Consider the following 115343-nt stretch of genomic DNA (forward strand, 5'->3'; position numbering starts at 1 on the left):
GCTTCGAGCCCACTTTGACCGATGCTGCTCGACGCCCCAATGACAGCAATGCGCAGAAAGCGGACTTTGCAAAGTCTTGGGTACAGATCGTAATAGAAGTCTATTTTCTCAGAACTCTGGGCCTAAGCATCGCTGACTGGGGATTAGAAACGCGAACGACGGATTCAGTTTAAAGGTTCAAATCCATCTCAGCGGATCGCCCAGAGACTGTTGATCTTCCCCGAGTTCAGAGCGGAGTGAACAAAAAGAATGATGCGGCGTGACGCCAATTTATTTCCTACCGACCCGGAGCGGGCAGGGATTGGCTCAAGGCAGTTCCAGGAAGGGTCAAGATAGACGCAGAAAACAAATGGCTGAACAGAGTTCTGGACTGTGACATAGATGATCTTCGCCGAGGTTGGGTGTGGGTGAACTAGTAGTTGAAACGCAAACCTAAACCGGCACCTTTATCGTAGGGGCGGTCGGAACCTATACCGATGAGGAAATCAGCATAAATTGCGATGCCAGGACTGAGGTTCTTGCCAATCTGGAACTCAGCGGTCGCTGGCCAAGCATCATTCTCCCAGTCATATGGTGCTTTGATATCAGCCTTGACCCAGTACCCATCGCCAAACGGTTGTAGCGCAATCAACCGCATCGCGGTTTGGTTTATGTCCGTCGGGCCATTGTATGAAGCAAAATGCTGGAGCAGTGGGATCAGCGTCAGCCCTGATTTTGTGTTTGCAAAGGCGAACCCGCCAAAAGGCGCAATTTGATCGGACCCGGTTCCGATCCCTTTTTCCGGGTCGCCAAAGTCCAGTATCCACTCCAGACCAATGGCCGACTTGATGGCCCACGTTTCGTTGAGCGGTCTCTGAGAAGGGAAATAGATCGCTTTGAGGCTCAATTTCTCAAAGTCAGTGAACCGAGTTCCAGTCACATCCGTTGAGTTGTAGTGTAACTCATATTTCAGTTTCAGATCAGGCCGCAGCATGTATGCGCCATCTATAAAGGCGTCCTGCTTGTCAGCACCGTTGCCCAAATCAAAATACTGATACCGGATGTCCGTGTTATTGACTGCGGCCAAAGGGTTTGAAGCGTTTTCATCGGCGATTGCTGGGGCCGCAACAATGCCAGTCGCCAATGCAAGGACAAGCGCTTGGATTTTCATATTGTTTCCAGAATTTTTGTTGTGGATGCCAAGCCCCATATCAAGCATATCATTATCTGATGCGGGGCTTGCATTACTCTTATCAGCTTCACCTTTTATTCGGGCTGAATGTCCCGCTTGGCGACAAAGGCATCCACCGCTGCGACGGTTTCAGGACGAAGGTTCACGATACCTTCATAGGGACGTCCAGTCGCGGCCGGTTGATCGGGGTACATTTCCTTGAATTTCAGGTGGCGGGCAATAATGCGGTTAAACTCATGTCCAGCCCATGCTCCGATCTCGGTCGATACGCTCTGTTCTTCGCGGGGGTCGCGGAACAGGTTGTAGAACTTGGCCACGATAGCATTTTCACCTTTGGCCGGAACTTTGAGTTTGATGTGTTCCTTTACCACCTCTTTCAGCGAATTGATCGATTAGATCAGTACATGAGCCCTGCGCCCATGCGTATCGCCAATAAACATAAGGGACGTCTGATCGACACCGTCAATGATCCAGTCGCGGGGGATGGCATCCATCGCTCCGCCGATACGCGCGATTGACGTGAACAAATCAGAGATATGAATAATGTCAGATACAATCGAGTCTCCCTCGATCAAGCCGGGCAGGCGGGCAAACGCGTCCACCCGAACGCCTCCTTCAGACGTATCGGCCTTGCCGCCGCGGAAGACCAGCGGCGAAAACCCACTGCCGGGGGCATATTTGGTGAAGTGACCGTTGTCGCCCATCAAAACGATCAGGGTATTGTCTCTGAGCCCCAGCGTATCGACTTCGTTCAGAATGACCCCGATCCATTCATCCAGCTCTTCCATGCTTTCAACGAATGTACCGCCGTTGGGTGTCGTGAACGCCTCTCTCGTCGTGCGCGTTGTCGACAGAGGGACAAGCGGCCAGTATTGCAGGAAGAACGGTTCGTCCCGTTCTGCTAGCAGGCGCAACTGTTCCATCGCCTGTGCCTGATAGCGGATGTTCATTTCATTGTATTTGTCCTGGGTCCATTTCTCACCCGGTTCCATATGGACTTCGCGGACCTCCCCGCCAATAACAGCTTCAAGGCCGGTAATCATGTGTCCCGGATCAGGGCGAAACCAATCATCCAGCGTGTATTTGGAGTTGTAGTTGTCTTCCCCAATGGCCATGGTGATTTCTTCCTTGGCTGCATCTTCGTTGAAGATGGCCAACTGGCCCTGCTGATGGATGGGGAACGCGGCGTAGTCAAAGCCCTGATAAGTAGGCCAGGATTCCTGAATGTCGCCCATGTGCCATTTGCCAACATGCGAGGTGTTGTAGCCTACGGATTTCAGAACTTCGGCAATTGTGACTTCTTCATCGGCAAGGCCAAAACCCGAAATATTGACGGCGGCATCGCCCATCGCATTGCGATCTTGAGAGGCCAATCAGAAAATCGTCCGGTACAAGGTGAATCCTCAAAATCCCCAAACAATTTCCATGATTGTCAAATTTTCGCAGAGAGAGCTGTCGCCTCCTTACGGCTGGTTCGATCCTCGGAACCGGAGCATATGTAAACGGGCACGGCTTTTTTTCAGGAGCACACATGAACACGCAATACTATGCACCCCATGGCGGCCACCCCGGACAAGACCAGCTGCTGACGGACCGCGCCGTGTTTACGGATGCGTATGCCGTGATCCCCAAGGGCACTATGCGAGATATCGTGACGAGCTTTCTGCCATTCTGGGACGATACGCGCCTATGGGTGATCTCACGCCCGCTGACAGGATTTGCCGAGACCTTCTCGCAATACATCATGGAGGTGCAGCCGGGCGGTGGCTCGGATCGGCCCGAGACCAACCCCGAGGCCCAAGGTGTTTTGTTCGTAGTCGAAGGCACCGCAACGCTGATCGCTGAAGGTACGTACTATGAGCTGACGCCTGGCGGCTATGCCTATCTACCGCCCGGATGCGATTGGACCCTGCGCAACCACTCCGATGACACCTTGCGGTTCCATTGGATTCGCAAAGCCTATGAGGCCGTTGAGGGGCTGGGTATTCCGGATATCCTCGTGCTGAATGAAAACGATATCGCGCCGACCCCAATGCCTGGCACCGATGGCAAATGGGCGACAACGCGGTTTGTCGATCCGAGTGACCTGCGCCACGACATGCATGTGACGGTGGTGACGTTCGAACCCGGTGCGGTCATCCCTTTCCTCGAAACCCATGTGATGGAACACGGCCTCTATGTGCTTGAGGGAAAGGCGGTTTACCGGTTGAACAATGACTGGGTCGAGGTCGAGGCCGGTGACTATATGTGGCTGCGCGCGTTCTGCCCACAGGCCTGTTACGCAGGCGGTCCGGGAAAGTTCCGGTACCTGCTTTATAAGGATGTGAACCGACACATGCCGCTGCGCCTTGGATACGCGGCCAACCGGCGATAGAGGCCTCTCAGTTCACGGTTCCTCCGATGGCCTGAGTCAAGGCTTGGCCCGCCTCGATCACGGGGCGGCTGAGCTTTTCGACCCCGTCCTCGCGCACCCGGCTGGTGGGTCCAGAGACGGAAATCCCCGCAACCGCTTCGCCGTTCACGTCGAACACCGGCGCAGCGATACAGCGCATGCCCTCGTTCTTTTCTTCATTGTCGATCGAAAAACCTCGCGCGCGGATAGAAATTAGGTCCTGTTTCAGACTTTCTACAGTCGTGATCGACCGGCCCGTGAACGCCTGCAACTGGACCGAGGCCAGCAACCTTTCCAACCGGTCCTCATCCATATGCGCCAGCAGAATCTTCCCGATCCCAGATGCGTGCATAGGCGACAGTGTTCCGGGCGGGAAAAAAGCCCGGATGCTGGCATGCGTTTCCACCTGGCTTAGAAACAGAACCGAACCTTCTTTCTGAATGCCCAGATTGGCGGTCTCACCCGTGGCTTCCATCAGCTTGCGCATCACCGGCCTTGCCCGATCCACAAGGCTGGTACGCCGTAGAAATCGCGACCCTATAACAAAGGCGCGGGGGCCGATATGCCAGATCTGTTCGACGGGATCGAACTCTACTAAGCCCCTGCCCTCAAGCGTGACAAGGATGCGGTAGACCGTGGCCGGGGATTGCTGCATTTCATCGGACAGCATCGTCAATGACTTGCCTTGCGCCTCGCTCAGATACTCGAAAACCTCCATCGCACGGTCGAGGGATTTGATCGTGTTCTGAGCTGTTTTATCATCCCATCCCCGGGGTCTTCCCCGGGCTTTTCGAGGGGAACCAGCGCCATTGTTTTGGGAAGCCATAAGAACCTTCGGATTTTTTTCGAAAACCGAATTCATCATATGAAAAACATAAGTTACTGACAACAATATTCTAAATAGTAGTAGCCGGTTTTTGAAAATCGTTTTCAAAAAAATTTAAAATCAAAAAACTTCGTCTTAAGATGTCCCCAACGACGGAAGGAGACCATCCATGAGCTTTCAAAATCCCGTTTTCATTCCGGGCCCGACCAATATCCCTGAAAGCCTGCGCAAGGCTTGTGACATGCCCACGATCGACCACCGGTCGCCGCTGTTTGGGCAAATTCTGCACCCTGCCCGCGCGGGTGTTCGGAAAGTTCTGAAAAGCGACAGCGCCGAGGTGTTCATCTTCCCCTCGACCGGGACGGGCGGCTGGGAAACAGCTTTGACCAACACCCTATCTGCCGGAGACAAGGTTCTGGCCGCGCGCAACGGCATGTTCAGCCATCGCTGGATCGACATGTGCCAGCGCCACGGGCTGAATGTCGAGATCGTCGAAACCCCGTGGGGTCAGGGCCTGCCTGCCGACCGCTATGAAGAGATCCTGACCGCGGACACCAACCACGAGATCAAAGCCGTTCTTGCCACGCATAACGAAACGGCAACCGGCGTAAAATCGGACATTGCCGCCGTGCGAAAGGCGCTTAACGCGGCAGGGCATCCTGCATTGCTGTTCGTTGATGGCGTCTCGTCCATTGCGTCGATGGATTTCCGCTTTGATGAGTGGGGCGTCGATGTGGCCGTCACCGGATCGCAAAAAGGGTTCATGCTGCCCGCAGGTCTCGCGATCGTCGGCTTTAGCCAGAAGGCGATGGAGGCGACCAAAACTGGCACCCTGCCCCGCACGTTTTTTGACGTCCACGACATGGCCAAGGGATACGCAAACAGCGCCTATCCCTACACGCCTGCCGTCGGCTTGATGAATGGCCTAAACCAGGCCTGCGACATGTTGCTGAAGGAAGGGTTGGAGAACGTCTTTGCCCGCCATACCCGCATCGCCGAAGGGGTGCGTGCCGCTGTTGGCGCATGGGGGCTGGAGCTTTGTGCCGCGAACCCCTCGGTTTATTCCGACACGGTCAGCGCGATCCGCACACCGGATGGTTTCAACGCAACCGATATCGTCACCCATGCCGCCGAGAAATACGGCGTGGCCTTTGGCGTCGGCCTTGGCGAAGTCGCTGGCAAAGTCTTCCGGATCGGACATCTGGGCAGCCTGACCGACGTCATGGCCTTGTCGGGGATCGCGACAGCCGAAATGTGCATGGTCGATCTGGGCCTCAACATCCAACTGGGCTCGGGCGTGGCGGCGGCGCAGGAATACTATCGCGGTCATCCAGCCGCTGTTCAAAAGGACGCTGCATGATGAAGGACCTCTCCATGTATATCCCGACCTATGAGGACATGCTCGAAGCGCATACCCGGATTGAGCCTTACATCCGACGGACCCCGGTTCGAACCTCGGACTACCTGAACGAATTGACGGGCGCCCAGCTGTTCTTCAAATGCGAGAATTTTCAGGAACCGGGCGCCTTCAAGGTACGCGGCGCCACCAACGCAGTGTTCGGCCTTGACGAGGAACAGGCGAAAAAAGGTGTTGCCACCCATTCCTCCGGTAATCACGCGTCGTGCCTGTCTTACGCCGCAATGAAGCGGGGCATTCCGTGCAACGTGGTGATGCCGCGCACGGCGCCTCAGGCCAAAAAAGACACGGTGCGTCGCTACGGAGGCAAAATCACCGAGTGTGAGCCCTCGACCACCTCGCGCGAGGCGACTTTCGCGCAGGTTCAGGCGGCCACGGGTGGGGATTTTGTCCACCCATACAACGATCCGCGGGTGATCGCCGGACAGGGCACCTGCTCGCGCGAGTTCATCGAGCAGACCGATGGTCTGGATGCGGTGGTTGCCCCCATCGGCGGCGGCGGCATGGTGTCCGGCACTTGCTTGACCCTGTCCACCCTGGCGCCCGAAACCGCAATCATTGCGGCGGAACCCGAACAGGCCGACGACGCTTGTCGCAGTTTCAAGGCGGGCCACATCATCGCCGATGATGCGCCGAAGACCATTGCTGACGGCCTGTTGGTGCCCCTGAAAGACCTGACATGGCACTTCGTTTCGAACCACGTCTCTGAGATCTACACGGCCTCGGAACAAGAGATCATCGACGCGATGAAGCTGACGTGGAAACACCTTCGGATCGTGATGGAGCCGTCCTCGGCTGTGCCTCTGGCCACGATCCTCAAGAACCCCGACGCGTTCAAAGGCAAGCGGGTCGGCCTGATCATCACCGGTGGCAATGTCGATCTGGATAAGCTGCCCTGGCTTAACACCTGACCCGGTCGCAACAGACATCAATCCCGACACAGGAATACGGACATGAAAGATATGACCAATCTCGACGCATTCGAAGTAGGCTATGACATTCCGGCCAAGCCCGGAATGGATGAAGCAGATATCCAGACCCCCAGCCTTGTGCTGGATCTCGATGCGCTTGAACGCAACATCAAGAAGATGGGCGACTATGCCAAGGCCCACGGTATGCGCCACCGAGTCCACGGCAAAATGCACAAATCCGTCGATGTCGCGAAACTGCAGGAACGCCTCGGCGGAGCAGTGGGCGTGTGCTGTCAGAAGGTCTCGGAAGCCGAAGTTTTTGTGCGCGGTGGGATCAAGGACGTATTGGTATCAAACCAGGTGCGCGACCCCGCCAAGATCGACCGCCTGGCCAGCCTGCCAAAACTCGGCAGCCGCATTATCGTATGTGTCGACGACGTTGACAATGTCGCAGATCTTTCCGGAGCAGCCGTCGATCACGGCACTCAGCTTGAGGTCTTCGTCGAGATCGACTGCGGAGCGGGACGGTGCGGTGTGACCACTACGCCTCAGGTGATTGAAATTGCCAAAGCCGTCGAGGCGGCCGACAATCTCAAATTCACCGGCATTCAAGCCTATCAGGGTGCGATGCAGCATCTCGACAGCTACGAGGCGCGCAAGGAAAAGCTGGATACCGCAATTGCGATGGTCAAAGACGCCGTTGACGGCCTGAAAGCCGAAGGCATCGATTGCGAGCTGGTTTCAGGCGGCGGCACCGGCTCTTACTACTTCGAGTCCAACTCGGGCGTCTACAATGAGCTTCAATGCGGGTCCTATGCCTTCATGGATGCCGATTACGGTCGCATTCTGGACAAGGACGGTAACCGCATCGACCGTGGCGAGTGGGAGAACGCTCTGTTCATCCTGACCAGCGTCATGAGCCACGCCAAAGCCGACAAAGCGATCGTCGATGCAGGCCTCAAGGCGCAATCGGTGGACAGCGGCTTGCCGGTCGTGTTTGGACGCGACGATGTTGAGTACATCAAATGCTCCGACGAGCATGGCGTTGTGATGGATACGGATGGTGTTCTCAAGGTCAACGACAAGCTCAAGCTGGTGCCCGGTCACTGCGACCCAACGGCCAATGTACATGATTGGTATGTCGGTGTGCGCAACGGCAAGGTCGAGGCCGTCTGGCCTGTATCTGCCCGCGGCCGCGCCTACTAAGGCCTTACAATCAAAGAATTCTGGCTCGACAGTAGCCTGATCCTCGCCCGTGCGCCTCCTCTCCCTTCGGGACAAGCGCATGGGCGATCGAATTCCAAGTGGAGACTGACATGTTGATCGTACCCGAGCGCGAGATCGCAGGATTGATGACCCGCCAAGCGGCCTTTGATGCCGTTGAGAGCGTCTTTGCGGCAATGGCCGCAGGCGATGCCTATAACTTCCCTGTCGTGCGCGAGGCCATCGGCCACGAGGACGCGCTGTATGGCTTCAAGGGTGGTTTTGATCGCGCCGGCCTGACTTTGGGCCTGAAGGCTGGCGGCTACTGGCCGAACAATCTTGAGAAACGCGGGTTGATCAACCACCAATCCACGGTTTTCCTGTTCGATCCCGACACGGGCAAACCTTCTGCGATGGTGGGCGGCAACCTGCTGACGGCGCTGCGCACAGCGGCGGCCTCGTCCGTGTCGATCAAACATCTGGCCCGCGCAGATGCCAAGGTGATCGGCATGATCGGGGCGGGCCATCAGGCCGCCTTTCAACTGCGCGCCGCGCTGGAACAGCGGAGCTTTGAAAAGGTCATTGGCTGGAACTACCACCCGGAAATGCTGCCCAATATCGAGAAAGTCGCTGTTGAGGCAGGCGTCCCATATGAGGCGGTCGAACTTGACGGAATGACCGAAGCGGATGTGATCATCTCAATCACTTCGGCCTTTGCGCCTTCGCTGATGGCGCACCATGTCAGCCCCGGAACGCATGTTGCTTGCATGGGGACAGACACCAAAGGCAAGCAAGAGGTCGAATCCGCCCTGCTGGCCGGGGCGCGTGTCTTCACGGACGAGGTCGCGCAATCCGTCACCATCGGCGAGGCACAGCACGCCGTCGCCGAAGGACTTATCAGCCAAAGCGACGTCGCTCAGCTTGGCGCGGTCATCAATGGAACGCATGAGGGCCGCTCGGCAGATGATCAGATCACATTGTTCGACGGCACAGGCGTTGGCCTGCAGGATCTAGCGGTGGCCGCAGCGGTGGTCGACCTTGCCGTAGAAAAAGGGATCGCGATCGAGGTCGATTTCTGACGCCAAAGCAAACGCTGACACTTGGTTCCGAGCGGCAAGTCGCCCCTCGGATTACAACGGCCGGGGTTACCGCCCCGGCCAATGTGGTTCCACCCGAAAGATGTTGCTAGGCGCTGGATTCTCGCTGCAGTTCCAGCCTCATGCACAAGGAAGCTGCGATACCCCGCGCATCTTCAGGTTATTCGACGATAAGGTACGGGACCTCGAACCAATGCTCCTGTAGGTTGGGTCCGGTTCCAATTCTGTCCACGACCGCAAAAAGGCCCGGATCATGGAGCGGGGTCAGAACTCCGTGCCAAGTGTTGCGGTGATAGTTCACCCCCTGCCCCGGCGCAGTTAGGAACGCAATCGGGTGGCCGGGTTTCCCATCTTCATCGGGAGCTACAACCACAACGAATGGCTTTTCGGACAATGGCAGAAACGCCTGACTGCCCTCAGGGTGACGTTCCACCATATCCAGCCTGATCGGCAGGTTGAAAGCCTCGGACTGGAACACGCTGATCCCGGCGCGGCCGTTTTGGAAATCCAACTCCGCGCGGTCATGATAGCGGGCGCATTTGCTCTGATTGATGTACTTGTCCACCTCACCCGCCGCTTGGATCACATCTCCAAACGGCGCAAAGGCTTCGGGGGTCAGGGGCTGTAGCTTCAGCTCGACTGTCATTCCGAGAACTTCTCGATCAAGCGCAGCTCGGCGATCCGTTCGACCTGGCGGCAGGCTTCGTCGAACTCGGTATCCCGATCACTGTCAATGCGGCGGTGAAAGGCCTCCAGGATGCTGGCCTTCGTGTTGTCCTTGACGGCGATGATGAAGGGAAAGCCGAATTTGGAGGTATAGGCCTCATTCAACGCGGTAAAGGTTTCGCGTTCTTCATCTGTCAGCATGTCCAGACCGGCCCCGGCCTGTTCCGCCGTGCTTTCCTTGGTCAGCCGCCCGGCGGCGGCAAGTTTGCCCGCCAGATCCGGGTGCGCGGTCAGGACACCAAGGCGTTGCTCGGTCGTAGCGGTGCGGAATACACGTGCAAGCGCGTTGTGGACGCCAGCCGCGTTGTTATGGGTCGGTCCAAGTTCAAGGTCAAACGCGCCTTCGGCAATCCAAGGGCTGTGTTCGAACACGCCGCCAAATTCGGACACAAAGGTAGGTTGGTCCATTTCGGACGGGGTGAGGCGTTGCATCGGCGGGTGTTCCTTTGCCCAGTGATCGGCAATCTGTTCACGTGTCGCGAACCAGACACCATCATGTTGTCTGAAATAGTCCAGCGCGCGTTTCAGCGCCATGGCGCGACCCGGACGACCGATCAAACGGCAGTGCAACCCGATCGAGAGCATTTTCGGCGCACCCGCTGTGCCCTCGGCATAGAGCATGTCGAAGCTATCTTTCAGATAGCTTTCGAACTGCTCACCATTTGTGTATCCGGCCTGAATCGCAAACCGCATATCGTTGCAATCCATCGTATAGGGCACAATCAGCTGATCCTTGCCCCCTGCCTTGATCCAATAGGGCAGATCATCGGCGTAGCTGTCCGCGATATAGGCAAAATCCCCCTCTGCAGCGGCAAGATCGATTGTATTCATGGAACACCGACCCGTGTACCAACCGCGCGGAGGCTGGCCGGTGACTTCGCTGTGCAGCTGGATCGCCTCGCGAATCTGGGCACGCTCATCTTGCGGGTCCATATCCTTGTGTTCGATCCATTTCAGTCCGTGGCTTGCGATCTCCCAGCCTGCATACTTCATCGCCGCAACCTGCGCCGGGGCACGCGCCAATGCGGTCGCCACGCCATAAACAGTCACTGGCAGGTCCTGCAAAAGGTGGTGAACACGCCAAAACCCGGCACGGCTGCCGTATTCGTAGATCGATTCCATGTTCCAGTGCCGCTGTCCCGGCCACGGGGCCGCACCAGTGATCTCGGACAGAAACGCCTCGGATGCGGCGTCACCGTGCAAGATGTTGTTTTCGCCACCTTCTTCATAGTTCAATACGATCTGAATCGCGATCCGGGCCCCATTGGGCCAGTTGGCTTTGGGCATTTGACTGCCATAGCCGGTCATATCTCGTGGATAAGGCTTCACATTTGTTTCCTTCTTCTTGAGTTCCTCAATACTCCGGATAATCAAAGAAATTTTTCAAAAAATGCGAAAAGCAGCTTCGGATAGTCTGGCTTTGCCCTCGGAGGAGAAAACAGACTAAGAAATAAGCGACTTTAGGAGTGGCGCAAATGACCGGTTACCTGACCACACACGTTTTGGATACAGCGCGGGGATGCCCCGCCGAAGGACTGAAAATCGAGCTGTACCGCATCAATGGCACAGACCGCACCTTGCTGAAAGCACTGGTGACAAATGACGACGGCAGAACCGACGAACAGATTCTGCCGCAATCCGAGTTTTCAACGGGCGAATACGAGCTGATCTTCTATGCCGGCGCGTACCTTGATGCATCGGGCACTCCGCCCGAAGATCCTCGATTTCTGGATGTGATACCGATCCGGTTCGGGATGTCCGAGCAGTCTCACTATCATGTGCCTCTGCTTCTTTCCCCCTTTGGATACTCGACCTATCGCGGCAGCTAAAGTCTCCGCTCTAGGTGTTCGCGGCGGCGATCGAGGATCCGATACGCTCTATGATGAACTCCATAAAAAGCCGCGTTTTGGGATCTTGCATGCGACGGTGTGTGAACAGACACGCCATCTGAATGGGTTCCGGAGGCGTTTCTGTGGCCACCGGAACCAGGTTTCCAGCCTTGAGGTGCTGTGCAATCTCAAAGATCGGCTTCAGCGCGATCCCGTGACCCGCAAGCGCCCAATCCGTCAACACATCACCATCGTCTGATTCATAGCGACCAGAGACACGGAATCGCTTTGGCCCCGTTTGAGTTCTGAGAAGCCATTGAAACTCGGTCGCGCCCGGGAAACGCAGGTTGAGACATTCGTGATTGTCGGTGATCAAATCGTCGCCACTTGCCGGCATCCCGCGTTTCTTGATGTATTTCGGAGAGGCGCACAGAACCCTTTCCACATCGGCGATCTTGCGAATGCGCAAGTTGCTGTCCTCGGGCTGCCCTAGGAAAAACGCAAGATCCAGACCTTCTGTCGTCAGGTCGACTTTGCGATCTGTCAGCCTCAGCCTGACATTGACCTCGGGGTACTCGGCCAGAAACTTTGGCACCTGTGGCGCGATCAGCCTGCGACCCACGCCCAATGGCGCGGCGACATAGAGGGACCCTTTCAGATTCTCGGTAATATTGACGATCTGAGCCTCGGCATTTTCAACGGCCTCAAGTATTTCAGCGGCCCCCCGATAAAACGATTGCCCTTGTTCTGTCGGCGTCAGGCTGCGCGTTGTGCGTTGAAACAGCCGCACGCCCAGATGCTCTTCCAACTGCGATATTCGCGCCGAGGTGACAGCCGGAGAAACCCTCAGATCCCGACCAGCGGCCGACATGCTGCCCAACTCGTAGACTCGGACAAAGGTTCTGATGTTATCTAGATAGGACATTTTTTTGCATTTTTTGATACTGCTTGGTCTTTGCTAGCAATACCAGAACAAAGCAGTCTCGCATAGAGTGAGCGGAAGCAAAGAATCTTAGGAGCAAACCCATGTATGATCTGGCCGTAATGTGGGAGTGGATCGCCTTTTCCGTCCGCTGGCTGCACGTGATCACAGCGATGGCGTGGATTGGGGCATCTTTCTACTTTATCGCATTGGACCTGATGCTTAAACCAAACCCTGCGCTACCGGATGGGGCCTATGGCGAAGAATGGGAGGTCCATGGCGGCGGGTTTTACCACACCGTAAAATACCTGGTGGCGCCTGCCCGGATGCCCGAACATCTGACCTGGCACAAATGGCAAAGCTACACCACATGGCTGTCCGGCGCCGCGCTTCTGATGATCATTTACTGGGTTGGGGGAGAGTTGTTCCTGCTGGACCCGACCAAGGTCGATCTGGCGCTGTGGCAGGGAATTCTGATCTCAGGCGGTTCGCTGACCATCGGTTGGCTGCTCTATGACCAAATGTGCAAATCCAAGCTGAGCGGTCATCCCACTTTGCTGATGCTGTTGTTGTTCGTGATCCTGGTGATCATGTCCTGGGGCTATAACCAGATATTCACCGGACGGGCCGCGCTACTGCATCTTGGGGCGTTTACCGCAACGATCATGACGGCGAATGTGTTCTTTCAGATCATGCCGAACCAGCGCGTCGTGGTCGCAGATCTCAAGGCCGGTCGGACCCCGGACGCCAAGTACGGCAAAATTGCCAAGGTGCGTTCGACGCATAACAACTATCTGACCTTGCCGGTCGTGTTCCTGATGCTGTCGAACCACTACCCGCTGGCGTTCGGCACTGAGTATTCATGGATCATTGCAAGCCTGATCTTCCTGACCGGGGTCACCATTCGCCACTATTTCAACACGATGCATGCGACCGGAACAGGCCCGCATTGGACCTGGGCAGTCACGGTCCTGCTGATGATCGCGATTGCATGGCTGTCCTCAGTCCGATCCGGCGAGACATGGGAAGAGGCCGAAGCGCGTGAACTAACACCTTATGAACAGAAATTCGCCTCGGCCGAGGGGTTCGAGGCCGCTTATGACACGGTTCTGGGCAATTGCTCCATGTGTCACGCACGCGAGCCGGTCTATGGCACAATGAAATGGGCGCCCAAGAAAGTGTATCTTGAAACGCCCGGCGATGTCGCCCGTCAGGCTGATCAAATCTATCTGCAGGCCGGGATCAGCCACGCGATGCCGCCGCCAGCTGCGGTTCAAATGGATGACGAAGCCCGTCAGACTATCATCGCATGGGTGCGTGAAGTAAGAGGCCAGTAAGCCCCGACTTGTAGCAGGTGAAACAGGAACCTCCTGCTGGTTTATCCAAAGAACCTTTTGCTGTGTTTCGCGATGTGTTCGACGAACAGGCGTATTTTAGGATCCTGAAGTTTCTTGTGCGGATAGAGGCAGCCGAAGATGGTCGGCAATGGCGGTGTCGAGGGTAGAACCTCGATCAGTTGGCCTGACACGAGATACTCTTTCACATCAAAGCGTGGTTTGTTGACGATCCCCTTGCCTGCCAAAGCCCAATCCGTCAGGACATCGCCATCATCCGCATCGTATTTGCCCCGAACGTCAAGTTTGCGCGGACCCATGTCGGTGTTCAGGGTCCAGAAATACTCGGGCGATCTGGGATAGCGCAGCAGCAGGCAATTGTGCTGAGACTGCAATAGATCATCCGGCGTTTTTGGCACGCCGAAATTCGAAAGATATTCAGGCGAGGCACATAGCAGCCGATCACAATCCGCGAATTTCCGCAGCTTCATGGTGGAATCGCCCGGCTCTCCGATAAAGAACGCAATATCCAGACCATCGGCCATCATGTCCACTTTGCGGTCAGACAGGCGCATGCGGATCTCGGTCTCTGGATAACGCTCCGAAAAATCGGGGACCAGAGGCGCTACGATCCTGCGTCCCACCCCCAACGGCACGGTAATGCGGATCGCGCCGCGGGGGGCGTCCGAAAAACTGGCGACGCGCGCCTCGGCGTGGTCCAACGCCAGCAAAACGGCCTTGGCCTCATCATAGAAAACCTCGCCGACCTCTGTTGCCGTTATCGAGCGAGTCGTTCTGTTGAACAGGCGCACGCCCAGATGGTTTTCCAGCTCTTTCAGACGTTTGCTGGCCACTGCCGGCGTCAGCCTCAGATCCCGGCCGCCGGACGTGATGCTACCAAGCTCCATCACCCTAACGAAGACCCGCAAGCTTTCGATGTATGACATTCATTCCTCCCACTGCGGGAAGACTGCGACGATGGGATTTCTTTTTCAACGTTTTGTTGAAAGTATTTGTCATTTCCGACGATTTTAAGACTCAATCTCCGACTCTATGGTCCTGCGGCGACCTACCCGAAGGCAGGTGTAGAGGGAGACTAACATGACGCCGCGCACTGACATCCGATTTGTCCTGAATGGCAAGGATGTATCCGTTCCAGACGTATCAGCCGACCAGACTCTTCTGGATTTTCTACGTCTCGAACGACGACTGACCGGCACCAAGGAAGGCTGCGCCGAAGGCGATTGCGGCGCATGTACCGTACTTGTCGGGCGGCTTGGGCGGACAGGACTTGCCTATGCTCCGGTGAACGCGTGCATTCGGTTCCTCGCCTCTTTAGACGGCTGCCATGTCGTGACGGTTGAGCATCTGTCCGGCCACGAAGGTCGCCTGCATCCGGTACAGCAAGCTATGGTGGACCATCACGGCAGTCAGTGCGGGTTCTGCACGCCGGGCTTCGTGATGGCGCTCTATGCGCTGTGGATGCAAACGCCCGAGCCAACAGAGGCGCAGGTCGAAACCGCTTTGCAGGGCAATTTGTGCCGTTGCACCGGGTATGAGCCGATCATTCGGGCGGCCGTTGCAGTCAGTCGCTATGGCACCCCAGCCTCGGACTACTTGAACACCGAACGTGAGGCCATGACCGCGCGTCTGGCAGCGTTGAAAGACGGGCGGCGCGTCGTCTCGGGACCGCAGGACAATCTGAGCATCCTTCCCTCCAACGTGGATGACCTGGCCGAGTGCCTGCAGACCTATCCCGAAGCCACCATTGTCGCCGGCGCAACGGATGTGGGCCTATGGGTCACGAAATTCCTGCGCAAAATCGGACCGGCGATCTTTACCGGACATCTCGAAGACCTGAAAGCGGTCGAAAAACAGAGCCAGCACCTGCTGATCGGTGCAGGTGCGAGCTACACCGATTGCCAGGATCTGCTGTCCGAGCATCTACCGCACCTGACCTCATACTGGGATCGTATTGCCGGGTGGCAGGTGCGCAATATGGGCACAGTGGGCGGCAATATCGCCAACGGTTCCCCCATCGGGGACACGCCGCCTGTGCTGATCGCGCTTGGAGCGGAAATCACGCTGCGCCGTGGGTCGGATGTGCGGACCTTGCCGCTGGACGCATTCTTCATTGACTACGGCAAGCAAGATCGCCAACCGGACGAGTTTGTCGAAAGCATACGTGTTCCTCTGCCCCAGCCAAAGGAAATGAACGCCGCCTACAAGATCTCGAAGCGCCGCGATGAGGATATCTCATCGGTGGCGGCAGGTATTCATATGTCGGTTGAAGATGGCATCATCTGCGACGCCCGCATCGCCATGGGTGGCATGGCCGCGACGCCAAAGCGCGCTTCTGCTGCCGAGGCTGCTCTGAACGGTCAGCCCTGGTCGCGCGAAAGTTTCGAGGCGGCGGCAACGGCTCTGGCTCAGGATTTCGCGCCCCTGACCGATTGGCGCGCCTCGTCCGACTATCGGATGCTGACGGCTCAGAACCTGCTGCGTCGGTTCTTCCTCGAACATGACGCCCAGACAGACACCCCCGTTCAACTGGCTTGTGCGTAACAAGGAGACGACACAATGAAAGACACCGTTTCCATCGTGGGGGCCGCCCACACCGACGTCAACCACGACAGCGCGATCAAGCATGTTACCGGAGGGGCCGACTACACCGACGATATCGCCCTACCCCAAGGCGCGCTGCACGCCTATCTTGGTGTGTCCGACGTGGCCCATGCCAAACTGCTTGGCATCGATTTTGCGAAGGTTCTAGCGACACCCGGCGTTGTTGGGGTTCTAACGGCAGATGACGTGCCCGGGATCAATGACATAAGCCCGACGCATCTGAACGACGAGCCGGTTTTCCCAACCGATACCATTCAGTTTCACGGTCAACCCCTGTTTGCCGTCATAGCCGAGACCCGTGACATCGCACGCCGCGCCGCCGAGTTGGCAGAGGTCGAATACGAAGCCCTGCCCCATGCGCTTGACCCCACGGAGGCCCAAAACGCTGGCTACCCGTATGTCACCGCCCCTCTTAAGCTGGAGCGTGGAGATGTTGCGCCCGCTCAGGCTGCGGCCCCCAACCGGATAAAAAGCCGGATGCGCGTCGGCGGTCAGGATCACATGTATCTTGAGGGTCACATCGCCTTTGCCATTCCGGGCGAAGATGATGATGTGGTCGTGCATTGCTCGACCCAACATCCGTCTGAAGCACAGCATATGGTGGCCCATGTGCTTGGCGTGCCGTCCAACGCCGTTGTGGTCAACGTCCGTCGCATGGGTGGTGGCTTTGGCGGCAAGGAAAGCCAGATGAACCTGTTCTGCGTTGTGGCCGCCATGGCCGCGAAAAAGTGGAACCGCGCCGTCAAGATCAGGCCCGACCGGGATCAGGACATGACGGCGACCGGCAAACGTCATGACTTTGTGATCGACTATGACGTGGCCTTTGACGATACGGGACGCATTCAGGCTGTTGAAAGCAGCTTTGCCGCGCGTTGCGGTTTCTCGGCGGATCTGTCGGGGCCGGTGACCGACCGGGCGCTGTTTCATGCAGATAACGCCTATTTCTACCCGAATGTGCGCCTTAGCAGCCATCCGATGAAAACCAACACGGTCTCAAACACCGCCTTCCGCGGATTTGGCGGACCACAGGGGGTGATCGCGGCGGAAAGGATGATCGAGGAAATTGCCTATGCCACGGGTCAGGACCCTCTGGATGTGCGCAAAGCCAATTTCTATGGCACCGAAGATCGGAACGTGACGCCTTATCATCAGGTGGTCGAAGACAGTATTCTGGATCGGCTGGTCAGAGAACTAGAGGAGACCTCAGACTACCGCCAGCGGCGACAAGCCATCATCGACTTCAACAAAACGTCTCCGATCCTGAAAAAGGGCATCGCGCTGACGCCGGTGAAATTCGGCATCTCGTTCACGGCGACGTGGTACAATCAGGCCGGTGCGTTGGTGCATGTCTACAAAGACGGCTCGATCCATCTGAACCACGGCGGCACCGAAATGGGGCAAGGCCTCAACACCAAGGTCGCGCAGGTGGTGGCCGAGGCTTTTCAGGTTGATTTCGGCCGGATCAAGATCACCAAGACAACAACCGAGAAGGTCCCAAACACATCCGCCACTGCAGCCTCTAGCGGCACCGATCTAAACGGAATGGCCGCGTTGAATGCCGTCGAGCAGATCAAGGAAAGGCTGGTGAAATTCGCCTCGGAAAACTGGGATGTAAGCCCCGAGCAGGTGATCTTTCTCGCCAATCATGTTCACATCGGCGAAGATGTTCTGCCCTTCGATGCCCTCATCAAACAAGCCTATCTGGCGCGTGTACAGCTTTCGGCAGCCGGGTTCTACAAAACCCCCAAGATCCACTGGGATCGTGAAAAGGGGCAAGGCCGCCCGTTCTACTACTACGCCTATGGGGCATCCTGTTCGGAAGTGACCATAGATACCCTGACCGGAGAATACCAGGTCGACCGCACGGATGTGCTGCACGATGTCGGACGCTCGTTGAATCCCGTTCTGGACAAGGGTCAGGTTGAGGGGGCCTTTATTCAGGGCATGGGCTGGCTTACCACCGAAGAGCTTTGGTGGGATGATGCCGGTCGCCTGCGCACCCATGCTCCGTCGACATACAAGATCCCGCTGGCGTCGGACCGCCCGCGTATCTTCAACGTCAAACTCGCCGATTGGTCGGAAAACCGAGAGTTGACGATCAAACGCTCCAAAGCCGTGGGCGAGCCGCCCTTCATGCTGGGTATTTCGGTGTTCGAGGCCCTGTCGATGGCCGTGGCATCCGTCGCCGACTACCGGGAATGTCCTCGACTGGACGCCCCGGCCACGCCCGAGCGTGTCCTGATGGCCGTTGCCCGCCTGCAAAACGGTGCCTAAACGATGCCTGCAGCGCAATCCCTGAAGACGTTTCTGTCCGAACAAAGCAGCGTAATCCGCATCGCGCTGACGCGTGTGCGCGGGTCTTCGCCGCGCAACGAAGGGACTGAGATGTTCGTATCGCCAAGCGCGCTTTGGGGGACGATCGGCGGTGGGCAATTGGAGTTCATGGCCATCAACGCCGCGCGGGACATGCTGCGAGACGGGTCGCTACACCGGGAAATGGATGTACCGCTCGGACCCGAAATTGGCCAGTGCTGCGGGGGACGGGTCGAGTTGCAACTGACCCGTATGCGGTCCTCGGACAAGGGGGCCGCAACCGACCGGGCGGCGCGGCGCGACGATGCCTTGCCACATGTCTACGTGATGGGGGCGGGTCATGTGGGACGCGCACTTGCGGATCTTTTTCAGCACTTGCCTGTGCGCTGCATCCTTGTCGACACACGGGCCGAGGAAATCGACCTCTGCACTGCGGATGTCGAAACCCGACTGAGTGCAATCCCCGAAGCCGAAATCCTCAGTGCGCCCGAAGGCAGCGCCTTTATCGTCCTGACCCATGATCACGGGCTGGATTTCTTGCTGACCACCGCCGCGCTTGAACGTCAGGATGCGGCCTATGTCGGGATGATCGGATCCGCAACTAAGCGGATCAAGCTGAGGAATTGGGCACATAAACAGTGTGACGGACAATCCATCGAACATTTGAGATGCCCCATCGGGGCAAGCGGTAGCCGCGACAAGCGGCCCAGCGTCATCGCCGCCTTCGTGGTGGCCGAGGTGATGGCTGAACTGACCTCTGAAACTGCCGCGACCGCCCCGACCGGGGCAACCAAGGCGCCCGTCATGGGCCAACATCGCGACCGGAGAGGGAGATCCGCCTGACATCCACCAGGCAATTCCGGTCCTATCAGAGGAGGAGACCGTCATGGACGGGAGGACCTACGAATACAAGCTGTTTACCCGCAGCGACTTCAGCGCTTTCTGGGCGCTATTTACGGATAACCTAGTGAACCTGCTGATCCTTTCCGGGGTCTGTCAGTTCGTGTTCCAGATGCCAGCCGAGATCGTCTTTGGCCGCATCGTGCCCGGTGCCGCCATAGCAATCCTGGCCGGTGTCGGAGTTTATACGTTTCTCGCCAAATGGGCGGCCACCAGAAAGGGCGAAGATGTCACCGCCCTGCCCTACGGCATCTCGACCCCGGTCATGTTCGTCTACCTTTTTGGCGTCATCGGACCAATTTACTGGGCCACCAACGACCCGATGCTGGCCTGGCAGGTAGGAATCGGCGCGGGCTTCATGGGCGGGATCGTTGCAGCCCTTGGGGCGTTTGTGGGTCCTTACCTCAAGCGGATTACACCGCGCGCCGGGATGCTCGGCACGCTGTGCGGCATTGCGCTGGTCTTTATCGGCTCCGTCCCCTTGGCAGAGGTGTTTGAGAACCCGATCATCGGTTTTACCTCGTTGCTGTTCATCCTTTGGGGTCTGATCGGGCGGTTCCGCCTGCCGGGTAATGTGCCTGCCGGTCTGGTCGCGATTGCGGCTGGTACGGTGATTGCCATCATCCTTGGTGAATCGAAAATCGACACAAGTGGCATCGGCTTCTACCCGCCAATCCCCTATTTCGGCGACCTCATCGCCGGTGTGCAGTATCTGTTCGCCAACCCCGAGTTGTTTCTGGTGCTGATCCCGGTCCAGATCTACAACTTCATCGAAACCATGAACAACGTGGAATCCGCCGAGGCCGCCGGTGATCACTACCCCGTAGGGCTGTGCCAGGTAACGGATGGCGCAGGTACGATGTTGGGCGCGCTGTTCGGCTCTCCGTTCCCGACGACCGTTTATATTGGTCATCCGGCCTACAAGCGGCTTGATGCACATGCGGGCTACATCGTGGGCGTCGCCGTCGTGATCGCAGCTGCAGCTTTCCTGGGCTTCCTGTCCTTCCTTGCGGGCCTGATTCCGATTGCGGCTGCGGCACCTGTTCTGGTCTTTGTCTCGGTCAGCTTGATCACCAACACGGCCTGGGCCGTGAAGCCGATGCACATGGCTGCGGTCTCCTTTGCGATCTTGCCCCATATCTCGGCCTTCCTGATGGTCAAATGGGGGTCGCTGATGAACGCGCTGCGCAGTAGCGGCGTCGAAGGCCTGCCTGCGCTGGGTGACGAGGGCCTGACCGCGGCGCTGTTGATGGAGGGTGCCCATTACGAAGGACATCTGGCGCTTAGCCAGGGTGCGATCATCACCGGTCTGATCTGGGGGGCCATTGTGGCCGACGTGATAGACGGCCGGTTCCGTATGGCAGGGGCGTTTGCCGTCGCAGGCGGACTGATGTCAGCGGTGGGGATCATCCACTCTTATACGCTGCAGATGCCGCAGTTCGACGGGATTACCATCGGCTATCTGATCGTCGGCGGGTTCCTCTACCTCTACCCGATGCTCGCCCCGAAAGAGGACCTTGAGCATCGCGTGATCGTTCCAGATGAGCCCGATCTGATCGACGACGATACACCTGCACAACAGGCCTGATCGATTGCGGGGCAGCCTCAGGGCTGCCCCCCTACCCGTTTTCCCACGACATACGAGACATTCCATGACACAGAGATTGCTGCGCGGTCGTCTGCTGACCTTTCATCGCGAGCCCCAAAACGGCGAAGATACCGGCGCCTATACCTATCTTGAGGACGGCGCGCTGTTGATCCGGGACGGGATCATTCAGGACACCGGCCCATTCTCGGCGATCCGCGCAAAGGCCGCGGGCGTGCCTGTGACAGACCATCGCCCTCATCTGATGATGGCGGGGTTCATCGACACCCACATTCACTTCCCCCAAGTGCAGGTGATCGCCTCATGGGGCGCACAGCTATTGGACTGGCTCAATACCTACACGTTCCCAGAAGAAACCCGCTTTGCTTCGGACGGGCACAGCGCAACCATGGCGCGGGCGTTTTATGATCAACTGATCGCGCATGGCACCACGACGGCGGTTGCTTATTGCTCGGTCCACAAGACCTCGGCTGACGCGTTCTTTACCGAAGCGACCAGACGCAACATGCGCATGCTGGGGGGCAAGGTCCTGATGGACCGCAACGCGCCTGAGGCGCTACAGGATACGGCGCAATCCGGATATGACGACACCAAGGCCCTGATCTCTGACTGGCATGGCAAGGGCCGCAACGGCTATGCCATCACACCTCGGTTCGCGATCACCTCGACCCCGGACCAGATGGCGATGGCCCAGGCTGGCGCAAGAGCATCCCGACTGCCACATCCAGACACACTTGTCGGAAAACAAGGACGAGATTGCTTTTACCAAGCAGCTCTATCCGCAGGCGCGGGATTATCTGGATGTCTATCAGTCCTACGGTCTGTTGGGGCGCAAAACCCTGCTCGGACACTCCATCCATCTTGAACCGCGCGAGATCGACGCGCTTGCTGAAACCGGCGCGCATCCTGTGTTCTGCCCAACCTCGAACCTGTTTCTGGGAAGCGGCCTGTTTGATCATGCCGGGCTGAGCGCGCGCGGGATCGCCAACGGTATCGCAACGGATGTTGGCGCGGGCACCAGCTATTCGATGCTGCAAACCCTGAACGAAGGCTACAAGATCCTACAATTGCAAGGGACAGCCCTGCACCCTTTGCAAGCTTTCCATTGGGCAACCCGCGGCAATGCCTACGTTCTGGGCCTCGAAGACAAAATCGGCACGCTCGCCCCGGGAACTGAAGCGGACGTCGTTGTTCTAAACGCACGCAGCACCCCGGCCATGGCCCTACGTATGGATCGCGTAGACGACCTGTCACAAGAGCTGTTCGTCCTGCAGATGATGGGAGACGATCGCGCGATTGAGGAAGTCTATGTGTCTGGAACACCCAGTAAGGTTGCAGGGCCGCAACGTGAACGAGCCAAAGTCCCTGCCTAGCGGCACCTGGAACACGGGCCTATTTCCAGCCCGCGACGGTCTTTGATTGAAAGCCCGGATCAGTCGACTTGCTCGATCCGGGCTAGACCCTTCAAAACAACACGTCCAAGCCCATTGCCGCGCAAGGCAAAGAGCGCAGGATGCTTCTGGTCTCCAAAAGATCCTTCGGGTTCGATTACAAAACGGTCTGTAATCCATCCTTACGCACTTCGAGTAACAAGGCAGGTGACGGCAAAATCCTCTGACTTGGCTGCGAGTACCAGTGTTTTAGGTTAAAACGCGGGTCTGCAGGGAGATTTGATCTTCTCGCAGCAACCACTTCCAATCCTTCAACTTGCGGTGTGGGGTTTCGACTTGTTTGCTTGGCTTCTGCCTGCGTTTTCGTGATCCCGAGTCTACCCCTCAAACTTCAAGGCGATGCTTTTTTGCGTCGCAACGCTTTGACAGCAGAGGATGAGCCCTTTCGAGATATCTCCGTCTTCAAGTGCAACTCGGTTCCGCATATGGACGGCCCCTTCGGTAAGCCGGGCAACACAGGCACCACAGACACCGGACTGGCAACTGTATGGTGGATTTAAGCCTTTCAATTGGGCAGCTTCCAGTATGGTTTGACCCGCAGCCACCGGTACGTCATGCCATGCACCATGCAGATTTATGCGGGCTGTCGCTGCGACCCCTGACGTGCTGAGGTCGGGCTCGACATTCCCTCCAAAGCTTTCCGTGTGAATGCGATCGTCAGGCACGTCCAAATTTTTGAGCGCCGCCCGTAGGTCCGTGTTCATGCTGCCCGGACCGCAGATCCAGTATTGCGTGTCCTGCGCCACAGGTGGGGTCTCGGCAATAGCGGCCTGAACGGCGTTTGCATCCAACCGACCCGTGCGCCAAGGGCTGAACCAACTGAACAAGGAGGGGTGTGACAGAACATGGCGCACAGAAAAGCGTTTTGGGTATCGCGCTTGGATCTGCTCCAACTCGTCCCGAAAAATGATGCTGTTCGCGTTGGTGTTGCCGAAAACCAAATGCGCGACGGAATGCGGCTCGTCCGTCAAAACGGCATTGATCATCGCGTATAGAGGCGTGATGCCACTGCCCGCGCCAAAGAAATAGTGTGTGCGGCGTTTAAGGAGTCCGGGCGTTAAGGTGAACTGTCCAAAGGGGGGCATGACTTCGATGGTATCCCCTACCGACAGAGCATCACCGATATGGTTCGACACGATCCCGCCTTTCACTCGTTTCACAGTGATGCGCAGTGCGGATCCAGGAGGGTTTGAGATGGTGTAGCTGCGCCTATGTTCCTGCCCTTCGATCAAAAACCTGATCGTCAAATGTTGCCCTGCTATCCATTGAAACAGATCAGCCAGTCTGGCAGGGACATCTAAAGTGACACTTGTGGCTGCACCGCCGATCTCTGTGCGGATGTCAGATAAGGTCAATGGATAGAAGTCGCGCTGCATTAAATCACCAATCACCGGTAGTCATAAGTTGTCGTCAATGACCGGACCACCATCCCGCCAAGGTAAGGTTCAAAGGCAAACTCATCTGTTTGACGCATTTTGCCGGCATATCCCTGCCAATCATATTCAACATCCGTAACCGCGGTTACGTGGTGGACCTCATCTTCGGTGCGGGTGGTCATTCTGGGCGTGGATCGCTTAGTTTCCTTGTAGTCCGCCAATTCCTTGGGGAGTTCAGCATCGGTAGCGGCGGCAACGTCCCCCACACGGTAAGTGAAGACATCATCTTCCTGCCCGGCACCGTATTTGAGAACGATCCGATGAGTAGCTTTGGGATGCCAGATTTCCCACGTAGCCAGAAGACTATCTTCGTCTTGAGCCGCCAGGACACGGGCAGAGATCTCCTCAGGCGTTTCTGCTTGCGCTGTCAGCGCCAAAGCCGACGCGATAGCCACGCCAATTAGGGTGGCTTGAACGGGTGTCATAATCCATCTCCGCATTGTTCAATCAGCCTTCATGAACTCCAAAACGGCTTTTTGGTGCTGGGTAATCGGGCTTTCACCAATCCCGGCCGGGCCGATTTCCAGATACGGGCTTTTCAGAGACTTCTGCTGTTGTTCGCAGGCATAGATATCCTCGGTCGTGAAGTCTCCGGATGCCATCGGATCATCTTCGCCTGCGACATCGGCCCCTTGATACTTCGCACCGCCAAAGTCCTTCCAAAAACCCCAGCTTTTCCACTGTTGTTTCTGAAACGCCCAATCAGATTCATTGGCCAGTTTCGTGCGATTTTCGATGCGCGTAAGGTCCGGCGCCAGTGGCGTGATGATAAACAGGTTCCAGCTTTCCTCACTGGACCCGATACCAATGCCGGGAAAGAGCATTGGAACCCACGCGCCGACATGGGGTTTTGGGATCGCGCGCGGCATCGGCAGGTTCGCCTCATGATCCTTGGCGTACTCCGCGGACGGAGGCTCCCAAAAGTGATAGTGCGGCCCCTTCCACCCGTATTCCGCCTTGGCATGGTCATACATATGCAGGGTGTTGGAATGCAGGTGGCTCAGGTGATAGACGTCGATGTAATTCTCGACAACGATCTTCCAATTTGCCTTGATCTCATAGGTGTTCCGGCCTTCAGCGTACTCTACCAGTTCCTCGGGCTTGTGCGGGCCAAGGAATGGATCGACCTCGCCAAACCACTCCGCAAGCGTGGGCGCGTTCGGATCAGGATGGGCGAACAACATACCGCGCCAGACGTCTACGCTCGCCGGTTTGAGGCCAAGGCAGGATTTATCGATACCACCGGGAAATTCCGACGCCTCATCGGGGACGGAGATCAGGTTACCTTCCAGATCATAGGTCCAATCGTGGTAAGGACACGTCAGCGCTTTTTGCGTCTTGCCAACCGCGCGGATCAGTTGTGTACCGCGATGGCGGCAAACATTGTGAAAGGCCCGCAGACGGTGATCGCGCCCCATGACGATAAACAGGTTGTTCAAACCTGCCTGCACCGACAGATAGTGCCCGGGGCCTTCGATATCCTCAACCAATCCTGCAAAACGCCAAGTGCGTGAGAAGATTTGTTGTTGTTCACGGTCGAACCAATCCTGCGAGGTATAGGCTTCGACGGGCAGGTGATGATACATTTTGGTCATCTTTGTCCTTCAGGTCATCAGATGGGCGTATTGCGGAAAAAGGCTGGCGGCGAGCATCATCAGTCCTGACAAAGCCCAGAGGCAGGCAATGGCCCAGAATAGAATTGGATCGTCGTGTCGGTTGATCTCGAACACCAGAAAAGCCTGACCATTCAGGATGGTCGGAATGGTCCACCACAGGAAGAGCAGCCCCCAGACCCAGTAGTATCCCAGGACAGCTGCAGCCAACAGTACAGGCAGAGCTATATAGTTCGCGGTTCTGGCGTGGCTCATAGCTCGGCCTCCAGCGTAGAGGCAAGCAAAGACGCCGCCAGCTTCAATTCCGCGCGCCAGACTTTGGGCGGCTCGAGTGGCGACAGGGCATCCATGCTGACAAAGATTGCGGAAATACCCTGAGCCACGGCACGAGTGCTTGCATCCGGCGCGTTAGGGGCGGCGCGCTTCAGGACATCCTCAACCACGTCAAAGAAAGCACTTAGGCTGTCCATAAGATCCTGCCGCAATTCGGGACGATCCGGAACAACTGTCACCAGCGCCTGATACGCCAACATCAACCGCGGATCAGTTCCGCTGTTTTCGGCAAAAAGAGCGTCCACGAGATCGGTTGGCGTTGCTCTATCTGGCAGAGCCTGTCGCAGGCTTTCCAGTGAAGCCGCAAAGCCCTCAAGAGTGTACTCAGCAAGTGCGGCAATCATTTCGTCCTTGTTGCCAAGATAGTGGCGCAGCAGTGGGCGCTTGACGCCAGCTTCCTCTGCGATCCGTTCCTGGGTCGCGCCGTCAAGGCCGAACCGCGCCACACATGTGAGGTACGCATCCAGGATTTCCTGAGATCGTTGGTCTTTCAGAGATGGTCTTGGCATTGCGGCCCCGTAGATTGTCATTTATGACAAATAATGATTGAATATTGTTTGTCAACTATGACAATCTACTTTGAGACCAGCGTGTGAAAAGAAACTGTGTTTCGGAGTGGCTAGATTGAGGGGCCAGCCACCATTCTCTGCGTTCGCAAGCGCGACAGTCCGCCCCTCAACTTTTTCAACAGGACCGCAAACCGGTTCGGGAAAGAGTGTTCAGTCCGGGCAAAATGCCCACAAAACACCGTCACAACGACTCGATGTTTCCCAAAAGAATAGAGGTCATATCCACCGCAAACGAACCGTCTTGGACAGTGACATCCATCTGAGTGTCATAATTCACCGCATTTCGCGTTATCCCCGAGAGGTCGGCATCCGCGTCTAGAAAAACCCACTTGGCCGGATATGGAGAGCTTTGTTCGACCGCCGCCTGCAAGATGGAGAGCGCGTCCAGTGCGTTGACGGCTCCATCCTGGGTGATATCAGCGGCAATCAGGTTTTCTGGGGCCGCCGGGCCCCATGTCGGACCCAAACCAACCGAGATGCGCAGAACCTGCAACGCATCCAGAGCGTTAACCCGTCCGCTCGCTGTTGAATAGGTTTTGACGACCTCCAGCTCTCCGACCAACGTCCCGTTCGGAACGTTCAGATCGAAGCGCCCGGTCTCATCCGTGGTTGCAGTGACGTTGCCGCCTCCGGTCGGTGTGAACTTGATCTCAGCATCTGCAAGGCCCGGATTGGCGGTCTCCGAATCGACGCTTACCCGCCCCTGAATGCCGTCCGAGCTTGCAGGCTCCAACCCGCCGAAGGTCCCGAAATCCACGGGTATGTGGTCTGGTCCATCGAACCCGGAGCCAAAGACCTCTTCCTTCGTCAACGGCGCGCCTGTTGAGGAAATCACGTGGACGACCTCATTAAGATACTGGATGTCGGCCCCTTGCGACGTGGCTGTAAATGTCAATTGATCGGGGGTGCGCAGCAGCAGATAGTCGAACATGTCCAATCGATCGGTGCCGGCTTCGAAATCCGTTATTGTCGTGGGATCGCTGCCATATTGCATGACGAAGATATCGGCCCCTGCCCCACCTGTCAGCGTCGTCTGACCACTCCCTGCAATGAGGATGTCATCTCCGTCCCCACCGGACAGTTGGGCATCCAGCACCCCCGCGTTGAGCATGTCGTCTTGCGCCGTGCCCATAACTGGCCCGCTACCGTCCAGGACGACGCCAAGATTTGCCAAAGAAACACTCAGCTGCGTCAGCCCGGGATCCTGCTGTGAGGTTGCAAGCACCTGAAGCTCATCACCGATATGGGCGAGGCTGAGGGTTTGGACATTCCTCAACCCGCTATCCAACGTGTCGGCAAAGCTATCCAGATAGACCAGCTTTCCATTCGGGGTCAGCGTGAACAGGCTGACGCCGTCGTCGGACCCGCCCGCCACGATGAACGCACGGCCATTCACCTCGATCACCGACAGGTCCTGCACGGATTCAAACCGGGTATTCAGCGTATCGAGAACATGATCCTTGGGGATCAGCCGACCATCGCTGCGCAATCCCATCACGCTGAGGGAATTGCTGCCCGACCCCGCCACGATGACCCAGGATTGGCCATAGGCCTCGACCACCTCAATCGCCGTTGGCATAGAGATTCCCATCGTTGAAACAGCGGCACTGTTGTCCAGAGCGCTGAGGCTGCGATCGCTTGCGGACACGTCAAACACGGCGATTTCACTATTCGCAGCGTTCGCGGTGATCACGAATTGCTCAGTCCCGACCGTCGCAGCATGCATCGAATCGGCTTGGCCTGAGACCAGCGACACGACCGAAAGCGTGCCGTCTGGGTTGATCTCATAGCTGCCGATCTGATCGGTATCTTCATGCGCAACGGTCAGATAGCTTTGCCCTCCGACGTCCAGTTGCGCCATCGCCGAGATGTCTCCGCCACCGACGAGCGCTCCGGTTTCCTGCAGATCGCCAAAGGTGCCATCCGCGTTGAGCGTGTACCCCACCAAACCCGTTGCATTGTTGATATCAAGGGCCAGTTGGTCTTCAGCGCCCAAGGTGATTGGCACACCCGTCCGCCCCACCTGATACAGGATCGGACCGCTATGATAGACCGTATCTACAAGCTGCGGCCCAGCCCCTTCCGTGAGACGCCAGGCGGCAACGCCACCGAACGGACCGGTTACGGAATAGAGATACGTATCCCCGTTAAACGTTTTTAAAGCCGTATCGCCGATACCTGAATCGAGCGCCGGGCTTCCCGTTGCAACCACAGTTTCGAATTGAAGCATCACCTTGATCACCCCCGATGCCACCCCTGGCAGTGACCTGAGGATGATCTGATGCCCAGACCGAAACAAAAGCGGGAATGTGGTGAAATCGAGGAGTTCGGCTTCAGTTTAACTCAATTTTTCCAGGTTCGCCCGCGGTGGTAACCGGAAGGCAAGACAGATGAAGAAAGCGTCATGTCGGGGACGGCCTTCCCAGGATCGCGGACACCAAATCTGAGGGGCAAGACGATGAAGACACCTGAGCGCAATACTGATACGCCAGCCGATCTTTCAGGGGCAGACCGTGATCGCCACAAACGCTCGTGGATCGAACGCAATCTGCGCAAACTATCCGTGCGCGGCATTGCGGGCGGTTTGGTGTCGACCTTGCTGGCCCTTCCGGCTTTTGCGCAGGCGACGGTTGAGGAACTCTATGCGTTCCAATTCGCGGATACGATCCCGGGTGTGAAATCCGCCAAGCTGATGGACAACGGGGATGTCCTTCTGAAAATGCTCGATGGGCGCACGATGGTAGTTGCGGCTGAACATGTTCAGGTCCTTGAAAGTGGCTCGATCATGATCGCCGAGGCGATGGTTTCGCAGATCGTCGAATTCAGCGCCGTCGCCGAGGCCGGAGCCGCCTCAGCAGCAGGTGGTCTGGGCGGCATGGGTGCTGCGGCGGCGGGTCTTGGTCTCGCCGGTGCTGCGGCGGCAGGTGGCGGCGGCGGAGGCGGCGGCGGGGACGATCCAGCCCCTGCGCCAAACTTCCCGACTCTGAATTTGGCAGAGTTGCAGGCCACCTCCCTCGATAGCACTCTGACCAACGCAACTGCACCGGACGATGCGACGTCGGTCGAGGTCACGATCGGTTCCGTGACCAAAACCGTGACACCGGATTCCGAGGGGAACTGGACCGTCACCCTCACAGCGCCCGAGGCGAGCGCCCTGGCCCAAGGACAGTCCACGGTGACTGTCCGTATGCTTGATACCTTGGGGGACGAGATCTCCGTATCGACGGCAACCGTGGTCGTAGACACCATCCCACCAACACTCAGCATTGACAGTTTCTCGGATGGCGCCGTCATGAACGCCGCCGAGCAGGGAACAGATCTTGTCGTAAGTGGTGCGACAGACGCGGAAAACGGGCAGTCGGTGAGCGTCACTCTGAATGGTCAGACTTACACCGGTACGGTGTCCAACGGCCAATGGTCGGCAACCGTTCCAGCCGCCGATCTGGCAGCCTTGTCGGATGGGGCAACCATCAGCGTGACAGCGGATGTTTCGGATCGCGCTGGCAACACGGCCGTTCAAGCCAGCAACAGCTTCGATACGGACTTCACGGCTCCAACCCTCACGCTCGATCCGGTCGGCGGAGGGTCCATCGACCTTATTGATGTAACCGGCGATCTGACCGTGACCGGGGCGACCTCGGCTGAGGACAACCAAACTGTAACGCTTGTATTGGATGGGCAGTCCTTTACCGGCACGACGCTGGGCGGCAGTTGGTCTGTCACTATTCCCAACGCGGATCTTGCCGGGTTGACGACGGGCACCCCGGCAGAGATCAGTGTTTCGCTCGCGGATGCGGCTGGCAACCCGGCGACCACCGTGACGGCCACGGTGCCCGTCGATCTCTCTGGTCCCTCCATTGCCATTTCGCCCTTGTCCGTAGGTGATATCCTGAACGCTGCCGAAGCCGGTTCAGATTTGACCATTTCAGGCACAACCGGAAATGTTGGCGACAACCAGCAGGTTTCCGTCGTGCTGAACGGCCAGACCTATACGGACCTCGTTTCGGGTGGCACCTGGAGCATAACCGTCCCGACAGCCGATCTAGCGTCTCTGTCCGATGGCGGCGATTTTACGATAACAGCCAATGTGTCTGACGGGGACGGGCTGGCAGCGCCTCAAGCAACGGCGCAATTGACCAAGGATGTCAGCGCTCCGACAGTGACCATCGACAGCTTCTCGGACGGTGCTGTCATGAATGCGGCGGAGCGCGGAACCGACCTGACCATTTCGGGTTCCACCTCAGCTGAAGACGATCAAACCGTAACCGTTGGGATGAATGGGCTCACCTACACCGCCGAGGCTTCGGGCGGGTCGTGGACCGTTACCGTACCAGCCGCTGATCTGGCACTCTTGGCAGACGAAGCAACAATTGCCGTGACGGCAGATGTCTCAGACATCGCCGAAAACCCGGCTGTTCGGGCGACAGGCAGCTTCGATACAGATTTCACTGATCCAACCATAGCGATCACGGGTGTTTCGGACGGCTCGATCATGAACGCCACCGAGCGGGCAACAGATCTGACCATTTCGGGCACAAGCGATGCAGGCGTTGGGGCTGTCGTGTCTATCACGATCGCCCGCGCCGACGGCACGGTTGACATCAGCGAGACGACAACCGTCACTGGTGGCAATTGGACATTGGTGACAAATGCGTCCGATCTTTTGGGGCTTCAGGATCAGGAAAGCTATACCATCACCGCGACCGTGGCTGATGCAGCTGGAAATACGTCCCAGACCACAATGGGCTTCATAACTGATTTTGCGGCACCCAGCATTACCCTCGATCCACTGTCCATCGGATCAGTCCTGGATGTCGTGGAACGTGGGCAGGACCTGACGGTTTCAGGCACAACAACGGCCGACAACGGAGACACTGTAACCATCAACTTGGACGGCGAGACCTATACAGCCACCGCAATGAACGGAAGTTGGAGTGCGGATATTCCAACCGGCGATCTCGCGGCCTTGGCAGACAGCACTAGCTTCCAGATCTCGGCATCGGTTGAAGACGCTGCAGGCAATACCTCCAACGCGGCAACAGGTTACTTCTCAACCGATTTCCGACCAACCTTGAACCTCGATTCGATTGGAACCAATGGGGCGATCTCTCTTGCTAATGCGCAAAGTTCCGGGATTACAGTCAGCGGTTCTTCGGTCGGTCTCGCCGCTGGGCAGGCGGTGGATATCCTGTTGGGCAGTACATCCGTTGGCACCGCAACCGTCGCAGCAAATGGAACATGGTCTGCGCCTATCGCAGCCTCCGCTTTTGCCGGCACGACGGCCGGGACGGATCTGAGTTTCTCGGCAGAAGCAACAGTATCCGGAGGGCCTGATCCCCTTCCGGTGAGTGCTGACGCCACAGCTCATACGCCCGCAGCCTATGTCATCTCGGAAGTTGGCAGAAGCGGCTCAACCGTCCAGTTCGCGGTTTATTCGGAAGCCGACCGTGATCTGTCGAGCGGGTTATTTGTAGACATGCGTTTAGAGTTTGATTCCGCTCAGGTCACCTTTGACAGCGGCTCCATCATATTCAACGGGCAATTGCCTCTTGCCGTGAACGCAGCCAACCCCAGTTTCGTCAATTTCGCCGGAGCCACACTCAGTTTCTCCGACATTTCGGCCCCTATCGTGCAGTTTTCCGTCGACATTCAGGACATCAATCAACCCTTTGAGCTGAAGATCGTCACGCCAAACGGAGGCGACTCTGTCTACCAATCAGGGACGACCACTGACGATGTCATAGGTGCAAGCAATGTGGACACGATCATCAGGGGGGGTGATGGCGACGATACGATTGACCTGACAGAGGCAGGCCGAGACATCGTTGTGTTCGAAGCAGACCCTGCAATCAATGGCACGGATATAATTACGGGGTTCAGCACCGGATCTGCAACGGAAGTCGCAGATACCCTGATGTTCAGGGGCCTCGACGTCGCCACGTTGCGAGGCACGGGAACGGACGTGGAGTTCCTGAGCCAAGGCGGCAATCTGGGAATAGATACAGGCTTCGTCGGCTTTACGACCATCCTCAGCGACCTCACGGCCAGCACCATTGAATTGTCATTGGAAAGCCTGGTCGGAGCGCAGGCCGGAGACGAGATCTATGCCCTGACAACCGATGGAACCGACGCCAAGCTCGTCAAAGCCAGCTTCTCTGCATCAGACGACGTCACTGTTGATACGCTCGCCGTGTTCGATGGTCTGAATGATCTGAACAGCCTGAGTGCAGACAATATCCTGCATACCGATCCCACAGGTGCCACCGCCTAGTCCTTTTCTAGGATTGGCCGAGAGCTTGGAAGGCAGCCATGTCAAAAACCCACCTCAAACCCCTCTCATTCCAGAGGCATGGTCACAAGTTCTGGAAACGCTTCACCTCATTCGATCATACAAGGCACGTGACCGAATGTTCAGTTGTTGCGGCAGAAGTTTTCCCCGTAGCGGCTGCTTTCCCGCTTGTGTTCCGCAAAACGGAGAGCGGGGTAGAGCTGGTCGCAGTGTTTTCCCTGACAGAAGAGGCTGAAAACTCATTTGTGTCTGAAACAGGCATATGGTTGGCGCCCTACTTGCCCTCTGCGATGAGGTGCCCGCCTTTCGATGCCGAACCAATGCCAAGAGGTGGGCAGGTCAAGGACGCTCAATTCCAATTGCTCATCGACGAATCCCTTGGCTTGATCAGTGATGACCCCAGAGATGAGGCGTTCTACCGAGAAACAGGAGCGCTTTCTTCCAATCTTGAAGCCGTAAAGAGGTTCTTCCAAAGTCGAATGTCGTCAGCACAAACCACAAAGGCCATTTGTGATGTGCTTGCGGATATGAACTTGTTGGCCCCACTCACCCAACATGAGGGTTGCTCTTTACCAAAGGGCTGTTGGGGTATCTCGCCCGATGGGTTGAACAGTTTGACCAATAGGCAACTGGCCACACTTGCAACTTGTGGCGCTCTGCAGCTAGTCCACGCGCATCAGGTCTCACTGTCTCACATAGCTTGGTTGGCCCAAGCACAATCACGAATGACACAAAATCCGAGCTCGGTGGATCTTTCGCGGAAGACGAATGCCGACGGCTTCTTGTCTGCATTGGCCGATGCGCAAACGAACGAAACCTCTTGGGGGCCGAATTCGGAGCTACACGCTTATGCCCAATGACCCCTGGTTGCCATGCAGCGGGCCAAAACCGAAAACAGGTTCAATCAGCGGACGCACTCCATTCCTTCGCTGCCCTAACTTGCCGAAGAGGAACTGAGACATGACGCGGCACGAATCCCAACCGGACACATCTCGTTTAACAGAACTAGAAAAGTGTATGCTGCATGTGGGTGAGACACTTGAACGTCCAATAACAAAAGCATCTCTCTTTGCCGCACAGTCAAATTTGGAAAACGGCCTCTCGATAAGTGATGCGCTAGCGCTTGCCCGCCAAAGCGGTCTTCAGGCGGGGTATGGCACTCGCTTGCTTAGCAAATTGGATGACGACTTGTCACCAGCCATACTTTTGCTGGAGGGGGGACGATCCGTTGTCTATCATGGGCGCAGCGATGACGGCATGCTGTTGGTCTACGACCCCTGCATCGGGCCTGGAACCGGGACAATTCCTGAAAAGCAGATTGAAAAAGCGTATACTGGCTACGCAATCCTATTTCGCCGAGACCATCAAGATATCTTGACGAATAGCGAGACCCAAAGGTCTGGACATTGGTTCTGGTCTGCTTTAGCCGCCAGTCGATGGTCCTATTTTCAGGTCATTCTCGCTGCAGCGCTCGCCAATCTTCTAGGGCTTTCAACTTCTATCTTCATCATGGTCGTCTATGACCGTGTACTTCCAAATGAAGCAACGGAGTCTCTGATTGCACTGACCATAGGCGTGGGCTTCGCTCTTGGCTTCGATTTCCTACTCAAGATACTAAGAGCTGGATTCATTGATCAGGCCGGTCAAAAGGCTGATCGGCTGATGGGACGCCGCATCTTTGACAAGTTACTCGATATTCAAATGAAATCTCGCACCGGATCGACCGGCGCGATGGCAAATACAGTTCGCGAGTTCGAAACTCTGCGCGAGTTTTTCACATCCGCAACATTGGTTGCGATCGTCGATCTACCCTTCATCGCTCTGTTTGTCTTGGTGATCTACTTGGTGGGCGGCCCACTGGCCATCGTTCCTGCGATGGCAGTACCCATTGTTCTGCTGACCGGTTTGCTCGCCCAACCCATGCTATCGCGGTTGACCGAACGCCAATTCAAGGATGGTCAATCCAAACAATCGGTTCTTGTTGAGACCGTCTCTGGCCTCGAGACCATTAAAACAAGCTCTGCGGATCGTCAGATGCGCTCCCGTTGGGAAAGCGCGATAGAACGACAATCGAACCACGGAGTGCGCAGTCGCGCGATTACACAATTCGCACTGAACCTGACCGGCCTTACACAACAGGCAGCGCAGGTGCTGATCGTTTTCTATGGCGTTTTTCTAGTCACGGAAGGACAAGCCAGCATGGGCGCCCTGATCGCCGCCGTCATGTTGACAGGTCGCGCCTTGGCACCCTTGGGGCAATTGGCGCAGACTTTGACGCGTTACAATCAGGCGCGCAGCGCTTTTCGAAACCTCAACCAGATTATGCAGGCGGATAGTGAGCGACCGGAAGGCAGAACCTGGTTCGGTCGTTCACGCTTCAAGGGTGCAATCTCGTTTTGTAACGTTCACTTCGCATACCCGGATCAATCCGAAGATACGTTGAAAGGTGTTTCCTTCACTATCAACCCGGGTGAGAAAGTCGCAATCCTTGGCCAAATTGGCTCGGGTAAAAGCACGATAGCGCGACTGTTGCTGGGCCTCTATACGCCTCGGGTCGGGTCGGTCATGCTGGACGGATTGGACATTCGACAAATTGACCCTGGCGATTTAAGGCGCGGTGTCGGCTCTGTTTTACAGGATGTTTGGCTGTTTTCCGGCTCGATCCGCGAAAACATCGCCAGTGGCACCATCAGACCGAGCGACGAAGACGTGATTGAAGCCGGGCAGATTGCTGGCGTTGAGGATTTTGTAGCGCGCCATCCAGCAGGTTATGATCAACAGCTTGCGGAAAGGGGTGAAGGGCTTTCAGGTGGACAAAGACAAGCGATTGCCTTGGCGCGAGCGTTGATTGGCAAGCCATCGGTTCTACTGCTGGATGAGCCGACAAGCGCCATGGATGTTCAAACCGAGGCGCGCGTTCTGAATCGCCTCAGGCAGGCGACCCCGGACACGACGATGGTCATCGTCACGCACCGTCCTAGCCTCTTGGAGCTGGTGGACCGCATTATCGTCATTGACGACGGCCAAATCGCGAAAGACGGGCCAAAAAGCCTTCTATCACAACATGCACGCCAAAACAGGAGGCACCTGAATGTCGCAGCATCATGATCTTGCCTCATTGGCACGCGCTATGCGCGGAGCCTCGCCTTTGCGGAATTCTCTACTGCTAATGGCAATTCTCGCGTGCCTCCTTTCAGCCGGGCTTTGGGCCTATCTGACCGAGTTGGACGACGTAACCCGCGTAGATGGCCGGATCGTGCCATCTGGAGACATCCAGATCATCGAAGCTACAGAACCAGGCGTTTTGAAGGCACTCCACGTGCGAGAAGGCCAAGTGGTTCAAGCCGGCACCTTGTTGATGGAATTCGACACGACCCAAATCGACAGTCAGTTGAGACAGAAACAACAACGTGCTTTTGGCCTGATGGCTCGAATCCAGCGGCTACAGTCCGAGATCGAGGGGCGGAACCTTCAGTTTGACGCTGCGCTCGTCACAGGCGCCCCGGATGTCGTTCAATCTGAAAGGGCTTTGTATCAGGGCCGGCAAGCCGAACTGCAGGCTGAAATTAGCATCTTGCTGCGACAGCAACAACAACGCCATAGGGAATACGAAGAAGGATTGGTAGATCAGGTCACCGCCGAAGAGACACTGAATGCTCTGGCTGAGGAAAGGGCGATGATGGCTCCTCTGGTCGCCAGCAAAATGGAACCCGCGACCACACTTTTGGCGCTTAGGCGCAGCGAGGCGGAATGGAAGGGTCGCCGGGTCAGAGCCGAGGCTGCGACCAGTCGACTAAAAACCGGTCTGGAAGAGATTGACGACCGAATCCGAGCGGCGCGCAGCAGATTTCGGAGCAATGCTCTGACCGACCTCGCCGTCGCAACCGCTGAACTGTCCGCCCTAGAACCAATGCTGCCAGCTTTGCAGGATCGGGCGTCCCGCGCAAACGTTCAATCTCCGGCGCGCGGCATCGTAAACCGCATCCACCGTACCACGATTGGTGGTCTTGCCCGCACCGGGGAGGAGTTGGTCGAGATCGTTCCACTGGATGACAGTTTACTGGTCAAAGCCTATGTTCGCCCGCAAGATATAGCGTTTCTCCATGCGGGACAGCCCGTCAAAGTCAAAATCACCGCCTATGATTTCGTCCGCTACGGAGGACTGGACGGGGAAATTGTTCGAATTGGCGCAGATACCATCACCCGGTCCGAGCGTAGTGACGAAGAGGTCTTTGTCATCGAGATCCGGACCAACGGCACGATGCTCGACGCCTCGGGGATAGCTGTTGAAATCATTCCTGGCATGATTGCCGAGGTCGACATTCTGGCTGGGCGCAAAACCGTTCTGGACTATTTGATCCAACCGGTCGTGAAAATTAAGGACCAAGCGCTGCGAGAATAACGCAGGCTTGGTCATGTCAACAAATTCAAGTCAATGAAGTCGCGGGAAATCGAAGTACGATCAGGAGGTAGGCTTTTTGAATTGCTGGTCAAATAGACGTTTGAATGCGCCGTTTTCTTCCAACAACACATTCAAGGTCCCTTGCTCAACGATTTGACCATCCTGAACGACCATAATGTTGTCCGCTTCCAATACGGTCGACAACCGGTGGGCAATTACGATTGTCGTGACCCCTTCCGTTAACTTGTCCAATGCCTCTTTGACCAGAGTTTCAGATTCTGCGTCGAGCGCACTTGTGGCCTCATCCAGCAGAAGGATTTCTGCTTTGCGCAAAATCGCCCTAGCAATTGCGATCCGCTGCTTCTGACCTCCGGACAAGAAAGCTCCGTTTTCCCCTACCTGAGTGTCATAACCCTTTGGCAACTGAGAGATGAAGTCATGCGCATGCGCAGCGCGCGCAGCTGCAAAAATTTCGTCATCCGTCGCGTCGGGCGCTACGTAGCGCAAATTGTCCATGACGGTGGTTGAGAACAGGAACGTGTCCTGCCCGACATAGGATATCTTACGGCGCAGCGATGCAAAGCTGACCTCGGTCAGATCCTGGCCGTCAATCTCAACGTAGCCATGGTTGGGGTCGTAAAACCGCATGATCAGGCCGAAAATCGTGGATTTTCCTCCTCCGGATTGGCCCACGAGCGCCGTGGTTTTTCCCGCTTCGAAAGTGACATCCATATCTTTGATCACGGGCAATGCCCCTTGATACCCAAAAGTCACATCACGCAAGCGGATTTCGCCAGGGCCTGAAATCATCTCTTTTGGTTCGGCATGCTCCTGCATCGAATCCTGTTCATCCAGAAGCTCAAACATCATGCCAATCGGCACCATGCAGGTCTCGATCGAAACCCGCATTTTCGACAAGCGCTTGGCAGGTTCATAGGCCATCAGCAAGGCCGTGATAAACGACATAAGCTGACCCGCAGTCGGAGGCTCAGCCCCACCGATCCCCAATGTGCTGACTACCAGGATACCAGCAATTGCCAGACCCGCCAGAAACTCCATCAACGGACTTGCGATGGCCTGCAAAGAGGCGATGTCGTTCGAGCGTTTTTCGACGCGTTTGATCGCAGTGTTCATCCGGTCGGTCATTCGGTTTTCAAGGCTGAACACCTTAATGACTTTGATCCCGTTCGATGTTTCTTGCAGGACCTGAATGATCTCGGAGAGGTATTTCAACTCGGCCTGCATAATGCGCCGCACGTTTTTCAACAGATAGCGCACGCTGATCAACGCAACCGGACCAACGACGAAAAACAGCACGGACAGCAGCGGTTGCTGATAGATCATGACGACAATCAGACCCACAAGCGTGAGCGCGTCGCGCACGAAGCTGGTCACGATGATGTTTACCAGGTTCCGGGCGGCACCCGCCCCTGCGGTGACCCTCATCAACAGGTTCGAGGATTCAATCTCGGCAAAATACCCAATGCCGCGCTTTAGAAGCCGATTGTATAACCGCTCCTGCTGGACTGCGATAATTCGGTTCCCCGCGCGCGCCAAAAAAATCGACTGAATATAGGAAGCGAACGCCTTAGCGCCGAACAACCCGACAACAAGAAGCGCGATCCAATGTGCCTGAGACCTCATTTCCGGGGTGGTCATGGCATCAACGATGTTCTCCATCATCCAAGCCGTACCAGCGGTCGTGGCAGCAACGATTACCATCGCACCCATCGCGATGCCGTACATCCATCCTTGCTTGCGCAGGCTTTCCACGACAAGCCTTCCGATATAGCCCGATCGCCATTTTGCCCAGGCCTTGCCGATCATTTCACACTCCAGATCGTCGTTGTAGCCGCCCTTATCGGGCAACCGCACGGTTAAACAGCGGTGTCTTATACCTCTGCCCCTCGGTCGTCGAGGTCGCTTTAGTTAATCAGGACAAGCCCGACTTTCCAGCCCACCCGTGCAGATATCCTTGAAGCAGGGTCAAATGCGCGCACCGGGACCTTCAGTGCCAGACCACATCGCCCAGGAAAATATAGCCTGCGCCATAGATCGTTTTGATCAATCGCGGGTTTTTGGGATCTTCACCCAACTTGGTTCTGAGGCGGGAAATACGCACATCCATTGCACGATCAAAGCTCTCACCAGCCGCGCCGCCCAGCGTTTCCTGCATCTGGGCGCGGCTAATCAGACGTTTGGGACTTTCGAGAAACAGACGCAGCACTTCACCTTCTGCATGGCTAAACGCGGTTTCTGCACCGTTTTGGTCCTCAAGAACATAGCGGTCAAAATGCGCGATCCAACCGTTGAAACTGGCCGTCTTCGAATGCGCCACCTGCCCCTTCGGCGCCCGCAAACGCGCCCGCACGCGCGCAACGACCTCGGCGGGGTCGAAAGGTTTGGTGATGTAGTCGTCGGCGCCAAGCTCTAGCCCGGTGACCCGGTCCTGCACCTGCGCACGTCCGGAAATGATGATGACGGCGGCGCCCTGTTCCAGCGCCAGCCGATGCACCAGCGCCAGACCATCCGTATCTGGCAGGGACAGATCCACCAGACAGACATCGGGCGTCACACGGTTCAACGCGGCCTCGAATTCTCGGGCTCGTGAAAAGCTTTGCGTTCGAAAACCTGCGTCTTGCAGGGTCTCCGTCAGAATATGGCGGATCTCGGGTTCATCATCGAGAATGGTCACCAAAGGTTGAGTCATCAAGCAGCCTCGGTTCGGATCAAAGCCGATAGTTGTTTGGGAGTGAACGGTTTGTGCAAGACCGGCACCCGACCGATCGCGCGCTTCAACACAGGATCAGTCGATGGCAACGACGTCATCAAGATACATGGCAGCCGGGGTTTGAGATGCTCCATCAGGTCCAGCCCGGTTGCCTCCCCTTCCAACCGGATATCGGACAGGACCAGAACAATGTCATCCAGTTCGCTCACCAGCGTCAACGCCTCGTCGACCGAGGTTGCCTCGATGACAGAGAATCCAAAGTCGATCAGCATGTCGCGGAACTGGAGGCGCAAGTCCTGATTGTCTTCGACCAGCAGAACCAATCCTCCGCGCATGGGGGGCGCAGGACGGTAGGGAAGCCGCAATACCACCGACGCACCCGAAGGCGTGTTCTTCAGGCTCAGGTCCCCTCCGGCCAGTTTCACCGTGTCATAGACCATTGGCAAACCAAGGCCAGACCCGTCGCTGCCCTTGGTAGTGAAAAACGGATTGAGTGCCTTCTCCAACGCTTCGAGCGAGAACCCCGGCCCGGTATCAGAGACTGTAATCTCAACCCAAATCGCGCCAATTGCATGGGCGCTGATGGTGATCTGACCGTTGTTGCCGCAAGCATCGCGGGCATTCAGGACCAAATTAAGCAAGGCATCCTGCACCATCCCCGGATCCAGCATCAGGGCCTGATCCGGCAGAGTGTTGACCACCGACAGCCCCACCCCCCGCGGCAAAGAAGGTGAGGCGAGAATGCGCAAATCCTCAAGCAATTGAAGCATATCCGTCGCTTTGGGCTGCGGCGTCCGGTTCCCCGTCATATCCGCGATCCGGTTCAAAAGCTGCCCGCCGCGCTGTGCGGTCTGGCGGGTCGCCGCGATCAACTCATGCGCTTCTTCGGGCAGGTTCATCTTATCCAGCCGCCCCTGCATCCCCAGAATGATGGTCAGCAAGTTGGAAAAATCGTGTGCTAACCCGCTGGTCATCTGCGCGGCCATCTCGCGGCGGCGCGTTTGTTGCAACGCAACGCGGGTTTGGGTTTCCTCGGTGATGTCCACGGACATGATGTAGACGCCTCCTTCCCCATCAGGGGTAAAGGACACGCGAATGCGGCGGGAATCCTGTTCTTCCGTGAACTCGAAAACGGAGGTTTCTCCGCCATAGGCTTTTGACAGATGCGGCTCGACTCGTGAAAAAGCGTGTAGACCAAGGGCGTCGGAAATATGCAGCCCCAGAATATCCGACGGGCGACCCGGTAGCACCGAGCTGAGCCGCCGGTTTGAGTAGTCGTAGCGCCCTTCGACATCGAGATGCGCGATATGGGCGGGCATCATCTCGGTCGTCATGCGCGTGCGGGCTTCGATCTCGGTCAGTTCGCGCTTGGCCTCCTCTAACGCGGCGATGGTGGCAGCAAGCTTGCGGTTGGTGGCCGAAAGTTCCTCGGTATGGCTGAGAAGCTGGTCCGAAAGCTCCTCGGATCGGGCGCGCAGCAGGTTTTCAGCGCGTTTGGTGCCTGTGATATCGGTGTAAACCGCCACCCAACCACCCTGCGGCAGAGGCGATCCCTCAACAGCGACAACCTGCCCGTTTGGGCGGACGCGCTCCATGTAGTGCGGCTCAAACGCCATAGCTTGCTCGACGCGCTGCTGCACCATTTCATCCACATCGCCCTCGGCCCCGTATTCTCCGCGGGTGACGAGGAAGTGAATCGTGTCACGAAACAACGCGCCGGGTTGCACAAGGTCGTCGGGAAGACCGAACATCTCTTGAAAGCGTCGATTGCTTAGAACAAGACGCAGTTTGTTGTCGTAGATCGACAGTGCCTGACCGATCAAATTCAGCCCGGCAGTCGTCATCGCTTTGATGCGTGTCTCGCTAACGGTCAAGATCGCCCTCCCTGCGGCCTATCCGTAGCATCTGATTTAGACTTGGTGTAGAGGCGAACACCCAGACGGTTGATTTGTCTCACAATCGGCAAGCAGTTCCGCGCCAAACAACCGTGGCGTGCAAGCTGCAAGTGTCGCAGCCTCGCAATCCCAGATTTGTAAATCCGGCAACAAAGGCATACAACCATTGCAGATTCAGGCTTTTTTGCATCACATACAGATATGAGCAGCCCAACCATTTCTGCCGAACGCGAAAGCGATGGCACTCGAATCCGCTTTGCAGGCGAAATGCTGACGCAATTGCTTTCTCCGGTCGAGGGGCCTTTTGCAGGCATTCAGCCAGAGGGCGGTCATGTTACGCTGGATCTGTCGGACGTGGAAGCATTGGATACAAGCGGCGCGTGGCTGGTTGCGGATCTTGCCAAGCGGTTCACGAAGGCTGGCGCTAAGTTGGAATTCCGGGGTGTTCAACCGGCCCATGCCGCACTGATCGAGACCGTATCGAAGAACATCCCAGACCATCCCGGAAAACTAGCCCCACCCCGCAATGCCGTGGATTGGGTCGCCAGCGTGGGTCAGAAAACGGTTGGCGCGTGGACGGACACGCTCTCGATCCTGGGGTTCCTAGGTCTAACGCTGCATCGGCTTGGGCGCACATTGGTCATGCCCTGGCGTTTGCGCCGGGCTGCCCTGTTTACGCATATGGAGGAAACCGGGTTCAAGGCCCTGCCCATCGTGGCGTTGATGGGGTTTCTGATCGGCGTTGTTCTGGCCTTTCAGGGGGCCACGCAGCTGAAACAATTTGGGGCCGAGATTTTCGTGGTCGAGCTGATCTCGATCTCGGTACTGCGCGAGCTTGGAATCCTTCTGACCGCTATCATTGTTGCCGGTCGGTCGGGCTCGGCCTTTACTGCATCAATCGGGTCGATGAAGGTGCAGGAGGAAATAGACGCCATGCGCACGCTGGGTCTGGACCCAATCGAGGTGCTGGTGGTGCCGCGTGTCCTGGCCCTGTTGATCATGCTCCCGATCCTAGGCTTTGTCGCCGATCTGGCGGGCCTTTTCGGCGGTGGATTGATGAGCTGGATCGACCTTGGCATCAGCCCCGGCATGTTCGTCACCCGGTTGAACGAAAGTACCGATGTCTGGCAATTGGCGGTTGGGTTGATCAAAGCGCCCTTCTTCGCGCTGGTCATCGGCGTGATCGCCTGCTGGCAGGCCATGCAGGTCAAAGGCTCGGCCCAGAGCGTGGGTCAGCGCACCACGGCCTCGGTCGTGCAGTCGATCTTCATGGTGATCGCCATCGACGCCCTGTTTTCGATCTTCTTCTCTGAGATTGGGATCTGACATGGACGGCACGGTGCAACATCAGACCACTCAGGCAGATGCGCAACGCGAGGCGGTGATCCGCGTGCGCGGGCTGCGCAATCAGTTCGGGCCGCAGGTTGTCCATGACAATCTGGATCTCGATGTCTGGCGGGGTGAGGTCTTGGGCATCGTTGGCGGCTCGGGCACCGGTAAATCGGTACTACTGCGCACGATTGTGGGGCTGAACACGCCAGCGGCAGGCAGCATCGAGGTACTAGGCGTAGATGTCCTGAATGGACCCGAGGAAGATCGCCGCCGTATAGAACGCCACTGGGGCGTGGCGTTTCAGGATGGTGCGCTGTTTTCCTCGCTCACCGTTTTGCAGAACGTCATGGCCCCGCTGCGCGAACATACTGGCCTGAGCGAAAAACTGATGGAATCTCTGGGCGCATTGAAGATCAGCCTAGTGGGTCTGCCACAGCTGAGTTGCGGCAAGTTTCCATCCGAACTTTCGGGCGGGATGCGCAAACGGGCCGCGCTGGCTCGCGCCTTGGCCATGGACCCCGAGATCGTGTTTCTAGATGAGCCCACCGCTGGTTTGGACCCAATCGGTGCCGCCGCCTATGATGAGTTGATCCGAGAGTTGCAGCAGGCATTGGGCCTGACGGTTTTCATGGTCACCCATGATTTGGACAGTCTGTATGCGATTTGCGACCGCATCGCGGTACTTGCAGAAAAACGCGTACTGGTTGAAGGTCCGATAGAAGAGATGACCAAGGTCGACCATCCTTGGGTTCAGGAATACTTCACAGGCCCCCGCGCCCGCGCGGCACAGCAGAAGGGGTAAGGCAGGTAAGGCGATGGAAACCCGAGCGAACTATATTCTAATCGGCGCATTTACCCTTGCAGCACTATTGGGGGTTTTTGGCTTTTTCCTATGGCTCGCCAAGTTCGAGGTGACCCGCCAATACGCCTACTATGACGTGTTGTTCGACAACGTTTCTGGCCTGTCGGCCGCTGGCGGGGTCAGTTTCAACGGCCTTCCTGTGGGTCAGGTGATCTCATTAAATCTGGATGATGACGACCCCTCGAAAGTACGGGTGAGGATTGAGGTCGATGCAGATATCCCCGTCACAGAAGACACGATCGCCCAATTGCAGTCGCTTGGCGTTACCGGCGTTGGCTATGTCGAACTGACAGGAGGATCGACCACCGCCGCCCGTCTGCCGCAAAACAGCGTGATTAAAAGCAAACGCAGTACAATTCAGTCTCTGTTCGAAGGCGCGCCGAAGGTTTTGGATGAAGCCATCACACTGTTGCAAGAGCTGAACTCGGTCGTCGATGAAAAGAACCGCAAGGCCGTCTCAGATATTCTCGAAAACCTCGCTTCCGCCACCGGGCGTCTGGACAAGACGATGTCGGATTTTGAAACCGTTTCCGGCAATATCGGCGATGCGGCCAAGGATATCGGTGAGTTCACCAAACGTCTCGACCCGCTGATCGCTGCGGCTGAAACCACGCTTCAAACCGGAAACGAGACGCTGCAATCGGTCAAAACAGCAGCGGACTCGGCGACAGGCGCGTTGGATGAAGCCAAAACAACCCTGACAACGGCAAACAGCGTCATGGCCGAAGACATCAAGCCCTTTATTCAGCGCGGCTCGGAACTGGCCGAGAACCTGACGCGGTTGTCGAATGAGGCCAGTGTCTCGCTAGGAGTGATCACCGAAACTGTGGCGAATGCCAACACCACGCTGGCGTCAATCACCACCGCGATGGACTCGACCAAGGGCGTATTGGCCTCGGCCGAGCGTGCCTTTGACACAGCAAACCGGGTGATAGACGAAGACGTGGCTCCTGTGGCTGAAGACATCCGCAAAGCAGCCAATCAGGTGACCGAGACCGTCTCGAACATCACCAATAAAATCGACGAGATCTCGGACGATGTCCTCAGCGCCTCGAACTCAGCGAAGGAGCTGCTGGGAACGGTCGACAAGATCGTACAAGACAACAGCCGGCAAGTGTCGAACTTCCTACGCGTTGGCCTGCCTCAATTCGTCCGTTTTGTCGAAGAGGCGCAGCGGCTGGTCATTTCCCTCGACCGCTTGGCTGACAGAATAGAACGCGACCCGGCACGGTTCCTGCTGGGCACCCAAGCATCGGAGTTCCGTCAATGATTAGGACCCTGTTTCTGACCCTGTCTTTGACGTTGCTGGGGGCCTGCGCCGGTCTTGGTACGCTGCGACAGGCCTCAAAACCAAACAACCTTTATCTGCTTACGCCCAAAAGCACGTTTTCTTCTTCGCTGCCGCGGGTCCAAAAGCAGATCGTTGTGCAAGAGCCGACGGCGACGGCCGCTGTCAACACCGACCAGATCGCCATTCAGCCCACTGCGCTTCAAGTGCAATACCTGCCGCAAGCGCGCTGGGTCGATCGCGCGCCGCTGATCGTGCAGGCGCTGATGGTCGAGAGCTTTGAGAACTCAGGCAAGGTTGCTGCGGTGGGTCGATCTACGGTCGGACTGCGCGCGGACTATGTTATTCAACCGGACTTGCGTGAATTTCAGGGTCTTGTCGTATCGGAAACTGAGGATTCCACGTCAGTAAGGGTCGAGGTGCGGATGAACATCAAGATCATCGACGAGTTCGAAGACAAAATCATCGCCTCAAGCTCATTCCGCGAATATGTCGTCTCGGCCAGCGATCAAACCCCTGATCTGGTAGAGGCTTTCGACATCGCGCTCGGCAAAACCATGCGCGATGCCGTGGAGTGGAGCGTGCGTAAAATCCACTCGCACGCGGCCAACAATCCCCGACCGTCTTTGCAATAGACCCTAGAAATGCTGGGCTGACGCGCGGTTCCAATCTTCAGCATATTCGGCGGGGATTTCCGCGGACAGTAGCGCTCCCTCTTCTAGGATCGTGTGCATTTGCGCGTAGGAATGCTCCCGCTCGTCGGCGGTCCGGCGCAAGATGTCACGGGGGTGAAGCTCGGCCACGGTTGATTTACCCATTGCACCCAGCAGTTCGCGAAAGCTCTCCAAGGTGGCATCGTGGTAACGATGTACTCGCTTTCGTTTTTGCGGCACGTTTACCGCCCTTCCCCGGATCGGGTCTTGGGTCGCCACACCGGATGGGCAGCGGTTGGTGTTGCAATGCAGCGCCTGAATACAGCCGACTGCAAACATCATGGCACGCGCGGCGTTGCACATATCAGCACCCAGAGCGAATTTTTCGACCAGATCATAGCCCGTGGCCACTTTGCCTGAACAGATGATGCGGATTTTGTCGCGCAGGCCCACGCCCTTCAGGCAGTTGTTCACGAAGATCAACGCCTCATTCAGCGGCATGCCAAGGCGGTTCGTGAACTCAACCGGAGCGGCTCCCGTGCCCCCTTCGGAGCCGTCAATGGTGATGAAATCGGGCAGGATCCCGGTCTCCAACATTGCCTTGCAGATTGCCATGAATTCGGACGGGTTACCGATGCACAGTTTGAAGCCAACCGGTTTTCCGCCTGACATCTCGCGCAGATGCTGGACGAATTCCAGCAGCTCGGTCGGGCCGTCAAAAGCCGAATGAACCGGCGGGGAAATGACGTCCTGATGCTCCGGCACGCCTCGGATCTCAGCAATCTCTTTGTCGACCTTGGCCGCGGGCAGTACCCCGCCATGCGAAGGTTTAGCCCCCTGAGACAGCTTGATCTCGATCGCTTTGACCACGTCCTTAGTGGCCTTTTCTGCGAACTTGTCTTTGTCAAACCCGCCGTCGGGGGTCCGACACCCGAAATAGCCGGTTCCAATCTGCCAAATAATGTCACCGCCTTCGGCCAAATGATGCGGAGACAACCCGCCCTCGCCCGTGTTATGGGCGAAACCGCCATCTTTTGCCCCACCATTCAAAGCCCGAATGGCGTTGGCGCTCAGCGCACCGAAACTCATGGCCGAGACGTTCAGACGCGACGCGCTATACGGCTTTTCACATTGCGGCCCGCCCAACATGATACGTTCTTCGCTTTCATCCACGTGTTTGGGGGCCAGCGAATGATTGGCGCGGTGATAGCCTACGGTCGTGATATCGTATTGGGTACCAAAGGCCTGCGTATCGACCTGACCTTTGGCGCGGGAGTAAATCAGGCTGCGTACGATCCGGTTGTAGGGACGACCGCTTTCGTTGGTTTCCACGAAATACTGACGGATTTCAGGGCTGACAAACTCCAACATGTACCGGAAATGGCCCAGCACGGGATAGTTGTTTAGCACGTTATGCTTGGTGGTCAGAATGTCGTACATTCCGATCACCGCATAGGGGATCAGAATGATCAGGAGCCAATGCGCCGGGTGCCAGACAAAGCCCAATAGCAGAACGAGAGGCAAACAGACGAAGCTGAGAAAGTAGTAGAGCCTGCGTACAACCATTCCTGATCTCCTTGGGTGGGTCGTGTTGGAGTGCGGCGTAAAATCCATTCAGATCAAAACCGAAAATGCTGAATCAAAGTGAAACAGCTTGGCTTTTGATTGCAAGCCCCCAGACAGTTTGCAATCAAAGGAGACGCGTTTGTGAAATCGCGTTACGGGTTTGATCGATCTGGTGTTTTTGGGGCGTGACGCCTGACAGGTCGGCACAAAGGGCAGGTAGTTTGAACACGCAAATCCCTCAATCAGGCAAACAAGGCCGTGTCATGATGTTTCTGGCCGTCTTTGTCGGCGGTGCATTGGGGTCTGTGGTCCGAGAAGTTTTCTCGATGGAAATCCCGGGCGCGTCGATCCTAACTGCGACATTCGGGATCAACATTTTCGCCTGCTTTGTCCTCGGCTGGCTATATTCCATTCGCCATCGGGTTCACGCGCATGTTTTGCACCTCGGAGCCGTCGGATTTTGTGGTGGCCTGTCCACGTTCTCTTCATTCGTGGCAGAACTTGAACGGTTGGCTGCAAACACGCTTGGCGCGGCAGTGACGGCGGCTGGGTTGGAAATTGCTATTGGCCTGGGTGCCGCCATCGCAGGCGAAGCCCTAGGGCGGCGTTTTCATGCAGGTCGGGGGTCCGCATGACGGATCTGTACTTGCATGCTCTGTTCGGCTTGGGCGGTGGTTTGGGTGCTGTGCTTCGACATTGGGTGGCGTTGCGGGTCACGCATGACTTCCCTCTCTCAACCTTGATAGCGAACGTGCTTGGCAGCCTGTTACTTGGGCTGTGGCTGGGCTATTTGGGTGGCCCTGTCGACATGGGCGAGGAGGAAAAGCGGCTGGTTTTCGGCTTTTGCGGCGGGTTCACCACGTTTTCCAGCTTCGCCTATCAATCGCTCGAGCTGCGACGCAAGCAGACACTGGCTCTGGCCGCAGGCAATATCGTCGTCAGCCTTGTGATGTGTTGGGGGGCGTTGTGGTTGGGTCTCGTCATAACACGCTGAAGTGACGGCTACATTGCGTGCATGTGCATTCGGACCGCAAGGTTGCCCAAGATCCAGACCGTTCCGAGAATGATAATCAACAGAACAAGGGTCGAGAACAGGATCAGATCCAGATCCTCGCGGCTGCTGCGACGACGATCTATGTGCAGGAAATAGACCAGTTGAAAGATCAACTGCGCCAGACCCAACAGACCGATGGTCAAATACACTCCGGTCGTTTCAATGCCGAACACCTGTGCAACGCCAAACATCGCAAGCGTCAAAAGCAGTGAGCCTCCGTAGCCAATGACATAGCGACGACGCTCGCGCCGGTGCATCTCGGAGCGTTTATCCATAGGTCAGACCTCCGAAATAGACGATTGTGATGATGCCGATCCAGATCAGGTCGAGAAAGTGCCAGAACAATGCAAGCCGCACGACGCGTGAGATGACCAGATCGGTCATGCCCATGACGCGCAGTTGAATGCCTAAAACAATCAACCAAACACAGCCTGCCGCTACGTGCAGCCCATGCAACGGCACCAGCCCGTAGAAGGCAGAAAGGAAGCCGCTGCGCTGCGGGATACCACCCTTCTCGACCATTGCCATGAAGTCTCGGATCTCCAGCACAAGGAAGCTGAGGCCCAGGAACAGCGTTACCCCGAACCACAGAATGATCTTTGACCTTGGCAGGTTGTATTTCAAAGCCAGCATGGCCAAGCCGACTGTCAGGCTGCTGGTCAAAAGGATCATGGTTTGCGCGAAGATACTTTTGAGGTCGAACAGCTCGTGCGGGCCGGGACCACCCGCCTGCGCGTCGATCATCGTGATGTAGATCGCGAACATCAGGCCGAAATAGACCAGATCGCTCATCAGGAAGACCCAGAAGCCGAAGGTAACAACTTCGGACGCTTTGTGGGCACTGGCGTGGCGTTCACCGAGGTTGATGCCGGGATAGCTATGGGTCGGGGCGCGTTTCATGTCACCGCCTCCATATCGGGTCGGGCAAGGCCTCGGTTATCCGTCGCCGTCTCGTGGTCGCGATCCACGGGGGTTTCGCTGTGAACCAGTGCAAGCCAGGCCTCGTGTTCCTTGCGGACCTCCTCGGCGGGGATGGTGATTTCGGTGCTGGTGTCGAAGGTCCAGATGATAAAGGCAAGGATCATCGCACCCGTCATCAGCGCTGCCAGCCACCAGATCCACCAGACCAGCGCAAACATCCAGATACCGCTGGTCACGCAAAGGATGAATCCGATCCCGGTATTGCGCGGCATATCGATATCTTCATAGGCGTCGGGGGTGGGATAGGCCGCGCCCCGCTCTTTAGCGGTGGCGAAGTCATCCCGCGCGGTCACCTGTGGGATGATGAAAAAGTTATAGGGCGGTGGCGGTGCTGGGATCGACCATTCCAACGAGCGGCCATCCCAAGGGTCGCCCACAGGAACGCGGGTTTTGTCGCGGTCGCGGATGCTGACCCAGAGCTGGACCAGAACCGATAGCAACGCGGCTGTGATGACCAATGCTCCGACCACCGCGACGATCATATAGGGGTGAAAGCTCGGATCCTCCCAACTGAACGATCGGCGTGGCATGCCCATCAGGCCGACAAAGTAAAGCGGTAGGAAGGTCAGCATGAATCCAACGGTCCAGAGCGCAACCGTCACCCTGCCCCACCCTTCATTTAGGCGAAACCCAAACGCCTTGGGGAACCAGTAGTTAAAGGCCGCGAGCAAGCCAAACAGCACGCCGGGCAGCAGAACATTGTGGAAATGCGCCACGAGAAACAGGGTGTTGTGGACCTGATAGTCAACGGTTGGGTTGGCCAAGATCACTCCGCTAAGGCCGCCAATGACAAACAGCATCAGGAATGCCAGTCCATAGAGCATCGGCACCGAGAACCGGATACGCCCCCGCCAGAGGGTGGCCATCCAGTCATAGACCTTCACGCCGGTAGGGATGGCAATCAACATGGTCGCAATGCCGAACACGGCATTGATCAGCGCGCTTTGGCCCATGGTGAAGAAGTGATGCAGCCAAACTGTGAAGGACAGGACCGCAATCGACATGGTGGCAATCACCAGCGAGGTATAGCCATAGATGCGCTTGGCCGAGAAGGTCGCAAAGACCTCGGAATAGATGCCATATGCTGGCAGGACGAGCAGGTAGACCTCGGGGTGGCCGAACAGCCAGAACAGGTTGGCATAGTTCATCATATTGCCGCCGAGGTCGTTAGTGAAGAAATGAAAATCCAAATACCGATCAGCGGCCAGCAACAAGGCCGCGACCCCGAGCGGCGGCATCGCAAAGACGATGAGAATCGAGCTACAGATGATCGTCCAACAATACATCGGCAGCCGCATGAAGGTCATTCCGGGAGCCCGCAGCTTGTAGATCGTGACGGCAAAGTTGATCCCGGTCAGGGTCGTTCCGATTCCCGAGACAACTATAGCCCAGATCCAATAGTCCGGCCCCACACCCGGGTTAAACGCGGCCCCGGTATAGGGCGGATAAGCGGTCCACCCCCCGGTCGAGAACTCTCCGACCACGAGAGAAACCATCAGCATCATGCCCGCCGAGACCGTCAGCCCCAGGCTGATCTGGTTCATCACAGGAAAGGCGACGTCCCGCGCGCCGATCATCAGTGGAATGACGTAGTTCGCGATGCCAAAGACAAAGGGCACAGCGACAAAGAAAATCATGATCGTGCCGTGCGTACTGAAGAGTTCGGCGAAATGCTCGGCCTCAAGGAAACCGTCGCCGGGCCCCGCGGCCTGCTGGGCGCGCATGACAACGCCTTCCAGCACCCCTCGGGCCAGCATCACGATGGCAAAGACGATATACATGATGCCGATTTTCTTGTGGTCGGCGCTGGTCAGCCAGTCGCGCCACAGCGGCCCCCACAGCCGAAACCAGGACAGCAGAAAGACAACGGCAGCCGCTCCGACTATGACCACGGCAGCGGCGGCATTGGCGACGATCTCATTTGCGTTGGGGTTTTGGATCAGCCCCGCGATTGGAAACTCGTCCCAACTGAGGCGGCCGAAGAAACCGGTCTCTGAAGTCATTGGCCGACCCCCTGCCCGTATGAGGCTGTTCCCGGCTGCTGATCGCGCGGCAAGGCTTGGCCAGAGTGATAGCGGTGCAGAATCGACTGAAACAAATCGCCGTCATCCAAGCGGAAATACAAGGCGTTTTCAGGCATATCTGAGGTTCCGAGAGCCTGTTGCACCTCATCCCGGTCCGAGCGCATGGCGACGGTCCTATACGTCGCCGCATCCAACACGATGCCGTTCTGGCGCACGCCTTCGACCCAAGCGTCAAAGTCTTCCGCCGACAGGGCAAGCGTTTCGAACTTCTGTTTCGTGAAGCCGCGCCCGTTATATTGCGTATTCTCGCCTTGCATCTGTTCGGGTTGATCTGCGACTAAATGCAGCTGAGTGGTCATGCCCGGCATCGCGTAAATCTGCCCGGCCAAGGCAGGGATCATAAAAGACTGCATTACCGTGTCCGTCGTCAGAGTCAGAGCGATTTGCTGTTTGACGGGAATTCCCATCTCACCCACGGTCGCGATCCCGAGATCGGGATAGATAAACAACCACTTCCAATCGAGGCCCACGACCTGAACCTGAACGGCAGGTTCATCCCCAAAGGGAGCCGCATAAGGGTCCAGACGATGGGTCGCTTTCCACAAGTAGACCGACAAAATCGTGACGATCACCACCGGAACGCCCCACATCACCATCTCGAGCCGGGGCGAGAAGTCCCAATCTGGCCTATAAACAGCTGTACCGCCCTTCCGACGGCGATAACGCAGCGCAATAAGCGGAACCAGAACAAGAACAGGCACAACAGCGATCAAAATCAACCACGTTGCCCGCAAAAGATGTGCCTTCTGCACCGCCGCGATCGGCCCCTGAGGGTCCATGAAGCTGTCACTGGCGCCTGCGGTCCGGGCCGACGACACTACCACCACAAGAGCCATCAGCATTGCCGCCGATATGAGGGCCGTTCTGACCTTGGTCATAGGCGACTGTCCTCTTTCGCATCCGTTTCAGTGCAACTATCGACAAAGGCAAGAGATTTCTCAAGGCTTTTGATCGAAGCCTTCAAGCTGGCACCAATGGTGCTCTGGTTTCGGTTGACTTGCAGGCATCGTCGGGACACAGCTTGGCTACGATGCGTATTCTCGTTTTGATTTTTTGCCTTGCCATCCAGCCCTTGGCGGTCAACGCCCAAGATCGCGCCAAGGTTGAGCGTCAGTTTCAAAACTGGTTGCAGGAAACGGTGTGGCCGCAAGCCCGTGCTAAAGGCGTTTCGCGCCAGACCATGACACGAGCGCTGTCCGGCGTGACATTGAAATGGGATCTTCCCGATCTGGTGCCGCCGGGCAGTCCTCCGCAGTCATCAAAGTCACAATCCCAGGCCGAATTCGGAGCACCGGAGCGCTATTTCAAAGCAGGCTCTTTGCAGGGCGCGACTGCTCAGGGGCACAAAATGGCCAAACGGCACGCCGCTGTGCTTACCCGTGTCGAGGCCGAAACCGGCATTCCAGCCCACATTATCCTCGCCATCTGGGGACGTGAAAGCGGCTATGGCCAAGTTGCGATCCCTCACAACGCGTTTCAGGTCCTAGCGACAAAGGGATTCATGAGCACCCGCTCGCAGTATTTCACGGCCGAGTTGCTGGCCGCCTTGCAAATCGCAGAAGCAGGGCATTTGAACGGCCGCGAGATGAAAAGCAGTTGGGCCGGTGCGCTGGGGCAGCCTCAGTTCATGCCTTCAAGCTTCCTGACCTACGCCGTGGACGGAGACGGCGATGCCAGCGCAGATATCTGGCAATCCGAAGAGGACACGATCGCCTCGATCGCCAACTACTTGTCGCAGCATGGCTGGATTTCGGGCCGTGATTGGGGTTTTGAGGTTGTCTTGCCTGATACAGTCAGCTGTGCACTGGAGGGTCCTGATCAGGGTCGCAAGATCGAGGAATGGACCTTGATGGGGATCACGCGCGCTTCGGGCCGTCCATTTCCAGCGCATGAACTGCCTGCCCAAGGGTTCCTAATGATGCCCGCAGGTCGAACCGGGCCGGCGTTTTTGGTGACCGAGAATTTCTATGTCCTGAAGGAATACAACAAGAGCGATCTATACGCTCTGTTCGTGGGTCATGTCGGGGATCGGATTGCATTCGGTGTCGGAGACTTCACGGCGCGCTGGGGTCGCGTTGACCCGCTATACCGATCAGAAATTGCAGCGATGCAAAGAGGGTTGGAACGCCTTGGCCATGATGTCGGCGGTGCAGATGGGCTGCCAGGTTTCAAAACGCGGCGCTCAATCGGGCGCTGGCAGAAAACGCAAGGTCGGGCCGAGACGTGTTTCCCTGACAATGCGCTTGTCTCTGAACTTGGGCAGTAACCGTCCCCAGCCTAAGTCAACAATGTTTATTGTTCTTCACTATCGTTGCTTTTTTAAGGTCAATTGACAGGTTTGCCCAAATTGGCTTGATGCACGGTCTTTCCATTGTCCGGACGTATCGCACAGGCTTGGCGCGGCTGTTTAGAATCAACCCGTTATGGATACATCGCCAAGAACGCGATACTGGAGCGCTTCAACGAAGCGACCTCGCGCCTTGAGATGCCAGCCCAAGAAACCAGAAACTGGCAACATAACTGTCTTTTGACTTGCTGTTCGCGCCATGGCACGATCTGACCGATTTAAGCTCAGGCCCTTCGGGTAATATTGAATGATCTGGCCCCAAAGCCTAAGAGGAACAACCCGATTGGTTTCGACCACGAGGGGCAACTAGATTGAGAGGCACTATGACACGCAAGGTCACCAAGGCGATTTTCCCCGTAGCAGGACTTGGAACACGCTTTTTGCCCGCGACGAAATCCGTCCCGAAAGAGATCATGACGCTGGTTGACCGCCCGCTGGTCCAGTACGCCATCGACGAAGCCCGCGCCGCTGGGATCACAGAATTTATATTTGTCACGTCCCGCGGGAAATCCGCGCTTGAGGACTATTTCGACCATAACCTCGTTCTGGAACAAGAGCTGAAAGCCAAAGGCAAAGACAAGCTGCTGGAGGCGCTCAATGCGACGAATATGGAAAGCGGTGCCATCGCCTATATCCGCCAGCACAAGGCGCTTGGGCTTGGTCACGCGGTCTGGTGCGCGCGCCGCCTGATCGGTGATGAGCCCTTCGCCGTCATGCTGCCCGATGACGTCATCGCCGCCGACAAACCCTGTTTGCAGCAGATGATCGAAGCTTATGAAGAAACCGGCGGCAATATGGTTGCCGCGATGGAGGTTCCGCCCGAACAGACCAGCGCTTACGGGGTGCTGGATGTGGGCGACAATGTGGGCACGGTCGTACGCACGCGCGGCATGGTCGAAAAACCCAAGCCCGCGGATGCGCCCTCAAACCTCGCAGTCATCGGACGCTATGTGCTTGGGCCGTCGGTTCTGTACAATTTGAACCAAAAGAAAAAGGGCAGCGGCGGAGAGATCCAGCTGACCGACGCCATCGCCGAAGATATCCGCAACGGTGTTCCTGTCTTTGGCTACAAATTTGACGGCCAACGCTTCGATTGCGGATCGAAAGCTGGGTTCCTGCAGGCAACGGTCGCATTTGCCTTGGCCCGTGACGATCTGCGCGATGACCTGAGCGCGTATCTGCACGACCTTGTCTCGGCAGAGAAAGCTGCCCAATAAGCGGGCGATAAGACACACAAATGAAAGACGCTGCGCGATCATGACAACCGTATACCCAGTAATTCTGTGCGGGGGGTCTGGAACCCGTTTGTGGCCGCTCTCGCGGAAAAGCTATCCCAAGCAGTTCGTCCCCTTGTTGGGCGAAAACAGCCTGTTGCAGGATTGCGCCCTCAGAATGCGTGGGCCTGAAGCTGCGCCTTACGCCAAACCTGTAGTCCTTACGAATGAGGCGTTTCGGTTCGTCGTGCCGGAGCAATTGACTGAGATCGGCATAGACCCCGGCCCGGTTCTGATCGAACCCGAAGGACGCAACACCGCGCCCGCCGTTCTGGCCGCAGCCTTGTTCCTGAATGAAATCGACCCGGATGCGGTTATATTGGTCGCCCCATCTGACCACGTGGTGCCCGATTCCAACGCATTTCACGACGCCGTCACCGAAGGTTTAAGTGCGATTGCCGAGCGTGGTGATCTGCTGACCTTCGGTATCACCCCGGATCGGCCGGAAACCGGCTATGGCTACCTGAAACTGAGCCAAACGCCCGAAATCCGCGCGGTCTCTCTAGATCGGTTCGTTGAAAAACCCGACCTTGAAACAGCCGAATCCATGCTGGCCGATGGCAGCTATCTGTGGAACTCGGGCATCTTCCTGTTCGCCGTTCGCGACATCATCACCGCGTTCGAGCAGCACGCCCCTGCCCTGATGAGTCCTGTCAAAAACGCTGTCGAAAACGCCAAAAGTGACCTTGGCTTCCTCAGACTGGATGCCGAGGCGTGGTCTCAGGTCGAAGATATCTCGATCGACTATGCCGTGATGGAAAAAGCCAACAACCTGAGCGTTGTGCCCTATGCGGCTGGTTGGTCGGATGTAGGCAGCTGGTCCGCGGTTCAAGAGCTGACCCATCCGGACGCAAATGGCGTCGCAACATCCGGCGAAGTCACGGCGATTGACTGTCAAAACGTGCTGGTCCGCTCGGAATCTCCGGCGCAGGAAGTTGTTGCGCTGGGTTTGCAGGACGTGATTGCCGTTGCCATGCCCGACGCGGTTCTGGTCGCCAGCATGGACAAGGCACAGGACGTCAAAAAGGCCGTGACCGCACTGAAGGCCAAAGGTGCGAAGCAAGCCGAATCCCTGCCCGTGGATCACCGCCCTTGGGGCTGGTTCGAAAGCCTGGTGATCGGGGACCGGTTTCAGGTCAAGCGCATCCACGTCCATCCCGGCGCGGCGCTCAGCCTGCAATCGCATCACCATCGGTCCGAACACTGGATCGTGGTGGAAGGCACCGCCAAGGTCACAATCGACGAGGAAGAGCGTCTGGTTTCCGAAAACCAGTCTGTCTACATTCCTCTGGGTGCGGTCCATCGGATGGAAAACCCTGGCAAAGTGCCCATGGTTCTGATCGAGGTCCAGACAGGCACGTATCTGGGTGAGGATGACATCATCCGCTACGAGGATATCTATTCACGCAGTTAAACTGTTTAATTCAGATTCTTGCACGAGATTCAGGTGAAAAGGTAAACGAGAATACCTCCGGGCGTTCGCTCCGGTCAGATAGATTTCATGCGTCCTACGGCAGGGTGGCGCGCAACGAAATGTCGGACCGACAGCCTAAGGAGGACGCCAATGTCTCAGACCACACCCCGATTGAACCTGCCGTTTTTGCAGCCGTCTCAAGCGCAGAAACATGTCACTCACAACGAGGCCCTGCGCCAGTTGGACCTCGTGGTGCAGCTGAGCGTTGTGTCGACCAGCAGCACAAATCCACCCGTCGCCCCGGAACAGGGTGAGATTCATGGGCTGGGCTCGAACCCGACCGGAGATTGGGACGGTCATGCAGGTGACTTGGCTGCCTGGATTGATACCGCTTGGCACTTCCTGACCCCGCAGACAGGCTGGCGCGCCTGGGATCAGGCCGACGGACACGTGAAACTGTGGGATGGCAGCGGGTGGGTTAACCCTCCGGTTGAGACGTCCAACTTGCCCGGTCTCGGTGTAGCGACAGGCTATGACAACACCAACCGTCTATCCGTTCGCGGCCCCGCAACGCTGCTGAGCCATGACGGCGGAGGCCATCAGCTGAAGATCAACAAGTCCGGCTCTGGCGAAACCGCGACGCTGCTGTTTCAATCCAACTGGACAGGTCACGCCGAGATGGGCCTTTCCGGCAGCACCGGGTTCTCGATCAAAGTGTCACCGGATGGTGGCAGTTGGACAGACGCCCTGCGGCTTGATCCCGCCACGGGTATCGCCAGCGGCGCCGCCGTTCAAAACAGCCCGACGGATACCACAAATGGACGCTTGATGCGGGCCGACTATGGGTACGGACCCGGCAATCTGCTGGGGTCGGTGTCGGAAAACGCGGGCGCTCCGACGGGTGCAGTGATCGAACGCGGCAGCACCGCAAGAGGCGATTATGTCCGTTTCGCCGATGGCACTCAGATCTGCACCGCGACCCTGACCGCCACAGGATGCACCACTAGTGACGGCGCTTTATTTGCCAGCACGACCGAGTCGTGGACTTTCCCGGTCGCTTTTGCAGCAGTCCCATCGATCAGCGGCAGCGGTGGCAGCGCGGGCCGGTTCCTGGGGGCCGACGAACCTTCGACCAGCCAGGTCGTATTCAAGGTACTTTCCACCACATCAGATGCAACAATCCGCGCTCCGTCTCTGACCGCGATTGGGCGTTGGTTCTGAGGTAATTGGCCCGGACCTTGGGGTTAGGGCCTCTATTTCGTGCGAAGATCGCCCTCAGACTGTTCAAGAAACCAGGCGTAGGTTTCGCGAATACCGTCCTCAAGCTCGATCGAAGCCGTCCATCCCATATCCGCCAGACGTGACACATCCATCAACTTGCGCAGGGTCCCGTCGGGTTTTGAGGAATCCTGCGTGATCCGCCCCTTGAAGCCCGTGACCTGCGCCACCAGCGCCGCAAGCTCGGCAATCGAGATGTCAGACCCGCACCCAACGTTGATATGGCTGAGCATCGGCTGCGTGTTCGCCTCATAAACGTCACGCGGCAGGTCCAGAACGAACAGAGACGCCTCGGCCATGTCATCTACGTGCAGGAATTCACGACGGGGTTTGCCGGAGCCCCAGATCACCACCTCGTCCAAACCGTCCCGCTGCGCTTCGTGGAAACGGCGGATCAGGGCGGGCAGCACATGGCTGTTTTCGGGATGGAAATTGTCCCCCGGCCCATAGAGGTTGGTCGGCATGACCGAGCGATAGTCCACTCCGTGCTGCCGGTTATAGCTTTCGCACAGCTTGATCCCAGCGATCTTGGCCACCGCATAGGGTTCGTTGGTGGGTTCAAGAATACCCGTCAATAGAGCGTCTTCACGCATCGGCTGTTGCGCCGCACGCGGGTAGATGCACGAGCTTCCAAGTTGTAGTAGGTGTTTGACACCAGCCTCAAACGCCTGATGGATCACGTTGCACTCAATCATCAGGTTTTTGTAAATAAAATCAGCTGGGTAGGTATTGTTGGCATGAATACCCCCCACCTTGGCCGCAGCCAGGACGACCACATCGGGCTTCTCGGCCTGCATGAAGGCGCGTACCGCAGCTTGATCGGTCAAATCCAGTTCGGAATGCGTGCGGGTGATGAGGCTCAGGGCCTCGCCTGCGGCCTGCCGATCCTGCAATTTGCGCAGTATGGCGCCGCCAACCATGCCACGGTGCCCTGCTACGTAGATTTTGCGCATGGGTCAGGTCCTCAGCCGTTTTCCAAGCTCACGGGCATCTCATAGCCGTGTTGCTTCAGCAACGCATGGCGCTGCGCTGTTTTGAGGTCCTCGCGCACCATCTCTTGGCACATATCCTGTACCGTCAACTCGGGCACCCAGCCCAGTTTCTGCTTGGCTTTGGACGGATCTCCCAGCAGGGTCTCCACCTCAGCCGGGCGGAAGTAACGGGGGTTGATCCGCATCACCACATCTCCGGGCTTCAGCGCCGGAGCGTTGTCGCCTTCGACCGCCTTGACGGTTGCAATCTCATCAACGCCTTCGCCGGTGAATTCCAGCGTCACGCCCAGCTCGGCGGCGGACCATTCGATGAACTGACGCACGGAATACTGCACCCCGGTGGCGATCACGAAATCCTCGGGCGCGTCCTGCTGCAGCATCAGCCACTGCATGCGGACATAATCCTTGGCATGGCCCCAATCTCGCAGGCTGTCGATATTGCCCATATGCAGGCAATCTTCGAGGCCCTGCGCGATATTCGCCAAACCGCGCGTGATTTTGCGAGTCACGAAGGTCTCGCCCCGGCGCGGGCTTTCGTGATTGAACAGGATGCCGTTGCAGGCATACATCCCGTAGGCCTCACGATAGTTCACGGTAATCCAGTAGGAATAAAGCTTGGCCACAGCATAGGGCGAGCGCGGGTGGAACGGCGTGGTCTCACGCTGCGGCGTTTCCTGTACCAGGCCATAAAGCTCGGACGTTGAGGCCTGATAGAAGCGGCACTTCTCCTCCAGCCCCAGAAACCGGATCGCTTCGAGCAAGCGCAAAGTACCAATCGCATCGACATCCGCCGTGTACTCGGGGGATTCGAAGCTGACTGCCACATGCGATTGGGCCCCGAGGTTGTAGACCTCATCAGGCTGGACCTGCTGGATAATCCGCGTCAAGTTGGACGTGTCGCTCAGATCGCCATAGTGCAGATGCAGCTTGGGGTTCGGCTCGTGCGGGTCTTGGTAGATATGGTCGATCCGCTGCGTGTTGAACGACGAGGCACGCCGCTTGATACCATGCACCTCATAGCCTTTTTCCAACAGGAACTCGGCCAGATACGATCCGTCCTGACCGGTAATGCCGGTGATCAATGCCGTTTTGGTCATTACTGTGCCTCGTTTCCACAAATGCTACTATTCGAAGTCTCAAAAACATAAAGAGCGTATGGAATGCAACCCAAGGCGACAATCTGGCATTGCACCTGACCACGATTTCTTTGATTGTGCAGGCGCATTTCGGCCGAGACAAAAAGAGGAATTCGAGCTTGCGTATTGCGATGATCGGCACCGGCTATGTGGGTTTGGTGTCTGGTGTGTGTTTTTCGGATTTCGGCCATGATGTCATCTGCGTCGACAAGTCCGAGCAGAAAATCCAGATGCTGCAAGCCGGTGAGGTTCCGATTTATGAGCCGGGGCTGGACACCCTCATGGCCAAGAATGTGGCCGCAGGGCGGCTCAGTTTTACGACCAACCTGCAAGACGCCGTAGACGGAGCGGATGCGGTTTTCATCGCCGTCGGCACACCGACGCGACGTGGGGATGGTCACGCGGATCTAACCTATGTCATGGCTGCAGCCGAAGAGATCGCCAATGCGCTGACCGACTATGCAGTGATTGTGACAAAATCCACCGTGCCCGTTGGCACAAACCGCAAGGTGCAGCAGGTCGTCACTGCCGCAAATCCGAATGCGCAATTCGATGTGGCCTCGAACCCGGAATTCCTGCGTGAAGGAGCCGCGATCGACGATTTCATGCGTCCTGACCGGGTCGTGGTCGGCGTGGAAAACGACCGCGCTGCCGAGGTGATGGCCGAGATCTACCGCCCGCTTTATCTGCGAGACTTTCCGATCCTGACCACCGATCTGGAAAGCGCCGAGATGATCAAATACGCCGCCAACGCGTTCCTCGCGACCAAGATCACCTTCATCAACGAGATCGCTGGTTTGTGCGAAAAGGTGGGCGCCGACGTCAAAGAGGTTTCGCGCGGGATTGGGCTGGATGGTCGTATCGGCAATAAATTCCTGCACGCCGGACCCGGCTATGGTGGATCGTGCTTTCCCAAAGATACCGCCGCTCTGGCTCGGATCGGACAGGAACACGCACATCCGATGCAGATTACCGAGACAGTGATCCGCGTTAATGACGGTGTGAAAAAGCGAATGATCGACAAGATCCGCGACGCTTGCGACGACAGTTTCAACCGCAAGACCGTGACCGTGCTGGGGGTGACGTTCAAACCCAACACCGACGATATGCGCGATGCCCCGTCCCTGACCATCATTCCGGCCCTGATCGGCGGAGGGGCCAAAGTACGCGTGGTCGACCCGCAAGGCCGTGCTGAGGGCGAGGCGCTGCTGCCCGGCGTGGATTGGTTTGACGACCCATACGAAGCGGCCAAAGATGCCGACGTCGTTGTTCTTCTTACCGAATGGAACGAATTTCGCGCCTTGAACCTAAGCGAACTTGGCGGTGCGATGAAGACGCCGCGCATGGTGGATTTGCGCAACGTCTACTCTCAGGACAGTGTCGAAAAAGCAGGTTTTGAAACCTATGTGGGGGTCGGGCGTTAACCGCCCGTCTCAACCCGCATAAAGCGGAACCGACGCGTCTGCCCCTTCGGCCAGTGCTTTGCTCTGATCCCGCCGCACTTGCTCATACGTTGCTAATGCGTCGGATGAGAACAATTCTGTAGGTGCTTGAACCGGCACGAAATTGCTGTGTTTGTCCGAGCCTCTCGCCAGCAGCGCATAGTCCCGGTCCGCCACCAGTTGTTGTGCTCCGGGACTGAGGTAGCGGATGGCCAACCCGATCCGCCGGTCCTCGGACTGGTTCGGCCCTGAACCGTGGATCGTCAGCCCGTGATGCAGCGACATCTGACCGGGTGCGAGTTCGATATGGGTCTTGTCGGTCTCGGTAACCTCGACAGCCACCTCTTGCCCGCGGGACAACAGGTTTGTTTCCGAATATGTATCGGTATGCGGCAAGATCGGGTTCTTGTGGCTGGCGCGCACGAAATCCATACACCCGCTACTTACCGTCGCCGGGGACAGAGCAATCCAGGCTGTGACCTGATCCGGTGTTTCCCCCATGCCCCAATAGGTTAGGTCCTGATGCATACCAACCGTTTGCACGGTGTTGGCCTCTTTGATGAAAAACTCGGCCGACCAGATCATGATATCAGGGCCCAGAACGCCCTCAACCACATCCAGAACGCGGGGATCCTGCGCGATGCGCGTCGCCAGTGGCATGACCAGATGCGCATTGACCCGCTTATAGGTGTTCAAAGGCAAGGGCAGATCCGCATCCAGCCAGTCGCTCTCAATCTGTTCCAACTCGGTCCGGAAACCAGCAGCCTCAGCTTCGGAAAAGACGGAGAGGGGAAAGAGATAACCATCCTCCCAATACTGGTCGGATTGTTGCTGCGTTAACGTCGTCGCCATGGGGTAACCTATTCGCTCTATGCGCAAAGGGTATCCGCGAGGAGAGACAGGTCAAAACCAAACCTCTTGCCTGTCAGAATAAGTCTAGCTTAGCCTGCGCTACATGTTGCCCCGCATCCCATCCCTCAACTGGCTACGCGTGTTCGAAGCAGCCGCCCGTACAGAGAGCTTTTCCCGCGCAGCATCGCAGTTGAACATGTCACCAGCCGCCGTCAGCCAACAGGTCAAGGCGCTTGAGACCCGACTGGGCACACCTCTGTTTCACCGCCATGCCCATGCCGTCACGCTAACAGAAGCGGGGCGAGCCTATCTGCCCTCAGTTCAGCAATCCCTTCTGATGCTGGAAACGGCCACCACCGGGTTGTTCGGGGAGACGCGGGAACAGAGGTTATACGTTCAGTCGGTTTTGTTGTTTGCCCATGGCGTCTTGGCCAAAGGCCTTCCCGCGTTTCAGGCCGCGCAACCTCAGATCAATCTTTCGCTGACCACCGGCAATGCGAATTCGGATTTCACCAACCAGTTCACCGATCTACAGATCGTGTTTGGCAATCCGGGGCTGTTTGGCACTGAAGGAGATGAACTGCTCCGCGAGGTTCTGTTTCCCGTCGCCCCGCCCGAGATTGCCGCCCAGATCCACACACCGCAGGACCTGCTGCAATTCACCCTGATCGAAGTATCGACCCACCGTGCCAGCTGGCTCTACTGGTTCGAAGCGCTGCGTCTGCCGACGGGGCAGGCCCGGTTCTTCTTTGCCGACAACTCGATCATGGCGGCCGAGCTGTCCGCCAGCGGGCTTGGGATCGCACTGGCCCGCGCGCCCGCATCCGACCGTATTATGGAGGGTTCAGGACTGGTGTCCTGCCTGCCCGACCTGCAGGTCAGCGGGCAAGAGGCCTACCACCTGATTTATCCCTCTCGTACAGATTTGCGCCGGCCGGCCCGCCTATTTCGCGACTGGCTGCTGGACTACAGCGCTGCCGTCCAAACGCGGTAACGCCCCTGACCTGTGACTTCGCGGACCAAACCGCGGCGGGTAAAGCGGTCAATGTTGCGCTGTACTGCAGCGCGCGAGGCCTGGGTCAGTTCCTCGGCAAGAGGGGCCGAAACCATGGGCCAGGCTCGCAAAGCGTCGATCAGCAAAGGCGGCGTTCGACCGCTGAGGTCGGTTGTTGCCTCTTTCGCCCGCGCCTCCCACGCGTTGATCCGGTCCAGATGCAACAAGGCTGCGAGGGCCGCCTGCCCTGCCCCGCCAATCCAGGCGGCCAGTTTTTCCTCCGGCGACCCGACACCACGCAGCGCGCCCGGCCCGGAGAGGGCTAACGGCATGAAAAGCGCCCCGCCCCGCCCCATCGAGGCCGCATGCCGCGCTGCTATGACAGCTGCTTCCGTATCCTGACCGGGTCCTTGCGACACGGCCCGCCATGCATGAAAGGCGATCGCGGCCTGAGTGACGGAGTGCAGCGCCTCGACGCTGCGCATCACGTCCGACAGGTCTGCAATAGCCTCCGGCACCTCTTCGATCCCTTGCGCCATCCGGTCCAGAAAGGCGGTCAAACCAGCCTCCCATCCGTCATGGGAAGGGGCCGCGCCCGATGACAGGCGGCGCACCGCCCAACCTGCCCGATACAGGGACTGCACGTCATCGCCGGTCGCGCCGATCCGCAGACTTGTCCAAAGCGCCAAGCGTTCGACACTGATCCGGTCACCCGTCCACCAGCCCAGATCGGAAACATCCATCAAGGCCAGACGATGGGTCCACCCTTCGGGCCCCGCCCGCAGTCGCTCATCCAGCGCGCCAAAGGTTACCGCCAGATCGGCGAGCTCAGACGATAGCTCGGATTGCGCGGCTTGCCACTCTCTGGGATCGAACAACTGCCGCTGATCTGCCCGAGGGCCAGGGGTCAGGAAGTCATCCTGTGGCGCGTCTTCCTCGGGCGGGAGAAACCACAGATCATCCTCATCCTCGGTATCACCATCATAGATGCTGCGCGGCCCGAGGTCTTCGGCCTCATCATCGGGGTCGGATGTGACAGGTTTGGGTTTCATACCCGCATTCTTCGGCTATTTCCGACCACTCACAAGGGGGTTTCCATTTGGATCACCAGCTTTCCCGACTTGCATTGGAAGATTCGACCAAATTGGCGCGCAACCAAGCCCGGTCGCTGATCTAAACCTTAAGGCAGAGTTATCCCTGACAACCGCCCATCGCCCACCGGCGCAGATTGACCTTCAACCCACCGCCAAACGGATGCTGCTTGGCCACATTGCCTGCCGCTGGACGTTTGACATAGGTCTGAGCCTGATCGCACAGAGCCTCATGCGTCCACTGGTGGCAATTCGAGCAGTTCTGATTTTTCCACAACTCATCCGGCAGCCCGTCAATCGGCGGGAACTGAGGCGAGCCTACGACCAGCTCCTCGATCGACTTGCCCCGGACATGGGTGTTGCCGAACGTCAGGATGGATTTCATGGTGACCGCTGCTCCGGCGTCGATACTGCCCGAATTCTGCGCCTCTGGCGCTTCGACATTGGGTTCTGCTTTGCGCGTCACAGTCTCGCTTTCCAACTGAAGGGCCGCCAGACGCTCGACCGCCTGATCGGCAAATGCGCCGCTGGGAAAGCTGTGCAGATAGACTTCGTAGGAATGGATCGAATCGTCCACCTGCGCCAGTTCATACATCAAACGGTCCGTCTCGGTCGCTTCCGGAGCTTCTTGCGTTGGCGTAGGCGTGGGCAGAGTTCCAAAGGACTCGGCCAAAATCGTCTGCAGCAGATCATTGGCCTGCGATGCATGAACACTGTCTGGATAGGCCCGCTGAAACAGCATTATCTTCACCGGGTCACGGCTGTTCACGGCCTCCTGCCACTGTTCTTCCTCGGTTTGCTCCGGTTTCGCGATCAGTGTTTCATTCGCGCGTGCAAAGGCGAAATCCTGCGTCAAGGACGAGGTATCCCAAGGCGTTTGCAGCCCCCGCGTTTCGCCGAGAACATCAACGCGCACCTTCTTGAACAATTGCTCGATCGCCATGCCGGGCGTGTCGATATGCTGCGCAAGGCTCAACGTGAACGGGCTGTTGCCGGTTTCGCCGTCCAGCGCAACACCGCCGGGATCGGTGGCATAGGCGAGAAAAGTACCGGTCGGGGCTTTCATCTCGGCCAGACCATTGTCATCCATATCTGCCAGATCCTCGAACGGGTTGTTCCGGCAGGCGTCCAGAATGACGATATTCGTTTTGTTGTTGGCCGAGGCCATCTGATGCAGGACCGAACGTGCCTCAACCGCCATCAGGTCCAGATCGGCCGGATCAGACAGCGACACATCCACAGGCAACAGGTAGTTCGAACCGAAAGACTGCACCCCGTGACCCGCATAGTAAAACAGGCCCACGGCCGTTTCGCCGCCCTTGCGCAGGTCACGCCCAAACTGGGCAATGGCGCGCTTCATCTCGATCTGGGTGCTGTCGGACAGATGCCGCACCTCGAACCCGAGCGCGGTGAGCTTCTCCGCCATCAGCCGCGCATCGTTGATTGGATTGTCTAGGGCCGAGACCGAACCGTAGTCGGAGTTTCCAACCACCAGCGCGATTCGCGGCTCGGCCCAAGCCGAACCGGCCCAGAGCATAGCGATCATCGCAAACAGGGTTCTAAGTACGCGTTGCACCTTTGGTTCTTTGCCTTTTTCTGGTCTCATGGTCCGTGACCCCTTGGGCACCACTCAGCCCGGAAGTACTCTGATATTGTTTTTTGGCTTTCTTATGGCCGTGGCCTGAAATATCCCAATTAAAGTATCAAGACTAGGAAGAGGTTCACACATGCCGCGTTTAAACTTGGTGCAAAGTGCTTTTGCGATGATGGCACTGGTATTTGCAAACACGGCGTGGGGTCAAAGCGCCGATCCTTTTGAGCATGGCTGGAAATTGGACGCCGAGGCCTCAGAACTGCAGTTTCTTTCGGTCAAAAAGAACGCGATTGCCGAAAACAGCGGATTTGCAACCCTGACGGGCGTGATTAGCCCCGAAGGTGGCGCCGATATCCGGGTTCAGATGGACAGCGTTGATACCAAGATTGACCTGCGCAACGTGCGCATGCGGTTCCTGTTTTTCGAGACCTTTAACTTCCCCGAGGCTGTGATCACCGCCCAATTGCCGCCCGAACAGCTGGTGGATCTGCACCAGACCCGGCACAAGATCATCGACCTGCCCTATAGCCTATCCCTTCATGGGGTGAAAAAAGACAGCGTGGCGCAGGTGGCCATCACTCTGGTCGACAATGACCGGGTGGCTGTGGCCAATACGACGCCGATTGCGATTGCCCTGCCTGACTTCAACCTTGAGGAAGGGCGCGGCAAGCTCGAAGAGGCCGCCGGTGTTGATATTCTGCCCTTCGGTTTTGTCAGCTTCGGGTTCGTATTCGACCGCGCCCAACCCGGCACGCCGCCTCAGCTTGAGGTCGCCTCGGCCACACCAGGGGCTGCTGCGCTGGAGACCAAGGGTGATCTGGATCGTGAGGCCTGTGAAGGTCGGATGGAGATCCTGTCGCGCACCGGCAATATCTACTTCAACTCGGGCAGTGCGCGGCTGACCAATGACTCGATTCCACTGCTGAGCAATCTGCATGACATTGTCGACCGTTGCCCGGACCTGAAGATCGAGATCGGCGGGCACACGGACAGCGATGGCTCGGATGAGGCCAACCGTGTTCTCAGCGAACGTCGTGCGCAGGCGGTCAACACCTATCTGGTCGATCAGGGGATCGCGCCCGAACGTCTATTGACGGTTGGTTATGGTGAAAGCCGCCCGGTTGTGTCGAATGACACCGCAGATGGCAAGCGCCGCAATCGGCGGATTGAGTTTGTGCCGGTAAACTAGACTCAGTTTTCAGCCAGAATGATCGGGTCGAAGCCACCACTGCGCCATTGCCTCAGGGCCGATATGAAATTCGGCCCTGGCACACCGTCGATGGTGCTGTTGTAATAGCCTGCCTTTTGCAACAGCCGTTGAACCTCCATCAGGGTGTCGCGCGACCATTGGTCTGAGGCGAGGGATAGCTGATCCAGGATCGCTCCGTTATCCTCGGCAGCTCCACGCAGAAGCATCCGCGCGGCCTCGAGCGGGTCACGAGGCACGCCGCGCCCTTCGTCCAGTAGGATCGCCGCCGCCAGATAGCCCTGATACTCGCCATCACGCGCAGCTTTCTGGAAGTAGCCCAATGCTTGCTCGGGCTCGCCAGCGGCACCATCTTGAGCCAGCACTCCAAGATTGAAGGTCGCCTTGGCCGACCCACCTTCGGCGGCCTGCTGTAAAAGCGCGACAGCGCGCGCGTCATCTTTGGGAACGATCTGGCCTTCAAACAGTGTAACGGCGAGGTTGATCATGGCATCGGCGCTGCCCCCTGCCGCCGCGCGCTCGTACAGGTCCAGCGCTGTGCCCATGTCCTGAGGGACGCCGGTGCCGCTTTCATGCAGTTGCGCCAAGGAAACCATCGCCCGCAAATCCCCTTCGGCAGCGGCCTGTTTGTAGAGGGTCACGGCACGCTCCACATCCCCCGCAGCAATCGTCGCCCGTGCCAGCAGCGCCACGTAGTGCGACAGATCCGGCGACTGGGCCGCCGCCGCGCTGCACGCCTGAATGGCCGTCAGCGCGTTTTCCTGCAACCGGCTGAACGGAACGCCGGTGATACTGGCCGTCCGGTCGCGAGGATGGGTCGCGAGCCGCTCACAAATGCCGCCCGGCGTGCTGTCCTCGGGCCGCGGGATCGAGGCGATCAGCCGCTGCGCCTGCGCGGCATGGCTGCCATCGGGGTATTGCTCAAGGTAGAACTCCAGCAGAGGCCGCATCCGGCTGCGTTGAGCCAGTTTCCAAAGACGCTCGGCCTGTTCGTCCTGGTCTTCGACGCTCAGCGCGCGGGTCTGGGTGCCGCCCTGCCCAGCCTCATCCAGAAACGCAAAAACCTCAGTGGCATGCGCGCCCTGTGGGTAGCGGTCGATATAGAGCTGCATCAGAGAGGCATCCTGCGCATTGGCCGCCACCTGCCACAACAATGTCTCTTCGGATGCTGTCACCGGGCTGTTGTCAAACCGGAATTGCCGCGTCAGCGAGGAATTGTCCCACGGGATCTGCCGCCCCCCAGTCGCCGCCAGAACATCCTTGCGGACCGAGATCAGCAGGTCCGAGATATCCTGACCCGGCGTGTAAATATGGCTCAGCAGCGCTTCGGTGAAAAAACTGTTCCGCCCGGTACCGTCGAAGGCCACGTTGTCGGGCTGCGTGGCGTAGGCGAACAGAAAATCCGCCGCGCTGCCGACACGGGCCAAACCTTCGTCAACGCTCAGTACACCGTCTTCGAACGGGTTGTCGCGGCAGGCGTCCAGAAACACCAGACGAATACCGTCGGACCGTTCCATCCGCGAGACGAATTCCTCCATCGCAACTGTCTGTTCCGGAATATCCGCGGCACTGGTCAGGTTGGCATCAACCGGAACCAAGTAATTACGCCCGTCCACCTGAAACCCGTGCCCTGCATAAAACAGCAGCGAGACATCGGAATCGGCAGCCGTCGCGCCATAGGATTCAGCCAGAGACAGCATCTCATCCCGAGTCAGATCGGTGCCGAGAAACACGTCGAACCCCAGCCCCTCAAGCGCGATGGCCAGATCCGAGGCATCGTTGATCGGATTGTCGAGCGCCCCGACCGACTGGTAATCCGAGTTCCCGATGATCAGCGCCACGCGTTTGTCGGCCAGCGCCGCGAAAGCGCTGAACAGGGTCAATAGCATGGCCGCGCAGAGACGGATCAGGAACATGGGCGCAGAGCCTCCGTAGGGTTACAGACCGATGGCGCGCGACAGGCCAATCTCGGCCTGACCAACAGCCGCCACGATTGTATCTACCTGCTGGTTCTGGATGCTGACAAGCTCGGGGTCGGTTGCTCGTATCAATGTGATCGCCTTGCGGATTTCGCGCTGCGCCTGACGGATCTGACGGCGCGCTTCCTGCACGGCCTCGCGGCGGATCGTCTCCCGCTCCTCAGCGGTGGTGGCAAGTGCCAGACGACGGTTGGCATCCTCGCCCGCCGCACGAATGCCCGCACTCGCGCCGCGGATGATATCACCAACTGATTCCAGACCAGGCGGCAAACCCTGCACGATCGCATCAAGGTCCGAGGCGTATTCGTCCATCGCATCGGCAATACAGGCCAGATAGGCGCTGACATTGTTGCCCTGTTCCGCACAGGAAGAGATGACCTCGTCAAAATCCTGCGACGCATTCTCGACCGTACCAAGCGCAGCTTCTGCTTCGGTTGTCGTTGTGGTCGTAGTACCACCGCCGCCACCTCCGCCGCCAGTGATGGTCGTATCCACGGTCGGGGTAATCTCAATGGTTGGGGTCGGCGGGGTCGGAATGACCGTGTTCCCGATGATTGCCGTGCCAGGCAGCGCAGAAACGGTATAGAACACCTCCGAGATACTCAGGAGGGAACTTGTATCCACGGTATAAGTCGTGGTCCCGTTCTCGGTGCTGGCAAACGTCAAAGTCTCAAAGATCGGGGACGTGTCCAGCGAGTCACCCGACGGCCCGAACCGAAAGACAGACGGGCCACCAGAAATTGTGCCCGTGCCTGTCGTCGTTTCAGCCTCACCTTCCGGGATGAGAAGTGTGTCAGGCACCACGAACAGGACCGGTGAGGTCGTGTAGTGCAACGGGTTTGTCCCGCCTTCTGACCCGCTCGCTCCAGGCGCCCACGTGTTGGTAAAGTCCCACCCTTGAGCCGACGCAAGGTTAAAGAACCCAACCGTATCCTGAAGTTGTGCGGTGGTGAGTGCCGTGCCCCCGGCGCTAGTGGCCAGACCGGAGGAATCGGTGTTCCAGAAGGAACCTGAAACAGATCCAGAGTTTGAACCGACTAACCCACCAAGTGTGGGTGTATTAGGGCCTGAAAAACTGGCACCGCCCGTTGAATAGCTTCGGGCAACTGTGCCGCCATTGTTGAAGCCTACGAGGCCTCCGAGCGTCGCAGAGTCTCCGGGCGCCGAACTCTGATTGGTGCCTGAGACACTTCCGGTTGCATAGGAATCCTGAACAAGGCCGTTGTTGTCACCCACCAGGCCACCAACGGAAAAATCACCAGCCGTAGAACCACTGACGGTTCCTGTAGCGTGAGACCTGGTGATGGTTCCGTTGTTTTCGCCGACCAAACCGCCCGCGACAACCAGGTTGGCTTCGGTCGTGGCTACGGTCACACTGGCTGTCGAGAAACTGTCAATGATTGTGCCATCGTTGAAACCAACAAGACCACCGGCCTGTTCGTCACTACTGCTAAAGCTGCCGGATACCGAAACGCCGGAAATCGTGCCGCCATTTGTTCCCGCCAAGATGCCACCGCCTCCAGAGGAAACGCTGGCCCCGTTGATGCGCAGGTTTTGAACGTTGCCATCAAGATTGTTGAACAGGCCGCCGAAAGAACTGGTCGAAATGGTGAGGCCGTTTATCGAAAAGCCGTTGCCTTCAAGTGTACCACCCGCAAAGTCGATAGGATCGAAAGAACTGAGTGGCGCGGCACTGATAGGATTGGCCAGGGCGTAGTTGTTGCCGTCCGAGATGCCTTGAAGGCCAAACACATCCGTCAGCAGAAATGGCGACCCGGCAGCACCCGTGCCACCGAGCGCACGGGTGAATGTTGCACCGGACGCAATATCGAGCGTGCCCGCTGAGAAACTCGGAAGCGTAGAACTTACCTGTGACCAGGCTCCATTCGTAAGCGTAAAGGTATCGACGTTGATTGTTCCACCTGCGCCGGTGCCAATCGTTGTGGCGGCGTTCAGTTCCAACTCGCCGCTTGTCGCGGTGATCGCAGCGTTGATCGTGATCGAATCATTGGCAAGCAGCGTCAACCGAGAGCCGTTGCCCCACGTGATCGGATCATCGACGGTGATGGTACCAACCTGCGAGTCATCGCCACCAAGGTCGATAGGGTCTCCATTCGGTTGGAGAGTGCCACTTCCGGCGGTCGTCAGAGTGACGTTGCCGAAGCCAAGGTTTGTTTCAATTGTACCCGGCGTCACAGAACCCGGTCCCGTTGCCGTGTCAGAAACCGTGATATTCGTGGGGTCCAGCAGCAGCGTACCATATGCGCCAAACGGTGCCCGCGTATCAGTCAGGCCATCGTAATTCAGGGCCAGCTTGCCGGACACTTCGACAAAACCACCATCCCCGGCCAAATCGCCGCCGCGGGCCGAGTTGAAGCCCGAGAACGATGTGTAGTCATCCGACCAGACGATGATCAGACCACCATCGCCCTGATCTCCGCCATCGGCGCTGATTACCGTTGCGCTGTCGACCAGCGTAGTGCTGGCCCGTTGCAGATCGCCGCCGCCTTGCAGGTCACCGCCGACGCGGATCTCTCCGCCCTGTCCTGCGCCTGCACCGTTTGCGCTCAGGGCCGCACCGGCCAGTTCGATGGCTTCACCGGTAATCGTGATCGACCCACCGTTCTGATCGCGGGCCACCGGACGCGGAGAGGCCTCGACCAGTGTCACCCGCGCCGAGGTATCAATGCGGCCCGACACCTGCACGGCCCCGCCGCTGCCGCCCAGAACAACTGCTCCAGACACGCCACCGACCGAGCGCGCCTCGATCAAGCCAGACATATTCACGACCCGGCGCGCCGCATCACGAGCGCTAGCAGCCTTGAGGTGAACGACCCCGCCATCCGCCTCGATCCGGCCCGAATTGGTGACCAAAGCCTCCATCGCGGCGTCATCACTGTTTGAAGGAACCGCAACCTGTAGAAACCCATCACCGGACACGTCGAGCGTAACCTGCTCACCTGCTCCAAGTCCCACCTTGCCCATCGGCACGCGGATCACACCCGAGTTTGACACCTTGCCACCGATCAAGGCCGCATACCCGCCGGGAACAACCTGAATCGTACCCGCGTTCTCGACCCCTGCCGAGGCTCCGTTGCCGTTGTAGTGATACCGACCATTCAGAAAGTCATCATCCGTGATGTTCAGGGTCGAGGCGACAAACCCGCCGGTGTTCACATGGCCGTTCGGCCCGATGAAAATGCCGTTCGGGTTGACCAGATGCACCTGCCCGTTGGCGTTCAGCTGACCGTGGATCTGACTGGTCGTATTCCCGGTGACCCGGTTCAGGATCACGCTTTGCGCGCCCGGCTGATTGATATTCACGGTCGAGCCGGAGCCAATCGAAAACCCGTTCCAATTCACGATGGCCGCATTCGACCCCTGCGTGATGTTCAACTGATTGCCGCTGGGTTGGCTGATCGCGACATCACCTGCAGCCACCGACCCTCCGGTCGGGAGGGATTGCGCCAGCGCGGTCGTGCCCCATAGCGCGGCCGAGGCCGACAGCAAAATGCGGCGTGAGACTGTCATGGTTGCGCTGCCATCAGAAGCGGCGGCTGGCAGTGATGCTGAACCGGTTTCCATCTTCCCCGAGGTCATCACGTTCCCCCCTCCCATATTCCACTCGTACTGACCCGGACCGATAGGTCGAGTCCTCAATCGTAAACACATCAAAGCCCAAACCGTAGGCATATGCCCGGGTTGTGCCTTGTTCCAGAACAGTGGGTTGTTCCAAACCTAACACGCCGTAAGCCCCAAAAACATAGGGTTTGAACAGGATCGGAAAGCCGGCCACTTGCGTCTGCTGCGACCGGCCAAGCTCGGCCCGCGCGACCCAGCCGTCATCCCCGCGCAGATCGCCCGCGTCGAAGGCCGACAGCTCACTGGAGCTGGCGACACTGAACTGCTCCGAGGTAACCAGCGGATCGCCAAAGCTGGATTGTATCCGGCCATTCACGTTCACGGACCAATTGGCATTCAACGGGCGCTGATACTGCGCCGACAGCACAAGCTTGGTGAATTGCGCACTGGCGCCTTGCCGTGACAAGGGCGTATCCCCCGCCCCGACCGAGGCACTGGCCCCGAACGCATCCAGCCCGCGTGACAGAACAGCCCCGGCAGACAGAAACGCGCCATTGTCATAGGTCCAGCTTGCATCAAGCGTGGCCCGCAAGACGCTGAGGTCATCGTCATAAACCGGCAGCGACCCTGAGCTGGCAATCAGATCCTGCGAGTCGCTGATCCGGTCCAGGATCAGTTGCGACGACAGATTGTGACGCCGTGTGCGCACCCAAGGATAGTAGAGACGCAGGGAAAAGCGTTCGAATTTACTGGTATTTGGTACCAGCTCGGCATCCGGTTGCGCCTCACTCAGCGTGTATTCGGCGTTGAACGTCATCCCATCGTAACCGATCGGAAAAACCGTCCCTGCCGCCGCAATCCGGTATTGCGCCTCGCTTGAGAAGAACCGTTTGGGCGAACCGCCGACGCGGAAATAGAAGGTCTCTCCCATCTCCAGCGCGCCGTTGACCTCAAGGCCGACGTTCAGGTTGCCCGGGCCAAGCTCATCCGACAGCGTATTGTCAAAGCCGTAAGAGCCGGTGATCTCTTTGAACTCACCATCCAGCGTCAGTATAGTACCGCCCCGCGCATCGCCCGCAGACAGCGTCGAGGCCAGTCGCACGCCAAACGTATCCCCGGCCAGCAATAGCGCACGTTCGATCTGTTGCAGTTTGACACCCCGTTTGCCGATCAGAGGTTTGGTAATCATCACCACCCGCTCACGCGCCTGCTGAGGCACTTTCTCGGCATCAATCCGTTCGATGAAACCGTCAATCACAACGATGCGCAGTGTGCCCCCATCACGCAGGGTCTGTTGTGGCAGGACCACCCGGCTCAGGACAAAACCCGCGTTGGTATAGGCGCTTTCCAATCGGTTGGTGGCAGCAAAAATTTCTGATACGGCCACGCGCTTACCGGTCAGGCGCTCAATGAAAGCCGTATTTGCCGCCTCCATCTGAGGCAGACCATCTTCGATCCGCACCTGACCAACGGTCACAAACAGCCTGTCTGCGCCTGCGGGCACCGGCGCGCCCGGATCGCGCGCTACGGTCACAGGCCCGGTGCTACGTTGGTTCTGAGGCTGAAAGGTGGATGGGGCAAGGTTCGACGCGCTTTGCGCCAGCGCCACCGTCGAAAATACAGTCGACGCGATCACGACGTAGGAAGCCAAAACCAGAAAACGACAGATCCGCGTCATGTCAGAAAAAACCCCCTACCCAATCCGGCCCGAACCAATGGGCCAGAAACGCATCAAGGAAATCCCAATCAAGGGACCATGGCAAGGTCGTTCTGATCATTCCGCAGCCCCCTTTGGAATAGATAACGCTTTATTTACCTTGTTGCCCATCACGTCTGTGAAAGACTTCACAAACCGCATGAGAAGCGCGGTCAGAGCAGCCCGGCCTCAAGCCACTCTTCGATCTTGTTGCGGCTGACCTCGAAATGCATCGAGTCCTCACGGCCCCAGGCAGCACCCCAGACCCAGCCTTCCTCGCGGAAGAAATCGGCCAGAATGGTCAGACCCAACTGGGTTTTTCCGTCGCCCAGCGTATCCAGAACTCCGTCGATATTGAGGTCAACCGCAAGACCGTAGGCATGGGCCGAGGCCGAAGACGTCGCCCCGCGAATCCGGCGCACGCACAAAGAACCGGCCGTATTGATACGCGCATAAAGGTCGGGGTCGGTGCGTTGAATATTCTCGAATACAGCCCGCAGTGAATCAACCGCAGGTTTTAGCATCCGCACCCGAACCGGCCCGACCTCTTCCAACACCAGAAGCTCCTCAAGCCTCGGGTTGGTCATCGACTGGCATTCATCCGTCAGATCCTCGCGCGGCAGGCCGAATGTTTCGCGCAAAAAGGACGACCCGGCCAAGTCCAGCTCCCGGTTCACCTTGTTGCGATTGGCGATCAGGACGACCTGCGCATACGCGTCAATGATCTCATTGGGTGACGAGCGGTCAAACCCATAGTCATCCGCCGCCGAATTGTCTTGCGGGACGACCCCGGCACCATTCTGGGTGCGCGACACCTCAAGCGAAAGGCGTTCAACCTGTTCGCGCATATCGTCGAGCTGCTGGCTGAGCATCTCAATCTCGATCCGGGCCCCCGAGTCGATGGCGGGACCTTCGAAATTCTCGTTAAGTGGAACGACCAAAGGAAAGACGTACCAGATGATCGGAGCCAGTATGATGGCCACTCCCAGAATGATCGCCGGAACGATGCGCATTTGCCTGATGTTTCCTGTATTCTGCCACCTTATAAGATGAACTTAAAAGGCTGGGCGCATGATGTCACGCTATTGACCTAAAAATGTCCAGCGCTTGTGTGACATTCTTCATTGTCGGTCGTCGGGTGGGGGGCTAGTCTTCCCCTCAAACACGGAAAGGTTAGGGTTATGTCCGCATTTGCATCATGGAAGTTTATCGGGGCCTCGGCATTTGCCGTCCTGTGTACCGCTCAGTTTGCTCTGGCGCAGTCAGGCGAGTTGACGGCAGACGAAATCACCGACGCGTTCAACAAGCAGAAGACGCGCGGCCTTGTCATCGTGCCGTCGAATTCCGGCGAAACGGCTGAGGCCGAAGCTGAAACCACCGTTGCCGCCGCTCCGACCGAATACCAGCCGGTCGCAAGCGAGGATCAGGTCAACATCCAGATCCGTTTCGATTTCGCGTCGGCCGCGCTGCGTGAGGATGAAAAGCCCAAGCTTTCGTCGCTGTGTCAGGCGATGAAGAACGTGGATGTGAACGTCTTCCAGATCATCGGCCATACCGACAGTGCAGGCTCCGCCGAATACAACCAGAACCTGTCGCTGCTGCGCGCCAAAGAGGTCAAGCGCTTCCTCGTCGGCGATTGCGGCATCTCGGAACAGCGGCTTGAGGTACTGGGCGTGGGCGAAGCCGAACCTCTGAACAAGGACAATCCGCGCGCCGACGAAAACCGTCGCGTTGAATTCCAGGCCCTCGGCTAATTACACCACCACTCTAACTAAACCGAGGACAGCATGACGGACTCCCGCGCAGGCGACCTGTTTCAGCCGGGCGATCTGGTGAACAATACTTATCGGATCGAAGCGATACTTGGGCGGGGCGGTACTTCTGACGTCTATCGAGCCCGCTCCGAGATTTCGGGGCGGCTTGCCGCTTTGAAGGTTCTGAAAGCGGAGTTTTCCAGCAATGATGACTATCTGGTCCTGCTGACCCGCGAAGAAGAAATCCGCGACATCCGCCACGACGCGGTTGTCCGCTATTCTGAAAACAACCGAACAGCCGACGGGCATGTCTATCTGGTGATGGACTATGTCGACGGGCCGGGTCTGGACCAGAAACTCAAGGCTGGCCCCATGTCGGCAAGCGATGTGCTGACCGTTTGTAAACGGGTCTGCGAGGGGCTTGAGGCCGCCCATGCCCGCAATATCGTCCACCGCGATCTGAGCCCCGACAATATCATTCTGCGCGATGGCGATCCGGCGCAGGCCGTGATCATTGATTTCGGCATCGCCAAGGACACAAACCCCGGGGCCGAAACTATTGTGGGCGGTGAGTTTGCCGGGAAATACGCCTACGCCGCGCCCGAGCAGCTTTCCGGCAAAACCGACCAGCGCACCGATATCTATTCTCTGGGCGCCTTGTTGCTGGCCAATTTCCGGGGGCAAAAAGCCGACGCCGGTCGCAACTTGCTGGAAGTCGTCGAAAACAAGAAAGAGCCGCTGAATACTCAGGACGTACCGGAACCGCTGAAGTCGATCCTCGACAAAATGACGGCCCCGAACCCGGATGATCGGTACCAGAGCGCCGGAGATGTCCTGCGCGCGCTTGCGGCGGCCCGGAACGGATCGGCCGCGCCTCAAGACGATCTGGACGATGCGACCGTGATCGCCCCGCGCGCGGCCCCTACTGCTGCGCCATCCGTCGCCCCGGTTACGCAGCCGGACCCGAAACCCAAAGCAACTCCTGCCAAGGCTGAGCCTGCCAAGTCCTCGCGTGGAGGCGTGGTGGCTGCAGTCGGCGCGCTTGCGGTTGTTGGCATTGGTGCCGGTGGCTATTTCGCCGGACTGTTTGACAGCTTCCTTGCACCGCAATATCCGACCGTCTCACCCTATACTCTGGTGGCTGATAAACGACCCGGTCAGGCCCCTCGTGCTGTAGGCTTTGTTCCGTCCGAGACCGTGCGGGACGCCATGACCGGCGAGATCACATCCGAAGGGGGAGATGTTGATCTCACATTGGCCTCGGGCGACATTTCCGACACCTGGGGAACAGCGGTGACTGGCGTCATCGACGCCGCCATGGATCTGGACGAGTGGCGTTTCGTGGTCGAAGGCAATGAGGCTCGGTTGACCGGACAAACCACCGATCAGGCCCTGCATGCCGAGCTAGAGCAGCTCTACTCCGCCGGTCTGCCCGCCGGGCTACAAGGCACCGCAGATATCGAGTTGGAGTCGCTGTTCCTGTCCGCAGATGAGGTCCGACCCATCCTGTCCGGTCTGGCCGATTGCGGCGCGTTGAAACTGATCGACGCACCGAGCACGGGCTACGGCCCCGAAACACCGATCAAGGTTGGCGGAACGTTGGCCTCAAGGGACAGTTTGGTTGGGTTGGACACCGCGCTGACAGCCCTCGCTGGTTCACGCCCTATCGATCTTGAACAGGTCACGCTGCTGAACCCGACCTTGTGTTTGATCGAGAACTTCCTGCCCTCGGCACCTACCAGCGATATCTCCATCGCGTTCTTCAACGGAGAACAAGGCAACGCCCCCAATCCGACCGGCGACTTCATTGTCGGGCAAAACCCGGTCATTGATGTCGACCTGCCCGATGATGTTCAGGACGGGTACCTGTCCGTCTCGGTCTTGGATGTGTCAGGCAATGTGTTCCACTTGCTGCCCAACGTCACCCGCCAAGACAACGATATCGCCTCTCTGCGCGACGGAGAGTCCGGGCCGATTTCCGTCCGTGTGGCCTATTCGATTGATGAAAGCCAAGACAATGGCGGCATCGCCTTTCAGGTCGATGACACCGCGCTGGGGAAAAGCAAGGTGATCGTTCTGCACACTGACAACCAGCTGTTTAGCACCATACGCCCAACGGCGGAATCCGCGGCAGGTTATGCCGAGGCTCTGCGCGAGCAGGACCGCAATGTTGAAACGCAGATCCTGTCTCTGGACAGCCGCATTCTGACAACGCTGGAGCAATAGGCTCCGGCGGCGTTCCCGCGTCGGAATACGATTTTAAAGGATGTCGACAACAATCACGGTGATGTTGTCGGCCCCGCCTCCATCCAGCGCGACCTGTATCAACTGATCCGAGACGGTCTCGATCGGCATATCGGACAGTGCTTTTTCCAGCATCGGGAAGGTCGCGTATTTGCTAAGGCCGTCTGAGCAGATCAAGAACCGGTCACCTGATTGAACCTCGCCACGAATCTTGTCGAGTTCGAGTTCTTCACCAACACCCACAGCGCGCGTAATAGCATTAGACTGAGGGTGCTGCTCTGCCTCGTCCCAGCTCATCTGACCGGCCAGAACCAGATCCGCCACGACCGAGTGATCGGTGCTGAGCATCTGGATTTTGCCCTCGCGCAGTAGATAAATACGGCTGTCCCCAGCCCAAAGCCCGACAAAGTGCCCATTGGCCAACATCATGCACGCGACCGTCGTGCCAATCGTACCGCCACCTCGGGCATCTGCCTCTTGTCGGATCACGGCATGGGCGCGCTGGATTGCGTCCCGCAATGCGGTCAACCGTTCTGCGGGGGCCAAACCGGGCGGGATTGCGGCAACCATGTCCGCAACCAATCGACTGGCATAGTCACCCGCATCATGCCCGCCCATACCGTCAGCCACCAGCCAGAGGCTTTCCTCGGGCAGCGCCAGCACCGCGTCTTCGTTGACCTTCCGCCTGAGGCCCACATGGCTGCGTGCGCTGTACCGCACGCGGTGACTTGAATTCATATTGGTCGTGCCTCGGTCCACAATGCGGCGTGTAGGTTGAACAAGCCTTGCATGTTTGCCCCATCCGGTAAACCTTCGCAGATCATCATTCGGGGGACACCGCCGATTTCAGTGCTCCAAACGCTTGGCGTGCGATATCTTTGCGACATCAACCCAGCCGCCAGATCAGGTAGCAAGCTGTCGGAGACTTCCCCGCGGGTCAGAACCATCGTGTTGCCGTGCGCACGCACAGGCGCTGTCGGTTGCTGCGTTGGAGCTGGCAAAGCCGCCAGGCCTTCGGCCAGCTTGTCGCGGGTCATGTCATCTTCGAGCGCGGCAAGCGCCAGATCTTCAAGTTGTCGGTAGACCTCAGCTGCCCGGAAATGCGCCAGCGCGGCAGACCCTTCGTTCGAGACCCCCGCGACCAGGGTCAAAGGAAACCGCCGTCCGACCCGATCCACCGAAGGCATCAGAACCCCCAGCATCTTTTGCGGACCAGCCAGCCCCGGAGACAGGCAAAACCTCCAGATCGGAGCGGACATGTAATGGGAATCCCATGCCTCAGCCAAGGTTTCCGACGCGGCCAACATGCTGCGCTGTATCCACTCATCCCACGGCTGCACAAACGCCTGTGACACCCCAAGTCGGAAGAAGTCTCCGACCGAGGGCATCTTGCCGAATGCACCAAACCCGCCTGTTTGCATCAGAACGACTTGGGACAGCTGAATTTCTGCAGCGCTGGCAAGGCGAACGGGTTGATGACCGAACCCGACTGCAACTGGAAGATCGCGATGCGACCACCGACATTGAAGATCACCTTCTTGCGGTCAGACACATTGGTGCGCCGTACCTCGGCCGCGTCCAGCAGACGGAACCAGGCCCAGGGGCCGTCCTTGGACAGAACGCTTTCGATATTGCGTTTTTCCGGCTCAAAACTGACGCGCGCCAGCCCAACTGAGCCAGGCCATGTCACAGCGAGGGGTGAGGGCAACCCACCTCGATGTTTGAACTCCAGCACTTGGCCATCAATCTCAAGCTTGACGCCTTTGGCCTTTGGGTCCAATGCCTCGGGCATGATCTGGAACTGGATTTGCGGCTGCGGACCTGCAGCAAAGAAAGCCTCCTTGATCTCGGCTGCGTTCTGGAACTGGGTCAGAACCGCCTGACTGATGCCCAGATCGGTCGCATTGACCCCGGACTTCCAGGACCATGGGCGCGTGCGCATATCCACATGTTTGGCGAGGTTTTCATTGAAGAAAGAGTCGATCAGACCTTGCGGACCGAACAACTTGCCAAAGTCACCCATCGCAACATCCGCACCCGAGCGGCGGTTGAACGGATAGCGATCCCCGACAACCTGCTCGCAGAACGGCAGAACTGTCGATTGCCACCGCGCGTTGATGGACGAACGGGTGCTATCCGAGGTTATCCCGGACGAGCCGTCGATGATCTGAAGCGCCCAGCGTTCCATTGGGCCGGGAATACGGGCGGCCTCTTGCTGGAACTGCTGCAGAGCCTGCCCGGTTTCACCACCGGAGACACCGCTGAACGACATTTTGTTCAGCTCCTGATACACGCTCGTAAGCGACCCCATCAGCATGTCCAGCTGCGAAGGCTGACCCTCTTGCCGTTCAACCAATTGATGCAACCAATCGAAGCGGTCCTCGACATACTGCCCCGGCGCTTGCACGGGTTCGCCGGCATTGACACCACTGGTTTTGGCCAAGGCTTCCAACAGGATCTGCGTTTGGGCTGAGGTAGCCGACTGCAACTCAATCGCCGCAGCGCCGGAAACGCCTTCGCTGATCGCATCGTTGCCCGAGAGAATTGACCGGTTTTCGGTCAATTTCGTCTCATCCGAGATCGAATTCAGGACATTCACGATAGGCGAGGTCGGGCCTGACAGCACATTGGTAACCTCAACTGCGTGGCTGAGGCTTTCCATCGGCACGATGTCGATATCGCCCAGCATGGCGTCATAGCGCGCGATGTAGTCGTTGTAATATAGGTCCAGAACATCACGGCTGAGGGCAGCAAGAGCCTGCTCAGTCTGTTCAGCCTCACCTCGGGGTCCCAGAACCCAGCTTTCCTTCTGCACGCGTTTGGCGACGCCAATCGCCTCACCAAGGAAGACGTTATTGAAGCCATTATAGGTGAAAATACCTTCAATCCCATCGTTCAGAGGTTTCCCGGAGGACCGCACCAGAACGCGACCAACAGCGGGGCCACCTACCTCGGTGATCCGCCACTCCGGCAGCGCTGTGGCCGCGGGGCTGGAGACGATACCGTTATAGACACGCTGCGCCAGTGGGAGTTCCGACAGGATACCCTGAATCTGATCCACCATTGGGCCATTCAGAGCGATCTCTTGCATCGGCTGGCTCAACATGGCGTCGAGATGATCGTTCAGATCCGCGCGGAATTCCTCACGCGATGGGCCGGGGAAGGACACGCTCCAGTCAATGTTCATCCATTCCTTGACCAAATCCTGGTTCATCGGCCCCTGCAGACCCAGCATCAGATAGACCTTCAGCGCCTCATAGAGCACATCGGGGTTGTTGATGTTGGCGCTCATCTGCTCTTCCAGACGCAGAAGAAGACGCGGTAACAGGCGTTGATTCAATGCAGCACGATAGGTTTGCGCCGCCTGTGTGCCGATCACGTCGCCCTGATAAAGGCCATAGGTCAGACGTGTTTCGGGCTCAGGATCCGATAGTGTCGGGTTGGCCGGGAGGTCGCGCAGCGTGTTGAGCGCTTGAACGACCGGAACCAGATCGGTGTCACCAACGGGGCTGGGCGGCAAAGTCGCAGCGGCGGCCTGATAGGCGGATACACCCTCCTGCGCCTCGGCGATCAGGTCGGTATTGCCCATGAAGCTGCGCACCAGCAAGGCTCCGACCGTGACGGCGGCAATGACAGTCGCGGCAATCGAGGCCCATTTGGTGATCTTGTAGCGCTTTTCGACCTTGTCATCAGCACTGACCAGACCAGCCTCGCGGAAGATCACCTGATCGAACAGGCGCGTCAGAAAATAGGAGCGACCCGACCCCTGCCCCGAGCCAATGGCCTGACGGCCAATCCCAAATGTCCGCGCCATGCCCAGCATCAGACGGTCAATCGGCGTGCCTTCTTGCGTGCCAGACGTGAAATAGACCCCGCGCAACATGTGGCGGTGCTGATAGCGGCTGTCCTGAAAAACTTCTGTCAGAAACTCATGCGCAACTTTACGAACCGAGGCGACCTGCATCGGGAACCCAGCAATCAGCGCACGGCGCTGCGGGTCTGTCTCGGTCTGCATCCGCTCCAAGGACTGCGAATTCAGACGACCCAGAAGCAGGGCAAATTCCTCATCAAAAGCCGCGACCGGAGATTGCTCGCTGCGCGACTTGTCCAATGGCAGAGTAAAGCCCCAGACTTGCTCGCGGTCTTCTTTGCCCAGATTGTCGTGGAATTCGGCAAAACCTGCGATCAGGTCAGCCTTGGTGAACAGAATATAAACCGGGAACCGCACGCCCAGCTTTTCACGCAGCTCTTCAAGCCTGCGGCGGACGGCCTTTGCATGTTCCTTCTGCGTGACCTCATCCTGCAAGGACAGATCAGACAGCGAAATCGCAATCATCGCGCCATTGATCGGCTGCCGCTTGCGGTATTTCTTGAGCAGGTTCAGGAACCCGATCCAGGCCGCATTGTCGACCTCGGCGTCGCTTTCCTGCGTGGTGTAGCGCCCGGCCGTGTCGATCAGAACGGCGTTCTCGGTAAACCACCAGTCACAATTGCGCGTGCCGCCGACACCGCCAACCGCGGTCTTGCCTAGCTCATCCGCCAACGGAAAGTTCAGGCCCGAGTTCACAATCGCTGTCGTTTTGCCAGCACCAGGAGGGCCGATCATGACGTACCACGGCAGCTCGTTCAGATGGCGCCGTCCGTTTTTGGACTTGCGCAAAGCCGCCATCGCGGTTTTCAGTTTGCCGCGCAGCTCCGAAATCTCGCTGTCGATCATGTCGCCGCCATCGGCGACGGATTCAGTGATCTCTTCCGTCAGTTTCTTTTCGCGACGTCGGCGTAGCAGGAAGATGGTCAGACCGATCAGGAAGAAGACCAGATAGATCACCCCGCACCAGATCAGACGGATTCCGACCCCGTCCAGCGGCCGCCACTCATCCGAGCCGATCCACGGGCCGAAATAGTACAGACACCCAGCCAGAACCGTCGCCGTGAAGAACAGCACGGTGTAGATCGACATGAAAACATATCTTAGAACTCGGCGGATCATCAGTTCTCCTCCTGAACCAGCAGGACTTCGATCCTGCGGTTCGTGGCCCGCCCTTCGCGGGTCGAATTGTCGGCAATCGGTTCGCTATCGGCGCGGCCTTCGGCACTTAGGCGGTCGGGATCGGAAATCTCACCCGCCATCTGGTTCATCACCGATTTGGCCCGTGCCAGAGACAGAGCGAGGTTGGACGGAAAGCGCGATGAGCGGATCGGCACATTGTCTGAGTGCCCGGTCACGATGACCCCTCCGGGTTCGCCGTCCAACGCAACAGCCACGCGGCGCACCGGCTCCTTGAATTTGTCCTGCAGGTGATCCGAACCCGACCCGAACATGCCCGATCCCTTGATCCGGATAATCAGCGTGTTGCCCTTCTCAAAGACCTCAACCAGCCCTTCGTCGATCTCGGGCTGCAGGAAAGCAACGACCTTTTCGACCTGCGGCTGGGCTTGCGGCGGTGGCGGAGGAGGCGGCGGGGCGCGGCGCTGCAGCTCCGTCACCCGGCCAGCATCAATCACCGACATTTGTCCCACAAGGTTTTCCGTCTTGTTGGACAGCAGATAAGACAACCCGCCAAATTCGATCAGTAGCAGCAGCGCGGTCACGCCAACAGCGATCCAGACCGGCTTCCAAAGGCTGAGGGCGCGGTAGGGTTTATCGACCCCTTCCCAATGCGGGGCGAGATCCCGTTCCACGTCACCACGCTGCGCGCGGATGATCCGCGCCAGGCCCTGACGGATCTGCATATGCTTGTCCGCGCCGCCCTGTTCGACGCGCAAACGCCCCTCGAACCCAAGCGAAAGGCACATGTAGACGAATTCCAGAAGCTCAATATTGTTGGCCGGGTCCTGTTCAAGACGCGCCAGCAGGTCATAGAAGCGATCACCGCCGACGGTCTCTCGGTGGAAGGTGCCCACCAGCGACTGGGTCGCCCAACTGGATTGGCCACCCCACGGTGTATTCAAAACAACGTCGTCCAAAGTCGCGCACAAAGCATAGCGTGCGATCTTGACGGTCTGCGCCGCAATGCCCGCCTGCAAAGCGGCATTTTCAAACGCGCGCACCTCGGCCACAACGCTTTGGCGCAGCTTGTCCGGATCCATATGCTGGGCGCGATTGCGAATGCGGCTGATCAACGAAAACAGCGATGCAGCGCAGGCGTTCAGCCGGTTCATACCTGTCGTCGCAACCTCTTCTCCGCCCGACGCAGGCCGGGATTGGGGCGTCTCGGATTGAGGCACACCATAGCCATAGCCGGCGCCGCCCGGCGCAGGTTGCCCCATCGGCTCGGGCTGTGGCGCTTGCATCGGATCCGGGTATCCGGCCGGTTGCTGCGGAGCCGGCTGTTGCGGCATTCCACCCGCCTGACGTCGCCCACCGGGATTGGGGCGAATGACCGTCTTGTCGGTGTCGTCCGGTTCGGCAAATGGATCTTTGTCGGACATTCTTTGACCTGTTCCCCTAAGGCTTCCGCGTCACGAGTGTGACCCACATATCAAGCCCTATCAAATTGTTTCGGCGCCGCCAGTGATCACGTTCACTCTTATTGGTTGCGGATCGCCCACAGCTCCATCTCAAGTCCCGGATATTGCCCCGACACGTGAACCGCGATCCCACCCGAAGTGGTCATTTTGCCCCAGTACGGGCTGGCAGCATCCAGTTCGAAATAGACGACGCCTGAATGGTACGGAATCTGCCGCGGAGCGACGGGCAACGGGCGCAGCGTGATACCGGGAAGCGCCGAGTTCACCAACTGACGGATTTCCTCAACCGGGCCGGTTTTGGCTTGCCCGGCGAAATGACGGCGTACGTCCTCAGCCGGGATATCCGCATTCACGGCCAGCACGAAACCGGCGTTGCCGATCAGCTTGCGATCAGCAATCACGCCCACGCTGATGCCATATTTCCGCGCCTCCAGCGGGATTGAGACCGCTGTCTGCTCCAACACGGAACTCAGATACTGTCGCAGGGTCCGAATGACCGGCGCGAATGAGGCGGTCAGGTCGTCATGCTGGTAGGCTGGGAATTGCACGGCCTCTTTCTCGGTACTCATAAAGGTCGCCAACTCACCGGCGAGCGCGGCGCAGACGCGGTAGACATGTTCGGGATGCACGTTTTCTATATTGGCGAAATGGCGCACCAAGGGCAGGTTGCGGTTGATTGTCATCAACAGCAGGAAATCCGAAATCTCGGCAGCCCCTTTGGCTGGACCGCCATCCGAAAGACGCCCTGCTAAGGCCTGCATGCGGTGCGACAGCATCCCCTCAAGCTCATTCATGAAACCGGCCAGCGCAGCGGCGGCGCGTACGTCCAGCACAGATGGGATGAAGCCGCGATCCAGAATAATCTCTTTGTCCGGGCGCACTTCAATGATCTTGGCAATCGGGATCGCCAATTTATCCGCCAAATCATCCACTTCCAACGCGAACTGCAAGCGGAGTTTGCCCACACCCAACGTGACAGGCTTTCTCTGCTGGCTCATCACATCCGTGATTTCCTGCTCGGCCGGACGCAGTCGGCTGACCGATTGCTCGGCCCCGCTCAGATCCACCTCGGATGCGCCCTGCCGCCGTTGAGGAACCGTCAGGTAAACAACGCAATCCTTGATCGTCTCGGGCACTTCCAGCGCAGGAGGGTGATCTTCAGCCTGCGGCACGCGAAACACCTGCCCGTCAGGTGTCAGCCCCGAGCAGGATTTCAAGGCAAACTGACCGACCTTGAGCACTTCATCATCGATCTCTAACGCACTGACGCCCCAAGCATAAGGCGTGACCCGGCGTGCGAGACCGGCCACCAGCGCCTCGGTATATCGATCCGCCTGCTGAAAGTGATGGGGTTGCAGAAACAACCCTTCGGTCCAAAGCACCTTGCTGTCCCAGGACAATGGCTGCCCTCCTTTGTTCTTGCCGCCCGCGATGGGGCGTTACTTCAGCTTTTCCAGCTGTTCTTTATACGCGCGCGCGAATTCCCGGCTGAAGAGATCGTGAAAGTCATTCTCTGCCTGATCCGAGATATCAGCATACATCTTCTCGTACACTTCCCAGTACTGAGCCTTTTTACCTTTAAAAAGTGACCCAAGTTTGCCGGAACCCTCAATTTTTCCTGCCAGCACCTCTGGGTCCAGCCGGGCCAGAACGCCTTTGAGCGCGGCCTCCATGCCAGTGACCATCGCAACCTCATGCGCCTTGATGTCGTTCAACGCCTGTTCGGTCGCCTCTTCCGAGGCAAGGTAGCCTTTGACACGCGGCTTGACCAACGCCTCAATCGCCTGTTCGGGGCTGATCGAAAACTTCAACGGATTGTTGCCGCCCGCATTGATCATTGTCTGTTCGATACGGAACTCTGACTTGATCGAGGTGCGGGTCATCAGGATTTCCCGCAAGCCGGTGATCATCACCCGCAACACACGGCCCATGCGGCCCATCGTGGCAGGCAGATCGGCGTCGTCAATGCGCAGATCGTCGACCTCCAACGCCTCCAGCAAGGCACGGGCAGCGGATTGATCACCGCCGCCGGTCGGAACGGGTTTCTCTGCCTCAACCGGTTCGTGGGTCGGAGCCACCTCGGCCTGCCCGCCTGGCTTTGGCTTGATCGGAGGCGGCGCAGTGGGTTCCGGACGCGCCGGTTCAGGCGCGGCAAACGGATCCGAGCTTGAGCCGCCCGAGGGCGACAGCAGATCATCGTCCCAGTCATCGGGGATCAGGTTCGCTCCGCCTGCGGAGGGTGCGGTAAACGCATCGCTGGCCGACGGGTTATGCATCGCATCGCTTGCGCCCATATCCGCATGCACGTCCTTCGGTTTGGCAAAGAACGGATCGTCATCCTCCAAGGGTGGCAGCAGTTCATCCATCGGGTCGGGCGTGGAAATCTGGCCGGGCCCTTTAGCGTCACCGCCTAAAAGGTCATCCAGAAAATCCCCTCCCGGAGCGGCATCATCCAGCAATGCCATCGGATCCGGCGCGTTCTGGGAGATACCCGGAGACACCCCCGCCTGTTGCATCGGCTGCGGGATAGATTCTTCGAAACTGGGCAGGTCCGCCCCAATTTCGACAACCATCTCATACCCACCCGCAACCAGCACGTCGCCATTGTTGAGCGGCGTCGGTGTCCGACCTAGTGGGATTTTCGAGTAGTTCAGAAAAGTTCCGTTCGTCGACAGATCAACAATCACCACGTTTCCATTGTGATCCTCAATGACGAAGTGGCTTTTGCTCAGAGTCTTTTCGGGGTCAGGCAGGACCAAGTCATTGGCCGGCCCACGCCCCACGGTCAAAGAGCCCCCCTGCATCGAGACCGGGCGCCCGTCGCCCGGCACCACGCCGGTGGATTGGAATTTCAAAGTGACCGTCATTCGTTTGTCTTCATCCTCCGACCAGTACGGTAAACTCGCCCTTAATGATCGGACCACCACAGGCGCAGGTATCCGTCACACGGGCGGCAGGCAGCTTGCCGATCAGGACGGTGGCCGAACCCTTGATGATCGGGTGCGGAAATGCCGGTGTCGCCATATCTGACAGACGCGCTGCGGGCAGTTTTCCCACCAGAACCGTCGTACAGCAGGGCGGCATGATCGGCATCGGCACCGGAGCAGGCGGTGGCGGGGCTGGCGGAGGAGCAGGCAGCGTACACGCATGCAAGTCCAAGATTCGTGCTTGCGGGAATCCCATGCTTACTCCTCTTTCTCAGCGCTGGCGTTCTCGCGGTCCAGCTTACCATTTCCACCCCGAGCAATATCGACCCCACGGTCAATCAGCAACTGCACGTAGGTGTCAAAATCCTCTTCATGTTTGTCCATTGCAACAACATTCATCGCAAAGGCCACAACTTCGGCCGCCCCGAGAGGGGCCGGAACGTTGGCCAGATCACCCGAACCCAGAGTTCCGTCCGAGTATAACACGCCCATAGCGCAATTTACCGTCTCATCATCTGGTTCGGCGAGATCAATCGTCGCGCCCGCCTTGTCGCGGTTTTCAGGCGTGGGGCGAAACACCCATTCCTCGGACGCCGCCAGTGCGGGCGTGTTGTTGTCCGGGGCCTCACCGACATAGTCGCGCGCGGCCAGACAGGACCACCACACGCGCTCTCGGGCAGGCAAGGCCACCCCCAGAAGGCGTAGGATATCGATCACTGCGCCTTTCTCTTCCAATTCAGTCAACACCACATCCAAAGGCGCACTGGCCGGGGCCTCTAGCTTGACGCTCAGGCGGGCATTGGCATCGGCCAGCATGCGCGCAGCGGGCATCTGGGGCGTTTTGGTCATTCCGGAAAAACGGTCTGTCATCGCGTTGCCCCTTTAGTTGATCATTGTCAGGCCGCCCTTGAGGGTCAGCATGGCATCACCGTTGACCGTCGTCATCGGGCTTTTTGCATCCAACTTGGCATTGGCCTGGACTTTGATCATCGTGCTCTTGATCGTAATGCTTGTCGGGTCCAGTTTGATCGATGAGCCACCAACCTTCAATTCGATCGACTTCATTGCGGTCATTGTGATCTTGCCCATTTTGGCATCGACCTGAATGTCACCCATCTTTACCGTCGTGGATTTGTCGCCTTCCTTGATCGTTTCGGCGTGATTGCCGGTGACGGTGCGGGTGGACTTGCCCTCGATGGTCTCGGTCTGGTCAGTCTTGATGCTGACCGTCTGGTTACCCTTCTCGATGGTGAAGGTATGGTCACCTTCCTTGATCGTCTCATCCACGTTCTTCTTGACCACTTGGCTGAGGCAGCCGTCACCGCCATTGCCACCCTTGTCCAGCTTGTCATAGCCAATGGTAATCGTGGACATATTCTTGACCAGCTTCTCGTGATCCTTCTGCGCCTGAAAGCGCACGAGTTCGGCGTCTTTCTTGTCCTCGAACATCAGCTCGTTGAACGTCTCGGCGCTGCCCTGTTTCGAGGACCGCGTCTTGATCCCTGTTTGCGTCTGGTTTGCAGGCAAGGCATAGGGTGGCATGGTGTCGGCATTGTAGAGCATGCCTGTGCAGATCGGCCGATCCGGATCGCCTTCTTCGAACTGGATGACAACCTCTTGCCCGATCCGAGGGATGCTGACCATACCCCAGTTCTTACCCGACCAAGGGGTGACAACCCGCACCCAGCAGGTGGTCTTTTCGTCTTTCTTGCCTTCACGATCCCAATGGAACTGAACCTTGATCCGACCGTATTTGTCAGTCCAGATTTCCTCACCAGCCTTGCCGGTCACAATGGCCGTATGCAGACCCGAGATTTCTGGCCAAGGGATCGTGCGCAACGATTTGAATTCGGTTTTGCCGGGCTGGGCCTCAAACTCGACCATGAACATCTCATTGCTGTCCTCTGGAAACTCCAGCGCACCGGTGTCCAGATCCTTGTCGTTCTTGGCAAATCCATAACCTTCGGTGGTCTGAAGAAAATACCGCGCCTTGGTGATCAGGTACTCCGCGTTCTCGGCCTTGTCAGGATGATCCTGCAGCGTGAACTTGCGCCCGGTTTCCAGCGCCCGGACCGAAGCCCGCCCACGCCGCCGGTCGAACAGAGCATCCTCGGCCGTCATCCGCACCTTGGCCAGCGTATTGCCCGGCCCGGTTTCCTTGTAGTGACCTGGAATATCGTAAAGCTCCAACTTGTCCTTGAACCCGTGCTTTGCGCCGGTCGGCGTTTTGGCCCGCGCATCCAGCGACGCTTTGGGCTTTTCGAAATCAAAATCGCCTAGCGAGACAACTCCGGGCCGGATCGTCTCGGACGCGGCCCATTCGGTCACCGAGTCACCAAGACGTTGGCTGTAATCATCCCCGCCCCGGAATTCGACCTTTGCGTCACCGGCAATCGGCGTATGAGCGTTTGGTCCGTCGCACATGACCAGCGTCTCATTCTTGTCCTTGGCATTCGTGTAATCGAAATAGTAGTAGATGCCCTCTTCCTGCATCAGGCGCGAGATAAAGTCGAAATCCGTTTCGCGATATTGCACGCAATATTCGCGCTGCTGGTAAGTGGCGCGCAGGCTTTTTCTGAAATCCGTAAGCCCGTATTCACCGAAAATCTTTTCGATGATCTGCACGGCGGTCATTTCCTGAAAGATGCGACTGTCGGTGGTCTGCGTCAGCAGCCAGAACCAGGGGCGCAATTCGGCCAGAAACTGTACATAGCCGTCGCGCAGCGCCAGTCGTTCCACCCTTACAATTGTGCCGGTGAACTTACGCTCGGCCCCATCGGCGGCCAGATGAATGGTCATCACCTTGCCCAGCAGTTTGTCCAACGCAATCGTGGTCTTTTCCGACAGGAATTCGACCTGAATTTCGGTCAGTTTCCCAAGCTCTTCTGAGACGACGGCCCGCCTGATGACAAGATCATCCTCACCATAGCTATACGACCCCGTTATCCGAAGCGGCCACTCTTTACTTTGCAGACTCTCAGCCATTTTCCGTTCCTTCCAATTCTCGTTCACCGCGCCGTCACAAATCGTTCAGCAGTGCAGCAAGTTCGGGGTCCATATCGTCATCATCACTATCGTCACCGTCATCATCGTCGCCGAATGACGCCAGCAGATCGTCAAGATCGCCGCTGTCATCATCTCCAAGGTCCAGATCGAGGTCGAAATCATCGTCGTCGCCTGTATCGAGATCCAGATCCAAGTCCAGATCGTCATCCTCATCGGCCTCGGGCGCAGCTGGTACATCCGGTGATGGCGCAGGAGCGGGCATACCGGCCCACGGGCCCAGAATCTCTTGCCCGGCAACCGAGTTGAACGAGCCCAGCCGGATTTCATCGCGGCCTTTGACAGACAGTACCGGCATATAGCCGCGCTGGACCGAGTGTTCGTGCTTTGCCAACGTGATATTGCGTTCCGTACAGGGCAGCGCCACCTGATCGCCATAGCGGTCATTTACGAAATGGTAAGGTACGCCACCCAAGCTCATGACCGAGCCCAAATTCATCGCCTTGCCATTTTGCTTGAAGGACCGCGCCAACAGGATCGTCACCAGAACCGCCGGATTGGCCCAAAGCATACCGCGCAGGCCTTCAGACTCGGTGAATTCTTCGAAGTCGAACTCATAGATCGGCTCAGACTTGGCGCCGTAAGGCCGCCGCAGCAGGAACCGGGGCGAGGCCAGGCCAACATGCCCAGCTTCGGGCATCGCGCGCAGGGTGTCCCAGGCTTCGACCACCAGCGGGTGGCGGTCCTCGGGCTTCACATCCAGGTAGGCCGGGGTGATTGCACTGATGAACGGCGCATCTACATGGGCTGCAACGCGGCCAATACGGCCCAGCAGTTCTGCATGAGGCGGCGTTTCCTCAAAGGTATAAAGCCCGATCAGCGCCGAATACCCACCGCGCCCGTTTTCTTCGTCCAGCGGCTCTTCGGTCAGCAACCGAACCAGACCGGTTTGTGCCAGATCTTCCTCGGCGGCCAGATCCGCTGCGATTTCTTCGGCTGAGACGTCATACAGAACCACGTCGAGCGTATCGTCATCCTCGACACTGCGCGCAATCAGATCGAGGCTACGCCACTGTGCTTCGACGGATTGGAACTCGGGGTGATGCAGAACCATGCGCATGGCTGCGCTCAGCGCCTCATCCACTGCATTTTGCATCGCCTGCACATCGGGGCTGGGCAGTTTGCGGATATGCGGGCCGACCACGCGTTTCAGCAAGTCATCAACGGGTGAGGCCTGCGCCAGTTCACCCGATGTATCGCCGATCAGTTTCTGAAAATCGCTGAGCTTCAGGTCAGCACGAACCGTGTTACCGCCCGAGGTCTTGCGCGGCGGCACAACCGCCTGCCCGAACTCTTCCCCCCAACCGATCAGCTGTTTGGCAGCGTGATCTGCAGTCCCACCCGCGCTCAACTGGCTTTTCAGACCCGAGAGGCCATCGAACAGTTCAACCTTTTCATAAAGTTCGTCGGGATGCAGATCGTCCAGCTCTTTCAGCTTCACTTCGATCCCGGCCCCATCCTTGCCAATCGGCAGAACGAGATCGGTCGCGAACCCCTCGATCACCTCTTCGACCGTATCGGGATCTAGAATGATCGGCTTACGTGCGGCTAGGGCGTCGCCGGGCTCAATCTGCCCACGCGCCGCTCGGCCAGAGAAATCGCCAAAGAGCGCGATCCGGAACCGGGTGCGTTTCAGCCGTTCCGGGTCAGGTCGATCCGCGCTCATGCGGCCGAATGCCAATTGCGGCTCGTCGTCCAGATCGGCTGTTTCGCCTGACGCATCATCCCCATCAAGGTCAACTAGCAGAGCGTCCAGATCATCAGATCCGCCCTCGTCGTCCAGATCTAGATCGCCCAGCAAGGCGTCCAAGTCATCTGTCGTTTCGTCAGAGGATGCCTCATTATCCTCATCTGCGCCCAAATCATTCAACAGATCATCAAGGTCGTCTGAACCGCCCTCATCATCGCCCAAATCCGCCAGCAGAGCGTCCAGATCATCCGCTGTCCCCTCCTCAGACGCGCTGTCGTCGTCCGACCCCAGGTCATTCAGCAAAGCGTCGAGATCATCCCCACCTGCATCCTCATCTTCAACGTCGTCGCCAAGGTCCGCCAGAAGCGCATCCAGATCATCTGTATCCACGTCTTCGGTCTCATCACCGCCTTCAAGATCACCCAGCAAGGCGTCAAGATCGTCCGCGCCGGTATCTTCATCCTCTACATCGTCGCCAAGGTCCGCCAGAAGCGCATCGACATCATCTGTATCCGCATCTTCTGTCTCATCGTCGCCTTCAAGATCACCCAGCAAGGCATCCAAATCGTCTGAAGCGGCGTCGCTGTCCGGCTCGGACTCCAAATCACCCAGAAGCGCATCCAGATCGTCAGACGCATCATCTGACGTCTCTTCGAGATCACCCAGCAGATCTTCTAGGTCATCGGCCGCTTCATCCGTCAGTGCAGATGTAACCTCATCCGACCCAAGGTCATTCAAAAGATCATCCAAATCGCCGTCAGGCTCTTCGGCCAAATCTGCAAGAACATTTTCTACGTCGGCTTCGTCGACCTCATCAGCTTCGGCTTCCACCAAATCCCCGAGGATGTCATCCAGAACATCCTCCTCCGGCTGGGCCTCGTCAGAAGAATCCGCCAGGTCGGCAAGCAAATCATCCAGGTCGGACGCATCTGCCTCTGGACCAGGTTGGTCCTCGCTGGCTGGATCACCAAGGATGTCCTCCAACGGATCCGTCTCATCCGTGCTGTCCAGTTCGTGCACCGAGGCGAGTATGTCTTCTGCAGCAGGCTCATCAGCTTCATCGGGAGCCTTCTCCGCCAGATCATCAAGCAGACCGTCCAGATCCACGTCCTCATCCACCTCCTCAGGGGCAGCGTCGGCGAGGTCGGACAAAATGTTTGAATGATCTTCTGCAACCTCTTCATCTGTATCCGGAAGCGATGAAAGCGCCGCGTCCAGTGCGCCGTCCTCTCCATTCTCCTCCAGTTCCAGATCGGCCAGTTCAGAGAGGATGTCATCGCTCTGAACCGTCTCAGACGCGGCCTCAACCTCGGGTACTGAGGCGAGGACATCGCCGAGCGTGTCCTCTTCGACCTCAATGTCCAGGGCAGCATCTGCAAGGTCCGACAGGATGTCATCGGACCCATCAACCTCATCCGCGACATCAGTTTCCGGCAGAGACGCGAGGGCATCGGACACAGAGCTGTCTTCGACCTCTTCCGTTTCCAGATCGCTGAGGTCAGACAAAATATCCGAGGCCACATCCTCAACCTCGGTCGCCTCAGGCGCTACATCGGCCAGATCGGCAAGAACATCCGTGGAGTCTTCCGACACGTCGGGCAGCTCAACCTCTGGAACAGAAGACAGAGCATCCGCGACCGACGTATCCTCGGGCTCATCATCAGGCTCAGAACTGGCCAGATCAGACAAGATATCATCCGACGCATCCTCTACCGCCGTAAGCTCGATATCTGGCAGGCTGGACAGGATGTCATCTGCGGCGGTGTCTTCAACCTCATCCGCAGGTGCCGCGTTGGCCAATTCCGCTAGAATATCGCCTGATGTGTCGGCTGCCTCAGTAGCCTCGGTTTCGGGCAGCGAAGACAAAGCGTCCGAGAGAGAAGTATCCTGAGCCGTTTCCTCGGGTGCGGAGGCCGCCAAATTGGACAAAACATTCGCGCTGTCATCTACAGGTTCCTCGGGTTCAACCGAGTCAGGCAGTGAGGACAAGGCATCCGCGACCGACGTATCTTCAGGCGCATCCGCGGGAGCTTCAGCCGCCAGATCGGACAAGATGTCAGCCGATTGATCCTGCGCCTCGGCGGTCTCAACCTCGGGTAAAGACGCAAGCGCATCCTCCACCGAATTGTCGGCTGCGGCATCTTCGGGCATCATATCCCGCAAGGCGTCCAACGTGGCCTCATTGTCCTGCTCGGGGAGCGAACTGCCCGCAAGGGCACCCAGAAGGGCCGGATCGGCCAGCACTTTTTCGATCAGCGTCTCGGCCCCGGTCTTCCCATCCATATAGGCCATCAAAGTCGACAATTGCGTGCGAGCCTCAAGCAGTTTACGCAGAGGCTCGATTTTTGACGCGATCTGGGCCGGGGTAAAATCGGCCATCTTCTCAAATGTCAGATCCACGGCCAGGTTACCCTCGCCTGTCAGCGTATTGGGCACGGCAAATTCAACGCGCGGGGCCATGGCCTTCATACGGTCGTCGAAATTGTCGACATCAATCTCAAGGAATTTGCGATCCGAAACCGATGGCGTTTCGACCGTAGACTTGCCGGAGAGATCGCTCATCACTCCCATGACAAACGGCAGTTGAACCTTTTTCTCGGCCCCGTAAAGCTCCACATCATATTCAATCTGAACGCGCGGCGCCCGATTGCGAGCGATGAATTTCTGAGAGCTGTCAGCCATCGGTTTGACCTTTCAACTCGGCCACTTCGCGCCGCAGGGCGCGAACCTCGACCAGCAGTTCCTTTACGCGATCGTCTACAATATCGGTCTCGCTGCGTACCAATTCACGCAGATGCGAGAACTCCTCAACCGACTCGTCCTCCACGGCGGATTGCATAGTGTTGACCAGCAGACCGATGAACAGGTTCAGAACCGAGAAAGCAGTGATGACGATGAAGGGCACGAAGAAAATCCAGGCGGTGGGGTGAACCTCCATCACTGGGCGGACGATGCCCATCGACCAGCTTTCCAGCGTCATGATCTGGAACAGGGAATAGAGCGATTTACCCAAAGAACCGAACCATTCCGGGAAATCCGGGCCGTACATCAGCGTCGCCATGACGGCAAAAACGTAGAACACGATTGAGATCATGATGATCACCGCGCCCATCCCCGGAAGCGCGTCCAGCAAAGCCTGAACCACCGCTCGCATTTGCGGGATAACCGATAGCAAACGCATCGCCCGGATGACCCGCAACCCCCGCAGCGCGGACAGCCCGTCGCGGTTGGGCAGCAGACCCAGCGTAACCACAACAAGGTCAAAGATGTTCCAGGCGTTGTTGAAGAAGCTGAACCGGTAAGCATAGAATTTCATCAACAGCTCGGCCACGAAAATGCCCAGCACGATCTTGTCGATCACAACCAGGGTCGGGCCGATACTCGACTGAACCGAAGGAGAGGTTGATAGCCCCAGCGTGATCGCGTTGAAAATGATCACACCAAGAATGGTGTTGGTCACAGCCTTACGCTCGACAAACTCGCGCACGGTGTCGCGGAGCGTTTCGCTCTTCTCGATACCGGGTTCCACCAACACCTCCTGTTGCTTTGGGTGTCGGGCGCGGCGATCCGCACCCGAAGATTTACGTGTTTAACCAACGACGTCGCTGATTCCATCCACCAGTTTGTAGACCCCTTTGACCGAGGTAAACATTGTCTTGGTCTCTTTCAGAACCGTCATCTTGTCCAGCTTCTTCAGCTTATCCATGATCGTGGTGTCATCCACTTTCAGACCGTTGCCTTCCATCAGAGCCTCCATCTCGGCCAGGAACTTCTGACGTTCCTCGAGCTTGGCGGCCATTGCGCTGGCTTCACGCTTGACGGCCATACACTCGGCCCCCAGCTTGACGCCCTCTTTCAGGGTTTTCTGCGACTTCGCAGCCTTCATCAGCTTGTCAGCGGCCTTGCCCAGATCATCGACCTTATGGCGCGTCTTCGTCGTATGCTCACGATAGAGCGCGCGCTTCTTGTTCGAATCCTTCTGGTAGACTTGATAGCCCTTGATCGCGAAATCCGCGATTTCTTTGGCGATCTTCTTGGCATCGCGGCCCTTGGTGACCTCATCACCCATGGCGAGGGCCTTGGCGGTCAGTTTCTTGATCGCCTCCATCGGTTTCTTGACCGAGATTCCGGACGTATCGGTAATACCCTGCCGCTCAGCCGCCTGCATGATCGAGGTGCCACGCAGCTTTATATATTTCTGGATGGCGCCTTCCAAATCCTTGCGCAGTTTTTCTTCACCCTTCAACTGCTGCTGAACCTCTTTGCCAAGGTCGTAGACCTGTTTGACAATGGTCTTGTAGGCCATGACATCCGCGCCCGAGGTCGCCACCAGCCGTGTGACAGCCGTACCGATCTTGATCACACCGGCAGTCACCTTCAGCGTCGTCTTGACCCGTGCTTCTTTCAGCAGTTTGTCCTTATTCGCCTCAACCTTGATCTGCTTTTCGATCGCCACCTGAGCGGCCCCTTCGGCCGACCGCAGGGCGTTCTTGATCATCTGGTTGGTGGCCTGGATCATCTTCTCAGCTTCGGCCTGAGATTTCTGACCCGGCGTCTTCATCAGCTCGGCGACTTTCTTGTCGAGCTTGACCGCCTCCTGACTGATCACCGTCTCATAGCGCTCCAGCTCTTTCATGCCTGCTGCTTCAAGACGTTTCAGCGTGGTCGACGGTACCGGACCCTTGGCCGTGACTTCGAATTTGACGTCAACGCGGTAGCTGGGGATCTCGATATACTGAAGCTTGGGCTTCGACCGGATGAGATCGACCACGTAGAACTTGTGAGGTGTAACTGTCTGCTTTGCCAATTTTTTTCGCGCCTATATTCCGTTTCGTTCCTGCCGGATGAGGTCGGCGCCGCGTGGCTTTGGGCCACAGGCGCCGCCCCGTCGCTTAGCCGATCGCTTCTTCCAGCTGATCCTTGCCTTCCGAGGCAATGTCGTTGAACAGCCCAAGCGCCGTGTTGACTGTGTCGAGCGTGCTCGACGCTTCCTTGAAGCCAACCCCAGCATTTGCACCCGCCAGCGTTAGGTTGACGACAACCGGGAATACCTTGTCGAAGATCTGCGCGTATTTCGGATTGCTCGAATTCAGCGCATCCAGCATCTTCTTGAGGTTCGGCGCGTTATTATCCGCGTCCGAGACCCGCTTCATCATATCCGAACACCCATCCAAACCCTTCTGCAACGAGGCACGGGCTTTTTTGAGCTTGTCCAGATACTTACCGGCCTTCTTCGCGTCAGCCTGTTTCATGGCTTTCTCAAGCTTGTCGCATTCCTGCAGGCCCTTCATGATCGCCTGAGACAGTTTGCGCCCACCAACTTCAAGCCCGGCGACTTTGTTTTGCCACAAACCATAGTTCTTGTCGCATTTCGGCAGAGTGGCCAGGAACGGCGTATCGGTGCCCAAAATACCCTTTAGGACTGAGGCACCAACCTCGGCACCGCCCTGAACCTGCTTTTTGGCCTCGCCTTCCGCGGTGCGATACCGCTTGAGGAGCGTGTCCAGATCGCTTTTGAGGTTCTTTTCGACCTTCTCGGCCTCTTGCGCGGCGTCCTTGATCTTATCAGCCAGTTGCGCAACGCCCCGCACCAGCGAGACGATCCCCAAGGCCAGCGACGCGCCGCCTGTTGCGGCCGCACCGGCCACACCCGCGGCCCCACCGACGACACCCAACACGCCAAGCGTGATGTCAAAGCCGGTTTTAACCTTATAATCCTTGTACTGTTGCTTGCGCTTCACAAAGGCCTGCCAGCGCTTGGCCGGGATCGACTCATAGTGCTTTTTGGCACCGTTCATGATGGTCGCGAGCTTGTCGTCGAACCCTTTGATCAACGCCGCGCGTTTCTTTGCGTCGCTGGCCTTCTTGATCGCCGCATCCGTCGCCATCAGCTCTTTGGCGATCAAGGCAACCAGCTTGTCGGTTACTGCATTAGCGTCATCCACCATCTGCTGCGGCGTGACGTAGTCGCCTTCATCTTCCAGAACATCCAGAAGATCATCGTTCAGCTTCAACTGGAACGCATAGCCCTTCAGCTCTTTCAGCCAGTCGGGCTTGTATTTCTTGGTAATCTCGGTGCCCAGATCCTTCTTCCAGATGACAACCGACTTACCCAGTTTCTGCTTGGGCGCATCGGTCGAGGCCGACTTGGCCCGAGCCGCTGCGTCCTTTTTCTTTTCCTCGAGTTCCTTTTCTTTCTTGTCGATGATCTTGGGGTACTTTTTCAGGACCGTCACAGTATCCGAGTGCTTGCTGCCTGCGAGCTTCACAGCCTCGGCCACCTTGCGTTTGACGTTGGACAAGGCTTTCAAAGTCTTGTCCCAATCCATCTGATCTTCGGCGACCTGGTATGCTTTCAAAGCATCTCCCAGGCCGGTCTTCTTCATCAGCTTCGGTTTGTTCTTGGACCACCATTTCTGATCCAGTTCCGGTGTCATAGTCGCCTTCATAAAGTGTCCCCTTTCTCGGTCAGACGCATCATGCGTTGCGCTCAATCAAACCCGTAAGTGAAGTCCCCGTCTGTGACGTCGATCACGACTTTGGAAACTTCTTCGCCCTCCATCATTCTTTTTAGGAACTCTGCCGAGATATCCGGCAGCATTGTATTGGTCACGATCGCGTCGATCATACGACCACCGCTGTCCAGCTCCTGACAACGGTTGACGATCTCGTCCACCACGGCGTCGGTGTATTCGAATGGTACACCATGAGCAGATTCGACGCGCTTCTTGATTCGCCCAAGTTGTAGCTTTGTGATCTCCCCCAGCATCTCGGGGCTGAGCGGATAATAAGGAATCGTCACCAGACGCCCCAGCAGCGCCGGCGGGAACACCTTGAGCAGCGGATCCCGCAGCGCTTTGGCCATGCCTTCCGAATCAGGCATCAGATCCGGATCGGCGCACATGTCCATGATCATCTCGGTACCGACATTCGAAGTCAGCAGGATCAGCGTGTTCTTGAAGTCGATCACGCGGCCCTCGCCATCCTCCATGACGCCCTTGTCAAAGACCTGAAAGAATATCTCGTGCACGTCCGGATGGGCCTTTTCGACCTCATCCAGCAGCACGACCGAGTATGGCTTGCGCCGCACCGCTTCGGTCAGCACGCCACCTTCGCCATAGCCGACATAGCCCGGAGGCGCGCCTTTCAGGCTGCTGACGGTATGCGCCTCTTGGTATTCGGACATGTTGATGGTGATGACGTTCTGTTCGCCGCCATAGAGCACCTCGGCGAGGGCCAGCGCGGTTTCGGTTTTACCTACGCCGCTGGTGCCTGCCAGCATGAAGACACCGATGGGCTTATTCGGATTATCGAGCCCCGCCCGGCTGGTTTGAACCCGTTTGGCGATCATCTTCATCGCATGATCCTGACCAATGACACGTTGGGCCAGGCGGGTTTCCAGGTTCAGGATCGTCTCGATCTCATCCTTGACCATGCGGCCAACTGGGATACCGGTCCAGTCACCCACTACGCTGGCCACCGCCTGATGATCGACGATAGGCAAGATCAGTGGGCTGTCGCCCTGCACTTCTTCCAACTCGGCGTTCTTGGCTTTCAACTCGGCAAGCAGAGCCTCGCGGTCGATGGGCTGGGTTTCAGGGGCTTCCTCGGTCGCGGCTTCGCCTTCAGCGGTGCCGGTGCCTTCGACCTCTTGCCCGCCTGCGCGCAGCTTGGCCCGCAGGTCGAGGATTTCTTCGACCACTTTCTTCTCGGCCTCCCAACGGCCGTTGAGTTCTTCCAGCCGCGCCTCTTCCGCCTCTTTCGCGGCATTCACCGCCTCGCGGCGGTCAGCAACGTCATAGCCTGCGGTCTCGTCCCGTTCTATAATCTCCAATTCGGTGGTCAGAGCCTCAATCCGCCGCTGGCTGTCATCGACCTCGGCCGGAACCGCGTGCTGAGACACCGCGACCCGCGCACAAGCTGTATCCAGCAAGCTGACCGATTTATCCGGTAACTGTCGTGCAGGGATGTAGCGGGCCGAAAGCGTCACTGCCGCTTCGATCCCCTCGTCCAACACTTGCACCCGGTGGTGTTTTTCCAGCATCGAGGCGATGCCGCGCATCATCAGAACCGCTTTTGGAATATCGGGCTCTTCCACATGCACCACTTGGAAACGGCGGGTCAGAGCCGGGTCTTTCTCGATATATTTCTTATACTCGGCCCATGTGGTCGCGCCGATTGTGCGCAACGTACCGCGCGCCAGCGCCGGTTTCAGCAGGTTGGCCGCGTCGCCGGTCCCGGCAGCGCCCCCTGCCCCGACCAACGTATGAGTCTCATCGACAAACATCACAATCGGAGTCGGGCTGGCCTGAACCTCATCAATCACCTGACGCAGGCGGTTTTCAAACTCACCCTTCATCGACGCGCCCGCTTGCAGCAGGCCCACATCCAGAACCAACAGGCGCACATCTTTCAACGCAGGCGGCACGTCACCACGAGCAATCCGCAGAGCAAACCCTTCGACCACGGCAGTTTTACCAACGCCCGCCTCACCGGTCAGGATCGGGTTGTTCTGACGGCGGCGCATCAGCACGTCGACGATCTGGCGGATTTCCTCATCTCGGCCGACGATGGGATCAATCTCACCGTTGCGGGCCTGTTCGGTCAGGTCGGTGCAAAACTGCTCCAACGCCTCACCCTTGCCCATCGCGCCGGGGGCCATCGCGCCGCTGGCCTCACCGGGTTCCGCTCCGCCACCCACGTTCGAACCGTCCTGTGCACCCAGCGTATCCTCGGGTGAGCCATCTGTGGCTTCGCCAAAGCTGTCGGCCAGATCATCGGCGCCGATCTTGGCCAGTTCTGGCGACATGCTGGCCAGAATATTGCGCAGCGCAGGCGTCTTGAGCATGCCGAGGATAAGATACCCAGTCCGCACCTTGCTGTCGGAATACAGCAATGAGCCCCAGACCCAACCGCGCTCCATCGCGTCCATCAGATGATCGGACAGGTCCGAGATTGAGGACGCCCCGCGCGGCAGCATGTCCAGGCTGCGCGTCAGTTCCGATGCAATCTTGCCCGGATCCAGATCGTAGTGCTGGATGATGCGGTGAATGTCGCTGTCCTGGCCGTTCAGGATCTGATGCAGCCAGTGTTGGATTTCGACATACGGATTGCCCCGCATCTTGCAGAACACGGTGGCCCCTTCGATGGCCTGATAGCCCAGCTTGTTCAGCTTACCGAACAGCGACACACGGCTGATTTCCGTCATCTTCAATACCTCTCGTTATGGGCCAGTTCTTCGGCCTCGAATTCTTGTGATACATATCCGGGATACAGGATCAGATCATCCGCATCCGGGCGGTTCTGTTCAGGATCATCGCGGGTTCTTATCCAGCTGGTATGACCCAGCTGCGTCGTTCCACCCAGCGAGGCGCGCGGCACCTCATCACCGGCCAGCACCAGATTGACCTCCCAATCCAGGGTGTCACCGGCATAGGTGCGGATAATCGCCTCCATCCGTTCCTGAGAAACGCCGCCGGGGAGCAGGCGTTTGTAATCTTCCAGCGACAGTGGCCCGATGCGAATACGGAACTTGGCCGCGCGTGACCAGACGCGGTTGCCGATGCTGGTCGATTGCCCCAATCGCGCGGGCGAGCCGAGCTGCCAAGTGTCGTCCGGCTCCAACTCCAACCACGAGCCGACGAACTGCTGCACGTGCGCCTCGACCCCGAAATAGTCCGACAGGATCGCGATTAAGCCTTCGACCGTTTTCGTCCCTGACCCGAGATGCCCAGCAAAGAAACGGCGTAGCATATCCGGCATTGCATCGCGGTCGCTATAGTCTGCACCCTTGAACCCGGCCAAAGCCGCCACGCGCTGTTCAAACGGATCGTCACCCCGGTCAAAACTAGGTGCGGGCTCTGCTGCGGCCCATGCCCGGTAGAGCAAGCTCATCATCCGGTGGGTGAGCATGTCGGCAAAGGCGACAAAAGTCGGGTCGCGGTGGTTGCGCTGTCGGTCGCGGGCGAACTCGGTCAGGTGCAGAGGCAGAGGGCCTTGCGGTCCAAAAAAGCCAAAGAACAGATTGTTAAGCTTGCCCGGCGCGCCGTCGGTCGCCGGTTCAAACCGCGTCAGCGTGTTGGGCGGAAAGGCCAGTGAGACATCCTGCCCTAACCGCACGCGATCCTCGCGCGGACGGCGCGATTCACCAAGACGCGGCGCATCCGCATAATGCGCTTCAATCACCCGCAACGCCTGAAAGACGTGATGCCTTTCAGGATCAGCCGCCAGCGCGGCAAGCAGGCTCAGATGATCCTGCCCAGTCCGGCCGCTGGTCGCCATCTGGCAATCTCTCCTCGTCGTTCGGTTTTTAGCACGGTTTCCGTGAAGCTGTTGATCGTGGTGTATTTGCGGAAGAACCGCTCGAGCACCGCGCCCAGCACATAGACGCTGGTGCCTTCGTAGAAACTTTCGTCGAAGCCCAGCGTGATCTCTAACCCGCGCACCGCCGTGCTGAGGACCTCGTCGCTCATCCGGCGCACAATGGGTCGGCTGGAGACTGAGACTACACCCTCAAGTTGTTTCTCGGTCACGCGGTTGCCAAGCGGGGCATAGATGCCGAGCAATTCGCGCAAAGCGCCCGCCCCGCCTTCTTTCCCGTCGCCCGCAATGGACAGATAATTGAGGCTGAGATGGCTGATCAGCTTCCACGCAGCATCACCCTGAGCCAACGTCGCATGTGGGCGCGTGGGTGTCACCGGCGTCCGGATTGTCTTGACCGGACCACCGTCCGGAAGATGAAAGACGTCATCTCCGCCTGCGGCCAGCAAGAGGGGCAAATCGCGGTTGGAGCACAGCGCCTCAACCGCCAATTGCTCCAACGATCCGGGATAAGGCGCCTGCGCCCGGTCAACCAAAGTCAGGTAAACCTCAGACCCCAGATACGAGGTCCGCACGCCCCGCAGCCGTTCCTTTTCATTACGCTGCCGCATCCGGCGTTTGATCGTGTAATAAGCCGAGTGATTGTCGCCCGCAGCCGTCAGGTCAGTGTCGCTATAGAAAGGGCGGAAAGGAATATCCCCCTCTTCATCCGATTGAATACCGGTGACGCGTTCAATCCCAAATATTTCATAGTCGAGACCCGCAGTGCGGTTCGGAACGACATGATGCTGCGTGTCCATTTGGGTGATATGCACCCGGTCGCAGCGGCGGTGGAACAGGTTCACCGCAGGCACCGCGTTCAGGGCAAAGGCCGCAGGGGTCACGGCGGGGGCGACATCGCGCATCCCGTCCTGCAACAGGATGTAGATATCCACATCCGTGCCCGCCGATTTTTCGAGCGCGGGTCGCAGGCCGGTCAGTTCCACAAAGAGGAACCGTTCCGGCATCGCAAAATATTCCTGCAGTAGGCGATAACCGTCGAAGGACTGGCGCGGGGTAGGCAACAGGGCCTCATCCGCGTCAAACCCTTTGGGTACGACATCGGCAGTCGTCAGCCGGGTGGTCCAATCCGCGCGGCGGTCCGTCGAGCGGCCCGTCAGCCCGACACATTGGGTGGCCAGCAACTCATGCAGGGCCCAAGCCTTACCGCTCTGGGTATCCAGATGCATCACAAGGCTGTCCATTCCCAGCTCGGCCATCGGCTCACCGTCGGTGCGGTTCAAACGCAGGCGAATACCGGCGCGAGCGTCGGTGTCGCGCGCCACCCCAGCAGCCACCAGCTCTCCCCGGCCGTCAATGTACTCGGCTTCGGTGATTTCAATCGGCCAGAGGGTTAGGTCCGAGGAAGTGGTGAACTCACACGCGGTCTGTTCGCCCTCGGCCAAACGCGCGCGCAAGGTGGTGCCTCGCGGGATCGGGTAGCCTTCTTTCAGCGCGGCGTTACCGATGTCAGGCTCCATCTGCGCCACCATCATCGACGGTGTCGGGGCCAGGTAATGCGGATAGACAATCTCGAGCAGGTTCGATGTGAAGGTCGGGAACTGCATGTCCAGTTCCAGCTGAACCCGAGCCGCCAGAAACGCGCTGCCTTCCAGCAGACGTTCGACATATGGGTCAACAACCTCGATCCCTTCCATTCCCAGACGCGAGGCGATCTTGGGGTAGGCATTTGCAAACTCAGCCCCCATTTCGCGCAGGAAGGCCAGTTCGGTTTCGTAATGTTTCAGAAGCCGTGTATCCATCGCGCCTAGCTCCGCTCGATCGAGACTTCGCCGGTGGTCACGTCGACCCGGCTGCGCAGATACAATTCCAGAGGCATGGGTTGTGCCCACATCACGGCGCGGATGTCATAATCCACATGCATCTCGCCCGATTGCTTTTCCGAGCGAAGCTCGACCGCGACCGACCCTTTCACGATCCGAGGTTCAAACACTTCGATAGAATCGGCAATGGACTTCTGAATGCGCTGGGCTTGACGCAGGGTCGAGAACGAGCCCGAGGTCTGGCGAATGCCGTAGTTCAGGACCGACTTGGAGGCGTAAGGATAGACATCCTCATCAATCAGATCGGATTGATCGGTGGTGTTGAGCAACATGGACAGATCGCGCTGAATGATCTCGCGCAGGCGCCCGACGTCAATCACGCGGGAATCCCGCCCCTCTTTCAACTGATCCGGCGCGTCATCCGTCAACCGATCCAGAAGCGAGGGTTGCAGGCGTTCGGCAAGGGTCTTCTCAGCCATCTCCCGCCGTTTCCCCGGCACCGGTCGCCACGTCCAGAACCAGTTCGCGAATGTCCAGCAGCGCGATGTCGGACTTATCTGTCGTCAGCAAACGCTGGCCCAGCCCGACAAAGGTTTCGCCGCCGGCATCGACCCAAGTGGTCGCCCGCGCCAGACGGGCGGCATCATCGCCCTGCTCGGTCGATCCGGCATAGCGTGTTGGGATCAGGGCGGCGAGTTCCCCTCCGCTAGCAACGGTCAGCGTGCAGGCGGTCCAAACCGCGTCACGCAGGTCGCTGGGCGGTTCGATGTCGATCCGCACGATCTGAGAAAACGGCAGCCAGAAATAGCGGCCGTTCACAATCACTTCGAGGACTGGCCCTAGCCGCATATCGGCATCGGCGATCCATTCGAACGCTTCGCCATTGACCGTACCGGATGTCGCGGGTGCTGCATCGAACGCTTTCGCGCGCAGCTCGGCAGCCTGGTCGAAATGCCCACCAGCTGTCAGTTTCTGTGCCTCGATCAGATGGGCCAGCCACTCTTCCGGCTCACCAAAAATCATCGGGGTCTTTTCCCCGGCAAAAACTTTTTCGCGATAGACCTCGCAAATGATGGCCTCACGGTAGGTTTTGGCCATCATCGTGGCCGCTTCATCCATCTCCGCGCTCAGTTTCAACTGGGTGATCGCGCGTTTCCAGTCGCCCATCACACAGAGCAGCTGAAACAGAAAAATCCGCAGCTTGGCGTCTGCGGGATTGGCACGGACTTTATCTTGCAGAGAGGCCAATGTGGCCGCCAGATCGCCTGATTTAAGATGCTCTTCCGGCGTCATGTAACCCTCGCGCAGTCAGGATGGAAAAAGTGCAAAAGCCCCGGCGGCAAATGCCACCGGGACCCATAGTCGTTTTAAACCTTAGCTGACGTCGCCGGTTTCCAGGTTCCACAGGAACTCGTTGCAATCGCTGAGCTTGCCGGTTTTGAAGTCGGCGATCTTGTATTTGACCGAGATGCCACGATACGCGACGGTCCAGGTTTCCGACGGGATCGAGTCTTCGCCGCCATCGACCGAGTAGCTGTCCACGATTGCGTCACGCAGTTTGATTATCAGATAAGGCTCCATGCCTTTCTTTTCGTCGTCGCCAGAACGGCACATGTGGATCAGCATTTCCGAGTTCGACTTGCCCGATGCAACATAGGTCATGATCTTGGCAGACGCTTTGCTGAGCTCGGTGTTCAGAGTCACTTTGCCGAAATTCGCGTTGGCATAACCGCGCTGTGTGGTGCCCATGTCGGACATGTCCAGCGTCCGCTCAACCTCCCACGAGATCGACTTAACCGCGATCCAATCTTTGTGCTGCTTTTCCCGTGCTTCGCCCGGGAAGTCCATCTGTACAAATACGTTTTCCATTTTAGCCTTCCTCTTTTCTAGTTTCTAAACCCGGTTTACCGGAGGGTCGTGACGGCGGCAGTGAAACACATCACATGCCGCCAATTTTTTTGACCTTTATCCAGCTTTTTCGGACGGAAGTTTCGATACGAGACGCAGAGAGACCGACAGGCCTTCCAGCTGATAGTGCGGGCGCAGGAAGAATTTGGACGTGTAGTAGCCTGGATTGCCTTCGACATCTTCCACAACCACCTCGGCCGAGGCCAAAGGCTTACGTGCTTTTTCCGCTTCGGCCGAGATATCGGCGTTGAAGTCCACGTATTGGTTGATCCAGCCCTGCAGCCAAGACTCCATATCCTGACGGCTTTTGAACGAGCCAACTTTGTCACGCACCATGCATTTCAGGTAATGCGCGAATCGGCAGGTCGCGAACAGATAGGGCAAGCGCGCAGCCAGGTTGGCGTTCGCGGTTGCATCCGCATCATCATATTCCGCCGGCTTGTGCAGCGATTGCGCGCCGATGAAGGTCGCCGAATCGCTATTCTTGCGGTGGATCAGAGGCATCATGCCGTTCTTGGCCAGTTCCGCCTCGCGACGGTCCGAAATCGCGATCTCGGTCGGGCACTTCATGTCCACGCCGCCATCGTCGGTTGGGAAGGTATGCGCGGGCAGGCCCTCGACCGTGCCACCGCTTTCCACGCCGCGAATACGCGAGCACCAGCCATATTCCTTGAAGGACCGGTTGATGTTCACCGCCATACCATAGGCCGCGTTGACCCAGCTGTAGCTGTCGCTGTTGGCACCGGTGGTGTCTTCTTCGAACGCGAATTCCTCGACCGGTTCGGTTTTCGATCCATAGGGCATACGACCCAGGAAGCGCGGCATTGCCAGACCGACATATTTAGAATCTTCGCTTTCGCGAAGACTGCGCCATGCGGCATATTCCGGGGTTTGGAAGATCTTGGTCAGATCGCGCGGGTTGGCCAGTTCCGACCAGCTGTCCATCTGGAACAAGCTAGGCTTGGCCCCGGTGATCAAAGGCGCATGCGCCGCAGCGGCGATCTTGGACATCTCGCCCAGCAACTCAATATCCTGCGGGCTGTGGTCGAAGTGATAGTCCGCCACAAGCGAGCCATAAGGCTCACCACCAAACTGGCCGAACTCTTCTTCATAGAGCTTTTTGAAGATGGGCGACTGATCCCATGCGGTCCCTTTGAACTTGCGCAGGGTCTTATGCATGTCCTTCTTCGAGATGTTCATCACGCGGATTTTCAACATTTCGTCGGTTTCGGTGTTGTTCACCAGGTAATGCAGACCACGCCACGCGCTTTCCATCTGCTGGAAATCTTCGTGATGCAGGATCAGGTTGACCTGTTCGGTCAGTTTCTTGTCGATCTCGGCGATGATACCTTCGATCGACCGCAAAGCGTCGTCCGAGATCAGGCCGGTATTGGCCAGCGCCTGTTCGGCCAGCGTCTTGACTGCGCTTTCAACAGCGGTTTTCGCCTGATCCGACTTGGGGCGGAACTCTTTCGTCAGCAGAGCCTCGAATTCCGAGGACCCAAACGCGGTTGCGCCTTCGGCGGCTTCTACCTTGGCTTCTTCTTCGGCCATCTTTTACTCCTCCTCGGCGGCGTCAGCGCCAGGTTTGGGCTGGGCTGCCAGTGTCTTCAGCAGCGACGGGTCCTGCATGATCTTAGAAATCAGATCCTCGGCCCCGGTTTTACCATCCATATATGTCATCAAGTTGGACAGCTGGGTGCGCGCGTCCAGCAGCTCCTTGAGAGGCTCAACCTTCGCGGCAATCGCAGCGGGGCTGAAATCATCCATGCTCTCGAACGTGATATCGACGGCCAGATTGCCCTCTCCCGTCAAGGTGTTCGGCACGGTAAAGGCCGCGCGCGGCGCCATCGACTTCATCCGGTCGTCGAAATTGTCGACGTCAATTTCCAAGAACTTGCGGTCGGCCACGGCGGGCTGCTCGACCTCGGATTTCCCGGCAAGGTCGCTCATGACACCCATGACAAAGGGCAGCTGGACCTTCTTTTCGGCCCCATAGAGTTCAACATCATATTCGATCTGAACCCTCGGAGCCCTGTTCCGGGCTATAAATTTTTGTGAACTGTCAGCCATCTGATGCTCCTCGATTCATCCATCAGTGTTTCTTTTCAATCCGGTGTTCGGCTTGCGCCCAAACGGATCAATAATCGTCATCGTCTTCTTCTTTAATGCCGCCGATCTGGCGCACCTCATCCAGACCTTCTTTTGCCATATCTTCGATAATTGTCAGAAAATCGGCATTCACAAGGCGCTTGGCACGCTCAAGCAAAATTGGCAGAGGGCTGGAGGGCTCGCACCGGGCATAATAATCCATGATGCGCTCCAGCATCCGCGTGACATCTTCGGGCGTGTTGATCGCCCCACCGCCACCGCCGCCCGATGCCATCAGCGCAGCCGGGGCACCCGTTGGGCTGCTTGGGCTGTCATCGTCGCCGGAATCGTCTTCTTCGGCCTCGCCCACATCGGCATAGCTGGCCAACGCCTGCTTGATGCTCTTAAGCGCATCAGACAGAGGCGTCAGATCCGGGCCTTCGCCGGGCGTTTTGTCGCCAAATACAGCGTCGATTGCCTCGACATCATCCAGAGCCGCGGACGCTGCATCGGCATTGGCCTCCAACACCTCGTCATCGGTATCCTTGAACGCGGCCGCAACCCCGGTTGCATCCGGCGCGTCGTCCAGATCTGCGGGCATATTGATGCGACCTTCGGCGACATCCAGATGGCGCAGGGTCATCCGACCGAACATGCGGCTGTCTGTCAAAGCGGTCCGACGCAAGGCGCGTACCATCCGATCAGACGAGGCCAGACCGCGCACCGCATTTATGCGCATAGTGGCATCGCCGTCGTCTTCATCCAACTCGGGGTGGCATGTGTCCCAATTGTCTTCCAGCAGGGATTTCACATAGCCCACCGCCGAGGCAAAGGCGGGAAGGCCTTTGGTGTGCAAAACAGCCTCAGCGAGATAGATGGCGGCGCGGATGTCATGGCTTTTTTCCATGACGGCCAAGGCCTTTTCCTCGACATCGCGCCAGTCCTGTTCCTCGGCCGCGACGACCTCATCGCCCATCTGACGCTCTTCGCCCGGCTGAGCCGCGATCTCAAGGTCCGTAAAGGCCGGATCGTATTCCAGATTTTCACCGCTGGGGGGTTCGTCGTCTCTGGGCTCCAAATAAGATGAAAGGTCCATTTTATTCCCAATACCGTCCTGTTCGATCGCAGCTTGTTGTTCTTGTTGAATCGCTTACAGCAGCGCCTGCAATCTTGTGTATGAATTAGTTCACATGATGGCGAAACTCGCAAACACTTCCAGTTTCCTCTGCGGTTTGTGTGGTTAATCGGTCGCAATGCGCAGACCAGGTCGAGATCAATATACACATTTTCCCGACCCGCCGTACCGTTTGTTTACGCTAGGGCAAGTTCATCATTCCATCGCGAACGTGACCCATTGCAGAAATATCTTCCCGCATGCGCCCTGTTTCTGCAATGTTCAGGGCTAAGACCCGCGACGCAAGACATCGGATGTGGGTTCAACGACCGGCAGCAGAGGTAGGAAGATGAGAAAATCGCTTTTCGGCGCAGTTGTATTGACACTGATGGCCGCAACCGCGCAGACCGATGAGGGCCGCCTTGGAATCGAGCTGAACAAATTCGAACCCGCCGATGGCGGAGGATGCCGCGCGTTCTTCCTGTTTCGCAATCAGACTGACAACAGTTTCGAAGAATTCGAGATGTCGCTGGCCATCCTCGACAGCGATGGCGTGATCGACCGGCTGCTGTCCATCGACGCGGCCCCCCTGCCCGTTCAACGCACCGTGTTGAAACTGTTCGAAATCCCCGAGATCGAATGCTCCAATATCTCTGAGGTGCTGCTGCATGATCTGCCGGCCTGCAAGCCCCAGAACGCCGAACCTCTGGATTGCTTCCCCCTGCTGGCGCTGGGCAGCAAGACCTCAGCCAATCTGGCGCAATAGATCATGTTCGGGCTCGAGACACTGGGCGCAGGAGGCCCAATCATCGCAATCCTTGGCGCGTTGTCGCTGCTTTCGGTCACTTTGATCGTCATCAAGGCGATGCAACTGGCCCCAGTTCGATCCGGCGGAGGCGCGAGGGACACAGCACTGGTGCAGTGGTCCAAGGGCGACAAGCAGGCGGCGCTGGCAGCCGTCGCTGCGGGGAAATCTCCGGCTGATCGCGTCTGCGCCTATGCCATGCAAGCGCTGAACGATGGGTTCAAGGGGCCCGCCTTGATGGCCGAGCTTACACGTCGCGGCAATCAGGAATTCGCTGCCATGAACACATGGATTCGTGTGCTGGAGCTGATCGCGATGATCTCACCCCTGCTTGGCCTGTTGGGGACCGTGACCGGGATGATCCAGTCGTTTCAGGAGCTGGAGTTGGCGCAAGGAGCGGCCAATGCCTCGGTCCTTGCGGGCGGAATCTGGCAGGCCTTGCTGACCACAGCCGCCGGTCTGTTGGTCGCCATCCCCGCCGCTGTCGGGGCATCGCTGCTATCGGGCCGCGCAGAAGCGGGAGCTCAGGCGATTGAGAACGCGGTTGGGCAGTTGATGGTGATCGAGGAACGCGGCACGCAGTAAGGGATCACACATGTCCGCCGAGCTTAGCCTGAACAGACGCAGACCGACACGGCCCCTGATCTCACTGGTGCCGATGATCGACGTGATGCTGATCCTGCTGGTGTTCTTCATGGTGACCTCGACCTATCTGAACCTCGACATGATCCCGGCATTGGCTCAATCGGATCGCCCTGCACCCTCCGGCACCTCAGGTGAACCCGCCAGCGCCGTGGTGATCCGTATCGGAGGCGACGGCGCGCCCTATTTCCGCGGGCAAGCGCTGACCTCTGAGGACCTTGAGGCGCTGTTGTCCGACAGAATCGCCCAGGCCCCGGCAACTCCGGTGATCGTGCTTCCAACCGGCAGTGCCCGCATGCAAGCGCTGGTCACTGTTATGGACGTGGTCACCCGCGCAGGCGTGACCAACATGCGCGTCGTCCGGCTGGAGGCGCGCCCATGAAGATCACCCGCCCTGCCCCACGCCACCACCCCGAAACCATAATCGCCCTGATAGATGTCGTCTTTTTTCTACTGGTCTTCTTCATGCTCATCGGACGCTTGGACGCCACCGCGCCATTCGACGTGACCCCGCCGGTGTCGCAATCCGGAACGGATATGCCAGCGGGAGGATTGACCCTGTCAGTCAGCGCTGATGGCCAATTGGCCCTGGACGGAACAGAGCTTTCGGCGGATCAGATCGCGCTATCGGTCGAGGGGGCGCTGTCCGAACAGCCCGACCTGCTGCTCCGCATCAACGCCCATCAGGATGCCGCTCTGCGCGAGGTCTTGCCCTTAATCGCCGCGTTCGAGGCGATGGGCGCACGGGATGTGGTGTTGGTCGTTACACCTCCGGGTCCGGTCCGATGACGCGCACTCCGTTGATATGGGGCGTTGCGCTATTCTGCTCTGTCGCTATTCACGCTATGGCTGCGGTCGTTCTGCTTTGGTCTACGGAGCCTGAACCCGTGATCGAGCAACCCGTGCCGGAAACGCGGATGCAGCTTTCGGCGCATCAGGTGAAACAAAGCACCGCCGCGCAAGCGCAGCCGGATACAGAGGCGACCTCAACCGAGGAAACAAGCGGCGCGCGATTGGCGCAGGGCCTTATTCCGCAATCCCCGGCCCCAGAGATTGCCGCGAATGCCCTAAGCCTCGCGGCCAGCGACCAGGTGGCCAGCCAAACGCAGGCTCTGGCGGCCGTTCCGGACAAGCCGCAACCTGTTGTTGCCGAACAGGCAGTTCCGGTAACTCTGGCCTCGGCCGAGTTGCCGACGACCACCCTGTCATCCAACCGCGCGCCGACGGATACAGTGGCGTTGACACAACCTTCCTTTGATACCGCTCAGGCCGTGCAGGCGCGGCCCGTCGCTTTGACCCAAACCCAACCGGACGTCCCAAAGGCCAAGGCGGCTGATGTGTTTTCGGCAACCGGCGATTCCTCGATTGATCCCGTAAGCCTCGCCGCCTTTCAAAGTTTCACGCGCCCCGAAGATGCAGGCCAAGCGGCTGAGGACCTGCGTGATGGTATAGACGGTCTGCTGGCCCAGGTACCGTGCTCACGCCTTCAGGTACAGTTCCGCCCAGAAACAAATACCCTCGAACTGATCGGTCATATCCCAGAAAACGGCCTTCGTGGGCCTGTCCTGTCGGCGCTTCAGGCGCAGATGGGGGCCAATATTCAGGTCACCGACAATCTGCTGATCCTTCCCCGACCCCAATGCGGCGCGCTTAGCGGGATCGTCGATGTGGGCTTGCCACAATCGACCGACCAGATCACCAACCCCCTGCTGGTGGGCGATGATATTCACACGCGAGAGTTTCGCTACGCCTCGGGTCAGCAACTGGTCCTTGATCTGACCGGAGCCGACTACGACGCCTATATCTACGTCGACTATTTCGACGCCGACGGTCAGGTCATACACCTGAGCCCAAACGCATCGGTCCCTCTTGCCCGAACACCCGCCAAATCTGCATTCAAAGTTGGCGCTGAAAAACAAGGCGACCCCGGCCTTTTCATAACCATCGGCCCTCCATACGGACAAGAAATCGCAGTGGCCTTTGCGGCATCGACCGCGCTCTTTGACGAGGAAAGACCCTTGATCGAACCGGCGGGACCTTACCTTGAATTTCTCAAGGACCGAGTCGCCGACGCCCGCGCCAAGGACCCAGAATTCAAAGGCGAATGGGTCTATTTTTTCATAACCACGTCCGAATAGGTCAGCCGCGGGCTACCAATCGACCCTTTCATAGGCCTCCGTCTCGATACTCGTAATCTCGGTGTGTGATGGCGAGATAACGTCTTCATTCAAAACATCGTCTGTGTCGTCTTGCGCAGCGTCGGATGAATCAGCATCCCAAGATGCTACATCCCCGTTGCCCGAGGCATTCGCAAAAAACGCGAATTCATCCGGCGCATCGAGTTTCGTAAGCGCATCAACATCTCCAACCTCCATCGAAAACGCGGTTGTCGATGTCACCGGCGCGCCGTTAAAGCCGGTATCCGAGATCACGATCTGGCCTTCAATTGCGCCCTCGAACCCCGGTGGTGGCGAGATTTCAAGGTAGCCGATATCCCAGCCGCTCACATCAACCGGCCCCCCATCCGACATCACCGCGGCCTTTGCGCCTACAATCAGGCTGTTGGCTGGCAACCCCTCAATTGCCACATCCGCCTGATCGCTGGCACCCGTCAGGTCAATGCCAAGCGCCAAGGTCCCATTTTCCTCAATCGCCAAGCCCGGATCCGCCTGGACTAGGGCGCGGCCCTCTGTATCAGGGCCATCCCATTCCAGTTTTAGCCCCGCATGCCCGTAGTTTTCGAAATACCTGACCTCGATATCGTGGGTGCCGGGGTCGAGTTCGATCTGGCCGGCTCGGGTCCTATAGGCGTGCAGACCATCATTCTCGATCACCTCGACACCATTGACGAATAATACGACGCCATCATCCCCTCCGGCAAAGAAGGTGTATATGCCGCCCTCTTCGACCGAAATGCGCCCCTCCAAGCGGGCACCGAATGTGTCTTTTGATCCGCCTTCCCAGAACGAGTCAGCGCTGTTTTTGTAGTGAATTTCAGCCACGATTTCCTGATGACTCGGGCTCGCGCTCCAATCAATGTCGTCCAATTTCAACAATCTACTTTCCACATCGAAGTAACTGGCTTGAAATCCTCCAGCCACTTGCGCAGTCGGGGCAAAAACCTGCGCCGGATGAACCTCGAATGACACTGTCTGGAGCGCATCTTGACGACCACCTAATTCGGTTGGAGTGGAGGAACGTACCCCCACATCAATAGGGCCCGAGAAATCGAATGGAGGTTCTATGGTCAGCGCTCCCCCCTGCCAGCTGCCCATTTCTACTGTCCCGTCTGGACCGGCAGCATGGGTCTGACCGTCCACTTCAACCTGCGTGCCCGGCGGCAATCCATCCAAGGAAAACAGGGTATCATGGCCAATTTCCAAAGCTACTGTGTCAATATCGAAGGCCAGCGGAGTCCCCGCTACAACCTGCGCCTGAGCGACATCCGGAGCCGAAACAAGCTGTTGGCCGTCAAGGCCGGGGCCATCCCATTCCAGTTTCAGGCCTGCTTCGCCCGAATTCTCAAAATAGCGAACCTCGATAGCATGCGCTCCGGGTTCGAGGCCAATCTGGCCCGTGCGTGTTTGGTATCCATGTGAATCGTCCTCATTGATGACTTGTATACCATCAACAAAAAGCATCGCGCCTTCGTCTGCTCCGAGATGGAAAGTGAACGTCCCGCCCTCGGAAACCTGTAGCGTTCCGGAAACCTCAACGCCAAAAGTGTTTCGCGACCCGTCTTCCAAAAAGGACCCGCGGCTAACTTCGTAGTCAATCTCCGTCGTGACCTCCTGATGCACGG

At 57.9% G+C, this 115343-nt stretch carries 89 protein-coding genes and 2 pseudogenes (1 of these 91 running past the window's edge); 36 read left to right on the plus strand and 55 right to left on the minus strand.

Annotation, left to right across the window (positions count from 1 at the left end):
* Positions 1-412: 412 nt before the first annotated feature.
* Genes ACP15L_RS12555 through ACP15L_RS12565 form a run of 3 tightly spaced genes read right to left on the minus strand, consistent with a single transcriptional unit; the run spans position 413 to position 2544 of the window.
* The gene (locus ACP15L_RS12555) at positions 413-1198 is read right to left on the minus strand and encodes a hypothetical protein (RefSeq protein WP_170768938.1); all 786 of its coding nucleotides are present in this window, start codon (positions 1196-1198) and stop codon (positions 413-415) included.
* 47 nt (positions 1199-1245) lie between these two features.
* The gene (locus ACP15L_RS12560) at positions 1246-1542 is read right to left on the minus strand and encodes a hypothetical protein (RefSeq protein WP_425084418.1); all 297 of its coding nucleotides are present in this window, start codon (positions 1540-1542) and stop codon (positions 1246-1248) included.
* Between the two features lie 21 nt (positions 1543-1563).
* Complete coding sequence (locus ACP15L_RS12565; protein WP_425084419.1) at positions 1564-2544, minus strand: sulfatase-like hydrolase/transferase; 981 nt, start codon at positions 2542-2544, stop codon at positions 1564-1566.
* A gap of 158 nt (positions 2545-2702) precedes the next feature.
* On the opposite strand from ACP15L_RS12565, the gene ACP15L_RS12570 reads away from it, so the two are divergent.
* Entirely contained in the window at positions 2703-3545 is an 843-nt protein-coding gene (locus ACP15L_RS12570) for a bifunctional allantoicase/(S)-ureidoglycine aminohydrolase (protein WP_425084420.1), read from the plus strand.
* A 7-nt stretch (positions 3546-3552) separates the two neighbouring features.
* Here the strand turns inward: ACP15L_RS12570 and bhcR are convergent, their stop codons facing one another.
* On the minus strand, positions 3553-4389 hold the full coding sequence (gene bhcR, locus ACP15L_RS12575; protein WP_170767500.1) for an HTH-type transcriptional regulator BhcR: 837 nt from the start codon (positions 4387-4389) through the stop codon (positions 3553-3555).
* Between the two features lie 169 nt (positions 4390-4558).
* On the opposite strand from bhcR, the gene bhcA reads away from it, so the two are divergent.
* From bhcA to bhcD, 4 genes are all read left to right on the plus strand, one after another.
* A complete protein-coding gene (bhcA, locus tag ACP15L_RS12580; protein ID WP_425084421.1) occupies positions 4559-5749 on the plus strand; it encodes an L-aspartate--glyoxylate aminotransferase BhcA in 1191 nt (396 codons plus the stop codon).
* Positions 5749-6717, plus strand: coding sequence for a beta-hydroxyaspartate dehydratase BhcB (gene bhcB, locus ACP15L_RS12585; protein ID WP_425084579.1), 969 nt, complete (start codon positions 5749-5751; stop codon positions 6715-6717). The genes bhcA and bhcB overlap by 1 nt, the downstream gene beginning before the upstream one ends.
* A 42-nt stretch (positions 6718-6759) precedes the next feature.
* Positions 6760-7923: a 3-hydroxy-D-aspartate aldolase BhcC gene (bhcC, locus tag ACP15L_RS12590; RefSeq protein WP_170484689.1), complete on the plus strand. Its 1164-nt coding sequence runs from the start codon at positions 6760-6762 to the stop codon at positions 7921-7923.
* Positions 7924-8033: 110 nt separating this feature from the next.
* Positions 8034-8999 (plus strand): iminosuccinate reductase BhcD, encoded by a 966-nt coding sequence (bhcD, locus tag ACP15L_RS12595; RefSeq protein ID WP_425084422.1) that lies wholly within the window; start codon positions 8034-8036, stop codon positions 8997-8999.
* 178 nt (positions 9000-9177) lie between these two features.
* On the opposite strand, the gene ACP15L_RS12600 is transcribed toward bhcD, so the two are convergent.
* A complete protein-coding gene (locus tag ACP15L_RS12600; protein WP_425084423.1) occupies positions 9178-9663 on the minus strand; it encodes an ureidoglycolate lyase in 486 nt (161 codons plus the stop codon).
* Positions 9660-11072: an allantoinase PuuE gene (gene puuE / locus ACP15L_RS12605; protein WP_425084424.1), complete on the minus strand. Its 1413-nt coding sequence runs from the start codon at positions 11070-11072 to the stop codon at positions 9660-9662. The genes ACP15L_RS12600 and puuE overlap by 4 nt, the downstream gene beginning before the upstream one ends.
* Positions 11073-11218: 146 nt before the next feature.
* On the opposite strand from puuE, the gene uraH reads away from it, so the two are divergent.
* Positions 11219-11572 (plus strand): hydroxyisourate hydrolase, encoded by a 354-nt coding sequence (gene uraH, locus ACP15L_RS12610; RefSeq protein ID WP_170378283.1) that lies wholly within the window; start codon positions 11219-11221, stop codon positions 11570-11572.
* Between the two features lie 10 nt (positions 11573-11582).
* On the opposite strand, the gene ACP15L_RS12615 is transcribed toward uraH, so the two are convergent.
* Complete coding sequence (locus ACP15L_RS12615) at positions 11583-12497, minus strand: LysR family transcriptional regulator (protein WP_425084425.1); 915 nt, start codon at positions 12495-12497, stop codon at positions 11583-11585.
* A gap of 101 nt (positions 12498-12598) precedes the next feature.
* Here ACP15L_RS12615 and ACP15L_RS12620 point away from each other — a divergent pair, with 101 nt between their 5' ends.
* Positions 12599-13831, plus strand: a complete 1233-nt coding sequence (locus tag ACP15L_RS12620) for a urate hydroxylase PuuD (protein ID WP_425084426.1) — start codon at positions 12599-12601, stop codon at positions 13829-13831.
* Between the two features lie 41 nt (positions 13832-13872).
* Here ACP15L_RS12620 and ACP15L_RS12625 read toward each other — a convergent pair whose 3' ends face one another.
* A complete protein-coding gene (locus tag ACP15L_RS12625) occupies positions 13873-14775 on the minus strand; it encodes a LysR family transcriptional regulator (protein WP_425084427.1) in 903 nt (300 codons plus the stop codon).
* Positions 14776-14929: 154 nt separating this feature from the next.
* On the opposite strand from ACP15L_RS12625, the gene xdhA reads away from it, so the two are divergent.
* The 5 genes and pseudogenes from xdhA (at position 14930) to guaD (ending at position 22645) form a co-directional block, all read left to right on the plus strand.
* Positions 14930-16393 carry a xanthine dehydrogenase small subunit gene (gene xdhA, locus ACP15L_RS12630; RefSeq protein WP_425084428.1) on the plus strand — a complete coding sequence of 488 codons (1464 nt, stop codon included), beginning with the start codon at positions 14930-14932 and terminating at the stop codon, positions 16391-16393.
* Positions 16394-16408: 15 nt separating this feature from the next.
* Positions 16409-18727 carry a xanthine dehydrogenase molybdopterin binding subunit gene (gene xdhB, locus ACP15L_RS12635; protein WP_425084429.1) on the plus strand — a complete coding sequence of 773 codons (2319 nt, stop codon included), beginning with the start codon at positions 16409-16411 and terminating at the stop codon, positions 18725-18727.
* Positions 18728-18730: 3 nt separating this feature from the next.
* Positions 18731-19609 carry a xanthine dehydrogenase accessory protein XdhC gene (xdhC, locus tag ACP15L_RS12640; protein ID WP_425084430.1) on the plus strand — a complete coding sequence of 293 codons (879 nt, stop codon included), beginning with the start codon at positions 18731-18733 and terminating at the stop codon, positions 19607-19609.
* A 43-nt stretch (positions 19610-19652) separates the two neighbouring features.
* The gene (locus ACP15L_RS12645; protein ID WP_425084431.1) at positions 19653-21254 is read left to right on the plus strand and encodes a xanthine/uracil/vitamin C permease; all 1602 of its coding nucleotides are present in this window, start codon (positions 19653-19655) and stop codon (positions 21252-21254) included.
* A gap of 64 nt (positions 21255-21318) precedes the next feature.
* Positions 21319-22645, plus strand: a pseudogene (guaD, locus tag ACP15L_RS12650) (guanine deaminase).
* A 395-nt stretch (positions 22646-23040) separates the two neighbouring features.
* Here guaD and ACP15L_RS12655 read toward each other — a convergent pair.
* The 6 genes from ACP15L_RS12655 to ACP15L_RS12680 form a co-directional block, all read right to left on the minus strand.
* Positions 23041-24099 carry a 2Fe-2S iron-sulfur cluster-binding protein gene (locus tag ACP15L_RS12655; protein WP_425084432.1) on the minus strand — a complete coding sequence of 353 codons (1059 nt, stop codon included), beginning with the start codon at positions 24097-24099 and terminating at the stop codon, positions 23041-23043.
* 11 nt (positions 24100-24110) lie between these two features.
* Entirely contained in the window at positions 24111-24584 is a 474-nt protein-coding gene (locus ACP15L_RS12660; RefSeq protein ID WP_425084433.1) for a hypothetical protein, read from the minus strand.
* A gap of 18 nt (positions 24585-24602) precedes the next feature.
* The gene (locus ACP15L_RS12665; RefSeq protein ID WP_425084434.1) at positions 24603-25754 is read right to left on the minus strand and encodes an aromatic ring-hydroxylating oxygenase subunit alpha; all 1152 of its coding nucleotides are present in this window, start codon (positions 25752-25754) and stop codon (positions 24603-24605) included.
* 9 nt (positions 25755-25763) lie between these two features.
* Positions 25764-26027: a hypothetical protein gene (locus tag ACP15L_RS12670; protein WP_425084435.1), complete on the minus strand. Its 264-nt coding sequence runs from the start codon at positions 26025-26027 to the stop codon at positions 25764-25766.
* Positions 26024-26614 (minus strand): TetR/AcrR family transcriptional regulator, encoded by a 591-nt coding sequence (locus ACP15L_RS12675; protein ID WP_425084436.1) that lies wholly within the window; start codon positions 26612-26614, stop codon positions 26024-26026. Before ACP15L_RS12675 ends, ACP15L_RS12670 begins: the two co-directional genes overlap by 4 nt.
* A gap of 241 nt (positions 26615-26855) precedes the next feature.
* Positions 26856-28904, minus strand: a complete 2049-nt coding sequence (locus ACP15L_RS12680; RefSeq protein WP_425084437.1) for a dockerin type I domain-containing protein — start codon at positions 28902-28904, stop codon at positions 26856-26858.
* 228 nt (positions 28905-29132) lie between these two features.
* Between ACP15L_RS12680 and ACP15L_RS12685 the strand changes: the two genes are divergently transcribed.
* From ACP15L_RS12685 to ACP15L_RS12700, 4 genes are all read left to right on the plus strand, one after another.
* On the plus strand, positions 29133-32945 hold the full coding sequence (locus tag ACP15L_RS12685; RefSeq protein WP_425084438.1) for an Ig-like domain-containing protein: 3813 nt from the start codon (positions 29133-29135) through the stop codon (positions 32943-32945).
* 38 nt (positions 32946-32983) lie between these two features.
* Complete coding sequence (locus tag ACP15L_RS12690) at positions 32984-33823, plus strand: SapC family protein (protein ID WP_425084439.1); 840 nt, start codon at positions 32984-32986, stop codon at positions 33821-33823.
* A gap of 100 nt (positions 33824-33923) precedes the next feature.
* Positions 33924-36071: a type I secretion system permease/ATPase gene (locus ACP15L_RS12695; protein WP_425084440.1), complete on the plus strand. Its 2148-nt coding sequence runs from the start codon at positions 33924-33926 to the stop codon at positions 36069-36071.
* Positions 36055-37365: an HlyD family type I secretion periplasmic adaptor subunit gene (locus ACP15L_RS12700; RefSeq protein WP_425084441.1), complete on the plus strand. Its 1311-nt coding sequence runs from the start codon at positions 36055-36057 to the stop codon at positions 37363-37365. Before ACP15L_RS12695 ends, ACP15L_RS12700 begins: the two co-directional genes overlap by 17 nt.
* A gap of 60 nt (positions 37366-37425) precedes the next feature.
* Here the strand turns inward: ACP15L_RS12700 and ACP15L_RS12705 are convergent, their stop codons facing one another.
* From ACP15L_RS12705 to ACP15L_RS12715, 3 genes are all read right to left on the minus strand, one after another.
* Positions 37426-39240 (minus strand): ABC transporter ATP-binding protein, encoded by a 1815-nt coding sequence (locus ACP15L_RS12705; protein WP_425084442.1) that lies wholly within the window; start codon positions 39238-39240, stop codon positions 37426-37428.
* Positions 39241-39373: 133 nt separating this feature from the next.
* Positions 39374-40075: a response regulator transcription factor gene (locus ACP15L_RS12710; RefSeq protein WP_425084443.1), complete on the minus strand. Its 702-nt coding sequence runs from the start codon at positions 40073-40075 to the stop codon at positions 39374-39376.
* On the minus strand, positions 40075-41940 hold the full coding sequence (locus ACP15L_RS12715) for a PAS-domain containing protein (RefSeq protein WP_425084580.1): 1866 nt from the start codon (positions 41938-41940) through the stop codon (positions 40075-40077). The genes ACP15L_RS12710 and ACP15L_RS12715 overlap by 1 nt, the downstream gene beginning before the upstream one ends.
* 252 nt (positions 41941-42192) lie before the next feature.
* Here ACP15L_RS12715 and ACP15L_RS12720 point away from each other — a divergent pair, with 252 nt between their 5' ends.
* From ACP15L_RS12720 to ACP15L_RS12735, 4 genes are read left to right on the plus strand one after another with little or no spacing between them, the layout of a single operon-like run.
* On the plus strand, positions 42193-43317 hold the full coding sequence (locus ACP15L_RS12720; protein ID WP_425084444.1) for an MlaE family lipid ABC transporter permease subunit: 1125 nt from the start codon (positions 42193-42195) through the stop codon (positions 43315-43317).
* A gap of 1 nt (position 43318) precedes the next feature.
* Positions 43319-44125 (plus strand): ABC transporter ATP-binding protein, encoded by an 807-nt coding sequence (locus ACP15L_RS12725; RefSeq protein ID WP_170639677.1) that lies wholly within the window; start codon positions 43319-43321, stop codon positions 44123-44125.
* Positions 44126-44138: 13 nt separating this feature from the next.
* Entirely contained in the window at positions 44139-45455 is a 1317-nt protein-coding gene (locus ACP15L_RS12730) for an MlaD family protein (RefSeq protein ID WP_425084445.1), read from the plus strand.
* Entirely contained in the window at positions 45452-46108 is a 657-nt protein-coding gene (locus ACP15L_RS12735) for an ABC-type transport auxiliary lipoprotein family protein (RefSeq protein WP_170378328.1), read from the plus strand. Before ACP15L_RS12730 ends, ACP15L_RS12735 begins: the two co-directional genes overlap by 4 nt.
* Before the next feature lie 3 nt (positions 46109-46111).
* Here the strand turns inward: ACP15L_RS12735 and ACP15L_RS12740 are convergent, their stop codons facing one another.
* Entirely contained in the window at positions 46112-47692 is a 1581-nt protein-coding gene (locus ACP15L_RS12740) for an FMN-binding glutamate synthase family protein (protein ID WP_425084446.1), read from the minus strand.
* A gap of 221 nt (positions 47693-47913) precedes the next feature.
* Between ACP15L_RS12740 and ACP15L_RS12745 the strand changes: the two genes are divergently transcribed.
* Both ACP15L_RS12745 and ACP15L_RS12750 read left to right on the plus strand, forming a co-directional pair.
* Positions 47914-48327: a fluoride efflux transporter FluC gene (locus ACP15L_RS12745; RefSeq protein ID WP_425084447.1), complete on the plus strand. Its 414-nt coding sequence runs from the start codon at positions 47914-47916 to the stop codon at positions 48325-48327.
* A complete protein-coding gene (locus ACP15L_RS12750) occupies positions 48324-48686 on the plus strand; it encodes a fluoride efflux transporter FluC (protein WP_425084448.1) in 363 nt (120 codons plus the stop codon). The genes ACP15L_RS12745 and ACP15L_RS12750 overlap by 4 nt, the downstream gene beginning before the upstream one ends.
* An 8-nt stretch (positions 48687-48694) precedes the next feature.
* Here ACP15L_RS12750 and ACP15L_RS12755 read toward each other — a convergent pair whose 3' ends face one another.
* From ACP15L_RS12755 to ACP15L_RS12770, 4 genes are read right to left on the minus strand one after another with little or no spacing between them, the layout of a single operon-like run.
* Positions 48695-49021 (minus strand): cytochrome o ubiquinol oxidase subunit IV, encoded by a 327-nt coding sequence (locus ACP15L_RS12755; RefSeq protein WP_419741360.1) that lies wholly within the window; start codon positions 49019-49021, stop codon positions 48695-48697.
* A complete protein-coding gene (locus ACP15L_RS12760; RefSeq protein WP_170659089.1) occupies positions 49014-49646 on the minus strand; it encodes a cytochrome c oxidase subunit 3 in 633 nt (210 codons plus the stop codon). The genes ACP15L_RS12755 and ACP15L_RS12760 overlap by 8 nt, the downstream gene beginning before the upstream one ends.
* Positions 49643-51730, minus strand: a complete 2088-nt coding sequence (locus tag ACP15L_RS12765) for a cbb3-type cytochrome c oxidase subunit I (RefSeq protein WP_425084449.1) — start codon at positions 51728-51730, stop codon at positions 49643-49645. The genes ACP15L_RS12760 and ACP15L_RS12765 overlap by 4 nt, the downstream gene beginning before the upstream one ends.
* A complete protein-coding gene (locus tag ACP15L_RS12770; RefSeq protein WP_425084450.1) occupies positions 51727-52689 on the minus strand; it encodes a cytochrome ubiquinol oxidase subunit II in 963 nt (320 codons plus the stop codon). Before ACP15L_RS12770 ends, ACP15L_RS12765 begins: the two co-directional genes overlap by 4 nt.
* Before the next feature lie 152 nt (positions 52690-52841).
* Between ACP15L_RS12770 and ACP15L_RS12775 the strand changes: the two genes are divergently transcribed.
* The 4 genes from ACP15L_RS12775 to ACP15L_RS12790 all read left to right on the plus strand — a co-directional run bounded on the left by ACP15L_RS12775 (position 52842) and on the right by ACP15L_RS12790 (position 58067).
* Positions 52842-54077, plus strand: coding sequence for a lytic murein transglycosylase (locus tag ACP15L_RS12775; RefSeq protein ID WP_425084451.1), 1236 nt, complete (start codon positions 52842-52844; stop codon positions 54075-54077).
* Positions 54078-54481: 404 nt separating this feature from the next.
* Positions 54482-55375, plus strand: coding sequence for a UTP--glucose-1-phosphate uridylyltransferase GalU (gene galU, locus ACP15L_RS12780; protein WP_425084452.1), 894 nt, complete (start codon positions 54482-54484; stop codon positions 55373-55375).
* A gap of 40 nt (positions 55376-55415) precedes the next feature.
* The gene (locus ACP15L_RS12785) at positions 55416-56846 is read left to right on the plus strand and encodes a mannose-1-phosphate guanylyltransferase/mannose-6-phosphate isomerase (protein ID WP_425084453.1); all 1431 of its coding nucleotides are present in this window, start codon (positions 55416-55418) and stop codon (positions 56844-56846) included.
* Positions 56847-56996: 150 nt separating this feature from the next.
* Entirely contained in the window at positions 56997-58067 is a 1071-nt protein-coding gene (locus ACP15L_RS12790; RefSeq protein WP_425084454.1) for a DUF2793 domain-containing protein, read from the plus strand.
* A gap of 32 nt (positions 58068-58099) precedes the next feature.
* On the opposite strand, the gene fcl is transcribed toward ACP15L_RS12790, so the two are convergent.
* Together fcl and gmd are read right to left on the minus strand one after the other, a co-directional pair.
* Positions 58100-59077 (minus strand): GDP-L-fucose synthase, encoded by a 978-nt coding sequence (fcl, locus tag ACP15L_RS12795; protein ID WP_425084455.1) that lies wholly within the window; start codon positions 59075-59077, stop codon positions 58100-58102.
* 11 nt (positions 59078-59088) lie between these two features.
* Positions 59089-60213, minus strand: coding sequence for a GDP-mannose 4,6-dehydratase (gene gmd, locus ACP15L_RS12800; RefSeq protein ID WP_425084456.1), 1125 nt, complete (start codon positions 60211-60213; stop codon positions 59089-59091).
* A 158-nt stretch (positions 60214-60371) separates the two neighbouring features.
* Here gmd and ACP15L_RS12805 point away from each other — a divergent pair, with 158 nt between their 5' ends.
* Entirely contained in the window at positions 60372-61676 is a 1305-nt protein-coding gene (locus ACP15L_RS12805) for a UDP-glucose dehydrogenase family protein (protein ID WP_425084457.1), read from the plus strand.
* Positions 61677-61685: 9 nt separating this feature from the next.
* On the opposite strand, the gene ACP15L_RS12810 is transcribed toward ACP15L_RS12805, so the two are convergent.
* On the minus strand, positions 61686-62546 hold the full coding sequence (locus tag ACP15L_RS12810) for a phytanoyl-CoA dioxygenase family protein (RefSeq protein WP_425084458.1): 861 nt from the start codon (positions 62544-62546) through the stop codon (positions 61686-61688).
* A gap of 103 nt (positions 62547-62649) precedes the next feature.
* Here ACP15L_RS12810 and ACP15L_RS12815 point away from each other — a divergent pair, with 103 nt between their 5' ends.
* On the plus strand, positions 62650-63540 hold the full coding sequence (locus ACP15L_RS12815) for a LysR family transcriptional regulator (protein ID WP_425084459.1): 891 nt from the start codon (positions 62650-62652) through the stop codon (positions 63538-63540).
* Here the strand turns inward: ACP15L_RS12815 and ACP15L_RS12820 are convergent.
* Both ACP15L_RS12820 and ACP15L_RS12825 read right to left on the minus strand, forming a co-directional pair.
* Positions 63513-64592, minus strand: a complete 1080-nt coding sequence (locus tag ACP15L_RS12820) for a helix-turn-helix domain-containing protein (RefSeq protein ID WP_425084460.1) — start codon at positions 64590-64592, stop codon at positions 63513-63515. The two genes, ACP15L_RS12815 and ACP15L_RS12820, sit on opposite strands and share 28 nt — an antisense overlap.
* Before the next feature lie 139 nt (positions 64593-64731).
* Positions 64732-66237, minus strand: coding sequence for a caspase family protein (locus ACP15L_RS12825; protein WP_425084461.1), 1506 nt, complete (start codon positions 66235-66237; stop codon positions 64732-64734).
* Between the two features lie 121 nt (positions 66238-66358).
* Here ACP15L_RS12825 and ACP15L_RS12830 point away from each other — a divergent pair, with 121 nt between their 5' ends.
* Entirely contained in the window at positions 66359-67414 is a 1056-nt protein-coding gene (locus ACP15L_RS12830; protein WP_425084462.1) for an OmpA family protein, read from the plus strand.
* A 2-nt stretch (positions 67415-67416) separates the two neighbouring features.
* On the opposite strand, the gene ACP15L_RS12835 is transcribed toward ACP15L_RS12830, so the two are convergent.
* The 4 genes from ACP15L_RS12835 to ACP15L_RS12850 all read right to left on the minus strand — a co-directional run bounded on the left by ACP15L_RS12835 (position 67417) and on the right by ACP15L_RS12850 (position 75702).
* Entirely contained in the window at positions 67417-69348 is a 1932-nt protein-coding gene (locus ACP15L_RS12835; protein WP_425084463.1) for a caspase family protein, read from the minus strand.
* Positions 69349-69369: 21 nt separating this feature from the next.
* Entirely contained in the window at positions 69370-73011 is a 3642-nt protein-coding gene (locus tag ACP15L_RS12840; RefSeq protein WP_425084464.1) for a filamentous hemagglutinin N-terminal domain-containing protein, read from the minus strand.
* Positions 72956-74671, minus strand: coding sequence for a ShlB/FhaC/HecB family hemolysin secretion/activation protein (locus ACP15L_RS12845; RefSeq protein WP_425084465.1), 1716 nt, complete (start codon positions 74669-74671; stop codon positions 72956-72958). The genes ACP15L_RS12840 and ACP15L_RS12845 overlap by 56 nt, the downstream gene beginning before the upstream one ends.
* A gap of 191 nt (positions 74672-74862) precedes the next feature.
* Complete coding sequence (locus ACP15L_RS12850; protein WP_425084466.1) at positions 74863-75702, minus strand: M15 family metallopeptidase; 840 nt, start codon at positions 75700-75702, stop codon at positions 74863-74865.
* A gap of 168 nt (positions 75703-75870) precedes the next feature.
* Here ACP15L_RS12850 and ACP15L_RS12855 point away from each other — a divergent pair, with 168 nt between their 5' ends.
* On the plus strand, positions 75871-76443 hold the full coding sequence (locus tag ACP15L_RS12855) for an OmpA family protein (protein ID WP_170549474.1): 573 nt from the start codon (positions 75871-75873) through the stop codon (positions 76441-76443).
* Positions 76444-76476: 33 nt separating this feature from the next.
* The gene (locus ACP15L_RS12860; protein WP_170689102.1) at positions 76477-78669 is read left to right on the plus strand and encodes a serine/threonine-protein kinase; all 2193 of its coding nucleotides are present in this window, start codon (positions 76477-76479) and stop codon (positions 78667-78669) included.
* A 33-nt stretch (positions 78670-78702) separates the two neighbouring features.
* Here the strand turns inward: ACP15L_RS12860 and ACP15L_RS12865 are convergent, their stop codons facing one another.
* The 23 genes and pseudogenes from ACP15L_RS12865 to tssA all read right to left on the minus strand — a co-directional run bounded on the left by ACP15L_RS12865 (position 78703) and on the right by tssA (position 110076).
* Positions 78703-79425 carry a PP2C family protein-serine/threonine phosphatase gene (locus tag ACP15L_RS12865; protein WP_425084467.1) on the minus strand — a complete coding sequence of 241 codons (723 nt, stop codon included), beginning with the start codon at positions 79423-79425 and terminating at the stop codon, positions 78703-78705.
* Positions 79422-80108 carry a type VI secretion system-associated protein TagF gene (gene tagF, locus ACP15L_RS12870; protein WP_425084468.1) on the minus strand — a complete coding sequence of 229 codons (687 nt, stop codon included), beginning with the start codon at positions 80106-80108 and terminating at the stop codon, positions 79422-79424. The genes ACP15L_RS12865 and tagF overlap by 4 nt, the downstream gene beginning before the upstream one ends.
* A complete protein-coding gene (tssM, locus tag ACP15L_RS12875; RefSeq protein WP_425084469.1) occupies positions 80108-83677 on the minus strand; it encodes a type VI secretion system membrane subunit TssM in 3570 nt (1189 codons plus the stop codon). Before tssM ends, tagF begins: the two co-directional genes overlap by 1 nt.
* On the minus strand, positions 83677-85119 hold the full coding sequence (gene icmH / locus ACP15L_RS12880) for a type IVB secretion system protein IcmH/DotU (protein WP_425084470.1): 1443 nt from the start codon (positions 85117-85119) through the stop codon (positions 83677-83679). Before icmH ends, tssM begins: the two co-directional genes overlap by 1 nt.
* A 98-nt stretch (positions 85120-85217) precedes the next feature.
* A complete protein-coding gene (gene tssK, locus ACP15L_RS12885; protein ID WP_425084471.1) occupies positions 85218-86558 on the minus strand; it encodes a type VI secretion system baseplate subunit TssK in 1341 nt (446 codons plus the stop codon).
* Positions 86559-86597: 39 nt separating this feature from the next.
* Entirely contained in the window at positions 86598-88025 is a 1428-nt protein-coding gene (gene tagH, locus ACP15L_RS12890) for a type VI secretion system-associated FHA domain protein TagH (protein ID WP_425084472.1), read from the minus strand.
* A gap of 10 nt (positions 88026-88035) precedes the next feature.
* Positions 88036-88341, minus strand: coding sequence for a PAAR domain-containing protein (locus ACP15L_RS12895; RefSeq protein WP_170467447.1), 306 nt, complete (start codon positions 88339-88341; stop codon positions 88036-88038).
* A gap of 2 nt (positions 88342-88343) precedes the next feature.
* Positions 88344-88955 (minus strand): DUF6931 family protein, encoded by a 612-nt coding sequence (locus ACP15L_RS12900; protein WP_425084473.1) that lies wholly within the window; start codon positions 88953-88955, stop codon positions 88344-88346.
* Between the two features lie 12 nt (positions 88956-88967).
* Positions 88968-91070 carry a type VI secretion system Vgr family protein gene (locus ACP15L_RS12905; protein WP_425084474.1) on the minus strand — a complete coding sequence of 701 codons (2103 nt, stop codon included), beginning with the start codon at positions 91068-91070 and terminating at the stop codon, positions 88968-88970.
* A gap of 34 nt (positions 91071-91104) precedes the next feature.
* The gene (locus tag ACP15L_RS12910; RefSeq protein ID WP_425084581.1) at positions 91105-94992 is read right to left on the minus strand and encodes a type VI secretion system contractile sheath domain-containing protein; all 3888 of its coding nucleotides are present in this window, start codon (positions 94990-94992) and stop codon (positions 91105-91107) included.
* 30 nt (positions 94993-95022) lie between these two features.
* Positions 95023-95520: pseudogene (gene tssB / locus ACP15L_RS12915) on the minus strand (type VI secretion system contractile sheath small subunit); the annotation flags it as partial.
* Positions 95513-96370, minus strand: a complete 858-nt coding sequence (locus ACP15L_RS12920) for an ion transporter (protein ID WP_170378691.1) — start codon at positions 96368-96370, stop codon at positions 95513-95515. The pseudogene tssB (ACP15L_RS12915) and the gene ACP15L_RS12920, both read right to left, overlap by 8 nt.
* A 57-nt stretch (positions 96371-96427) precedes the next feature.
* Positions 96428-97645, minus strand: a complete 1218-nt coding sequence (locus tag ACP15L_RS12925; protein ID WP_170549437.1) for a hypothetical protein — start codon at positions 97643-97645, stop codon at positions 96428-96430.
* Positions 97646-97730: 85 nt separating this feature from the next.
* Complete coding sequence (locus ACP15L_RS12930) at positions 97731-99287, minus strand: hypothetical protein (RefSeq protein ID WP_425084475.1); 1557 nt, start codon at positions 99285-99287, stop codon at positions 97731-97733.
* 41 nt (positions 99288-99328) lie between these two features.
* Positions 99329-102046: a type VI secretion system ATPase TssH gene (gene tssH, locus ACP15L_RS12935; protein ID WP_425084476.1), complete on the minus strand. Its 2718-nt coding sequence runs from the start codon at positions 102044-102046 to the stop codon at positions 99329-99331.
* A gap of 2 nt (positions 102047-102048) precedes the next feature.
* Entirely contained in the window at positions 102049-103119 is a 1071-nt protein-coding gene (gene tssG / locus ACP15L_RS12940; protein ID WP_170378422.1) for a type VI secretion system baseplate subunit TssG, read from the minus strand.
* Positions 103083-104960 (minus strand): type VI secretion system baseplate subunit TssF, encoded by a 1878-nt coding sequence (gene tssF / locus ACP15L_RS12945; protein WP_170461487.1) that lies wholly within the window; start codon positions 104958-104960, stop codon positions 103083-103085. The genes tssG and tssF overlap by 37 nt, the downstream gene beginning before the upstream one ends.
* A 5-nt stretch (positions 104961-104965) precedes the next feature.
* Positions 104966-105460, minus strand: a complete 495-nt coding sequence (tssE, locus tag ACP15L_RS12950; protein WP_170378426.1) for a type VI secretion system baseplate subunit TssE — start codon at positions 105458-105460, stop codon at positions 104966-104968.
* Entirely contained in the window at positions 105453-106274 is an 822-nt protein-coding gene (locus ACP15L_RS12955) for a type VI secretion system accessory protein TagJ (RefSeq protein WP_425084477.1), read from the minus strand. Before ACP15L_RS12955 ends, tssE begins: the two co-directional genes overlap by 8 nt.
* Before the next feature lie 81 nt (positions 106275-106355).
* Positions 106356-106850: a type VI secretion system tube protein Hcp gene (locus tag ACP15L_RS12960; protein ID WP_170378430.1), complete on the minus strand. Its 495-nt coding sequence runs from the start codon at positions 106848-106850 to the stop codon at positions 106356-106358.
* Positions 106851-106946: 96 nt separating this feature from the next.
* The gene (gene tssC, locus ACP15L_RS12965; protein ID WP_425084478.1) at positions 106947-108443 is read right to left on the minus strand and encodes a type VI secretion system contractile sheath large subunit; all 1497 of its coding nucleotides are present in this window, start codon (positions 108441-108443) and stop codon (positions 106947-106949) included.
* Positions 108444-108446: 3 nt separating this feature from the next.
* On the minus strand, positions 108447-108962 hold the full coding sequence (gene tssB, locus ACP15L_RS12970; protein ID WP_170378441.1) for a type VI secretion system contractile sheath small subunit: 516 nt from the start codon (positions 108960-108962) through the stop codon (positions 108447-108449).
* A 67-nt stretch (positions 108963-109029) separates the two neighbouring features.
* Entirely contained in the window at positions 109030-110076 is a 1047-nt protein-coding gene (tssA, locus tag ACP15L_RS12975) for a type VI secretion system protein TssA (RefSeq protein ID WP_425084479.1), read from the minus strand.
* Positions 110077-110443: 367 nt separating this feature from the next.
* On the opposite strand from tssA, the gene ACP15L_RS12980 reads away from it, so the two are divergent.
* Genes ACP15L_RS12980 through ACP15L_RS13000 form a run of 5 tightly spaced genes read left to right on the plus strand, consistent with a single transcriptional unit; the run spans position 110444 to position 113679 of the window.
* The gene (locus ACP15L_RS12980; protein WP_425084480.1) at positions 110444-110860 is read left to right on the plus strand and encodes a hypothetical protein; all 417 of its coding nucleotides are present in this window, start codon (positions 110444-110446) and stop codon (positions 110858-110860) included.
* Between the two features lie 3 nt (positions 110861-110863).
* Positions 110864-111484 (plus strand): MotA/TolQ/ExbB proton channel family protein, encoded by a 621-nt coding sequence (locus ACP15L_RS12985; RefSeq protein WP_170643312.1) that lies wholly within the window; start codon positions 110864-110866, stop codon positions 111482-111484.
* A gap of 10 nt (positions 111485-111494) precedes the next feature.
* Complete coding sequence (locus tag ACP15L_RS12990; RefSeq protein ID WP_170378449.1) at positions 111495-111923, plus strand: ExbD/TolR family protein; 429 nt, start codon at positions 111495-111497, stop codon at positions 111921-111923.
* A complete protein-coding gene (locus ACP15L_RS12995) occupies positions 111920-112330 on the plus strand; it encodes an ExbD/TolR family protein (RefSeq protein ID WP_425084481.1) in 411 nt (136 codons plus the stop codon). Before ACP15L_RS12990 ends, ACP15L_RS12995 begins: the two co-directional genes overlap by 4 nt.
* Positions 112327-113679 carry a DUF4384 domain-containing protein gene (locus tag ACP15L_RS13000; protein WP_425084482.1) on the plus strand — a complete coding sequence of 451 codons (1353 nt, stop codon included), beginning with the start codon at positions 112327-112329 and terminating at the stop codon, positions 113677-113679. Before ACP15L_RS12995 ends, ACP15L_RS13000 begins: the two co-directional genes overlap by 4 nt.
* A gap of 12 nt (positions 113680-113691) precedes the next feature.
* Here ACP15L_RS13000 and ACP15L_RS13005 read toward each other — a convergent pair whose 3' ends face one another.
* Positions 113692-115343, minus strand: the end of a protein-coding gene (locus ACP15L_RS13005; RefSeq protein ID WP_425084483.1) for a PA14 domain-containing protein. 1837 nt of this gene lie beyond the right edge of the window; the window shows 1652 of its 3489 coding nt (coding positions 1838-3489); its start codon lies beyond the right edge, outside the window; the stop codon is at positions 113692-113694.

The sequence above is a fragment of the Ruegeria profundi genome, from assembly GCF_049800715.1.
GTDB lineage: Bacteria > Pseudomonadota > Alphaproteobacteria > Rhodobacterales > Rhodobacteraceae > Ruegeria > Ruegeria profundi_A.

Excerpts from the sequence above, each read along its gene's own strand:
- ACP15L_RS12555 (WP_170768938.1), bottom strand. The coding sequence starts at position 1,198 with ATGCTTGATATGGGGCTTGGCATCCACAACAAAAATTCTGGAAACAAT.
- ACP15L_RS12570 (WP_425084420.1), top strand. The coding sequence starts at position 2,703 with ATGAACACGCAATACTATGCACCCCATGGCGGCCACCCCGGACAAGAC.
- bhcR (WP_170767500.1), bottom strand. The coding sequence starts at position 4,389 with ATGGCTTCCCAAAACAATGGCGCTGGTTCCCCTCGAAAAGCCCGGGGA.
- bhcA (WP_425084421.1), top strand. The coding sequence starts at position 4,559 with ATGAGCTTTCAAAATCCCGTTTTCATTCCGGGCCCGACCAATATCCCT.
- bhcB (WP_425084579.1), top strand. The coding sequence starts at position 5,749 with ATGAAGGACCTCTCCATGTATATCCCGACCTATGAGGACATGCTCGAA.
- bhcC (WP_170484689.1), top strand. The coding sequence starts at position 6,760 with ATGAAAGATATGACCAATCTCGACGCATTCGAAGTAGGCTATGACATT.
- bhcD (WP_425084422.1), top strand. The coding sequence starts at position 8,034 with ATGTTGATCGTACCCGAGCGCGAGATCGCAGGATTGATGACCCGCCAA.
- ACP15L_RS12600 (WP_425084423.1), bottom strand. The coding sequence starts at position 9,663 with ATGACAGTCGAGCTGAAGCTACAGCCCCTGACCCCCGAAGCCTTTGCG.
- uraH (WP_170378283.1), top strand. The coding sequence starts at position 11,219 with ATGACCGGTTACCTGACCACACACGTTTTGGATACAGCGCGGGGATGC.
- ACP15L_RS12615 (WP_425084425.1), bottom strand. The coding sequence starts at position 12,497 with ATGTCCTATCTAGATAACATCAGAACCTTTGTCCGAGTCTACGAGTTG.
- ACP15L_RS12620 (WP_425084426.1), top strand. The coding sequence starts at position 12,599 with ATGTATGATCTGGCCGTAATGTGGGAGTGGATCGCCTTTTCCGTCCGC.
- ACP15L_RS12625 (WP_425084427.1), bottom strand. The coding sequence starts at position 14,775 with ATGTCATACATCGAAAGCTTGCGGGTCTTCGTTAGGGTGATGGAGCTT.
- xdhA (WP_425084428.1), top strand. The coding sequence starts at position 14,930 with ATGACGCCGCGCACTGACATCCGATTTGTCCTGAATGGCAAGGATGTA.
- xdhB (WP_425084429.1), top strand. The coding sequence starts at position 16,409 with ATGAAAGACACCGTTTCCATCGTGGGGGCCGCCCACACCGACGTCAAC.
- xdhC (WP_425084430.1), top strand. The coding sequence starts at position 18,731 with ATGCCTGCAGCGCAATCCCTGAAGACGTTTCTGTCCGAACAAAGCAGC.
- ACP15L_RS12645 (WP_425084431.1), top strand. The coding sequence starts at position 19,653 with ATGGACGGGAGGACCTACGAATACAAGCTGTTTACCCGCAGCGACTTC.
- ACP15L_RS12655 (WP_425084432.1), bottom strand. The coding sequence starts at position 24,099 with ATGCAGCGCGACTTCTATCCATTGACCTTATCTGACATCCGCACAGAG.
- ACP15L_RS12660 (WP_425084433.1), bottom strand. The coding sequence starts at position 24,584 with ATGACACCCGTTCAAGCCACCCTAATTGGCGTGGCTATCGCGTCGGCT.
- ACP15L_RS12665 (WP_425084434.1), bottom strand. The coding sequence starts at position 25,754 with ATGACCAAAATGTATCATCACCTGCCCGTCGAAGCCTATACCTCGCAG.
- ACP15L_RS12670 (WP_425084435.1), bottom strand. The coding sequence starts at position 26,027 with ATGAGCCACGCCAGAACCGCGAACTATATAGCTCTGCCTGTACTGTTG.
- ACP15L_RS12675 (WP_425084436.1), bottom strand. The coding sequence starts at position 26,614 with ATGCCAAGACCATCTCTGAAAGACCAACGATCTCAGGAAATCCTGGAT.
- ACP15L_RS12680 (WP_425084437.1), bottom strand. The coding sequence starts at position 28,904 with ATGCTTCAATTCGAAACTGTGGTTGCAACGGGAAGCCCGGCGCTCGAT.
- ACP15L_RS12685 (WP_425084438.1), top strand. The coding sequence starts at position 29,133 with ATGAAGACACCTGAGCGCAATACTGATACGCCAGCCGATCTTTCAGGG.
- ACP15L_RS12690 (WP_425084439.1), top strand. The coding sequence starts at position 32,984 with ATGTCAAAAACCCACCTCAAACCCCTCTCATTCCAGAGGCATGGTCAC.
- ACP15L_RS12695 (WP_425084440.1), top strand. The coding sequence starts at position 33,924 with ATGACGCGGCACGAATCCCAACCGGACACATCTCGTTTAACAGAACTA.
- ACP15L_RS12700 (WP_425084441.1), top strand. The coding sequence starts at position 36,055 with ATGTCGCAGCATCATGATCTTGCCTCATTGGCACGCGCTATGCGCGGA.
- ACP15L_RS12710 (WP_425084443.1), bottom strand. The coding sequence starts at position 40,075 with ATGACTCAACCTTTGGTGACCATTCTCGATGATGAACCCGAGATCCGC.
- ACP15L_RS12715 (WP_425084580.1), bottom strand. The coding sequence starts at position 41,940 with ATGACGACTGCCGGGCTGAATTTGATCGGTCAGGCACTGTCGATCTAC.
- ACP15L_RS12720 (WP_425084444.1), top strand. The coding sequence starts at position 42,193 with ATGAGCAGCCCAACCATTTCTGCCGAACGCGAAAGCGATGGCACTCGA.
- ACP15L_RS12725 (WP_170639677.1), top strand. The coding sequence starts at position 43,319 with ATGGACGGCACGGTGCAACATCAGACCACTCAGGCAGATGCGCAACGC.
- ACP15L_RS12730 (WP_425084445.1), top strand. The coding sequence starts at position 44,139 with ATGGAAACCCGAGCGAACTATATTCTAATCGGCGCATTTACCCTTGCA.
- ACP15L_RS12735 (WP_170378328.1), top strand. The coding sequence starts at position 45,452 with ATGATTAGGACCCTGTTTCTGACCCTGTCTTTGACGTTGCTGGGGGCC.
- ACP15L_RS12740 (WP_425084446.1), bottom strand. The coding sequence starts at position 47,692 with ATGGTTGTACGCAGGCTCTACTACTTTCTCAGCTTCGTCTGTTTGCCT.
- ACP15L_RS12750 (WP_425084448.1), top strand. The coding sequence starts at position 48,324 with ATGACGGATCTGTACTTGCATGCTCTGTTCGGCTTGGGCGGTGGTTTG.
- ACP15L_RS12755 (WP_419741360.1), bottom strand. The coding sequence starts at position 49,021 with ATGGATAAACGCTCCGAGATGCACCGGCGCGAGCGTCGTCGCTATGTC.
- ACP15L_RS12760 (WP_170659089.1), bottom strand. The coding sequence starts at position 49,646 with ATGAAACGCGCCCCGACCCATAGCTATCCCGGCATCAACCTCGGTGAA.
- ACP15L_RS12765 (WP_425084449.1), bottom strand. The coding sequence starts at position 51,730 with ATGACTTCAGAGACCGGTTTCTTCGGCCGCCTCAGTTGGGACGAGTTT.
- ACP15L_RS12770 (WP_425084450.1), bottom strand. The coding sequence starts at position 52,689 with ATGACCAAGGTCAGAACGGCCCTCATATCGGCGGCAATGCTGATGGCT.
- ACP15L_RS12775 (WP_425084451.1), top strand. The coding sequence starts at position 52,842 with ATGCGTATTCTCGTTTTGATTTTTTGCCTTGCCATCCAGCCCTTGGCG.
- galU (WP_425084452.1), top strand. The coding sequence starts at position 54,482 with ATGACACGCAAGGTCACCAAGGCGATTTTCCCCGTAGCAGGACTTGGA.
- ACP15L_RS12785 (WP_425084453.1), top strand. The coding sequence starts at position 55,416 with ATGACAACCGTATACCCAGTAATTCTGTGCGGGGGGTCTGGAACCCGT.
- ACP15L_RS12790 (WP_425084454.1), top strand. The coding sequence starts at position 56,997 with ATGTCTCAGACCACACCCCGATTGAACCTGCCGTTTTTGCAGCCGTCT.
- fcl (WP_425084455.1), bottom strand. The coding sequence starts at position 59,077 with ATGCGCAAAATCTACGTAGCAGGGCACCGTGGCATGGTTGGCGGCGCC.
- gmd (WP_425084456.1), bottom strand. The coding sequence starts at position 60,213 with ATGACCAAAACGGCATTGATCACCGGCATTACCGGTCAGGACGGATCG.
- ACP15L_RS12810 (WP_425084458.1), bottom strand. The coding sequence starts at position 62,546 with ATGGCGACGACGTTAACGCAGCAACAATCCGACCAGTATTGGGAGGAT.
- ACP15L_RS12815 (WP_425084459.1), top strand. The coding sequence starts at position 62,650 with ATGTTGCCCCGCATCCCATCCCTCAACTGGCTACGCGTGTTCGAAGCA.
- ACP15L_RS12820 (WP_425084460.1), bottom strand. The coding sequence starts at position 64,592 with ATGAAACCCAAACCTGTCACATCCGACCCCGATGATGAGGCCGAAGAC.
- ACP15L_RS12825 (WP_425084461.1), bottom strand. The coding sequence starts at position 66,237 with ATGAGACCAGAAAAAGGCAAAGAACCAAAGGTGCAACGCGTACTTAGA.
- ACP15L_RS12830 (WP_425084462.1), top strand. The coding sequence starts at position 66,359 with ATGCCGCGTTTAAACTTGGTGCAAAGTGCTTTTGCGATGATGGCACTG.
- ACP15L_RS12835 (WP_425084463.1), bottom strand. The coding sequence starts at position 69,348 with ATGTTCCTGATCCGTCTCTGCGCGGCCATGCTATTGACCCTGTTCAGC.
- ACP15L_RS12840 (WP_425084464.1), bottom strand. The coding sequence starts at position 73,011 with ATGACCTCGGGGAAGATGGAAACCGGTTCAGCATCACTGCCAGCCGCC.
- ACP15L_RS12845 (WP_425084465.1), bottom strand. The coding sequence starts at position 74,671 with ATGACGCGGATCTGTCGTTTTCTGGTTTTGGCTTCCTACGTCGTGATC.
- ACP15L_RS12850 (WP_425084466.1), bottom strand. The coding sequence starts at position 75,702 with ATGCGCATCGTTCCGGCGATCATTCTGGGAGTGGCCATCATACTGGCT.
- ACP15L_RS12855 (WP_170549474.1), top strand. The coding sequence starts at position 75,871 with ATGTCCGCATTTGCATCATGGAAGTTTATCGGGGCCTCGGCATTTGCC.
- ACP15L_RS12860 (WP_170689102.1), top strand. The coding sequence starts at position 76,477 with ATGACGGACTCCCGCGCAGGCGACCTGTTTCAGCCGGGCGATCTGGTG.
- ACP15L_RS12865 (WP_425084467.1), bottom strand. The coding sequence starts at position 79,425 with ATGAATTCAAGTCACCGCGTGCGGTACAGCGCACGCAGCCATGTGGGC.
- tagF (WP_425084468.1), bottom strand. The coding sequence starts at position 80,108 with ATGCAAACAGGCGGGTTTGGTGCATTCGGCAAGATGCCCTCGGTCGGA.
- tssM (WP_425084469.1), bottom strand. The coding sequence starts at position 83,677 with ATGATCCGCCGAGTTCTAAGATATGTTTTCATGTCGATCTACACCGTG.
- icmH (WP_425084470.1), bottom strand. The coding sequence starts at position 85,119 with ATGTCCGACAAAGATCCATTTGCCGAACCGGACGACACCGACAAGACG.
- tagH (WP_425084472.1), bottom strand. The coding sequence starts at position 88,025 with ATGACGGTCACTTTGAAATTCCAATCCACCGGCGTGGTGCCGGGCGAC.
- ACP15L_RS12895 (WP_170467447.1), bottom strand. The coding sequence starts at position 88,341 with ATGGGATTCCCGCAAGCACGAATCTTGGACTTGCATGCGTGTACGCTG.
- ACP15L_RS12900 (WP_425084473.1), bottom strand. The coding sequence starts at position 88,955 with ATGACAGACCGTTTTTCCGGAATGACCAAAACGCCCCAGATGCCCGCT.
- ACP15L_RS12905 (WP_425084474.1), bottom strand. The coding sequence starts at position 91,070 with ATGGCTGAGAGTCTGCAAAGTAAAGAGTGGCCGCTTCGGATAACGGGG.
- ACP15L_RS12910 (WP_425084581.1), bottom strand. The coding sequence starts at position 94,992 with ATGATGCCCGAAGATGCCGCAGCCGACAATTCGGTGGAGGATGCGCTT.
- ACP15L_RS12930 (WP_425084475.1), bottom strand. The coding sequence starts at position 99,287 with ATGAAGGCGACTATGACACCGGAACTGGATCAGAAATGGTGGTCCAAG.
- tssH (WP_425084476.1), bottom strand. The coding sequence starts at position 102,046 with ATGACGGAAATCAGCCGTGTGTCGCTGTTCGGTAAGCTGAACAAGCTG.
- tssG (WP_170378422.1), bottom strand. The coding sequence starts at position 103,119 with ATGGCGACCAGCGGCCGGACTGGGCAGGATCATCTGAGCCTGCTTGCC.
- tssF (WP_170461487.1), bottom strand. The coding sequence starts at position 104,960 with ATGGATACACGGCTTCTGAAACATTACGAAACCGAACTGGCCTTCCTG.
- tssE (WP_170378426.1), bottom strand. The coding sequence starts at position 105,460 with ATGGCTGAGAAGACCCTTGCCGAACGCCTGCAACCCTCGCTTCTGGAT.
- ACP15L_RS12955 (WP_425084477.1), bottom strand. The coding sequence starts at position 106,274 with ATGACGCCGGAAGAGCATCTTAAATCAGGCGATCTGGCGGCCACATTG.
- ACP15L_RS12960 (WP_170378430.1), bottom strand. The coding sequence starts at position 106,850 with ATGGAAAACGTATTTGTACAGATGGACTTCCCGGGCGAAGCACGGGAA.
- tssC (WP_425084478.1), bottom strand. The coding sequence starts at position 108,443 with ATGGCCGAAGAAGAAGCCAAGGTAGAAGCCGCCGAAGGCGCAACCGCG.
- tssB (WP_170378441.1), bottom strand. The coding sequence starts at position 108,962 with ATGGCTGACAGTTCACAAAAATTTATAGCCCGGAACAGGGCTCCGAGG.
- tssA (WP_425084479.1), bottom strand. The coding sequence starts at position 110,076 with ATGGACCTTTCATCTTATTTGGAGCCCAGAGACGACGAACCCCCCAGC.
- ACP15L_RS12980 (WP_425084480.1), top strand. The coding sequence starts at position 110,444 with ATGAGAAAATCGCTTTTCGGCGCAGTTGTATTGACACTGATGGCCGCA.
- ACP15L_RS12985 (WP_170643312.1), top strand. The coding sequence starts at position 110,864 with ATGTTCGGGCTCGAGACACTGGGCGCAGGAGGCCCAATCATCGCAATC.
- ACP15L_RS12990 (WP_170378449.1), top strand. The coding sequence starts at position 111,495 with ATGTCCGCCGAGCTTAGCCTGAACAGACGCAGACCGACACGGCCCCTG.
- ACP15L_RS12995 (WP_425084481.1), top strand. The coding sequence starts at position 111,920 with ATGAAGATCACCCGCCCTGCCCCACGCCACCACCCCGAAACCATAATC.
- ACP15L_RS13000 (WP_425084482.1), top strand. The coding sequence starts at position 112,327 with ATGACGCGCACTCCGTTGATATGGGGCGTTGCGCTATTCTGCTCTGTC.